Annotated in this window: 105 protein-coding genes and 2 tRNA genes (2 of these 107 cut by a window edge); 16 read left to right on the top strand and 91 right to left on the bottom strand. The window is 59.3% G+C overall.

Features of this window, described 5'->3' with window-relative positions; all coding sequences use genetic code 11:
* From ACRX4W_RS02190 to pyrR, 28 genes are all read right to left on the bottom strand, one after another.
* Positions 1-1,573 carry the 5' portion of a ribonuclease J gene (locus ACRX4W_RS02190; RefSeq protein WP_432298999.1) on the bottom strand. 98 nt of this gene lie to the left of the window's left edge, so the window shows 1,573 of its 1,671 coding nt (coding positions 1-1,573); it begins with the start codon at positions 1,571-1,573; the stop codon falls past the left edge of the window.
* 647 nt (positions 1,574-2,220) lie between these two features.
* On the bottom strand, positions 2,221-4,467 hold the full coding sequence (locus ACRX4W_RS02185; protein ID WP_432298998.1) for a polyribonucleotide nucleotidyltransferase: 2,247 nt from the start codon (positions 4,465-4,467) through the stop codon (positions 2,221-2,223).
* 150 nt (positions 4,468-4,617) lie between these two features.
* Positions 4,618-4,896, bottom strand: coding sequence for a 30S ribosomal protein S15 (gene rpsO, locus ACRX4W_RS02180; protein WP_035138510.1), 279 nt, complete (start codon positions 4,894-4,896; stop codon positions 4,618-4,620).
* A gap of 138 nt (positions 4,897-5,034) precedes the next feature.
* On the bottom strand, positions 5,035-5,784 hold the full coding sequence (gene recO / locus ACRX4W_RS02175) for a DNA repair protein RecO (protein WP_432298997.1): 750 nt from the start codon (positions 5,782-5,784) through the stop codon (positions 5,035-5,037).
* A gap of 15 nt (positions 5,785-5,799) precedes the next feature.
* The gene (gene era / locus ACRX4W_RS02170) at positions 5,800-6,876 is read right to left on the bottom strand and encodes a GTPase Era (RefSeq protein ID WP_432298996.1); all 1,077 of its coding nucleotides are present in this window, start codon (positions 6,874-6,876) and stop codon (positions 5,800-5,802) included.
* A 12-nt stretch (positions 6,877-6,888) separates the two neighbouring features.
* The gene (locus tag ACRX4W_RS02165; protein WP_432298995.1) at positions 6,889-7,266 is read right to left on the bottom strand and encodes a diacylglycerol kinase family protein; all 378 of its coding nucleotides are present in this window, start codon (positions 7,264-7,266) and stop codon (positions 6,889-6,891) included.
* A 9-nt stretch (positions 7,267-7,275) separates the two neighbouring features.
* Positions 7,276-7,785, bottom strand: coding sequence for an rRNA maturation RNase YbeY (gene ybeY, locus ACRX4W_RS02160; RefSeq protein WP_432298994.1), 510 nt, complete (start codon positions 7,783-7,785; stop codon positions 7,276-7,278).
* Positions 7,782-8,768, bottom strand: a complete 987-nt coding sequence (locus ACRX4W_RS02155) for a PhoH family protein (RefSeq protein WP_432298993.1) — start codon at positions 8,766-8,768, stop codon at positions 7,782-7,784. Before ACRX4W_RS02155 ends, ybeY begins: the two co-directional genes overlap by 4 nt.
* Complete coding sequence (locus ACRX4W_RS02150) at positions 8,749-10,041, bottom strand: MiaB/RimO family radical SAM methylthiotransferase (protein WP_432298992.1); 1,293 nt, start codon at positions 10,039-10,041, stop codon at positions 8,749-8,751. The genes ACRX4W_RS02155 and ACRX4W_RS02150 overlap by 20 nt, the downstream gene beginning before the upstream one ends.
* Positions 10,042-10,050: 9 nt before the next feature.
* Positions 10,051-11,199 carry a molecular chaperone DnaJ gene (dnaJ, locus tag ACRX4W_RS02145; RefSeq protein WP_432298991.1) on the bottom strand — a complete coding sequence of 383 codons (1,149 nt, stop codon included), beginning with the start codon at positions 11,197-11,199 and terminating at the stop codon, positions 10,051-10,053.
* Positions 11,200-11,280: 81 nt separating this feature from the next.
* Entirely contained in the window at positions 11,281-12,384 is a 1,104-nt protein-coding gene (locus tag ACRX4W_RS02140; RefSeq protein ID WP_172674578.1) for a DnaJ domain-containing protein, read from the bottom strand.
* Positions 12,385-12,442: 58 nt separating this feature from the next.
* The gene (locus tag ACRX4W_RS02135; protein WP_432298990.1) at positions 12,443-13,675 is read right to left on the bottom strand and encodes a coproporphyrinogen-III oxidase family protein; all 1,233 of its coding nucleotides are present in this window, start codon (positions 13,673-13,675) and stop codon (positions 12,443-12,445) included.
* Between the two features lie 2 nt (positions 13,676-13,677).
* Positions 13,678-14,721: a tRNA dihydrouridine synthase DusB gene (dusB, locus tag ACRX4W_RS02130; protein ID WP_432298989.1), complete on the bottom strand. Its 1,044-nt coding sequence runs from the start codon at positions 14,719-14,721 to the stop codon at positions 13,678-13,680.
* 5 nt (positions 14,722-14,726) lie between these two features.
* Positions 14,727-16,538 (bottom strand): translation elongation factor 4, encoded by a 1,812-nt coding sequence (gene lepA, locus ACRX4W_RS02125; protein ID WP_432298988.1) that lies wholly within the window; start codon positions 16,536-16,538, stop codon positions 14,727-14,729.
* Between the two features lie 96 nt (positions 16,539-16,634).
* Positions 16,635-16,901 carry a 30S ribosomal protein S20 gene (gene rpsT, locus ACRX4W_RS02120; protein ID WP_022094714.1) on the bottom strand — a complete coding sequence of 89 codons (267 nt, stop codon included), beginning with the start codon at positions 16,899-16,901 and terminating at the stop codon, positions 16,635-16,637.
* Between the two features lie 133 nt (positions 16,902-17,034).
* Positions 17,035-17,997: a DNA polymerase III subunit delta gene (gene holA / locus ACRX4W_RS02115; RefSeq protein ID WP_432298987.1), complete on the bottom strand. Its 963-nt coding sequence runs from the start codon at positions 17,995-17,997 to the stop codon at positions 17,035-17,037.
* 78 nt (positions 17,998-18,075) lie between these two features.
* Positions 18,076-20,172 carry a DNA internalization-related competence protein ComEC/Rec2 gene (locus tag ACRX4W_RS02110; protein ID WP_432299055.1) on the bottom strand — a complete coding sequence of 699 codons (2,097 nt, stop codon included), beginning with the start codon at positions 20,170-20,172 and terminating at the stop codon, positions 18,076-18,078.
* Positions 20,173-20,375: 203 nt separating this feature from the next.
* Positions 20,376-21,086, bottom strand: a complete 711-nt coding sequence (locus ACRX4W_RS02105) for a helix-hairpin-helix domain-containing protein (protein ID WP_432298986.1) — start codon at positions 21,084-21,086, stop codon at positions 20,376-20,378.
* Between the two features lie 214 nt (positions 21,087-21,300).
* Positions 21,301-22,545, bottom strand: a complete 1,245-nt coding sequence (gene thiI, locus ACRX4W_RS02100; protein WP_118079857.1) for a tRNA uracil 4-sulfurtransferase ThiI — start codon at positions 22,543-22,545, stop codon at positions 21,301-21,303.
* Complete coding sequence (locus tag ACRX4W_RS02095; protein WP_055250050.1) at positions 22,546-22,827, bottom strand: DNA-directed RNA polymerase subunit omega; 282 nt, start codon at positions 22,825-22,827, stop codon at positions 22,546-22,548.
* Positions 22,828-22,832: 5 nt separating this feature from the next.
* A complete protein-coding gene (gmk, locus tag ACRX4W_RS02090; protein WP_055250048.1) occupies positions 22,833-23,402 on the bottom strand; it encodes a guanylate kinase in 570 nt (189 codons plus the stop codon).
* On the bottom strand, positions 23,403-23,711 hold the full coding sequence (gene mihF, locus ACRX4W_RS02085) for an integration host factor, actinobacterial type (protein ID WP_006236130.1): 309 nt from the start codon (positions 23,709-23,711) through the stop codon (positions 23,403-23,405). It abuts the gene before it with no gap.
* A gap of 240 nt (positions 23,712-23,951) precedes the next feature.
* Positions 23,952-24,668: an orotidine-5'-phosphate decarboxylase gene (pyrF, locus tag ACRX4W_RS02080; protein WP_432298985.1), complete on the bottom strand. Its 717-nt coding sequence runs from the start codon at positions 24,666-24,668 to the stop codon at positions 23,952-23,954.
* Positions 24,662-25,570: a dihydroorotate dehydrogenase gene (locus ACRX4W_RS02075; protein ID WP_199411071.1), complete on the bottom strand. Its 909-nt coding sequence runs from the start codon at positions 25,568-25,570 to the stop codon at positions 24,662-24,664. The genes pyrF and ACRX4W_RS02075 overlap by 7 nt, the downstream gene beginning before the upstream one ends.
* Before the next feature lie 14 nt (positions 25,571-25,584).
* Positions 25,585-26,352 (bottom strand): dihydroorotate dehydrogenase electron transfer subunit, encoded by a 768-nt coding sequence (locus ACRX4W_RS02070; RefSeq protein WP_432299054.1) that lies wholly within the window; start codon positions 26,350-26,352, stop codon positions 25,585-25,587.
* A 116-nt stretch (positions 26,353-26,468) separates the two neighbouring features.
* Positions 26,469-27,758, bottom strand: coding sequence for a dihydroorotase (locus ACRX4W_RS02065; RefSeq protein ID WP_432298984.1), 1,290 nt, complete (start codon positions 27,756-27,758; stop codon positions 26,469-26,471).
* Positions 27,742-28,686, bottom strand: a complete 945-nt coding sequence (locus ACRX4W_RS02060) for an aspartate carbamoyltransferase catalytic subunit (RefSeq protein ID WP_035138537.1) — start codon at positions 28,684-28,686, stop codon at positions 27,742-27,744. Before ACRX4W_RS02060 ends, ACRX4W_RS02065 begins: the two co-directional genes overlap by 17 nt.
* A 4-nt stretch (positions 28,687-28,690) precedes the next feature.
* Positions 28,691-29,275 carry a bifunctional pyr operon transcriptional regulator/uracil phosphoribosyltransferase PyrR gene (gene pyrR, locus ACRX4W_RS02055; RefSeq protein WP_006236123.1) on the bottom strand — a complete coding sequence of 195 codons (585 nt, stop codon included), beginning with the start codon at positions 29,273-29,275 and terminating at the stop codon, positions 28,691-28,693.
* Between the two features lie 451 nt (positions 29,276-29,726).
* Here pyrR and rpmB point away from each other — a divergent pair, with 451 nt between their 5' ends.
* The 3 genes from rpmB to ACRX4W_RS02040 all read left to right on the top strand — a co-directional run bounded on the left by rpmB (position 29,727) and on the right by ACRX4W_RS02040 (position 33,728).
* A complete protein-coding gene (gene rpmB / locus ACRX4W_RS02050) occupies positions 29,727-29,915 on the top strand; it encodes a 50S ribosomal protein L28 (protein ID WP_022094725.1) in 189 nt (62 codons plus the stop codon).
* Positions 29,916-30,226: 311 nt separating this feature from the next.
* The gene (gene adhE / locus ACRX4W_RS02045) at positions 30,227-32,875 is read left to right on the top strand and encodes a bifunctional acetaldehyde-CoA/alcohol dehydrogenase (protein WP_055250041.1); all 2,649 of its coding nucleotides are present in this window, start codon (positions 30,227-30,229) and stop codon (positions 32,873-32,875) included.
* A gap of 88 nt (positions 32,876-32,963) precedes the next feature.
* Positions 32,964-33,728 (top strand): aminoglycoside phosphotransferase family protein, encoded by a 765-nt coding sequence (locus tag ACRX4W_RS02040; protein WP_006236119.1) that lies wholly within the window; start codon positions 32,964-32,966, stop codon positions 33,726-33,728.
* Positions 33,729-33,906: 178 nt separating this feature from the next.
* Here the strand turns inward: ACRX4W_RS02040 and ACRX4W_RS02035 are convergent, their stop codons facing one another.
* From ACRX4W_RS02035 to rpsP, 26 genes are all read right to left on the bottom strand, one after another.
* Positions 33,907-35,628, bottom strand: a complete 1,722-nt coding sequence (locus tag ACRX4W_RS02035; RefSeq protein WP_432298983.1) for a proline--tRNA ligase — start codon at positions 35,626-35,628, stop codon at positions 33,907-33,909.
* On the bottom strand, positions 35,629-36,711 hold the full coding sequence (gene ispG, locus ACRX4W_RS02030) for a flavodoxin-dependent (E)-4-hydroxy-3-methylbut-2-enyl-diphosphate synthase (RefSeq protein WP_117564267.1): 1,083 nt from the start codon (positions 36,709-36,711) through the stop codon (positions 35,629-35,631). It abuts the gene before it with no gap.
* Positions 36,712-36,724: 13 nt separating this feature from the next.
* Positions 36,725-38,086: a M50 family metallopeptidase gene (locus ACRX4W_RS02025; protein ID WP_432298982.1), complete on the bottom strand. Its 1,362-nt coding sequence runs from the start codon at positions 38,084-38,086 to the stop codon at positions 36,725-36,727.
* Positions 38,087-38,111: 25 nt separating this feature from the next.
* Entirely contained in the window at positions 38,112-39,299 is a 1,188-nt protein-coding gene (gene dxr / locus ACRX4W_RS02020; RefSeq protein ID WP_432298981.1) for a 1-deoxy-D-xylulose-5-phosphate reductoisomerase, read from the bottom strand.
* Positions 39,299-40,198, bottom strand: a complete 900-nt coding sequence (locus tag ACRX4W_RS02015; protein WP_233524910.1) for a phosphatidate cytidylyltransferase — start codon at positions 40,196-40,198, stop codon at positions 39,299-39,301. Before ACRX4W_RS02015 ends, dxr begins: the two co-directional genes overlap by 1 nt.
* Positions 40,199-40,200: 2 nt before the next feature.
* Positions 40,201-40,995, bottom strand: coding sequence for an undecaprenyl pyrophosphate synthase (gene uppS, locus ACRX4W_RS02010; protein ID WP_089573403.1), 795 nt, complete (start codon positions 40,993-40,995; stop codon positions 40,201-40,203).
* Position 40,996: 1 nt separating this feature from the next.
* Entirely contained in the window at positions 40,997-41,533 is a 537-nt protein-coding gene (gene frr, locus ACRX4W_RS02005; RefSeq protein ID WP_006236112.1) for a ribosome recycling factor, read from the bottom strand.
* A gap of 2 nt (positions 41,534-41,535) precedes the next feature.
* Positions 41,536-42,258: a UMP kinase gene (pyrH, locus tag ACRX4W_RS02000; protein WP_035138557.1), complete on the bottom strand. Its 723-nt coding sequence runs from the start codon at positions 42,256-42,258 to the stop codon at positions 41,536-41,538.
* Positions 42,259-42,375: 117 nt separating this feature from the next.
* On the bottom strand, positions 42,376-43,245 hold the full coding sequence (gene tsf / locus ACRX4W_RS01995; RefSeq protein ID WP_089573406.1) for a translation elongation factor Ts: 870 nt from the start codon (positions 43,243-43,245) through the stop codon (positions 42,376-42,378).
* Positions 43,246-43,290: 45 nt separating this feature from the next.
* Positions 43,291-44,019 (bottom strand): 30S ribosomal protein S2, encoded by a 729-nt coding sequence (rpsB, locus tag ACRX4W_RS01990; RefSeq protein ID WP_006236109.1) that lies wholly within the window; start codon positions 44,017-44,019, stop codon positions 43,291-43,293.
* 219 nt (positions 44,020-44,238) lie between these two features.
* Positions 44,239-45,147 carry a tyrosine recombinase XerC gene (locus ACRX4W_RS01985; protein WP_432299053.1) on the bottom strand — a complete coding sequence of 303 codons (909 nt, stop codon included), beginning with the start codon at positions 45,145-45,147 and terminating at the stop codon, positions 44,239-44,241.
* Positions 45,148-45,155: 8 nt separating this feature from the next.
* Positions 45,156-46,493 (bottom strand): methylenetetrahydrofolate--tRNA-(uracil(54)-C(5))-methyltransferase (FADH(2)-oxidizing) TrmFO, encoded by a 1,338-nt coding sequence (gene trmFO, locus ACRX4W_RS01980; protein ID WP_117766657.1) that lies wholly within the window; start codon positions 46,491-46,493, stop codon positions 45,156-45,158.
* Between the two features lie 14 nt (positions 46,494-46,507).
* Positions 46,508-47,440, bottom strand: coding sequence for a DNA-processing protein DprA (locus ACRX4W_RS01975; protein WP_271744488.1), 933 nt, complete (start codon positions 47,438-47,440; stop codon positions 46,508-46,510).
* Positions 47,440-48,963 (bottom strand): YifB family Mg chelatase-like AAA ATPase, encoded by a 1,524-nt coding sequence (locus ACRX4W_RS01970; RefSeq protein WP_117766659.1) that lies wholly within the window; start codon positions 48,961-48,963, stop codon positions 47,440-47,442. Before ACRX4W_RS01970 ends, ACRX4W_RS01975 begins: the two co-directional genes overlap by 1 nt.
* Complete coding sequence (locus ACRX4W_RS01965) at positions 48,963-49,448, bottom strand: YraN family protein (protein WP_432298980.1); 486 nt, start codon at positions 49,446-49,448, stop codon at positions 48,963-48,965. The genes ACRX4W_RS01970 and ACRX4W_RS01965 overlap by 1 nt, the downstream gene beginning before the upstream one ends.
* A 189-nt stretch (positions 49,449-49,637) precedes the next feature.
* Positions 49,638-50,426, bottom strand: a complete 789-nt coding sequence (gene rnhB / locus ACRX4W_RS01960; RefSeq protein WP_271807086.1) for a ribonuclease HII — start codon at positions 50,424-50,426, stop codon at positions 49,638-49,640.
* Positions 50,427-50,519: 93 nt separating this feature from the next.
* Positions 50,520-50,861, bottom strand: a complete 342-nt coding sequence (rplS, locus tag ACRX4W_RS01955) for a 50S ribosomal protein L19 (protein WP_006236098.1) — start codon at positions 50,859-50,861, stop codon at positions 50,520-50,522.
* Between the two features lie 210 nt (positions 50,862-51,071).
* Positions 51,072-53,822 carry a pyruvate, phosphate dikinase gene (gene ppdK / locus ACRX4W_RS01950; RefSeq protein WP_432298979.1) on the bottom strand — a complete coding sequence of 917 codons (2,751 nt, stop codon included), beginning with the start codon at positions 53,820-53,822 and terminating at the stop codon, positions 51,072-51,074.
* 326 nt (positions 53,823-54,148) lie between these two features.
* Positions 54,149-55,024, bottom strand: a complete 876-nt coding sequence (locus tag ACRX4W_RS01945; protein ID WP_432298978.1) for a pyruvate, water dikinase regulatory protein — start codon at positions 55,022-55,024, stop codon at positions 54,149-54,151.
* Between the two features lie 34 nt (positions 55,025-55,058).
* Positions 55,059-57,155 (bottom strand): glycine--tRNA ligase subunit beta, encoded by a 2,097-nt coding sequence (gene glyS / locus ACRX4W_RS01940; RefSeq protein ID WP_432298977.1) that lies wholly within the window; start codon positions 57,153-57,155, stop codon positions 55,059-55,061.
* Positions 57,156-57,158: 3 nt separating this feature from the next.
* Positions 57,159-58,070 (bottom strand): glycine--tRNA ligase subunit alpha, encoded by a 912-nt coding sequence (locus tag ACRX4W_RS01935; protein ID WP_006236091.1) that lies wholly within the window; start codon positions 58,068-58,070, stop codon positions 57,159-57,161.
* A 59-nt stretch (positions 58,071-58,129) separates the two neighbouring features.
* Complete coding sequence (gene lepB / locus ACRX4W_RS01930) at positions 58,130-58,693, bottom strand: signal peptidase I (protein ID WP_432298976.1); 564 nt, start codon at positions 58,691-58,693, stop codon at positions 58,130-58,132.
* A 2-nt stretch (positions 58,694-58,695) separates the two neighbouring features.
* Positions 58,696-59,454, bottom strand: a complete 759-nt coding sequence (gene trmD / locus ACRX4W_RS01925; protein WP_432298975.1) for a tRNA (guanosine(37)-N1)-methyltransferase TrmD — start codon at positions 59,452-59,454, stop codon at positions 58,696-58,698.
* Positions 59,455-59,464: 10 nt separating this feature from the next.
* Complete coding sequence (gene rimM / locus ACRX4W_RS01920) at positions 59,465-59,986, bottom strand: ribosome maturation factor RimM (RefSeq protein ID WP_118256521.1); 522 nt, start codon at positions 59,984-59,986, stop codon at positions 59,465-59,467.
* A gap of 4 nt (positions 59,987-59,990) precedes the next feature.
* On the bottom strand, positions 59,991-60,236 hold the full coding sequence (locus tag ACRX4W_RS01915; protein WP_432299052.1) for a KH domain-containing protein: 246 nt from the start codon (positions 60,234-60,236) through the stop codon (positions 59,991-59,993).
* Between the two features lie 42 nt (positions 60,237-60,278).
* On the bottom strand, positions 60,279-60,620 hold the full coding sequence (rpsP, locus tag ACRX4W_RS01910; protein WP_022094749.1) for a 30S ribosomal protein S16: 342 nt from the start codon (positions 60,618-60,620) through the stop codon (positions 60,279-60,281).
* 201 nt (positions 60,621-60,821) lie between these two features.
* Between rpsP and dinB the strand changes: the two genes are divergently transcribed.
* Complete coding sequence (dinB, locus tag ACRX4W_RS01905) at positions 60,822-62,075, top strand: DNA polymerase IV (protein WP_432298974.1); 1,254 nt, start codon at positions 60,822-60,824, stop codon at positions 62,073-62,075.
* 98 nt (positions 62,076-62,173) lie between these two features.
* Here dinB and rsfS read toward each other — a convergent pair whose 3' ends face one another.
* The 19 genes from rsfS to ACRX4W_RS01810 form a co-directional block, all read right to left on the bottom strand.
* On the bottom strand, positions 62,174-62,629 hold the full coding sequence (gene rsfS, locus ACRX4W_RS01900) for a ribosome silencing factor (protein ID WP_006236081.1): 456 nt from the start codon (positions 62,627-62,629) through the stop codon (positions 62,174-62,176).
* A 28-nt stretch (positions 62,630-62,657) separates the two neighbouring features.
* A complete protein-coding gene (gene yqeK, locus ACRX4W_RS01895) occupies positions 62,658-63,191 on the bottom strand; it encodes a bis(5'-nucleosyl)-tetraphosphatase (symmetrical) YqeK (protein ID WP_199576729.1) in 534 nt (177 codons plus the stop codon).
* Between the two features lie 86 nt (positions 63,192-63,277).
* Positions 63,278-63,955: a nicotinate-nucleotide adenylyltransferase gene (gene nadD / locus ACRX4W_RS01890; RefSeq protein WP_117637231.1), complete on the bottom strand. Its 678-nt coding sequence runs from the start codon at positions 63,953-63,955 to the stop codon at positions 63,278-63,280.
* A 3-nt stretch (positions 63,956-63,958) separates the two neighbouring features.
* A complete protein-coding gene (obgE, locus tag ACRX4W_RS01885) occupies positions 63,959-65,425 on the bottom strand; it encodes a GTPase ObgE (protein WP_432298973.1) in 1,467 nt (488 codons plus the stop codon).
* 85 nt (positions 65,426-65,510) lie between these two features.
* The gene (gene rpmA / locus ACRX4W_RS01880; RefSeq protein WP_006236075.1) at positions 65,511-65,768 is read right to left on the bottom strand and encodes a 50S ribosomal protein L27; all 258 of its coding nucleotides are present in this window, start codon (positions 65,766-65,768) and stop codon (positions 65,511-65,513) included.
* 33 nt (positions 65,769-65,801) lie between these two features.
* The gene (gene rplU / locus ACRX4W_RS01875) at positions 65,802-66,176 is read right to left on the bottom strand and encodes a 50S ribosomal protein L21 (RefSeq protein WP_035138585.1); all 375 of its coding nucleotides are present in this window, start codon (positions 66,174-66,176) and stop codon (positions 65,802-65,804) included.
* Between the two features lie 67 nt (positions 66,177-66,243).
* Positions 66,244-67,056, bottom strand: a complete 813-nt coding sequence (locus ACRX4W_RS01870; RefSeq protein WP_117840312.1) for a TIGR03936 family radical SAM-associated protein — start codon at positions 67,054-67,056, stop codon at positions 66,244-66,246.
* A complete protein-coding gene (locus ACRX4W_RS01865; RefSeq protein WP_432298972.1) occupies positions 67,053-68,930 on the bottom strand; it encodes a TIGR03960 family B12-binding radical SAM protein in 1,878 nt (625 codons plus the stop codon). The genes ACRX4W_RS01870 and ACRX4W_RS01865 overlap by 4 nt, the downstream gene beginning before the upstream one ends.
* 10 nt (positions 68,931-68,940) lie before the next feature.
* Positions 68,941-69,870, bottom strand: coding sequence for a YcjF family protein (locus tag ACRX4W_RS01860; protein ID WP_432298971.1), 930 nt, complete (start codon positions 69,868-69,870; stop codon positions 68,941-68,943).
* A gap of 18 nt (positions 69,871-69,888) precedes the next feature.
* Positions 69,889-71,115, bottom strand: a complete 1,227-nt coding sequence (locus tag ACRX4W_RS01855; RefSeq protein ID WP_022094759.1) for an FtsW/RodA/SpoVE family cell cycle protein — start codon at positions 71,113-71,115, stop codon at positions 69,889-69,891.
* Positions 71,116-71,124: 9 nt separating this feature from the next.
* Positions 71,125-73,194, bottom strand: coding sequence for a penicillin-binding protein 2 (gene mrdA, locus ACRX4W_RS01850; protein WP_117861951.1), 2,070 nt, complete (start codon positions 73,192-73,194; stop codon positions 71,125-71,127).
* Between the two features lie 13 nt (positions 73,195-73,207).
* Positions 73,208-73,774 carry a rod shape-determining protein MreD gene (locus tag ACRX4W_RS01845; RefSeq protein ID WP_117646379.1) on the bottom strand — a complete coding sequence of 189 codons (567 nt, stop codon included), beginning with the start codon at positions 73,772-73,774 and terminating at the stop codon, positions 73,208-73,210.
* A gap of 11 nt (positions 73,775-73,785) precedes the next feature.
* Positions 73,786-74,727 (bottom strand): rod shape-determining protein MreC, encoded by a 942-nt coding sequence (gene mreC, locus ACRX4W_RS01840; RefSeq protein WP_118328692.1) that lies wholly within the window; start codon positions 74,725-74,727, stop codon positions 73,786-73,788.
* A gap of 78 nt (positions 74,728-74,805) precedes the next feature.
* Positions 74,806-75,837 carry a rod shape-determining protein gene (locus tag ACRX4W_RS01835; RefSeq protein ID WP_006236061.1) on the bottom strand — a complete coding sequence of 344 codons (1,032 nt, stop codon included), beginning with the start codon at positions 75,835-75,837 and terminating at the stop codon, positions 74,806-74,808.
* A 127-nt stretch (positions 75,838-75,964) separates the two neighbouring features.
* Positions 75,965-77,269 (bottom strand): tetratricopeptide repeat protein, encoded by a 1,305-nt coding sequence (locus tag ACRX4W_RS01830; RefSeq protein ID WP_432298970.1) that lies wholly within the window; start codon positions 77,267-77,269, stop codon positions 75,965-75,967.
* 11 nt (positions 77,270-77,280) lie between these two features.
* Complete coding sequence (locus ACRX4W_RS01825; protein WP_055249980.1) at positions 77,281-77,823, bottom strand: peptidylprolyl isomerase; 543 nt, start codon at positions 77,821-77,823, stop codon at positions 77,281-77,283.
* Between the two features lie 107 nt (positions 77,824-77,930).
* A complete protein-coding gene (locus ACRX4W_RS01820; protein WP_158551271.1) occupies positions 77,931-79,073 on the bottom strand; it encodes a zinc ribbon domain-containing protein in 1,143 nt (380 codons plus the stop codon).
* Positions 79,074-79,176: 103 nt separating this feature from the next.
* Positions 79,177-81,894 carry an HAD-IC family P-type ATPase gene (locus tag ACRX4W_RS01815; protein ID WP_432298969.1) on the bottom strand — a complete coding sequence of 906 codons (2,718 nt, stop codon included), beginning with the start codon at positions 81,892-81,894 and terminating at the stop codon, positions 79,177-79,179.
* 76 nt (positions 81,895-81,970) lie between these two features.
* A tRNA-Arg gene (locus tag ACRX4W_RS01810) sits at positions 81,971-82,047 on the bottom strand.
* 204 nt (positions 82,048-82,251) lie between these two features.
* Here ACRX4W_RS01810 and aroF point away from each other — a divergent pair.
* The 8 genes from aroF to aroQ all read left to right on the top strand — a co-directional run bounded on the left by aroF (position 82,252) and on the right by aroQ (position 90,720).
* Positions 82,252-83,274 carry a 3-deoxy-7-phosphoheptulonate synthase gene (aroF, locus tag ACRX4W_RS01805; protein WP_117786071.1) on the top strand — a complete coding sequence of 341 codons (1,023 nt, stop codon included), beginning with the start codon at positions 82,252-82,254 and terminating at the stop codon, positions 83,272-83,274.
* A gap of 3 nt (positions 83,275-83,277) precedes the next feature.
* Entirely contained in the window at positions 83,278-84,192 is a 915-nt protein-coding gene (locus tag ACRX4W_RS01800; RefSeq protein ID WP_432298968.1) for a prephenate dehydrogenase, read from the top strand.
* Between the two features lie 36 nt (positions 84,193-84,228).
* Positions 84,229-85,335, top strand: coding sequence for a 3-dehydroquinate synthase (gene aroB / locus ACRX4W_RS01795; protein WP_432298967.1), 1,107 nt, complete (start codon positions 84,229-84,231; stop codon positions 85,333-85,335).
* Positions 85,329-86,648 (top strand): 3-phosphoshikimate 1-carboxyvinyltransferase, encoded by a 1,320-nt coding sequence (aroA, locus tag ACRX4W_RS01790; protein WP_432298966.1) that lies wholly within the window; start codon positions 85,329-85,331, stop codon positions 86,646-86,648. Before aroB ends, aroA begins: the two co-directional genes overlap by 7 nt.
* A 1-nt stretch (position 86,649) precedes the next feature.
* Positions 86,650-87,747 (top strand): chorismate synthase, encoded by a 1,098-nt coding sequence (aroC, locus tag ACRX4W_RS01785; RefSeq protein WP_432298965.1) that lies wholly within the window; start codon positions 86,650-86,652, stop codon positions 87,745-87,747.
* Positions 87,748-87,800: 53 nt separating this feature from the next.
* Positions 87,801-88,946, top strand: coding sequence for a prephenate dehydratase (gene pheA, locus ACRX4W_RS01780; RefSeq protein ID WP_432298964.1), 1,146 nt, complete (start codon positions 87,801-87,803; stop codon positions 88,944-88,946).
* Positions 88,947-90,197 (top strand): shikimate kinase, encoded by a 1,251-nt coding sequence (locus tag ACRX4W_RS01775; RefSeq protein ID WP_432298963.1) that lies wholly within the window; start codon positions 88,947-88,949, stop codon positions 90,195-90,197. It begins immediately after the preceding gene.
* Positions 90,198-90,282: 85 nt separating this feature from the next.
* On the top strand, positions 90,283-90,720 hold the full coding sequence (gene aroQ, locus ACRX4W_RS01770) for a type II 3-dehydroquinate dehydratase (RefSeq protein ID WP_432298962.1): 438 nt from the start codon (positions 90,283-90,285) through the stop codon (positions 90,718-90,720).
* A 62-nt stretch (positions 90,721-90,782) separates the two neighbouring features.
* Here aroQ and ACRX4W_RS01765 read toward each other — a convergent pair whose 3' ends face one another.
* The 4 genes from ACRX4W_RS01765 to ACRX4W_RS01750 all read right to left on the bottom strand — a co-directional run bounded on the left by ACRX4W_RS01765 (position 90,783) and on the right by ACRX4W_RS01750 (position 93,600).
* A complete protein-coding gene (locus tag ACRX4W_RS01765) occupies positions 90,783-91,796 on the bottom strand; it encodes an acyltransferase family protein (RefSeq protein WP_432298961.1) in 1,014 nt (337 codons plus the stop codon).
* Positions 91,797-91,844: 48 nt separating this feature from the next.
* Positions 91,845-91,921 (bottom strand) — tRNA-Arg (locus tag ACRX4W_RS01760).
* A gap of 54 nt (positions 91,922-91,975) precedes the next feature.
* Positions 91,976-92,743 (bottom strand): ABC transporter ATP-binding protein, encoded by a 768-nt coding sequence (locus ACRX4W_RS01755; RefSeq protein ID WP_118334449.1) that lies wholly within the window; start codon positions 92,741-92,743, stop codon positions 91,976-91,978.
* Between the two features lie 11 nt (positions 92,744-92,754).
* Positions 92,755-93,600, bottom strand: a complete 846-nt coding sequence (locus ACRX4W_RS01750; RefSeq protein ID WP_231501564.1) for an ABC transporter permease — start codon at positions 93,598-93,600, stop codon at positions 92,755-92,757.
* A gap of 160 nt (positions 93,601-93,760) precedes the next feature.
* Between ACRX4W_RS01750 and ACRX4W_RS01745 the strand changes: the two genes are divergently transcribed.
* From ACRX4W_RS01745 to ACRX4W_RS01735, 3 genes are read left to right on the top strand one after another with little or no spacing between them, the layout of a single operon-like run.
* Positions 93,761-94,732: a glycosyltransferase family 2 protein gene (locus ACRX4W_RS01745; protein ID WP_118334448.1), complete on the top strand. Its 972-nt coding sequence runs from the start codon at positions 93,761-93,763 to the stop codon at positions 94,730-94,732.
* A 6-nt stretch (positions 94,733-94,738) separates the two neighbouring features.
* On the top strand, positions 94,739-95,707 hold the full coding sequence (locus tag ACRX4W_RS01740) for a glycosyltransferase family 2 protein (protein WP_118334446.1): 969 nt from the start codon (positions 94,739-94,741) through the stop codon (positions 95,705-95,707).
* On the top strand, positions 95,691-98,102 hold the full coding sequence (locus tag ACRX4W_RS01735; RefSeq protein ID WP_118334445.1) for a YfhO family protein: 2,412 nt from the start codon (positions 95,691-95,693) through the stop codon (positions 98,100-98,102). Before ACRX4W_RS01740 ends, ACRX4W_RS01735 begins: the two co-directional genes overlap by 17 nt.
* 37 nt (positions 98,103-98,139) lie before the next feature.
* Here ACRX4W_RS01735 and ACRX4W_RS01730 read toward each other — a convergent pair whose 3' ends face one another.
* The 6 genes from ACRX4W_RS01730 to rfbA form a co-directional block, all read right to left on the bottom strand.
* The gene (locus tag ACRX4W_RS01730; RefSeq protein ID WP_432298960.1) at positions 98,140-99,594 is read right to left on the bottom strand and encodes a sugar nucleotide-binding protein; all 1,455 of its coding nucleotides are present in this window, start codon (positions 99,592-99,594) and stop codon (positions 98,140-98,142) included.
* A gap of 178 nt (positions 99,595-99,772) precedes the next feature.
* Positions 99,773-100,792 (bottom strand): dTDP-glucose 4,6-dehydratase, encoded by a 1,020-nt coding sequence (gene rfbB, locus ACRX4W_RS01725; protein ID WP_124786119.1) that lies wholly within the window; start codon positions 100,790-100,792, stop codon positions 99,773-99,775.
* A 20-nt stretch (positions 100,793-100,812) separates the two neighbouring features.
* Positions 100,813-101,409, bottom strand: coding sequence for a hypothetical protein (locus tag ACRX4W_RS01720; protein WP_117774325.1), 597 nt, complete (start codon positions 101,407-101,409; stop codon positions 100,813-100,815).
* 2 nt (positions 101,410-101,411) lie between these two features.
* Positions 101,412-101,597: a hypothetical protein gene (locus ACRX4W_RS01715; protein WP_089573662.1), complete on the bottom strand. Its 186-nt coding sequence runs from the start codon at positions 101,595-101,597 to the stop codon at positions 101,412-101,414.
* 98 nt (positions 101,598-101,695) lie between these two features.
* Positions 101,696-101,926, bottom strand: a complete 231-nt coding sequence (locus ACRX4W_RS01710; protein WP_124786118.1) for a DUF6718 family protein — start codon at positions 101,924-101,926, stop codon at positions 101,696-101,698.
* A 103-nt stretch (positions 101,927-102,029) separates the two neighbouring features.
* Positions 102,030-102,929, bottom strand: coding sequence for a glucose-1-phosphate thymidylyltransferase RfbA (gene rfbA / locus ACRX4W_RS01705; protein WP_124786700.1), 900 nt, complete (start codon positions 102,927-102,929; stop codon positions 102,030-102,032).
* 169 nt (positions 102,930-103,098) lie between these two features.
* On the opposite strand from rfbA, the gene ACRX4W_RS01700 reads away from it, so the two are divergent.
* Complete coding sequence (locus ACRX4W_RS01700) at positions 103,099-105,570, top strand: glycosyltransferase family 2 protein (RefSeq protein WP_124786117.1); 2,472 nt, start codon at positions 103,099-103,101, stop codon at positions 105,568-105,570.
* Positions 105,571-105,761: 191 nt separating this feature from the next.
* Here ACRX4W_RS01700 and ACRX4W_RS01695 read toward each other — a convergent pair whose 3' ends face one another.
* From ACRX4W_RS01695 to ACRX4W_RS01660, 8 genes are all read right to left on the bottom strand, one after another.
* Positions 105,762-107,606, bottom strand: a complete 1,845-nt coding sequence (locus ACRX4W_RS01695) for an N-acetylmuramoyl-L-alanine amidase family protein (RefSeq protein WP_432298959.1) — start codon at positions 107,604-107,606, stop codon at positions 105,762-105,764.
* A gap of 261 nt (positions 107,607-107,867) precedes the next feature.
* Complete coding sequence (locus ACRX4W_RS01690) at positions 107,868-108,221, bottom strand: DUF2304 domain-containing protein (RefSeq protein ID WP_432298958.1); 354 nt, start codon at positions 108,219-108,221, stop codon at positions 107,868-107,870.
* Entirely contained in the window at positions 108,221-108,967 is a 747-nt protein-coding gene (locus ACRX4W_RS01685; protein WP_271739581.1) for a glycosyltransferase family 2 protein, read from the bottom strand. The genes ACRX4W_RS01690 and ACRX4W_RS01685 overlap by 1 nt, the downstream gene beginning before the upstream one ends.
* A gap of 315 nt (positions 108,968-109,282) precedes the next feature.
* Positions 109,283-111,259, bottom strand: coding sequence for a DUF2142 domain-containing protein (locus ACRX4W_RS01680; protein ID WP_158564980.1), 1,977 nt, complete (start codon positions 111,257-111,259; stop codon positions 109,283-109,285).
* 112 nt (positions 111,260-111,371) lie between these two features.
* Complete coding sequence (locus tag ACRX4W_RS01675; RefSeq protein ID WP_117786524.1) at positions 111,372-112,517, bottom strand: glycosyltransferase family 4 protein; 1,146 nt, start codon at positions 112,515-112,517, stop codon at positions 111,372-111,374.
* A gap of 33 nt (positions 112,518-112,550) precedes the next feature.
* A complete protein-coding gene (locus ACRX4W_RS01670) occupies positions 112,551-113,411 on the bottom strand; it encodes a LicD family protein (RefSeq protein WP_158564979.1) in 861 nt (286 codons plus the stop codon).
* 4 nt (positions 113,412-113,415) lie between these two features.
* Positions 113,416-114,660, bottom strand: coding sequence for a lipopolysaccharide biosynthesis protein (locus ACRX4W_RS01665; protein ID WP_124786114.1), 1,245 nt, complete (start codon positions 114,658-114,660; stop codon positions 113,416-113,418).
* 44 nt (positions 114,661-114,704) lie between these two features.
* Positions 114,705-115,343: the 3' portion of a glycosyltransferase gene (locus tag ACRX4W_RS01660; protein WP_158564977.1), read on the bottom strand. It continues 309 nt past the right edge of the window; 639 of the gene's 948 nt are visible here — the last part of the coding sequence; its start codon lies off the right edge, out of view; its stop codon occupies positions 114,705-114,707.

Here is a 115,343-nt window from a genome sequence, read left to right as displayed (position 1 = left end):
CGGAGCCGCTACTGGTAAAGCTAAACTTGCCCTTCTCGATCGTCTTCATGATGGCTGCGGAGGCATCCTCGGAGAACTGGTCGTCGATGGCAAACGAAACGCCGCGGCCCGAGAACTCGATAGCCTCGATCTTCTTGTGCTTGAGCGAGACGATGGCAACAGCCGTGACCATACCGTCGTTGGCGAGCTTTTGGCGATCGCGAAGGACGATGGGGTCGGTGTCGCCGATGCGCAGACCGTCGACATAAACGACGCCGGACTCGACGGGCGCACCGCGTTTGACGATACCGCCACGCATCTCGAGCGTGTCGCCGTTATCAAGGATAAAGATGTGATCGTCCTTGATGCCCATCTTACGGGCAAGCTGGGCATGGGCGCGCAGATGCACGGCTTCGCCGTGAACCGGCATAAAGTAGGTGGGCTTGGCCATGGCCATCAGAAGCTTGAGCTCCTCCTGGCTGCCATGGCCCGAGACATGGACGAGGGCACGGGACTTATCCCAGACGTCGCAGCCAAGCTTGGCCAGGCTGTTGACGACCTGCTGAACTGCCTTCTCGTTGCCGGGAACGGGAGTTGCCGAGAGGATGACGGTATCGCCCTCGTGGATAGAAAGCGTCTTGTGCTCGCCGTTGGCCATGCGGGACAGGGCCGACAGCGGCTCGCCCTGAGAACCGGTGCACATGACGACGATCTTATCGTCGGGCAGGTTATCGATATCGAAGGCATCGATGATATCGGCATCGTCGATGTTGAGATAGCCAAGCTCACGCGCCACGCGGGTGTTGGTGAGCATGGAACGTCCGGTCACGACGACCTTGCGGCCACACTTGCGGGCGGCATCGCAGATCTGCTGCAGGCGATGGATGTGGCTCGAGAACGACGCGACGAACACGCGGCCCGGCGCGTTCTTGATGGCGTGCAGCAGGTTGGGGCCGACCTCGGCCTCGGACTTGGTAAAGCCAGGAACCGTGGCGTTGGTGGAGTCGGAAAGCAGCAGGTCGATGCCCTGCTTGGCAAAGCGGCTGATGGCGGCATAGTCGGGCGTGACGCCGTCGATGGGCGTCTGGTCGAGCTTAAAGTCGCCCGTGTGCATAACGGTGCCCTGGTTGGTGCGAATAAACACGCCCAAAGCACCCGGAATGGAGTGCGTCATGGAGAAGAAATCGAGCGAGATGCCACCGAGATTGACGTGGCTGCCGCCCTTGACCTCACGGAACTTGGGCGCGCGAATGCGGAACTCGGAGAGCTTACCCTCGATAAAACCGAGCGTCAGCTTGCTCGAGAAGATGGGCACCTTGTTGTTGAGGTCCTGCAGCAGGTACGGAAGCGAACCGGTGTGGTCCTCGTGGCCATGGGTGACGATGATGCCGCGGAGCTTCTCCTCGTTCTCCAGGACATAGGTGTAGTCGGGAAGCACCAGGTCGATACCGGGCTGGGAGTCGTCGGGGAACATGAGGCCGGCGTCGACGAGCACCATGTCGTCGCCGCACTCGAAGACCGTCATGTTCTTGCCGATGCCGTCAAGGCCGCCGAGCGGAATGATCTTCAAGGGAGATGATTTTTTAGCTGCCATAGGTTCGTGTGGTTTCCTTTCTTCGAAACGGGTCTGGAACAACCGACGGGGCGCTTCTGGCAAACCGACCGCCGTGAACGTACAAACATGCATCACAGAGTCGATGCAATAACTACAGCATCATACCCATTTGCCCACCAACAGACCACCCATGCATCAAAGCCCCATCTGAACCTGCGTATCCCACCGTTCTGGTCTCAGCGGCCCCGGCACGGGCTAAGTTTCCTGCTCTACAGTCCTGCTCACGACGGAGGCCACATTAAGTGGCCTCCTGTTCGTGCGGAACTCGCGATAAACTTAGCCCGTGCCGGGGCCGCTGAGACCAGACCTGCCAATAAAGGACAGGTTCATTTAAGTAGGTTTTATCTGAGGAAATGCTGCTACGTCTATCTACAGATCTAAATCTGACTACTGAATAGACTGTCTAACTCAATAGCGAGCGGCACTAACCAGCCCTTTTGCTTGCGCCCGGGAGGGACGCATATGAAGTTTATCGCGAGTTCCGCACGCAAAGGAAAGCACTTAATGTGCTTTCCGTCTTGCGCAGGACTGTAGAGCAGGAAACTTCATATGCGACCCTCTCGGGCGCAAGCAAAAGGGCGACCCCTGTCCGGAGTCGCCCTTGTTGAGCTGCTTATGTGTAGCTGTTACTCAGCGTCGTGGTGACGGCGGGGTTTGCGGCCTCCGTTGTCGCCGGGACGGCGCGGACGGTCGCTGCGCTCGGAGCGCTCGCGACGCGGACGCTCACGGCGCTGGAAGTGCTCGCCGTCGCCCTCGGAGGCACCCTCAGCGCGAGCCGGGGCCTCGGGCTTGTCGAGACGATCAAGCGAGATCTTGCCGCGATCGTCGACCTCGATGACGACGACCTTGACCTCGTCGCCCACGTTGAGAACGTCCTCGACCTTCTCCACGCGGCCCTTGGCGACGCGGGAGATGTGCAGCAGGCCGTCCTTGCCGGGCAGCAGGTTGACGAAGGCGCCGAAGGGCTGGATGGAGACCACGCGACCGGTGTACTCCTCGCCCGGCTCGGGAACCTTGATGATGAGCTTGATGCGCTCGACGGCCTGGTCGACGGACTCGCCGGTGCCGCCGACAAAGACGGTGCCGTCCTCCTGGATGTCGACCGAAGCGCCGGTCTCGTCCTGGATACCGCGGATGACCTTGCCGCCGGAGCCAATGACGTCGCGAATCTTATCGGTAGGAACCTGGATGGAGACGATGCGCGGAGCGGTGCTGCGTGTGGTGTGGCGCGGCTCGGGAATCACATCGAGCATCTTCTGCAGGATGAAGGCGCGACCCTCCTTGGCCTGCTGCAGGGCGCGGGCCAGGATGTCGAAGGTTAGGCCGGTGGCCTTGTTATCCATCTGCAGGGCGGTGATGCCCTCGGTGGTGCCGGTGACCTTAAAGTCCATGTCGCCCAAGAAGTCCTCGAGACCCTGGATATCGGACAGGACCACGGTCTTTCCCTCCTCCTGGATCAGACCCATGGCGATACCGGAGACCGGGCGCTTAATGGGCACGCCGCCGTCCATAAGGGCGAGCGTGGAGCCGCAGGTCGAAGCCATCGAAGAGGAGCCGTTGGACTCCATGACCTCGGAGACGACGCGGATGGCGTAGGGGAACTCGTTCTCGTCGGGGAGCACCGGGAGCAGAGCGCGCTCGGCAAGGTTGCCGTGACCGATCTCGCGACGCTTGGGGCTGCCCATGCGGCCGGTCTCGCCGGTGCAGAACGGCGGGAAGTTATAGTGGTGCATATAGCGCTTGCCCTCGGTGGGCTCGATGGTATCCAGACGCTGGCCCTCGTTGAGCATGCCGAGCGACAGGACGGAGAGCACCTGGGTCTGGCCACGCTGGAACAGACCGGAGCCGTGAACGAGCGGCAGGTAGTTATCCTTCACCATGATGGGACGGATCTCGTCTGCAGCACGGCCATCGACGCGCTCGCCAGTCTCGACGACCATGGTGCGCATGGCCTTCTTCTCGAGCTTCTTGAGCGCCACGGGGATCTCGCGCTCCCAAGCGGCCTGCTCCTCCTCGGTAAACTCGGCGCGGATGGACTCCTTCAGAGCCTCGACCTTACCGATACGAGAGAGCTTGTCGGCGTCGCGAAGGGCAGCTGCCATCTCGTCGTAGTGGGCAAAGATGCGCTCCTGGACCTCCTCGACGGGCTGGTCGAGCGGGTACTCCTTCTTGACGATGGGGCCGTTGACCTGCTCCCACTCGGCGACGAACTCGTCCTGGGCCTGGCAGAAGGCAGCAAGGGCCTCCTGGCCAAACTTCATGGCGGCGAGCATGTCGTCCTCGGAGATCTCCTCGGCGCCGGCCTCGACCATCGAGATGAAGTCGGCAGAGCCGCCCAGCTCCAGGTCCAGATCGGAGTTCTCGCGCTCCTCGTAGGTGGGGTTGACGATAAACTCGCCAGTCTCCACGTTACGGCCGATGCGCACGCAGGCAAGCGGGCCCTCGAAGGGCACGCCACCGAGCGTCATGGCCAGGGAAGCACCCATGACGTTGATGACGTCGAAGGGGTTGACCTGGTCGGCGACGAGCGAGGTGGCGACGATGTGCACCTCGTTGCGGAAGCCGTCCGGGAAACTCGGGCGGATCGGACGGTCGATCATGCGCGCGGTGAGCGTGGCCTTCTCGCTGGGACGGCCCTCACGCTTGAGGTAACCACCCGGGATGCGGCCAGCGGCGTACATCTTCTCGTTGAAGTCGACGGTCAGCGGGAAGAAGTCGTAGTTCTTGCGCTCCTTGGAGACGACCACGGTGTCGAGCATCGTGGTGTCGCCCTGCTTGACCAGGCAGGCGCCGGTGGCCTGCCTGGCAAGCTCGCCCGACTCAAAGGTGTAGGTCTTGCCGTACAGCTCAAAGGTCTTGGATACGAGTGTCATTGTTCTCCTTTACCCCACAGGCCCCTTGCCTGCGGGCTTCTCATGTGACGCGGGCCCCCTGCCCCCGCCACGCTTCAGAGCGTGATTGTTCGCGCCCTTACACAAAAAGAGCGCCCCGCTGCGCAGGACGCTCTTAGCATGTACAAATCCTTACTGGATGTTGTCGCGGATGCCCAGAGCCTTGATGAGCTCACGGTACTCGACGATGTCGTTCTTCTTGATGTAGGAGAGAAGACGACGACGACGGCCGACGAGCATGAGCAGGCCACGACGGGTGTGGAAGTCCTTCTGGTGGGACTTCATGTGCTCGGTCAGCTCCTTGATGCGCTCGGACAGGATGGCGACCTGAACCTTGGGGTTGCCGGTGTCGACCGGGGTATTACCGAACTGGGCAGTCAGCTCCGCCTTACGCTCTTTGGAAACAGTCATTGTTTCACCTTTCGTTTCTTGTCGCCCGCGGGCGACATTATTCGCCTCGGACTGGGAAGCCGCCGGTGGAGCGAGCATCCAAGGTCGAGGTACCAACAGGTCGGTATGTTACCACAAGCAGCCCACGCCTGCGCATCATCACCGACCCAACATGAATTCCATCGCACGGAGGCGCTGATCGGTGTGCGTCGCAGCCCAAACATGCGAAAGCCCCAACAAAAAGGCAGCGGTATGGGGATCGACCCTCTCGGCCAAAAGCGCATCGAAAGTCATGGACATAAGGGCACGCAGCCATGCGACCTCACCGGTCGATACCAGCTCGGCACCCGGAACGCTCGACGCGCACGAGCCGCACATGAGCCCGCCGGCCTGGGGCGAAAAATACGACAGCATAGGGTCTCCGCACAGTACGCAGGCCGAAAAATCGGGTCGGTAGCCAACGTGCGATAGCAGCTTAAACACATATGCCGCCACAAGCAGATCCATATGCGCCGTGTCGAGCCCGCTGCCCACCAGAGCAAGCGCTCGCTGCGTGATGGCAAAGGTAAACGGGTCCTCGGCATCCTCGAACGAGCACACGCGCGCGACCTCGGCGATCGCGCTTGCGGCGCAGGTCGTCTCGTAATCGGGCGCAGCGCCGAGCGGTGCCTCCATAAGCTCGGCCTGGGAAACCACGTCGAGCGACCGTCCATGCGCGAGCAGCATATCGACGGTACAGAACAGCTCGCAGCGCGCAGCCAGGCGCCCACCGGGCTTGCGGGCGCCCTTTGCCACGGCGCGAACCTGCCGACCCCGCTCGTCAAGCATCGTCAAGATCAGGTCCGTCTCTTTGAGCTTCGTCTTATCGAGGACGAGCACCTTCGTGCGATATGTCCGGGAGCCTCCCATGCGCGCCGCGCGTCCTTAGTCCTCGGCGTTGTAGCCAAAGCGGCGAATCTGGGCCTCGTCGTCACGCCAGCCGGCCTTGACCTTCACGTCCAGCTCCAAAAAGACCTGCGTGCCAAAGATGCGCTCAAGATCGCGGCGAGCGTCGATACCGATATGTTTGATCATCTCGCCGCCCTTGCCGATGATGATGCCCTTTTGGCCCTCGCGCTCGACGTAAATGGTAGCGTGCACGCGCAGCACCTTCTTGGTCTGCTCGAGCGCATCGCAGATCACGCCAACGGAGTGCGGGATCTCATCACGGGTGCGGCGCAAGACCTTCTCGCGCACAAACTCGGCAACGAGTGTCTCATCGGAAGCGTCGGTACCCATGCCCTCGGGGAACCAACGCGGACCCTCGGGCAAAAAGTGTGCAACGGTCTCGATAAACGCATCGACGTTGAAGTTCTTGACCGACGACGTCACGATCTCGTCATCATAGTCCATGAGCTCGTGGGCGGCCTTAAGCTGCTCCATGACCTGTGCGGGATCGGCCTCATCGGCCTTGGTGAGCACCAAGACTTTCTTGGAACGGGCGCTCTTGACGCGCTCGGCAACCCAGGCGTCTCCCCTGCCGATCGGCTTGGTGGCATCAATCAAAAACGCGACGACATCGACATCGTTCAGCTCGAACAGCGCGCTCTTGTTGAGCTCGGACCCCAGGCCGTCCTTGGGCTTGTGGATACCCGGGGTATCGACAAAGACCAGCTGGTAGCCGGGACGGTTAACGACGGCGCGCATGCGGCGGCGGGTCGTCTGGGCCACCGGCGAGGTGATGGCGACCTTTTTGCCATAGCAGGCGTTGAGCAGCGTGGACTTGCCGGCGTTGGGGCGGCCGACCAGGGCCACGAAGCCGCTGCGGAAACCGGGTTCAACGTCGCCAAAGCCCGCGAGGCTATCGTCCTCGTCGCACAGGGCGTCGAGTTCCTCGTCACTCATGCCCTCAAACGGATCGAACTCCTCGACATCCTCATAGGCATCGTTCGCTTCGGCATCCACCGCATCCAGGGACTCGTCGTCCAGAGTTTCATCGATAGGCTGCATAGTGTCGGACATGAAAATCCCTTTCTAAATAAAGTCGAGCGCGTGGGCAAATACCAGCAATCCCACAATCGCGGCGGTGATGGAAAGTACGTATACGGAGGCGGCGGCGATATCTTTCGCACGCTTTGCCAGCGGATGAAGTTCCTGGGTCGCCAGGTCGACGATCGCCTCCATAGCGGTGTTGCACAGCTCACCGTGAATCACCAGGCCACAGCAGATGATAACCGTGGCCCATTCGGCAATATCGAGCCCCACAATGCAGCCGGCAATGACGGTGCACACGCCTGCCGCGAGCATAACCTTGATGTTGCGCTCGGTCCTGACGGCGGTGACGAAGCCCTCCATGGCGTAGGAGAAGGACTTTAAGAAGGACGGGTGGTCCTTGTTCGATCCGGGAATCATAGACGGCTCCTAGTCGTGGGCGTGGTTGGTGATGGGGCCGACGTGGACCAGCTTGGGGTCCTCGCCGCGCTCGAGCGCCAGATCGCGCAGGATGGCGTCCTCGCGGGCCTCCATGACCTCAGCCTCGTCGTCCTCGATATGGTCATACCCCAGCAGGTGCAGCATGCCATGCACGAGCATCAGGCGGCACTCGTCGGCAGGGCTATTGCCAAAGCCGGGAGCCTGACGGGCAATGACCTGCGGGGCCAGGATAATATCGCCGAGCTCGAGCGTCTCGTCTGCGGGAATATCCTCGTCAAAGGCCGAGTCGCACTCAAACGAGAGGACATCGGTGGTACGGTCGATACCGCGCCACTCGTGGTTGAGCTCGTGCATTTCGTCCTCATCGACATACGAAAGGGAAATCTCAACTTCACGCTCAACGCCCTCGGCGGCAAGCACGACATCGCAGATGTGCTCTACCTCCTGCGCGTCGAGCAGCGTATCGAGCTCGGCATCGTTGCTGATCAATACACTCAACGGGACTCCTTTCGGTCACGCACGCGTTTCTCGCGTACATCATCATAAGCATCGTATGCCTCGACGATACGCCCCACCAAGGAATGACGCACCACGTCGGCACGCTCGAGGTGCGAAAATGCGACATCGTCGACACGGCCCAAAATCTGCTCGACGTCGGCAAGACCGCCGCGACGACCCACCAGGTCGCGCTGACTCAGGTCGCCGGTAATCACAAACTTGGAGTTAAAGCCCAGGCGCGTCAGGAACATCTTCATCTGCTCGGGCGTGGTATTTTGCGCCTCGTCGAGCACCACGAAGGCATCGCTCAGCGTGCGGCCGCGCATGTAGGCAAGCGGGGCGATCTCGATCACGCCGCGCTCCATGAGCTCATCGGTGCGCTCGCGATCCATCATGTCAAAAAGGGCGTCGTAGAGCGGACGCATGTAGGGGTCGATCTTTTCCTCGAGGGTACCGGGCAAAAAGCCCAGGTTCTCCCCCGCCTCGACAACCGGACGCGTCAAGATCAGACGACCCACCTCATGACGCTTGAGCGCGGCAACGGCGAGCGCCATGGCCAGATAGGTCTTACCAGTACCGGCAGGACCCAGGCCAAACGTGATGGTATGCGAGCGGATGGCATCCACGTAGCGCTTTTGGCCGAGCGTCTTGGGGCGAATGGCGCGACCGCGATACGAAAGCAGCACATCATCGCGAAGCGACGTAGCCTCGTGCTCACCGTCGCGCAAGACGGCCAGGCAGCGAGAGACATCGTCGGCAGACAGTGTGCGTCCGGCAGCCGCCTCGCGAAAAGCATGCTCAAAAAAGCGAGCCACGAGCTCGACCTCGTCCGGGTCACCGCTCACGGCGATGCTGTCGCCACGGGCGACCACGTGGGCGCGAACCAAGCTCTCCAGCGCACGAAGGACGCCGTCGCCGGCACCCAAAACGCGCGAGGGGTCAATTCCCCCAGGAACGGTAAGTCTAATCTTCGAGGCTTCCATGAACCTCCCTGCGTGCATGGACCAAGCCGGAATCATCGACTCCGATGATAGCAACATCGAGCAGGCACGGGGCTGTGAGTCCACTGGTATCGTCTAGACGGGCATGATGGAACGAACCAAGCGTCAGGTTGTCGCCATACTCGAGCACGGCACGCTCAACGGTGCCCACGCGACGGCGAGCGTCGGCAATGGCAAGCTCCTGCGCCGCGGCTCGCATACGACGGCTACGCTCGGCCATGACCTCGGGCGGCACCTGGTCGGGCATGTCGGCAGCAAGGGTACCGGGACGCTTGCTGTAGCGAAACACGTGCATACGCGAAAAGCCCACGCGGCGGCACAGCGCCAGCGACTCCTCAAACTCCTCGTCCGTCTCGCCGGGAAAACCGACGATGACATCGCACGAAAGGGACGCCTGAGGCAAGTTGGTGCGAATCATGCGCACCGTCTCCTCAAAGGCCTCGGCGCTATAGGGACGGCCCATACGATGCAGCGTCCTGGTGCAGCCGGACTGCACGGGCAGGTGTAAAAACGGGGCGATGCGCTTCGGATAGCGGGCCATGACCTTAAGCAGGGACTCGGAGATATCCATGGGCTCGACCGAGGAAATGCGCACATGCGGAATGGACGTGCGCTCCATGATCGCCTCGAGAAGCTCATCAATCTCGACGTGTTCGTCAGTCGCGCTCTTGCCATCGTAGGCGCCAAGGTTCACACCCGTCAGCACCACCTCGGGCACGCCGGCCTCCTGTGCCTCGCGAACTTGCTCGAGCACGGACTCAACCGGCACGGAGCGCTCGGGGCCGCGGGCCTTCCACACAATGCAATAGGTGCAACGATGGTTGCAGCCGTCCTGGATCTTCACGCCCAGACGCGAGCGACCGAGCGCGTCGACAACCTCGCCGTCGCTGCAGGCGGGAACGTCATCGGACTCAACGCCCAGCACCTCACAGACGCGTTCGGCGACATCGATCTTGGACGGCTCGGCGATCACGCGGTCCGAGAGCTCCAGCAGCTCCTCGGGATGCAGATTGACCACGCATCCGGTCACGACCACATAGGGCTCGTTTGAATAGGCCAGCGCATGGCGAACGGCCTTACGGGTCTTGGCCTCGGCCTCGCCCGTAACGGCACAGGTGTTAATGACGATCAGCTCAGCATCCTGAGGCTCCACCATCGCAAAGCCCAGGCGCATTAGATCGGCAGTGATACGGTCGGACTCAACCCGGTTGACACGGCAGCCGAGGTTGACGACAGAGATATGAGGTGCGAGCACGCGGGCTCCTTAATCGAGGATATCGTCGAGGGCGCTCTTGATACGATCGGTCACGGATTTCTTACCGGATGCGACGTCATCGCCCATCTCGTCGGCAAAGGCGCGAAGCAGCTCGCGCTGCTTGTTGGAGAGATTGGTGGGGACGACTACGCGCAGCTGCACGATCAGGTGACCGCGCGAACCGCCACCGCCGATACGCGGCATGCCGTAATTGTTGACGCTCACGGTGTCACCGTACTGGGCGCCGGCGGGGACGCACAGCTTGACGACCTCGTCGGGCATAATGCCCTCGACCTCGATCTCGCAACCGAGCGCAGCCTGCGCAATCGAGATATCGCTCACGAGGTACAGGTCGTCGCCGTTGCGCTTAAAACGCTCGTGGTCGGCGACGCGCACGTTGACGATCAGGTCGCCCGAGGGCTCGCCACGAAGACCGGCCTCGCCAAAGCCGCTCACGCGCAGCTGGCGACCGGTCGAAACGCCGGCGGGAATATCGATGTCGATCTTTTCGTGCGAAGGCGTGCGGCCCTGACCGTCGCAGGTCTCGCAGGGATGGTCGATAACCGTGCCCTCGCCATGGCAGTCGGGACAGGGCGAAGAAGACTGAACCTGGCCCAGGAACGAACGCTGGACCGTCGTGACATAGCCCGTGCCGTGGCAGCGGCTGCACTGCTTTTCCCGTGCACCCTCGGCCCTGCCGGTGCCGTTGCAATCCTCGCAGGGGGCAAGGCGGTCATAGCTGATCGTCTTTTTGCAACCGAGCGCCGCCTCCTCAAGGGTCACCGAAAGGGAGATGGCCATATCGCGGCCGCGACGACGCTCACGGCGATTTCGGGCGCCACCGCCGGCACCGCCGCCAAAGAACGACGAGAACAGGTCGTCCATGCCCATGCCACCAAAGATATCGTTGATATCGACGTACCCCGAACCACCAGGGCCGTCCGCGGTGCCGTAACGGTCGTAGTTAGCACGCTTCTGCTCGTCGGAAAGAACGGAATACGCCTCGTTAAGCTCTTTGAACTTGGCCTCGGCCTCGGGGTCGTCCGAAACGTCCGGGTGTACGGTACGGGCCTTCTTTAGAAACGCGCGCTTAATCGTCCGCGCGTCGGCATCCTTGTCGACGCCAAGTACCTCGTAGTAATCCCTATTTTCCGACACGACCGAATCCTTCCGACTTTCATTTTTGTCACAGTGCGTCCTATACCCAAGCTGGGCCGGCCGCAAACAGAGGGCTAGATGTTATTGCATTGCGTAGGGCGAAAGCATGGCACGTTGCGAGCAACTCGCAAACCAAACCGACACGAGCGCAAACATAAATCCGTTGGCAAAACCGTTGGCAAACTGCATCGCGCCGCGCTTCCACCACAGCAGGCTGCGGTGCAGCACGCCGTCCGAGACCACCATAAACAGGCCCATGGCAAACGGAATAAAGCACATTATGGCAAAGGCCGAGAACACGCCCGAGATGGCCGACAGCACCAAAAACGGCGCCACGATGCCCATCAGGTAAAAACCTGTACGGGCCTTGCCTTCCAGGCGCTCGGCCTCGACATGGGCGCGGCCGACCAGATCGCCACCCGAGGCACCGTTGGTGCCGGCGTGACCCATGCCACTAATGCGAACCTCGTCACCATCGTGCGTGCCGGCGGGAAACTCAATCGTCTGCTCGGAGGTCACACGGACACGGCCGCTGCCGCCGCAATCGGGGCAGGGGTCGGCGACGACCTTACCGGAACCGCCGCACTCGGGGCAGACAGACTGAAACGTGCCGGCACCGAACAGGAAGGACAGGTCGACGTCGATGTGGCCGCGACCGCCGCAGCTCGGACAGGTATGTGCATGCTCGGACGAAACAGATCCCGAGCCTCCGCAGTGACCACAGGTATCGAAGCGCGTATAGCGGACGGTCTTGCGGGCACCGCCCTTGGCCTCCTTGGCGTCGAGCTTGATATCGACGACCACGTTGGCGCCACTCTCGGGGTTGTAGGCCGCCTGGCCGCGACGGGGCTGGCCCCAGGCGCCACCAAAGGGAAAGCCGCCCTCAAAGGGATTACCATAGCCTGCGCTGCCGGCGTAGCCGCCGCCATAGGGCGAAGCCGTGGGAGCGCCGGCGAAGGGATTACCCGAACGCATGGCGTCATAGCGCGCACGCTTCTGCTCATCCGAAAGCACAGCGTAGGCCTCGGAAACCTCTTTGAACTTTTCCTCGGCATCCGGCTCTTTGTTGACGTCAGGATGGAGCTTACGTGCCTTTTGCTGGAAGGCCTTCTGTATATCACGCGAGGTGGCGTCCTTGGAGACACCCAAAATCTCGTAGTAATCTTTTTCGTTCATCGTCGCCATGCGCGGCAACCTCCTGCTCACAGCAGCGTATATATTGCGGTAATTCTACCCGAGCGGCCTAAGCTAGACCCCAAAACAGCTCGAACAGCACATTTCCATCGAGCCAGCCCAAGTGGGTGGGCGCTAAGCGGGCACGGATGCGACCTGCGATAACGTCTTTTAAGGTGACGCTCCCAGCATGTCCTTCAACATGATCGGGCACCCAGGTGGCAAGGCCCAACTCGAGAGCACGGTCACAGGCCGCCGCCAACTCATCTGCAGCGATCACGCTTGCCGAGCGAACCAACAGGTCGGGCCCAATGCCACGCGTCATGCGGCAGGCGAGCATCAGATCCTCGGCCGCAGCCTCGCGCTGCGACAGATACTCGGCATCAAACGCCGTCGCATCATCGTCACGTTGCACCAAGCGCACGCGATACGCATCGCCGCGAGCAGGCACGTCGGGAAACAGCCCGGCCAAGCGATCGAAATCCTCGGCATCGAGCATACCGGCGGCAGAGCGGCCCAAGCCCAGATAGCCCTGTCCGGTCCAATAGGCAATGTTGTGGGCGCACTCATGGCCGTCGAGCGCGTAGCTTGCCACCTCATACGGGTGATAGCCGGCCGCACCCAGGCACTCACGCGCCGCATCCATGCACGCAGCCTGAAAATCCTCGTCGGGCTCAAGCGACTCGTCGTGACACGCCATGCGGTAAAGCGGCGTGCCCTCCTCGAGCGTGAGCGGGTAAACCGACACGTGATGCGGCGCCGCCGCCAACACGCCATCGAGCGTGCGCTGCCAGCTTACGGCGGTCTGCCCGGGAAGTCCGCACATCAGGTCGCAGGACACATCGAGCCCAGCGTCCCTCACCGCGGCGATGGCTGCAAGGGCGCGGTGCGAATCGTGGATGCGGCCAATCGCGGCAAGCTCGGCGTTGTCGAGGGTCTGAACTCCCAGAGAAATGCGCGTGACGCCCACCCCGGCAAGCGCCGCAGCAAGCTGCGAAGTCAACGACTCAGGATTGGCTTCGCAGGTAAACTCAACTGGCTTGCAGCACGCAGAGATACGCCGGGCGAGTTCTACCAGGCGCTCCCCCGCCAGCGACGGCGTGCCGCCGCCAACATAGACGGTACGGATCTGCGCAAGCGCCCCGACGTCTCCAAAGGCATCAAGGCGCGCATACAACTGCTCAAAATAGGCATCGAGCGCAGCGCTCAGGTCGCACGGAGCAAAACTGCGCGAGTCAAAGTCGCAGTACCGGCACTTTTGGGCGCAAAACGGAACATGCACGTACAGCGCGGTAACGGCCACCGTTAGGCCTCCAGCGGATGAGCGGGCACCGACTCGCCGGCGGCAAGTGCGGCCTCGCAGGCCACCACATCGCGCTCGATATCATCGACCAATGCCATGAACTCCTCGTTTGTGGAGCAACGCACCACTTGGGCGCGCCAGGCCGCAGCATGAGGCATCCCCTTTAGATACCAGCTTGCGTACGTACGGGCACGCGACATGAGCGGCAACAGCTCGTGCGTGAGCGTCAGGTGCTCGCGCAGGGCATCCAGGCGCTCGACCGAGCTACGTACCGGTACCGGCGTGCCATCGAGCGCAAGGGCGCGGGCATCGCCGAACACCCAGGGATTGCCATAGATACCGCGCGCGATGAACACGGCGCTGGCGCCGGAGTTGCGCAGATGCTCCGCGGCATCCTCGGCGCAGAACACGTCGCCCGAACCGATAACGGGAATCTCGACGGCGTCGGCCACCTCATCGACGACCGACCAATCGGCCTGGCCCGTATAGAGCTGCGTGGCACAGCGACCATGTACCGCCACCGCAGCGGCCCCTGCCCCCTCGAGCATCTGGGCAAACGTCGCGGCATTGCGGTCTTCGGCGTAAAAGCCCTTGCGGATTTTTACGGTCACGGGCACGTGCGCCGCGCCCACCGCTGCCTCAACGATCTTCTCTGCCAGATCGGGCGTGCGCATAAGCGCCGAGCCCTCGCCCTTGGTGACGACCTTGCGAGCCGGGCAGGCCATGTTGATATCAATGAGCGACAGGCGATCGCCCACACGCTCCTCGACGGCAGCGACAGCACCCGCAAACTGATCGGGCTTGGAACCAAAGAGCTGCACGCAGATCTGCTGCTCCTCGTCGGCCGGCAACACCAGGCGCCACGTCTTGTTGCTGGCATAGGCAAGGCCCGCAACGCTCACCATCTCGCTGTAGGCAAGGTTGGCACCGCGGCGGCGACACATGATGCGATAGGCGGGGTCGGTTACGCCCGCCATGGGAGCCATAAGGAACGGCTGCTCGGCATAGGCGCCCAGCAGCCGCTTGCTGTATTCAGAAAGCGCCATGGGACCTACTCGTCCACCTTGAGGATCGCCATAAAGGCCTCCTGCGGGACCTCGACCGAACCGATGGCCTTCATGCGCTTCTTACCCTCTTTCTGCTTCTCGAGCAGCTTGCGCTTACGCGAGATATCGCCGCCGTAGCACTTGGCAAGCACGTCCTTGCGGCGTGCCTTAACGGTGGAGCGGGCGATGATCTTGTTGCCGATAGCGCCCTGGATGGGCACCTCGAACAGCTGGCGTGGAATGATTTCCTTGAGTTTGTCGCACAGCCCGCGGGCCAGGCCATAGGCCTTGTCCTTGTGCACGATAAACGAAAGCGCGTCCACCTCATCGCCCGAAAGCAGGATATCGAGCTTGACGAGCTCGGAGGGACGATACTCGTTGAACTCATAGTCGAGCGAGGCATAGCCCTTGGTGCGACTCTTGAGCTGGTCAAAGAAGTCCAGGATGAGCTCGGCGAGTGGCATGTCAAAGCGCATCTCGACCGATTTGCTCGTGAGATGGATCATGTCGGTCGTAATGCCGCGGTGCTCGATAGCGAGCTGCATGACGGCACCCGTATACTCGGGCGGGCAGATAATCTTGGCCTTGAGGTAAGGCTCCTCGATGCGCTCGATGCGCGTAGCCTCGGGCAGATCCTGCGGGCTGCGAACATCAATCATCTCGCCGTCAGTCTTGTAGACGTGATAATCCACCGAAGGGCTCGTGGCAATCAGGTCCAGGTTGAACTCGCGCTCCAAGCGCTCCTTGACGACCTCCATATGCAACAGGCCCAAGAAGCCCACGCGGAAGCCAAAGCCGAGCGCCACCGAGGTCTCGGGTTCCCACACCAACGACGGGTCGTTGACATGCAGCTTATCGAGAGCGTCACGCAGGTTCTCGTAATCCTTGTTATCGATGGGGAACAGGCCTGTGTAGACCATGGGCTTGGCCTCGCGATAGCCGGGAAGTGGCTCGGGGCAGGGATTCGACGCCCACGTGAGGGTATCGCCCACGCGTACGGCCTCGGGATCCTTCAGGCCCGTGACCACGTAGCCCACCTCGCCGACCGTCAGCGCATCGACCGGGGTCTCGGCGGGACGCTTGACGCCCACGCCATCGACCAAAAAGTCGCCCTTGGCCTGCATCATTCGCAGGGTATCGCCCTTCTTGATGGAGCCGTCAAAGACACGGACCGTGGCAACGACGCCGCGGTACTCATCGAAATACGAGTCCAGGATGAGCGCCTTGAGCGGCGCGTTTGCATCGCCCTTGGGCGGTGAGATCAAAAAGACGATGGACTCCAGCAGGTCGTGGATACCCTCGCCGGTCTTGCCCGATACGCATACGGCATCGTCGGCGGGAATCGCCAGGTCATCCTCGATCTCGGTCTTGACCTCGTCGGGATGGGCCGAGGGCAGGTCGATCTTATTGATGGCGGGCACGATATCCAGGTTGGCGTTCATGGCGAGCGTCGCGTTGGAGACGGTCTGGGCCTCGACGCCCTGCGTGGCGTCGACGACGAGCACTGCGCCCTCGCAGGCGGCCAGCGAACGCGAGACCTCGTAGGTAAAGTCCGCGTGGCCCGGCGTATCGATCAGGTTGAACTGATACGTCTCGCCATCGTCGGCGTCATAGGAAACGCGAACGGCATTAGACTTGATCGTGATGCCGCGCTCGCGCTCGATATCCATGGTGTCGAGCAGCTGCGACTCCATGTCACGCTCGTCGACGGTATGGGTGAGCTCGAGGATGCGGTCACTGATCGTGGACTTGCCATGGTCGATATGCGCAACAATCGAGAAGTTGCGGATGTGGGAAATGTCAATTGAAGTATTCATGCAGACTATCTTACCCGAGCGGTACAAAAAATGGAGCCTGTTCCATAAAACAGGCTCCATTTATGCGCGTAATCTGTGTGGTGTGAAATTTACAACTTAGGCGTTGATGCTGTTCACGAGCTTGGCAAGACCGGACTTGCGGTTGGAAGCCTGGTTCTTGTGGATAACATGCTTGGCGGCAGCCATGTCGAGACGCTTGGTGACGGTCTTGAGGGCAGCCTGGGCCTTCTCGGCGTCGCCCTCGGCGACGGCGGACTGGACGTGCTTGGTCAGCGTCTTGAGCTCGGACTTGACAGCCTTGTTACGCATGCGAGCTGCCTCATTGGTGCGGATACGCTTCTTCTGAGACTTGATGTTTGCCACTTCTGGAGTTCCTTTCGAGTTCCTTGCAAAAAATGTATGACACCTCTGAGACACGGTGAGGTCATGCAAGCGCCTACTATAGCACGCTCCCCCTCAAAGGGATAGAACGAATTTGTCAAATAGGCAGGTATCATCACGATTTTCTCAAGATGTTCGTAATCCAGAGCAAAAGCGCGGTCTCAGAATCGGCCGAGCCCTTCAGCGCGAGCTCCACATCGACCGCGCCCTCGAGCGCACCGACAAGCTCCGCCATAGAAAAACGCCGCGCCCAGGTCAGGTGATTCTTAACCTGCCAGGCCTGAAGCTTGAGCGTCGCGGCGAGCTCGCGACCCTGTCCACGAGAGTCGAGCGCCTTGGCGACAATAAGTTCGCGGATGCGTCCGCACAGCAGCGTGTAGGTCCACACATAGCTCTTGGCGGGCAGTAGATTGAAAAGCTCAAGCGAGCGGCGCATGTCACGGGCTGAGACCGCATTGAGAAAGTCCCAGGGCTGAACTTCGGCCGTGCGCACGATCCAGCGCTCCACATCGGCAAGCTCAATTTGCGGCGCCTCGACCATCTGGGCAAGCTTGGCCAAGTCGTTATCGAGCATGCGGGTGTTCTCGCCCGAGCGCGAAACGAGCTCCTCGGCGGCCGCCGTCGAAATGGACTTTCCGTGCTGCGTCGCCATCTGCTGCACGCGGCGTGGGAGCTCCCAGCGCTTGGTGCCCGAACAGTCGATCACGGCCTTCTTGTCAATCTTGGCGATCGCCTTGTACAGGCGTGTGTTCTTGGCGAGTGAATCGGCTATGACGAGACAGACCGTCGTGGGGCTGGGACTCGCCAGATACTCAACAAGCGGCTCGGAGATCGCTTTGGCGAGTTTTGAGCAGCCGTCAAGGATTACCAGGCGAAACTCACTGCCCATAGGAAAAGTGTTGAGCGATCCGATAATGGACTCGATATCGGGGTCCTTGGTCATGTCTCGCTCGTCGAGGTTGAACTCGACCATACCCGATTTTTCCAGACGCGCTTTCATACGCGAGACGGCGTGGTCGCGCTTAACTCCGTCGGTACCGACGATCAGATATGCCGGCAACAGACCGGTTTCGGACATCGCGCTCCCCTCCCGCGGGCTCTCGTGTTCGTACCGTGCCATTCTAGCCCACGGGTTGATCCCGCGCCAACGGCAGCATCACGGTCGCTGACATCGCATGGCAAAACCGGTTGCAGTCGGCGAGACAGTGATGTCTCCCTGTTCGATGGTGCATGCGAACGCGCCGCCCGCATCGCGAACGGCATCGGTGCAGGCATCGGATGGATGACCGTAGCGGTTGCCCTCGCCCGCACTCGCGATAGAGAGCTCGGGCTTAAGCGTGCCCAGCAGGTCTAAGTCGACAGAAACCTTTGAGCCGTGATGTCCCAACTTGAGCACATCGATATCCCCCACCTCCTGTACAAACTCGCGTTCCTGATCGAGCTCGGCATCACCGGTGAGCAGCAAGCGGAGACTCTGGCCTCCTTGGGCATAACTGAGCAGCAAGACAAGCGAGTCTTCATTGCCCTCACCATCCACCGTGTCAAACGGCCACATCACACGAGCCCGAAATGTGCCGATATCGATCGTGTCCCCGCGAGCCACCTGCATATACGTTACGCCCGGGCGATTTAGAACCTCAGCAGGCGCATCCTCCAGCGCATTAGCCGCGACCGCAATGGTTCCAACCGAAAACTGATCGAGCACATCGGGAAGACCACCCCAATGGTCTTCATCCCAATGCGTCACGAAGACGGCGTCGATATGGTGAACGTTATTGCGAACCAACGCCGACACCACGCGCTCATCGAGTCCACAGTCCACGAGTGCCACGGTCCCACCTTGGCGGATAAGAATCGCATCGGCCTGACCAACATCGAGGACCGTCACAGAAGGCGGCGCACATCGATCCCAATAGACATACGGAACACCCGCTGCAAGAATCAAACACAGCAGCCCCACTGCCATGCTCCGTGCGCGGGGACGTGGCCACCAGACCAAGACGACCGCCAGCACAAACGGCACTACGTATACCAGGGGCGTATCGGGCGGCACGCTTACGGATGCGCCCGGAACGGCAGCAAAGAGCTGCTCAAAGAACAGGGCGCAGCGAGCGACAATCATGGGCCCCACGAGCGCCCCGTGACGCAACAGCGGCACAAGCGAGCAGGGCACCAGCACAACCGATATAGCAAGCAGTACGCTTATCACCGGACCGATCACGGCATTTGCAAGCGGGGCAATGAGCGAAAACGTCCCGAATGCGGGAATGGTTACAGGAAGTGTCGCGAGTTGTGAGCACATCGTGACAGACAAAATACCGGCAACCCCCGATGGCACGCTCAGCTCGCACAAGGCGTAGGTAGCGTAGGGGCAAAAACAAAGGATGGCAAAAACACTGGCGCACGATAGTTGAAAACCCATCTCGAACAATACCGTCGGGCGCAGCAACACAAAGATTGCCATGGTGACAAACAGAGCCGAGAGGCCATGCCGACGACGTCCGGCGCCGTTGGCGACAAGCGTCGCCGCCACCATACAGCACGCGCGCACGGCCGAGGGCGAGGCGCCCGTAAAGACGGCATAGGCAGCAAGGGCCAGCACCAGCAACCCCCGCTGCAGCCCACGAGAGAGGCGCGTCTTTTGCAGGGCGCTCTCAATCACAAACCCGACGATGGCAAGATGGCTGCCCGAGACGGCGATGAGATGTGCGGTGCCCGTTACCGAAAACCAATCGCCCGCCGGCTGGGCACGCAGCTCGGCCGAGCGTCCGCAGACAACGCCGGCAATGAGCGAGCGCGCTGGATCGGTCGCGGGCGCGATAACGGCAAGGAGCTCGTTTCGAAGCCAAGACAACGGGCCTGGAGGGCCCTCGTCGATCGATACCAACCGGACGACTTTAACCTTTCGAAGCTCGCCCCGAAGCACGCGTGAGCGCCCATACGCATCATTCTCAAAGCGCGAAATTCGACCGATAGCACGTACATGCGAACCGGCGCCAAGCTCACGATCACACGACAGCCGTACCTGACCCAAACGCTTTTCGCCCGCATACGCATCACAGGTATAGGAGTACGCACCGTCATTGATGGACGGGTCGCCACACACAACAAACTCGAGACTGCTCGCAGCCCGATTATCCAACGCCCTCGAAGCGCGCAGCGCCCCTATCGCCCAACCCGCGGACACTACCGCTCCCGCCACGAGGCCGAGGGCCGCGGCATACAGCCATCGCCTCCACCGCACAAGGCGCATGCAGGACCGAGCCAATACAATGCACCCTGCTGCCGCAACGGGAATGGCCATAAGCAATGTGACGGGCGCCGCCCGCTCTCCCAGCAGCGCATCGGCCGCCATGTTAAGCACTAACCCACAGCTCGCACACAAGCCGGCACAAAGGGCTATCGTCCACGGCATCAATGGGCGCGGTGGCATCACATGCTCGCGCTCGGTCGCACTCATACGCAGATGCAATCTTTAATTATGGCGAGTTTCTTCTCACCGATCCCCGATACGCGCATAAGGTCATCGACCGAGGCAAAGGCCCCGTTTTGCGTCCGTTCGTCGATAATTGCCTGGGCCATAGAAGGCCCGATGCCCGAAAGCGTCTGCAGCTCCGCCGCACTTGCCGTATTGATATTCACAAGACCCGACGAAGACCCTGTACCAGGGGTCGTGGAAGCGCTGCTTTCGGCGCCGCCGACGGCCGCAGCCGTTTGTTGCTCCCCTACCGTCGGCACATAGATCTTTTGACCATCGGTGATCTTGGACGCACGGTTAAGACCCGTCACATCCGCCTCGGCCGTAAGCCCTCCGGCGGCATCAATCGCCTGGGACACCCGTGCTCCATCTTTAAGCCGGTACACGCCAGGCTTCACAACGGCGCCATCAAGATCGACGTACACCTCGGCAGCAGAGGAGCTCTTGGCAGACGGCTCATCGGCATCGTCAGGAGAGGCATCCCCGGCCCCGCGCACATCCGAGGCGCTCGCCTCATCACTACGCTCAAACGATACGTCGCTGGAGTGACCACCAAAACCTGCCATCGCCAAGCCGCTCGCGGCGGCAATGACAACCAGGATCGCCACGACCATCGCCTTATGGCCGAGCAGCTTTTCTGCCCAGCGGTCCATCCGTTTAACCCGTTCGTGTTGCTCGCGCTGCGCCATAGCAAACACCTCCCAACACCATCGTGTCAGGAAACGAGCGCCGTAGCCTCCGCACGACCACACCAGTTATCGCGGTCAAACCAAAAGCTGACCAAAACCTTGCGAAAAAATGTCCATGTATTCAGGTACACGTCGACAAATGAACCGTTTATCGCCAAAAGCCCAGATACAAAAAGACCGACGATGCAAATGCACCGCCGGTCTATACACAACATTATTCGTGATCTTGGTAAATCTCACGTGGAGCGAGCTCGGAATGTTTGCGTTTTAAGGTCTTAGGGGCCTTATACGTGTTGCTCTCGAAGTCGATGTACTCGGTCTGTTTGAGCAAACGCTCAATCATCTCCTCGTGATCGAACAGCTCCCACGCCTCATGCACGGCATCGAGTTTGGCGTGCGTCTCGGGGCGGCGCGGCATAAAAAGCGTGCAGCAATCGGGAGCCGCCTCGGTCGAGATATCGAAGGTACCGATTTCCTCGGCACGCGCGATGATCTCCTGCTTGTCCGAACCAATCAGCGGGCGAAACACGGGAATCTTGACGGCCTCGTTGACGGCCATGATGTTCTCGAGCGTCTGGGAGGCAACCTGACCGAGCGATTCGCCGGTCACGATAGCCTTGGCGCCCTCGATATGCGCTATGCGCTCGGCAACCGAATACATGATGCGACGGTACATGATCACGCGCAGGTTGCTGGGGCAGGTGACCGAAATCTCGCGCTGGCAGTCGCCAAACGGGACTACGTACAGGCGACCGATCTGGACACCCGGCTCAAGCGCACGGATGATGTCCTGCACCAAATACTCGCTCGTATCGGGCGTCTGCGGACGGCCGGAAAAATGTACCGGCACGCACACCGCGCCGCGGCGCGCGAGCATCCAGGTCGCCACCGGAGAATCGATGCCCGAGGAAAGCAGCGTCACGACCTTGCCGGCAGAACCCACCGGCAGACCGCCCACGCCGCGCTCAGAGCGCGCATAAACGTAGACGCTACCCTGTACCACGAGCACGTGCACCATCGCGTCGGGATCGTGCATCTGGACCTTTTTATCGGGAAACGCCTCGCACAGTACCTCGCCAACCTGTCGATTGATATCAATCGAGGTGAGCTCATAGTCGGTGTTAGAGCGCTTGGCATGCACCTTAAACGACTCGAAGGGACCAAATTCGCGCAGCGCCTTCACGGCGGCGGCGCAGTACTCCTGCGGGTCGCGGTTCGTGTGATATGCCAGGGACACGCGAGCAACGCCGGGGACGGTGCGAATGACGCGCGCCGCCTCGTCGGCCTGATGCTCGTTAAAGGTCACGAGGATATAACCGGAAATTCGAGACACGGCATTCACGGAAAAGGCGGCCAAGGCCGCCTTGATGTTATCCATGAGGATATGCTCAAAATGTGCGCGGTTCTTGCCCTTCAGTCCAACCTCGTGATAGTGGACCAGGCAGACGCGGGCTGCCATTTAGGCTTCAGCAACCTTGTGGCCGAGCGCCTTCTCGTAACGGGCCTCGTCGTAGGAGATGTCGCCGTCGACAATCTCGTCCATAGCCATCGAGATGGTATCGGCGCCGGAAAGCGCAATGGTGATGTCGTCGACATCCTGGACGGCAAGCACGCGGTTGTGCTGGCCACGCAGCATGCTGTTAATGTCGCAGGCGCGCTTGGAGGCAAGCGAGGCGAGCAGGAAGCGGTTGTGATCGGTCTTCTCCAGAAGATCGTCAATGCAAGGCTTTACAACGGACACGGACCTCAGATCCTTTCATGCATATCGAGAACGCGAACGAGCTCATCGGTCGCGCGGTCGAGATCGTCATTCACCACGACGTCGTCGTAGCGGTCGGCAAGGGCAAGTTCATCGGCGGCGTTTGCCATACGCAGCTCGATCGTCTCGGGCGTCTCGGTACCGCGACCGACCAGGCGATCGCGAAGCACCTCGAGCGAAGGCGGCTTGATAAAGATCAACACGGCCTCGGGGAAACGCTCCTTGACCTGCAGGGCACCCTGAACATCGATCTCCAAGATCAGAGAGGAGCCAGAGGCGAGCTTGGATGTGACCTCACTCACCAACGTGCCGTAGCAGTTGCCGTGGACCTCAGCCCACTCAACAAACTCACCGTTTGCCACGCGGCGGTCGAACTCCTCGCGCGTCAGGAAAAAGTAGTTGACGCCGTCGACCTCACCTTTGCGTGGTGCTCGCGTGGTAGCCGAAACCGTCAGGCCCAGGTTCGAGCGACGCTCGCGCACACGAGTGACGAGCGTGCCCTTGCCTGCACCTGACGGTCCAGAAATCACAAAGAGCTTTGAATCCTGAGCGCTCACTTATTTGGTCAGCTGCTCGAGGAGCTGCTCGCGCTGACGGACGCCGAGGCCCTGGACGCGACGGGTAGCGGAGATGCCGAGCTCCTCCATGATCTTGGCGGCCTTGGCCTTGCCATAACCGGGGAGAGACTCGATGAGGGTGGAAACCTTCATGCGGGAAGCGATGGGGTCATCGGAGTTGAGCACGGACTCGAGGGACTTCTCGCCCTTCTTGATCTGCTCGCGAAGCTCAGCGCGGGCGTGACGTGCGGCGGCAGCCTTCTCAAGAGCCTGCTTGCGCTGCTCGTCGGTAAGCTGAGGGAGTGCCATTCGAACCTCCAAATAGTTGGGTTATATCTGATGCAATAATTGGCATTTTAGCACGTCAAACGCACTAAATGCCCAATCGACGGCTCCATAGGTTAGACGATACCTGCGAAAAGTGCAATATATGGAGGTCAAAGTTAAGCCCCTGACCTGCGATTCCACACAAAGGATGGGAAAGTTTTCGCAGGCACAGGGGCTAATTTGTGCTAAAGAGACCCAAAAGTGGTGACTTGAGGGAATCTTTTAGGCGACGTTTTCGACCAGCTCGGCAACGATAGCGTCAAATGCGGCAACCGGGTCGTCGGCACCGGTGATGGGTCGGCCCACCACGATGTGGCTCGCACCGCGCTCGATAGCCTGGGAGGGCGTCGCCACGCGGGACTGGTCACCAAGGGCGGCACCCACCGGACGCACGCCCGGAGTCACGATCAGCGCGTCGGGGCCGAGCAGCTCGCGCATGTCATGGGCCTCCATCGGCGAGCACACGATGCCGTCGATGCCGTTGGCCTGGGCAAGCTTTGCCAGGCGGGCGGCCTCCTCGGCCACGGGCGACTCAACGCCGATCTGGGTCAGCGCATCCTGGTTCATGCTGGTGAGCACGGTAATGGCGACGAGCTTGGCGCGGTCCTCGCGCGCCTCCTCGGCACCCTCACGGCACGCAGCGAGCATAGCGCCCGAACCCAGGCCATGGACCGAGAGCAGGTCGGCACCGGCGAGCGAGGCCGAACGGGCGGCACCGCGCACCTGATGCGGAATGTCATGAAACTTAAGGTCGAGGAAGACCTTAAAGCCCAGGTCCTTGAACGTCTTGACGATCTCGGGGCCCTCAGCGTAATAGAGCGTCATGCCGACCTTAAGCCAAGCGGCATGACCGGAAAGCTCGTGGGCGAGCTCGAGCGCACGCTCACGGTCGCAGTCGAGGGCGACGATAACGCGGTCGCGGGCATCGGTCTCTAGCATTCGAAAGCACCTACCAGCTCGTTGATGTCCTTCACGCCCTGGGACTCTGCCCAGGCCTCGAGCTCGTGCGCGATCTTGAGCGAAGCGCACGGATCGACAAAGTTGGCCATGCCGACAGACACGCAGGTAGCGCCAGCCAGGATAAACTCAGCCGCATCTTCGCCCGTCATGACGCCGCCGACACCGTTGATGGGGATATCGACGGCCTGGGCAACCTCCCAGACCATGCGCACGGCGATGTGGTGGCACAGCGGGCCCGAAAGGCCGCCCTTGGGCTTGGCCACACGGGACTTGCGAGTATGAACGTCGATGGCCATGCCCTGGATGGAGTTAATGACCGAAAGACCGTCGGCGCCGGCGGCTTCGAGAGCCTTCGCAATCTCGGCGACGTTGACCGGAGCCATCTTGACGAACAACGGCTTATCGGTCACCTTACGGCAGGCAGCCATAACGGCAGAGGCGCCCTCGGGCGAGGAGCCCATGGCGGCACCACCGGCGGCAATATTGGGGCAGCTCACGTTGATCTCGTAGCCGGCAGCCCAGGGGCACAGCTCGACATACATCTCGAGCGCGCGCACAAACTCGTCAACGGAGTGGCCGGCGACCTGGCAGATGACCTGGCAACCGTCCTTGGAAAGCTGCTCGAGCCACGGGCCGGACTCACGGGCAAAGGCAGCCACGCCGGGGTTCTGAAGGCCCACGGAGTTGATCATGCCGCCCGGGATCTCGGCCATGCGGGGCGCGGGGTTGCCGGGCCAGGGCTCGGCAGCGCAGCCCTTGGTGGTGATGGCGCCCAGTTGGGAGACATCAAAGAAGTTCTGGAACTGCCATCCGTAGCCGAAGGTACCGGCTGCGGTGTTGATGGGGTTCTGCATCTTGACGCCGCCGAAATCGACGGCCATGTTCACGTTACCCACTAGAAGACCACCACCTTGGAAGCATCAAACACGGGGCCGCACATGCAGGCGCCCTTCATACCGTCGACCGTCTCGACATTGCAGGTGTTGCAGGCGCCAAAGCCGCAGCTCATCATGCGCTCGAGCGACACCTCGCAGTACGCGCCGGCCTCGGCGGCAGCGGCGGCGACCTTCTTCATCATGACGGCGGGACCGCAGCTGGCCACGTAGTCGTAGCCGCCCTCGCCAAGCAGCTCGGCGGCAGGATCGGTGCAGAAGCCGTGTGTGCCCAACGAGCCGTCGTCGGTGCATACGTTGACCGTAGCTCCCAGCGCGCGGAACTCATCGACGCCCACGGCCTTGGACGCGGTGCCAAAGCCCAGACATACGTCAACGTCCACGCCCTGCTCGGCAAGCATGCCAGCCAGGCAGAGCACGGGCGGAACGCCAATGCCGCCAGCGACGAGCAGCGCCTTCCTGGTGCCCTCGGGCACGAGCCAGCCGCGGCCGCCGGGGCCCAACAGATTAGAGGTGGAACCGGGAGCCATCTGCGACAGACGGCGGGTATCGTCGCCCACGACGGCGTACCACAGCTCAACGGTGCCGGCCTCGGCGTCGGCGCGGTAGTAGCTCAGAGGCACGCGAAGCAGCGAGGACGCATCGCCGGGCACGGCGATGTTCACAAACTGACCGGGCTTGAGCGCACTTGCAAGCTTGGGGGCCGAGATGACGAGCGAGAAGATGCCGTCGGCGATCTCCCGGTTCGAGACGACCTCGAAGTCGTGCATGCGTGCAGTGGAAGGTGTGGGCATAGACGCTCCAATCCCCCATGCGGTTGCATGGTCTAAACGAATAGAAAGCGCGGCACCGCAAGGGCGCCGCGCACAAAAGCGATAAGGCTATGCTAGCAGATGCAGCCGTCGGCAAGCGTCTGTTTGCCGCCGACAAACACATCGGTGGCACGACCGGTAAGCGTGCGACCGGCGAAGCCGGAGTTCTCGGCACGCGACTCGTAACCGCCCTCGCCAACCGTCCAGGTTGCGGCGGGGTCGAACACGGTCAGGTCAGCAACGGAGCCCGCCTTGACCTGAACCTGGTCGAGGCCCAGGATCTCACGCGGTTTGATGGCCATGAGCTCGACCATGCGGCCCACGCTCATCTTGCCCGTGTTGACCAGCTCGGTGAGCACGAGCGACAGCGAGGTCTCGAGGCCGATCATGCCAAAGGGTGCGAGCTCGAACTCGCGGGCCTTCTCCCACGGAGTGTGCGGAGCGTGATCGGTGACGATAACGTCGACGGTACCGTCGATGACACCCTGACGGATGGCCTCGGCGTCCTCGTCGGTGCGCAGCGGCGGATTGACCTTGAGCGAGGTGTTGTAGGTCTCGTCCAGGTCGTTCTCGGTCAGGAACATGTGGTGCGGGGTAGCCTCGCAGGTAACCTGAACGCCAGCGGCCTTACCGGCACGCACGATTTCCAGGCCATGGGCGGTAGAGATGTGCTGGACGTGCAGCTTGGCACCGGTCAGCTTGGCGATCTCGATGTCGCGAGCGATCTGGAGCTCCTCGCCGGCAGCTGGCCAGCCCTCGAGAGCCAGACGGGTCGAGACCTTGCCCTCGTTGATCTGGCCGTGGCCGACCAGGTCCACGTCCTGGCAGTGGCTCATAAAGACCTTGCCGAACATCTTGCCGTAGTCCATGCAGCGACGGAGCATGCCCGCGCCCTGCACGCCGCGACCGTCGTCGGTAAAGGCGACGGCGCCGTGGGCGACCATATCGCCCATCTCGGACATAGCCTCGCCCTTAAGACCGCGGGTCATGGCGCCCGACGGATAGACGCGGCAGTGACCAACCTCGGCAGCGCGGGACTTGACGAACTCCACGACGGTGCCGTTATCGGTAACGGGATCGGTGTTGGGCATGGCGCACACGCCGGTAAAGCCGCCCTTGGCAGCTGCGCGGGTGCCGCTCTCGATGTCCTCTTTGACCTCGTAGCCGGGCTCGCGAAGGTGAACGTGCATATCCACCAGGCCAGGGACGAGGTACTTGCCGGAAAGGTCGCGGACCTCGGCTCCCTCGACGGCGAGATTCTCGCCGACCTCGGCGATCTTGTCGCCGTCAATCAGGACGTCAACGACACCGTCAAGCTCGACGGACGGGTCGACGACGTGGGCATTCTTAAGAAGCAAGGCCATTATCGGCACCTCCAAGCAGCAGATACAGGATAGCCATACGCACGCAGATACCGGCGTAGACCTGCTCCAGGATGACGGAGCGTTGCGGGTGGTCGGCCATATAGGAGTCGAACTCGACGCCGCGGTTGATGGGGCCCGGGTGGCAGATGATCGCATCGGGCTTCATGAGCTTCTCGCGGTCCTTAGTCAGGCCGAAGAGCTTGTGGTACTCACGAATCGTGGGGAACGGGGCACCCTCGAGGCGCTCCTGCTGCACGCGCAGCATGTAGACGACGTCCAGCTCGGGCAGGACGGAATCGAGGTCGCTCGTCACGTGGTCGCATCCCAGGACCTCGGGCGCCGGCGGCAGCAGCGTGCCGGGGGCGACGGCGTAGGTCTCGCAGCCCATGATCTTAAGGGCGGGGATCAGCGAGCCGCAGACGCGGGAGTGCGCGATATCGCCGACGACGGCGACCTTCAAACCGTGGAAGTCACCCTTGTGCTCCCAGATGGTATACAGGTCGAGCAAGGCCTGCGTGGGATGGTTGTGCTTGCCGTCACCGGCGCAGATGACGCTTGCGGGCGAGTTCTGCGTGACGATGTAGGGAGCACCGGCGTGCTTATCGCGAACGACGATGCAGTCGATCTTATAGGCGTTGAGGGTCTCGACGGTGTCGACGAGGCTCTCACCCTTGACCGTGGAGGTCGAGGAGCCGCCAAAGTTAAGACTGTCGGCCGAAAGACGCTTCTCGGCGAGCTCGAAGGAGCTGCGGGTGCGCGTCGAGGGCTCGTTGAACATGTTGACGATGGTCTTGCCCTTGAGCGTGGGGACCTTCTTGATCGCACGCTCGTTGACCTCGGAGAACGCCTTGGCGGTCTCGAGGATGAGCTTAATGTCCTCTTCGGAGTACTCGGTAATGTCGATCAGGTGCTTATGGTTGAACGCCACGGTACTACTCACCTCCCAGCGGCGCGGAGCCCACGTGGGAACCCGGCGCGACGTCGTTAATCTCGACGGCGGTGTGGCCGTCGACTTCCTTCATATATAGGTGCACGTTCTCCTCATGCGACGAGGGAACGTTCTTGCCGACAAAGTCCGGCGAGATGGGGAGCTCGCGGTGGCCGCGGTCAACGAGGACTGCCAGCTCAATACGGCTCGGACGGCCCAAGTCCATGACGGCGTCGAGAGCGGCGCGAATGGTACGGCCCGTATACAGGATGTCGTCCACCAGCACGACGCGCTTGCCGTCGACGCTAAAGGGAATGTTGGTGGCGTGGATCGCGGGAGCGAAATTGGTAGCGTAGTCATCGCGGTAGAAGCTGATGTCGAGGCTGCCGAGCGGAACGTCGACGCCCTCGATCTCCTTGATCTCCTCGGCGAGCTTCTTTGCCAGAAGGTCGCCGCGCGTGACGATGCCGACCAGAGCGAGGTCTTCACAGCCCTCGTTGCGCTCGAGAATCTCGTGCGCGATGCGGGTCATCGCTCGATTGACGGCGGTCTCGTCCATGATGACCGCCTTGGGGGAAGTCGTGCCCATCGATCTCCTTCCTCACATGTCTTGACTGCTGACACAGTCAAAAAAATAGATGCCCGACCGCTCAAAGCGGACCAGACACCCACAGGAAGGGCTGCTCTTTGGCAGCTATGTAATTCCATGTGGGTATCTCGTACCCCTTTAATGGTCAAGGGATAGTGTAGCCAACCTCGAGCTTAATTGCGAGCATAAATACAGAGCAATCCGTAAACGGAGCCCAATGCTCAATAAACCTATATATATTTGTGGGACGAGCTTGAAAACGCACACACGAGCTGGCATAATCCCCTCTGCTGCACGCAAATCGGATCTACGTCCAGGGCCGTGGCGTGGGCACTATCGCCAAAAGAGAAATATCTCTGTGTAGATTACGCACAGGGAGCTGCTTCTGTGCTATAGTTCAGGCTTGTTTGTTAACGCGACATGTTCGTTTGTCGCCCAAGGAGGGTCAGTTATGTCCAAAGTTTGCGAAGTTTGCGGTAAGCACCCCGTTGCCGGTCGCTCCATCAGCCACTCTCACCGCGTCACCAACCGTAAGTTCCGCCCCAACATCCAGCGCGTCTACGTCGTCGTCGATGGTCACCGTCGCAAGATGAACGTTTGCTCCACCTGCCTCAAGTCCGGCAAGGTTGCGCGCTCCTAAATAAGGTCTTACCAACAAGTACCTCGGACTCTCCGGGTCAAAGACCTCGCGTTCACATAGAACTTACCAAAGGCGCTCTCCCCTACGGAGGGCGCCTTTTTGCACTCATTGGGGACAGGCTTACATGAGTGAAAGCACTCATGTAAGCCTGTCCCCAATGAGTGGGGCGATGCTATAGGATAGTTTAGTTAAAACGCTTCAGTATATTGAAGCGTTTTAGTGTGCCTTTTAGAGGAATCTGACCGTTCGCCGATTAATTTCTTGCTATCATGCAAGACGTAGGGTAAATCTCCGATCGCAAGGAGACACAAATGGTGAAAAAGTCACCGGAAAACACTACTCCCGCAATTGTGGACAACGTAGAGGCGCTTGAGGCTAAGCTCGCTCAGATGCGAGAGGCCCAGGCGCTTTTTGCTACGTACACGCAGGAGCAGGTCGACAAGATCTTCTATGAGGCCGCCATGGCTGCCAACAAGGCTCGTATCCCGTTGGCGAAGATGGCCATCGAGGAGACCGGCCGCGGCGTTCTTGAGGACAAGGTCATCAAGAACCACTACGCCGCAGAGTACATCTACAACGCTTACAAGAACACCAAGACCTGTGGTGTCCTGGAGCGCGACGAGGCTTACGGCATCACCAAGATCGCCGAGCCCATCGGCATCGTGGGCGCCGTCATCCCGACGACCAACCCCACTTCTACCGCGATCTTCAAGACGCTGATCAGCCTGAAGACCCGCAACGCCATCATCATCTCCCCGCACCCGGCTGCCGCCAAGTGCACCATCGCCGCCGCCAAGCTCGTGCTTGATGCCGCCGTCAAGGCCGGTGCCCCCGAGGGCATCATCGGCTGGGTTGATGTCCCCTCCATCGAGCTGACCAACATGGTCATGCGCGACGTCGACATCATCCTCGCCACCGGTGGCCCGGGCATGGTCAAGGCCGCTTACTCCTCGGGCAAGCCCGCCCTGGGCGTTGGCGCCGGTAACACCCCGGTCGTCATCGACGACACCGCCGACGTGCTGCTCGCCGTCAACTCCATCATCCACTCCAAGACCTTCGACAACGGCATGATCTGCGCTTCCGAGCAGTCCGTGACCGTCATCGACACCATCTATGACCAGGTCAAGGCCGAGTTCCAGAAGCGCGGCTGCTACTTCGTCAAGCAGGGTGCCGAGATGGAGGCCCTGCGTGCCGCCATGTTCAAGAACGGCGCTCTCGATCACCGCATCCCCGGCATGGCTGCCGCCAAGATCGCCGAGCTCGCCGGCATCGAGGTTCCCGCCAAGACCAAGATCCTGATCGCCGAGGTCACCTCTACCGACCCCGCCAAGGAGGAGTTCTCCCACGAGAAGCTCTCCCCGGTCCTGGCCATGTACCACGCCAAGGACTTCCAGGAGGCCGTCGACAAGGCCGAGCACCTGGTGCTCGCCGGTGGCCCGGGCCACACCGCCTCTCTGTACGTGCACCCCGCCCAGGCCGAGAAGATCAGCCTGTTCGAGCACGTCATGAAGGCCTGCCGTATCGTCATCAACACCCCGTCTTCGCACGGCGGCATCGGTGACCTGTACAACTTTGGCATGAAGCCGTCTCTGACCCTGGGCTGCGGCTCCTGGGGCGGCAACTCCGTCTCCGAGAACGTTGGGGTGAAGCACTTGATCAACGTTAAGACTGTGGCCGAGCGCCGTGAGAACATGCTGTGGTTCCGCGCTCCCGAGAAGGTCTACTTCAAGAAGGGTTCCACGCCCGTCGCCCTCGACGAGCTCGGTACCGTCATGGGCAAGAAGCGCGCCTTCATCGTCACCGACCAGTTCCTCTTCAAGAATGGCAACACCCGCGCCATCGAGGCCAAGCTCGACGAGATGGGCATCGCCCACGACTGCTTCTACGACGTCGAGCCCGATCCGTCGCTGCAGTGCGCACGTCGCGGCGCCAAGCAGATGGCTCTCTTTGAGCCGGACGTCATCATCGCCGTCGGCGGTGGCTCCGCTATGGACGCCGGCAAGATCATGTGGATGATGTACGAGCACCCCGAGTGCAAGTTTGAGGACATGGCCATGGACTTCATGGACATCCGCAAGCGTATCTTCACCTTCCCCGAGATGGGCAAGAAGGCCTACTTCGTCGCCGTCCCGACCTCTTCGGGTACCGGCTCCGAGTGCACGCCGTTCGCCATCATCACCGACAAGGAGACCGGCATCAAGTGGCCGCTCGCCGACTACGCGCTGCTCCCCAACATGGCTATCGTCGACGCCGACAACTGCATGACCGCCCCGCGCGGCCTGACCGCTGCCTCCGGCATCGACGTCATGACCCACGCCATCGAGTCCTACGTCTCCATCATGGCTTCCGACTACACCAAGGGCCTCTCCGAGCGCGCTGCCAAGCTCGTCTTTGAGAACCTGCCCTCCAGCTTCACGAACGGTGCCAAGGACCCGCATGCCCGCGAGGAGATGCACAACGCCTCCTGCATGGCCGGTATGGCCTTCGCCAACGCCTTCCTGGGCCTCAACCACTCCATGGCCCACAAGCTCGGCGCTTTCCATCACCTGCCCCACGGCCTCGCAAACGCCGTCATCCTGACCCGCGTTATGCGCTACAACGCCGCCGAGGCTCCCGTCAAGATGGGTACCTTCTCCCAGTATCCTTACCCCAACGCGCTGCACAACTACGCCGAGATGGCCAAGTACTGCGGCATCGAGGGCAAGGACGACAAGGAGGTCTTCGAGAACTTCATCACGAAGCTCGAGGAGCTCAAGGACTTCATCGGTGTCAAGAAGACCATCGCCGACTACGGTGTTGACGAGCAGTACTTCCTCGACACCCTCGACGAGATGACCGAGCAGGCATTCAACGACCAGTGCACCGGCGCTAACCCGCGCTACCCGCTCATGAGCGAGATCAAGGAGCTCTACCTGGACGCCTACTACGGCCGCGAGCCCCAGGACTACGCCGTCTGCTAGTTTTTAGCACGGTTATTTGCGGCGGGGGTGCACGGGTGTACGCACGCCCCCGCCGTTGCTTCTATCGCATCGTTGAAAGGATGCAATCATGCTGCTCCCCGATTCCAAGACCGAGCTCGTCCGTCGCGGCAACAAGGTCGTTTACGACCTGGGCGACAAGATCGTCAAGGTCTTTAACGAGACCAAGCCCGTCTCCGACGTGTTCAACGAGGCTTTGAATCTTGCCCGCATCAATGAGTGCGGCATCCGCAGCCCCAAGGCTCTCGAGGTTTCTCAGCTCGAGAACGCCAACGGCTGGGCTCTCGTGACCGAGAAGGTTCCGGGCACCACCCTTGCCGAGAAGATGACTGCCGAGCCCCAGCGCTTTGGTGAGTACCTCGAGATGTTCGTCGACCTCCAGATCGAGATCCACGGCTACACCTCCCCGCTGCTCAACCGTCAGCGCGATAAGTTCGCCCGCATGATCGACAGCCTCGATCAGCTCAATGCCACCACGCGCTACAACCTTCAGGAGCGTCTGGACGGCATGACCAAGGAGTTCAAGGTCTGCCACGGCGACTTCAACCCCTCCAACGTCATCGTCGGCGACGACGGCCAGCTGTACGTCTGCGACTGGGCACATGCCACCCAGGGCTCCCCTGCTGCCGACGTTGCCACCACCTACCTGCTCTTTGCCCTCAACAGCAAGGACCAGGCTGAGGCCTACCTGGAGCTCTACTGCGACCGCGCCGACATGCCCATGCAGGTCGTGCGTCAGTGGACGAGCATCGTCGCCGCTTCCGAGCTCGCTCGTAAGCGCAACGTGAACGATGAGTTCCTTAAGAACTGGATCGATGTCGTCGATTATCAGTAATATCTGAGCGATTCATTTCGCATCGGAGGCACAAAGGAAAACCCCGCAGCTCACATGGGCTGTGGGGTTTTCCTTTACCCGTCGAGCTTATTCACGCAACAAAATAGACTGCTCCGTATCTCATCCTAAGAGAGATACGGAGCAGTCCTGCAATTACATCTACTAGCAGAAATGTCGATTAACGACGTGCTGCCTTCACAAGCTCGACGACCTTGGCGACGACCTCATCAATCGCCACATCCTCGCGCTCGCCCGTAGCACGGTCCTTAAGCTCGACGGTGCCGTTCTTAAGACCACGCTTGCCGAGCACTACCTGATACGGGAAGCCCATAAGGTCGTTGTCGGCAAACTTAAAGCCAGGACGCTCATCGCGATCGTCGACGACGACCTCGATACCCTCGGCGCACAGACCTTCGACGATTTGATCGCAAACGGTAGCGCACTCCTCCTTCTTGGGATCGAGCGGAATCACCGCGACCTCGTACGGGGCAACGGAGACCGGCCAGACGATACCGTGCTCGTCGTTATGCTGCTCCACGACGGCAGCGAGCGAGCGAGACACGCCCACGCCGTAGCAACCCATGATGAGCGGCTTCTCCTTGCCATCCTCGTCCATAAAGGTGGCACCCATGGCCTCGGAGTACTTGGTGCCCAGCTGGAACACCTGGGAGACCTCGATGCCGCGAGCAGCAGAGAGCGGCTTGCCGCAGTGCGGGCAGGGGTCGCCGGCGACGACGGTGACCAGATCGGCCCACTCGTCGACGGTAAAGTCGCGCTCGGGGCAGGCACCGGTAAAGTGATAATCGACCTCGTTAGCACCACAGGCCCATTGCTTGGACTCGCGCAGACTCTCGTCGCACACTAGACGGATGCCCTCGGGCAGGTTAACCGGTCCGATAAAGCCCTTGTGCAGACCGTAGGTCAGGAGCTCCTCGTCGGTCATCATGCGATAACCCTTGCCAAAGACGTGCTCGGCCTTGCAATCGTTGAGCTCATGATCGCCCGGAACGATGGCCACAACAGGCTTGCCCTCGGCGTCGATGAGAGCCAGGGACTTGCGCGTACCGTTCTCGGGGAAGCCGAAGAACTTTGCAACGGCCTCGATGGTGCCCATGCCCGGAGTCTCGACCTTGGTAAGCGTACCGTCGCCAGGACCCTCGGTCACAACGACCTTGGTGCTTGCGGCCTCATCGTCGGCAGCGAAGCCGCAATCGTCGCAGTAGACGAGCGAAGCCTCGCCAGCGTCGGCCAAAGCCATGTACTCGACGGAGGTATCGCCACCGATCTCGCCGGAGTCGGCGACAACGGGCAGAGCCTTGATGTAGCAGCGCTCGCAAATGTTGGCATAGGCCTGCTTCATCTTGTCGTACTCCTCCTGCAGGCTCTCCTGCGTAGCAGAGAAGCTGTAGGCGTCCTTCATGATGAACTCGCGACCGCGCATCAGGCCAAAACGGGGACGGAACTCGTCGCGGAACTTATCCTGGATGTGATAGAGGTTCACTGGCAGCTGCTTGTAGGAACGCAACTCATTGCGCACCAGGGCAGTCACGGTCTCCTCGTGCGTGGGTCCGAGCACAAACTCGCGGCCGTGGCGGTCATCAAAGCGCACAAGCTCCTTGCCATAGGCATCGATACGGCCGGACTCACGCCACAGCTCGGCATCGACCATGATGGGCATCATGAGCTCCTGAGCACCGGCGGCATCCATCTCGTCGCGCACGATGTTCTCGATCTTGCGGATCGAGCGCCAAGCGAGCGGCAGATAGGAATACAGGCCGGCGGCCTCCTTGCGGATCATGCCAGCGCGAAGCAGCAGACGGTGGCTCGCTAGCTCGGCATCCGCCGGATCCTCTTTGAGCGTCGGCGCATAGAGCTTAGACATATACATTGCTCGGGTCATTTATTTCTCCTCAATAAGTTTGTCGACCTCGGCCATAAGCGCGTCGACAATTTGATCCTCAGCTACTTTACCAATGATCTGGCCATGCGAAAAGAGCAGGCCCTGACCACGTCCGCAGGCAACACCCAGGTCGGCGTCAGATGCCTCTCCGGGGCCGTTGACCGCACATCCCATCACGGCGATCGAAAGCGGCGCGGAATAGTTCTTAAGCCGCTCGGTGACCTCCTCGGCGATGGGAATCAGGTTAACCTGGCAGCGGGCGCACGTGGGGCACGAGACAATCTCGGGACCACGGCGACGCAGGCCCAGCGACTGTAGAATTCCCCAGGCGACCGGCGGCTCCTCAACCGGATCGGCCGTGAGCGACACACGCATGGTGTCACCGATGCCTTCGGAAAGCAAGATACCCAAGCCTACAGAGCTCTTGATGGTGCCCTGAAGCTTGGTCCCCGCCTCCGTCACGCCCAGGTGGAGCGGAACATGCGGTATCTCGCGCGACAGGGCGCGATAGGTATCAAGTGTCGTCTGTACGCTATGGGCCTTGGCGGATAGCACGATGTTGGTAAACCCACGGTCCTCAAAGTGCCGCACAAAGCGTTCGCTCGACATCACGAGCTTTTCGGGCTGCGTGAGGTCGTCGCGCTCGGCAATATCTTGCTCAAGCGAGCCCGCGTTCACGCCAATGCGAATCGCGCAGCCCGCGGCACCCGCGGCATCGATGACGGCATCGACCTTAGCCCAATCGCCGATATTGCCGGGGTTGATGCGCAGCTTAGAGGCACCAGCCTCGACAGCGCCAATGGCAAGCTTATGGTTAAAATGGATATCGGCGACGATTGGCACCGGAGACTCGGCACAAATCGTGCGAAAGCCCTCGAGCGCAGCCTCGGTAGGCACGCTCACGCGCACGATATCGCAGCCAGCCTGCGCCAACGCGCACACTTGCGCAAGCGTTGCCTGGGCATCAGCAGTATCGGTGCAGGTCATAGACTGAACCACGACCGGAGCGCCACCACCGATCTGCACGCCGCCCACATGCACGGGGCGCGTCAACTCGCGAGGCAAAGGATGGGATAAAGACAATCCAAACACTCCCCTACAGAATAAATCGAAGGATGTCGGAACGAAGCATATAGACAAACAGCAGTGCAAAGAGCGCGATGCCGACATAGCTGACGATTGTCTGCACTTTGAGCGGCAGCTCGCGGCCCGCAATCTTTTGAATGATCTCGATGACCAGCTTGCCGCCATCGAGTGGTGGGATGGGCAGCAGGTTCATAAAGCCAAGCGAGAACGAAATGAGGGCGGCAAACGAAAGGAACGTGGCAGGGCCGGCAGCAGCGGCCTGTGAGGACATAACGCTAATACCCACGATCGAAGAGGACTGATCGAGGATCTCCATCGTATGCTGCGGCTGGAGCAGGCGCATCACGCCCTCCGCTGTCTGCGCAACATACGAGAAGGAGAGGCGCGCCGAGGTGATGGGGTCCAAACGGACCACCTGCGTAGAGGCATAAACGCCCAGACGTTCGTCCTCTTTGAGTCCGACCGAGGTCGAGCACTGCTTGCCGTCACGCTCGTACTCGATGGCGATATCGTCCTTACCGGCAGCCTTGCCGATGGCATCGTAGACATCCATCCAAGTGGAACATGAGACACCGTCAACCGAAAGGATCGCGTCACCGCCCTCGATACCCGCCTTGGCGGCAATAGACCCCTCGTCAACCTGACCGATCACGTTGGTATCCATCGGCACGGTGACACCCGCAATGGAATAGATGCTCATAAGGAGCAAAAAACCCGTCAAGATATTGACGGTAATGCCCGCGAGCAGCATAAAGGCGCGCTTGAGAAAGCCTTGGCCAAGATAGGTGTGCGAGCGCTCTTGCGCAAGGAACTCGGCCTCGCCGCACGGCAGCTCCCACACATCGCCCTCGGCAGTCGCATGTTCGCGATCGAAACGGCGACCATCAAAGGTGGTATAGCCTGCCTTGTCTCGCGGCAACGTCTGATATTTGGTGGGATAGTAGCTCGGCGAGGGCTTCTCCCCTTCCTCATACCAGGGCGCGATGGAGCCCCAGCCCAGCAAAAGGGCGCATGCCTCGAGCACAACCTCCTCGGAAAGCTCGAGCTCGACAGCAAGGTCGGCCACGGTCACGCGGCCATGACGATAGATAGCCGCGAGCACGCGATCGGCGCACGAAACATCGGTCGGATCCATACCGCAGATGGCAGCGTAGCCACCCAGCAGCAGCGGGGTCACGCCAAACTTGGTTCCAATGCGACGCGACGTGTAATGGATGTCAAAGCGGCACGGCAGACCCAAAAAGAACTCGGTCACACGGACGCCGCAGGCACGCGCCGTCAAAAAGTGGCCGCCCTCGTGCAAAAACACGAGGACGGAAAGCATCAGCAGGCCCCAAAAGACCGATGAGAGAACGCTCAGAACAGTATCCATAAAACGAAAAAGCAATCCTTATGGGTTAGGAACGGGTTGCGGCGAGCACCTGCGCAGCCTTTTCACGCGCCCACGCATCGATGTCGCGAAGCTGCTCAAACGAATCGACCGCCTGCATATCGTGGGCGTCCATGCAGGATTCCACAATGCGATCGATATCGGTAAAGCTGCAGTCATCGTGCAGGAAGGCATCGACGGCAACCTCGTTGGCGGCATTGAGCACGCACGGCATGGTGCCACCCGTCTTGCCGGCACGCTCGGCCAGTGCCAGACAGCGGAAGGTATCCATGTCGGCAGCATCAAACGTGAGCTGCCCCAGCTCGCGGAAATCGATACGAGGCGCCGGGGTATCCCAACGCTCGGGATACGAGAACGCGAACTGGATGGGAATACGCATGTCGGATGCACCGAGATGCGCCATCACGGAGCCGTCGGCGAACTCGACCATAGAGTGAATCTTGGACTGACGCTGCACGACCACGTTAATGAAATCGAGGTCGCAGTTAAACAGATGCATGGCCTCAATGCGCTCCAGGCCCTTGTTCATGAGGGTGGCGGAGTCAATGGTGATCTTGGCACCCATGGCCCACGTGGGATGCGCGAGGGCATCGGCACGCGTCACGCGATCGAGCTCGTCGCGCGTGCGGCCAAAGAACGGACCGCCCGAGCAGGTGAGCCAAATGCAGTGGGCCTCGCGCGGGTTCTCCCCCAGATAGCACTGGTAGATGGCGGAATGCTCAGAGTCGACCGGAATAAGCTGGCCCGGTTGTGCCAACGGCATAAGCAAGTCGCCACCGACGACGAGGGACTCCTTGTTGGCAAGGGCAAGGCGCTTATTCGAGGTCAAGGCCGCATGGCTCGCCTCGAGACCGGCGGCGCCCACAATAGCGACGAGCACGCAGTCGACATCGTCGCGACGCGCGAGCTCGCAAACCGCCTGCGCGCCAACGCCGAGCTTCGTTCCCTCGGGCAACTCCTGCAGCACGGCGTCATCGCCATGAGCGGCATCGGCCACGGCAACCGCCGGAACCGAGAACTCACGGGCAGCGGCAACGAGCTCAGAGGTACTGGAGTTAACGGACAGCGCCGTCACCTGCAGGCGATCGGCATGCTGGCGGCACACATCGAGCGCCTGGGTGCCGATAGAGCCTGTACAGCCCAGGATGGCAACGCGGAGACGTCCATCGGAGCCATACGTCATCTGGAAAGACATTACAGCACGCCTCCGATCATCAGCAACAGCTGCGCGGTGATGCAGCCGAAGATAAGCGAATCGCTACGATCGAGCATGCCGCCGTGGCCCGGGATAAGGTTGCCGGAATCCTTGACGCCCACACCGCGCTTGATGCGCGACTCGATAAGGTCGCCGATAACGCCCAGAATGGACACAACCACGCCGCACAGCAGCGCATAGGGCAGGCTGAGCTTGTAGAAGTGCGTCGCCCACAGGATGAGCCAAATCAAAACCGAGCCCAGGATGCCGCCGACAAACCCCTCCCAGCTCTTTTTGGGAGAAATCTTGGGAACCATCTTGTGCTTGCCGATACGGCTGCCCACGATGTAGGCAAACGAATCGGAGACCCAAAGGGACGCGCAAACGCCCACTGAAAGCAGGGCACCGGCAAAACCGGGCACGGCATCGCGCAGCAGCACGATAGCCGACAGCATAAAGCCAGTGTAGATGGGACCCATGAGCGTCACGGCCACATCAGAGATGCGGGTACGCGGCGACCAGACATACCAAATGCCCACAGCGAGCATCAGGGCAAAAAGCAGGGCATTCAGCAACATCGAATCGCCCAACGCCGACAGCGGAAAGAGTACGGCGGCAGCGATACCCATGCGCTCGTTAGCCATCTTGCCATCGAGCCTTGTCATACGGAAAAACTCATAGCAGCACAGACCGCTCATGACAGAAACAAAGATGGCCGTGGGCACAATACCCAAAACCAGGCACAGGATAAAGACAACGGCGTAGACGATACCGGCGGCGGCACGGGTAATAAAGCCCGCCAGCCACGAACCGGTGCCGCTCTTCGCTGCAGGCGCTCCCGCAGTGGCAGCTTTGCGCGCAGGCGTCTTGGGAGCAGATGCCTTGGGACGATCGGACACGATTAAGCCTCCTCGGTCTTGCTCAGTCCACCAAACCTACGGTCACGGCCCTGATAGGCCAAAATGGCGTCGACAAGGCCCCAACGATCAAAGTCGGGCCAATAGGTATCGGTGACGTAGAACTCGGAATAAGCCACCTGCCACAGCAGATAGTTCGAAAGGCGCAGCTCACCAGAGGTGCGAATCACAAGCTCAGGATCGGGAAGGCCGGCAGTATAGAGGTGGGAAGCCACCATGTCGTCATCAATTGCGGCAGGATCGATCTTACCGGCGGCAGCGTCGAGTGCAATCTGACGGACAGCGCGGGTAATCTCGGCACGCGCGCCGTAGTTGACGGCAAGCGCCAGCGTCATACCGGTGTGATCGGCGCACTCGGCAAGACCGCGTTCAAAAACGTCGCGGGTCTTCTTGGGCAGCGCGGAAATGTCGCCCAAAAAGACAACGCGCACGTTTTCGCGCTTCAGAAGAGGCAGCTCGTCGATAAACGTCTTGGCAAACAGATGCATCAAGACGTTGACCTCATGCTGCGGACGGTTCCAGTTTTCGGTAGAAAACGCATAGGCAGAAAGCACGTCGACGCCCAGGCGCACGCAGGCGGTAATGATCTCGCGCAGCGAGAGGATACCTGCCTTATGACCCTCGGTGCGTGCAAGACCGCGCGACGTGGCCCAACGACCGTTGCCGTCCATGATGCACGAGATATGGTGCGGAATGTTATTGAGGTCAAGGTCGGAAAAACCGACGCCCGCAGGGGCGTCGGCAAAGTACTCGACCAGTTTATGCTCGTCGTATTGCACCTTAGATCTCCATGACCTCGGCTTCTTTTTCCTTCAGAAGCTCCTCGACCTTGGCGACATACTCATCGGTGTGCTTCTGGACCTTGGCCTGCTCGCGACGGACATCGTCCTCGGTGAGCTCCTCATCGCGCTCGAGCTTATTGTTGAAGTCGCGACGGATGTTACGGATAGACACCTTGGCCTGCTCGGCGTACTCGCGGCACTCCTTGACGAGTTCGCGACGGCGCTCCTCAGTGGGCGCCGGGAACGGCAGACGAACGACGGTGCCATCAGAGTTGGGGGTAATGCCCAGATCGGAAGCGCCGATGGCCTTGACGATAGCGTTGATGAGCGCCTTGTCCCACGGCTCGATGAGCAGCATGTGAGCCTCGGGGGTCTTGACGGCGGCAACCTGCGTGACCGGCGTGGGGACACCGTAATAATCAACGGTGATGTCGGACAGAATGTTGGCGTTGGCGCGACCGGTACGGACCTTGGAGAAGTTATGCTTGAGGGACTCGAGCGACTTGTCCATATGGGCGGTGATGTTCTCTGCCATGCTTAATCCTCCTGATAGACGAGCGTGCCGACGGGCTCACCCGAAAGCGCGCGCTTGACGGTGTCCTCGCCATCGATGTTGAGGACCAAAATCGGCATACGGTTATCCTGGCACAGTGCCGTAGCCGTGGAATCCATAACCTGCAGGCCGCGGACGAGAACCTCGTGATAGGTAATCTTGTCAAAACGGACGGCATCGGCGCACTTGACGGGATCCTTGTCGTAGATGCCGTCGACCTTGGTGGCTTTAATCAGAATCTCGGCGCCGATCTCGCACGCACGAAGAGCCGCGGCGGTGTCGGTCGTAAAGTACGGATTGCCCGAACCGGCAGCGAAGATGACGACGTTGCCCTTGGACAGATGGTTGATAGCGCGGCGACGAATATAGGGCTCGCAGATCTCGTTCATCTGGATAGCGCTCATCACGCGGCAGGGAACGTCGTTATGCTCGAAGGCATCCTGCAGGGCGAGCGCGTTCATAACGGTTGCAAGCATGCCCATGTAGTCGGCCTGAGCACGCTCCATGCCACCGGCAGCGCCGGCCATGCCGCGGAAAATATTGCCGCCGCCGACAACGACGCCGACCTCATGGCCAACGGCGAGCAGCTCCTTGACCTGCTTGGCAAGATGGTCGGTAACCTTGGGGTCGATGCCATATTGGCCGTCGCCCATCAGTGCTTCGCCGGAAAGCTTAAGAAGCACGCGTTTATATCGGATGTCGGACAAAGCGATCCTCCTTTAATTAGACTCTCAATATGATAACAAAGGCTTAACGGGGAGCCATGAAAAAGCAGGCTGTGAGTAAAACCCACAGCCTGCTCATTACCAGCTACAAGAGCTTATTTACTCGCCACGGACCAGACGGTCAAAGGCAACGACGGTAATGGTGTCGCCGAGCTCCTTGGAGACCTGCTCAGCGTACTTCTTGATGGTGAGGGAGCTGTCCTTGATGAACTCCTGCTCGGTGAGCACGGACTGCTTGTAGAACTTCTCCAGACGGCCGACAGCCATCTTCTCCTGGATAGCCTCGGGCTTGCCGGACTCGGCAGCCTGAGCCATGTAGATCTGCTTCTCGTGCTCGACGGTCTCGGCCGGAACCTGATCGCGGGTAGCGCAGATCGGGGCGACGGCGGCAACCTGAAGGGCAACGTCGTGAGCGAAGGCCTTGAAGGACTCAGCCTGAGCAGTCTCGGCCTTCTCGAAAGCAAACTCGACGAGGACGCCGATCTTACCACCCATGTGGATGTAAGAAGCGAGAGCGCCGTTCTCGGCCTTGCGGGCGGCGAAGCGGGAAATCTTCATGTTCTCGCCCATGATGTGAATCATCTCGGTGAGCTCGGAGGAAACGGTCTCCTCGCCCATCGGCTTCTCGAGCAGAGCATCGACATCGGCCGGCTCGGTGGTGGCGACAACCTCGGCGACCTTGGAAGCAAAGCCGGTGAACTTGGCGTTGGAGCCAACGAAGTCGGTCTCGCAGGAGAGCTCGAGCAGAGCGCCGGTCTTGCCATCCTCGGAGACGAACGCGGCTACAGCGCCCTCGTTGGTCTCGCGGCCAGCCTTCTTAGCAGCCTTGGCGAGGCCGTTCTTGCGCAGAACGTCGACAGCGGCGTCCATGTCGCCGTCAGCCTCGACGAGAGCCTTCTTGCACTCCATCATCGGGGAGTCGGTCATCTCGCGGAGCTGCTTGACCATAGCGGCGGTAATCTGGGCCATTGTGGTTCCTTTCAAAGAGATGAAAAAGAATTAACTAAGACTGATTTACTCGGCCTTGGGCTCAGCGGCCATCTCGGCCTCGGAGACCTGCTCCTTACCGGAGCCAGCGAGGCAGGCGTCAGCCATGAGCTCGCACATAAGGGTGACAGCGGAGATAGCGTCATCGTTGCAGGGGATGCCGTACTCGACCTCGTCGGGATCGGAGTTGGTGTCGATCAGAGCGACGACGGGGATGTTCAGGCGCTGAGCCTCCTTGATGGCGTTCTCCTCGCGCTTAGTGTCGATGACGAAGAGAGCCTGGGGCAGACCCTTCATGTCGCGGGCGCCACCGAGGTTGGTCTGGAGCTTGGTGAGCTCCTTGCCGAGCACAGCCTGCTCCTTCTTGGGAAGCACTGCCATGCGACCGTCCTCGACCATGGCCTCGAGCTCCTCCATGCGGTTGATGCGGGAGCGGATGGTGACGAAGTTGGTCAGCATACCGCCGAGCCAACGCTGGTTGATGTAAGGCATGTTGGCGCGCTCAGCGGCGTTCTTGACGGCCTCCTGAGCCTGCTTCTTGGTGCCGACGAACAGCACATTGCCACCCTTGGCGACGTTCTTGACGAAAGTGTAGGCCTGGTCGGCGTCGAGGATGGTCTGCTTGAGGTCGAGGATATAGATGCCGTTGCGCTCACCGAAGATGAACGGCTTCATCTTGGGGTTCCAGCGACGGGTCTGGTGACCGAAGTGGCAGCCGGCCTCGAGCAGGGTGCGGATATTAATCTTGGTAGCCATGTTAAACCTCCTGTGGTTTGCCTCCGCGCGGGGTCATCCTCCAAAACCAACCCGGACATGTGCTACCAAAGCCCGGGCACCACGGTATGAAGTAGCCGCGCGTGCGTGATAAAAACATGTTGCCGTGAAGCAACCCGATGAATGATAGCAGGAATGCTTCTTCCTGCCAACCCGCAATCAAAACCACACACCTGAGTGCGGCGCGGGACGTCCCAGCCACTATTCGCCTCGGGGATGGGCTTGAGCCACGGCACGTTTGAGCCGATCGGGTGTGAGATGCGTGTAGATCTGCGTCGTGGACAGGCTCGCATGACCCAGCAGCTCTTGAACCGAGCGCAGGTCCGCGCCGCCCTCGAGCAAGTCGGTCGCAAAGGTATGGCGCATCGCATGCGGGGCGATGTCGGCAGGCATGCCGGCGAGCGTCGCCAGCGTATGAAACCGCCGCCTGAGCATGGCGGCACTCATGCGATTACCGCGCGCCGATATAAGCAGCGGATGCGGCCCGGTAGTGGGGTCACGGCGCTTTGCCTGAGCGAGCAACTCCGGCCGCCCCTCCTCAATATAGAGACGCGTCGCCTCGAGCGCGCGACGATACAGAGGGACGATACGTTCTTTGCTCCCCTTGCCCCACAGGCGCAGCGTGCGTTCGGACCACACAATGGACTCCACATTGAGTGCTGCGAGCTCAGAGATACGGGCGCCCGAGGCATAGAGCAGCTCGAGCATCGCCGCATCGCGCAGTCCCGCGGGTGTTGAGGTATCAGGCGTCTTGAGCAGCGCCTCCACCTGTTGGGTCGTCAGCACACCGGGTAGATCGCGCGGGAGCTTGGGCGAGGAAATTGCCGAGACCACATCGCCCTCCACAACCCCCTCGGCAGCCATCCACCGATAGAGCGAGCGAATGGCAGACAGGTGTGCCGCAAGCGTTCGGGGAGCCACCTGCTCACGCGAAAGTTCGGCAAGATAGCGACGAATGGTGCGCACGTCGGCAGCGAAAGCATCTATATCCTCACGCTCGCACCAGGCAGCAAAACGCTCCAGCCTCGAGCCATAGGCCGTCACCGTGTTGGGAGAAAGTCCCTCGACACGTGAGATATAGGCGATAAACGAGTCGACGGTGTCGTACAGGTCAAAGGCTATGACCGGTCGCCTCCAAACAAATCGGGGCGAGTGGCCAGATAGGCATCAAGGGCCTCGAGCGCACGGTCCGCATAGGCCTGGTAGCGGTCGCGCTTGCTGCGGCGCTTACCATCCTCGAGTGGCGGCACCAGGCCAAAGTTGACATGCATAGGCTGATAGCCCACGGTGGCAGGATCGGTCGCATAGCCCACGAGCGCACCCAGGGCGCCCACACGCGGCAGCTCGACGCCCGCGGCCCCGATAGCCTCGGCATAGGTGTTGAGCGCCGCGAGCAGACCCGTCGCCACGGCTTCCATGTACCCCTCGGTGCCGGTGATCTGACCGGCCAAGCGCACGCCGGTGCCGGGCACGGCAAAGGTGCCATCGAGCACGTGCGGGGCGTCGACAAAGGTATTACGGTGCATGACACCGTAGCGGAAGAACTCAGCGTTCTCCAGGCCCGGCACCATATGGAAGACGCGCTTCTGCTCGCCAAAGGTCAAGTTGGTCTGGAAGCCCACCAGGTTATAGGCGGTCTTCTCCTTATTCTCGGCACGCAGCTGAATCGCCGCCCAGGGACGACGACCGGTTCGCGGATCGGTGAGGCCGACAGGCTTCATGGCGCCAAAGCGAATGGCGTCCTTGCCGGTGCGCGCAACTTCCTCGGCAGGCTGGCAGGCCTGGAACAGATCGCCGCCCTCAAAGTCCTTGAGCACCACGCGGTCGGCCGTGGTAAGCGCCTCGATAAAGGCCTCGTACTCCTCCTTATTGAGCGGAGCGTTGAGATAGTCGCCGCTCCCCTGCTCCTCGTAGCGCGACTGCGAGAACAGCACGTCCATATCGAGCGTGGAGGCATCGACGATCGGCGCCGCGGCATCGAAGAACGCAAGGGCGTCGCCACCGACGAGCTTCATGACCTCTTCGCTCAGCGCCGGCGAGCACAAGGGGCCGGCGGCAATGACCACGTGACCTTCGGGAATCTGCGTGACCTCGCCGTGAATGATCTCGATATTGGGACGGGCGGCAACCTCGGCCTCGACAAACTCGGAAAACTTGACGCGGTCGACCGCCAAGGCGCCACCGGCGGGAACAGCCGCGCGATGGGCGCAATCGAGCAGGACTGAACCCATGCGCTCAAGCTCGGCCTTCAGCAATCCAGCCGCGGAATCCGGACGGGTCGACTTAAACGAATTGGAACAGACGAGCTCTGCCAGGTGATCGGTATGGTGGGCCGGGGAGCTAACCTGGGGGCGCATCTCGCACAGCCTTACGGCGAACCCGCGATCTGCCAGCTGAATCGCGCACTCCGAACCCGCCAGACCGCCACCGATAACCGTCACCTGATCAAACAGCATCTGCAAACACCTTTCTAATTGACATGTTTTCCATTGTGACCGAAGGGTGTCTGAGCGTGAAGGGCAAACTTGGAGGGCGCATACCTTCCATCCATCATGCGCTCGATAAGACCCTCGAGCTCAAGCGAACCCAGGAGTTTGAGTACGCCGACGGCATCGAGCGAGACGAGCGCCGCGATGTCGTCGACCTTGAGCGGAGAGGCGATGAGCGCATGCATCACGGTCTGCTGTGTTTGATCCAGGTCGGCAATGCCGGGAGCATCGGGGCGCGAGTAGCGCAGGGTGCCGTAGATGCGTGAAATAGCCATCTCGATAGATTCCTCGTCGATGATGCAGCAGGCACCGTTCGCAATGAGGTAATTCGTGCCACGCGACTCGGGCGATAGGATCGACCCTGGCACGGCAAGAAGTTCTCGCCCCAAATCCATAGCAGCCTCGGCTGTAGAAAACGTCCCGGAAGGCATACCCGCCTCGGATACAAAGAGGGCTTGCGACAGGGCCGCGATTACGCGATTGCGGCGCGGAAAGGCAAACTTGCGCGGACCCATGCCCCACGGAGAGATCGACACGACCGCGCCACCCGTATCGAGCGTGCGCGTAATAAGCCCCGCGCTCGAACGCGGGTAGACCACGTCGGCGCCCGTCCCCAGCACCACGACGTGTTTGCCGCCGGCATTGACCGCAGCCCAACCCGAGGCCTGGTCACAACCGACCGCGCCGCCCGAAACTACCGTCACGCCCGCCTCGACCGCAACCTTTGCCGCAAGCTCTGCCACGGCAAGACCATACGGAGAGGCCTTGCGCGCGCCGATGATGGAGAGCGCGGGCGTCGAAAGCACCTCGGGGTTGCCGCGCACATAGAGTGTCTGGGGTACATCAGAAAGCTCCAAAACGGTCTCGGGATACAACGCGTCACCTGGATGCAGCTCGTAGGTCCCCTCGGCCATCATTGGTCCCTCCTTCCCTGGTACATCGCCGCCTCGAGCACGTGGTCCTGCGTCACTTGCTCGCTCTCGGCGACGTCGGCGATGGTACGCGCGATACGCACCAGGCGCACGATGCCGCGGCCCGTGAGATGCGTGCGCTTCGACAGGCCGAGCACACACTTCTCCGCCGCATCATCGAGCTCAAAGGTCGAAACGACGCCGTCAATGGACCGTGTCTCGTCATCCTCGGCCTCGGCATCAGCATCGTCCATACGGGATTCGCGCCAAGCGCGAAAAGCGCGACCGCGCACAACGTAGTCACGTAACTCGGCAGACGACATACCCTCCGCGCCCTCGATAATCACCTGAGGGTCGGGACGGGTCACATCGATCATCATGTCGATACGGTCGGCCAAAGGACCGCGCAGTTTAGACCGATAGCGCTCGACCATCGCCGCCGAGCAGCGACACGGTACCTCACGATCGCCCAAAAAGCCGCAGGGGCAGGGATTGCTCGCAGCCAGCAGCTGAAAGCGCGACGGGAAGGTAAAAGCCCCGTCGACGCGTACGATCCTGACGTAGCCGCGTTCGATGGGCTGACGCAGCGTCTGCAGCACACCCGTGGGAAACTCAGCAAGCTCGTCCAAAAAGAGCACGCCGCCATGAGCAAGGCTGATCTCACCCGGGTGCACCGGGCGCCCACCGCCGATAAGACCTGCGGTCGAAATACTGTGATGGGGACTGCGGAAGGGCCGGTGCCCTGCCAACAAGCCATCAATGTTCTCACCCAAAACCGAATGGATGCACAGCGCCTCCTGTTGATCCTCAACGGAAAGCTCGGGCAGGATGCCGGTCATACGACGCGCGAGCATCGTCTTGCCCGATCCCGGGGACCCGATCATAAGCAAACCGAGCTCACCCGCTGCCGCCAGCGCCATGCCGCGCTTGGCGACCTCCTGACCCAGTACGTCGGCATAGTCGAGTTCGGGCTCAAAGGTCGCCTCGAGCACTTCAGAATCCAAGTAGTGCCGCGCGGCATCGCCCATGCCATGGGCAAGCTGAGACAAATGATCGATAAATCCGCAATCCACGCCCGCAAGCGGCACATGCTGATCGGACCTGCCGGCGATAAAGGACAGCCCCATATCACGCGCCAATAGCTGAAACGCCACCTCGCCCTTGACGGGAAGCACCGTACCGTCCAAGCCGAGCTCGCCGGCGATAAGGCAGCGATCGAGGTTGTCACGGGGAATCTGCCCATCGGCCGCCAGAACCGCGATGGCGATGGGCAGATCAAAGCCGCTACCGGTCTTGCGAATATCGCCAGGCGCCAGATTGACCGTAATGCCCGAGCGCGGGATTTCGAACCCGGCGGAGCGCATCGCGCAGCGAATACGACCGCGTGACTCCATCACCTCCATACTCGGAATGCCGAGCATCTGAATGCCCGGAACGCCGCCGGCAAGCGAGACCTCGACCGTGACGTGAATCGCCTCGACGCCACGGATGCAGGCCGCGTGAACGGCAAACGTCTCGAACGCCATCACGACACCTGCCAATCGAACGCGTTGTACTGATGCTCGATCTCAGCGATATGCCCGCCGCGAATGGTGACACCCACGGCATCGAAGCGAATCGCCTTGAGCGGATAATGTTCCATGAGATAGCAACTTGCGATGCGGCGGTAGCGGCGTTGCTTTTGGGCGTCCACGGCCTCCTCGGGAAAGACCCGCGTGCTGCAATCCAGTGCGACGCGTCTGGTCTTGACCTCGGCCATCACCACGACATCGTCGAGCTCATCGAGCAGCACCAGATCGGCCTCGCCCTCGGTGCAACGATAACCCTGCTCCAGCAAGGTGTAGCTGCGTTCGTTAAAGTAGTCGATGGTGATCAGCTCGCCCAGCATGCCCAGCTCGCGGGGACTGAGTCCCTTGATAAACTCGGGCGTCATCGCCCCGCAGTCGAGCTCGCCGTTTTCCCAACGCTCCTTGAGCTGCTGCGTCTTGCTCTTTTTGCTTGCGGCACTCATGGGGTCTCCTTTCCCGCACACTGCATTGCCCCGATGATGAGGGCACCTTTCATGCGGGTAAGTACCGGAAGCAAACCAAAAGCTGACCAAATGCCGTCAAAAAACGGGCCGTACGCAGCAATGCTGTTGCATACGGCCCGCTACCAGCAGGTTTATAGAACCTTTAAGGTCCCTATCTCCACAATTGGCCTAGAAAAGGCGCTCAGTCTGCAGAAAGTTTCCGCAAAAGCTCACGCGGTGCAGCGGACAAAGTCCATGTTTGCGAATGGCCTCGATATGCTCGGGGCTCGCATAGCCCTTCGACTCGGCCAGATGGTACTCGGGGTATTCGGCGTCGTACTCGACCATCATCTCGTCACGCGTGACCTTGGCCATGATGGACGCCGCGGCGATGCAGGCGATCTTGGCATCGCCCTTCACCACATCGCGCTCGTTAGGAACGGCGCCCAAGGGGTTGCCATCCATGAGGACGCAGTCGGGTTCAAGTCCCGTATCGGCCACGGCGCCCGCAACGGCGGTACGGATAACACGGGCCATGCCCATCTCATCGATATCCTTCGGCGCGATATGGCAAAAACCGATCGCCGTCGCCACCTCGGCAATCTTCACTGAGAGCAACTCGCGGCGCGCCGGCGTGAGCTTTTTGGAATCGTTGATGCCCCAGACGCGCGGCTCCATAGGAAGGCAGACGGCGCATACCGTCAAAGGACCGGCCACCGATCCGCGACCCACCTCGTCGACACCAACGACCACTCCATCGCCGCCAAGCTCATGCATAAGCTCGTACATGTCATTGACGCGCTCGCGCTCGGCAAGCTCTTTGTCATGGCGTTTGAGGGCGCGTTCACAAGCCTTGATCACCTGCTGGCGCGGGTCCTCGCGATAATGCTCCACGAGGGCGGGGATCTCCTCAAACGTTGCGCTCGCCAGCTCTCCGGCAACCTGCGATGCCGAAACCGAGCTCGTCATGTTGGCCATACCAGGCCCTCCTTGCATGCAAATCAGATAAAAAGAAGGGCCACCCGAAGGTGACCCTTGTGCCCAAACGAGTGGACAGACGCTGCGATCTTCTTAGCGCTTCTCGGGGATGCGAGCAGCCTTGCCCACCTTGTCGCGGAGATAGTACAGCTTGGCGCGACGGACGCGACCATGACGGACGACCTCGAGCTTGGCGATCTTGGGGCTGTGAAGCGGGAAGGTACGCTCAACACCGACACCGAAGGACATCTTGCGGACGGTAAAGGTCTCGCGGGCACCGGCGCCGGCCATGCGGATGACGTCGCCCTGGAAGACCTGGATGCGCTCGCGGTCGCCTTCCTTAATGCGGTAGTGAACCTTGACGTTGTCGGCGACGCGAACCTGAGGAATGTCCTCGCGGATCTGCTGACGCTCGATTGCGCGGATGTAATCCATGTGCAATTCCTTACTCTTCTAGAGGTGCCGTACCACCCTGGCCGGCACGTAGTTGAACAAACATATTCGAGTATACACGCGCGGGTTTCTGCTGCAAGAACAATTTTTTACGCAGACAAAAAGACTAAACCCGCACATGATAACCGCCCGCCTCACGAATGAGACGGGCGGCATGAAGGGGGGCTACACTAGGCGTCTACACCCAAAACGTTAGGCGGAACGCTTGGCCTCGAGCTTGGCCTGAGCGGCAGCCAGGCGTGCGAGGGGCACGCGGTAGGGCGAGCAGGACACGTAGTCCACGTCGGCCACGTTAAACAGGCCCTTGATGGACTTGGGGTCGCCGCCGTGCTCACCGCACACGCCAAAGTGCATGCCGGGATTGGTGGCGCGGCCCTTCTCGACGGCCAAGCGCACGAGCTCCAGCACCGCCGTGTCGATGGTCTCGAAGGGATTGTCCTTCAGGATCTTCTTGTGCAGGTACAGCGGAATGAACTTGGCCTCGGCATCGTCGCGGGAGAAGCCGAAGGTCGTCTGGGTGAGGTCGTTGGTGCCAAAGCAGAAGAAATCTGCGTGATGGGCGATTTCGTAGGCGACCATGCAGGCGCGCGGCAGCTCGAGCATGGTGCCCACGGGAACGTTGAGTTCGACGCCCTCCTCGGCGGAAACCTCGGCGATCACGCGCTCGATGACCTCGCGGGTCTGGACATGCTCGGCCGTGATGGAGACGAGCGGCACCATGATCTCGGGGCGTGGGTCGACGCCCTCCTTGATAAGGCGAGCAGCAGCCGTGGCAACGGCGCGAACCTGCATGAGAGGCAGATCGCTAAAGACGACGGACAGGCGCACACCGCGCAGGCCCAGCATGGGGTTGGACTCGACCATGCTGTCAATGCGACGCAGGCGGGTGCGCAGGGCGGCAAGCTCTTCCTCGCTGGCGCCAGCGGCTTCCTTCTTGGTGATGGCGACCTCGAGCTCGCGAGGATCATCCAGGAACTCATGAAGTGGCGGATCGAGCAGGCGAACGACCACATCGCGACCGGACATGGTCTTGAACATCGCCAGGAAGTCCTCGGTCTGGACCTTGAGCAGGTCGGCCAGGGCCTGCTGCTTTACGGCCTCGTCATCGGACAGGATAAAGCTCTGGATGATGTTCTTGCGGTCGCCCAGGAACATATGCTCGGTGCGGCACAGGCCGATGGCTTCGGCGCCAAACTCGAGCGCGAGTGCAGCATCCTCGGGGTTGTCGGCGTTGACGCGCACGTGGTTGGCGTGGCCGCAGGTCTCGTCCAGACGGATCTCGTCGGCCCAGGACAGGATGGTGTCCAAGTCGCCGGTGAGCTCTGCAGAGACCAAGTCGACCGCGCCGTCGACGACGATGCCCTGGGTGCCGTCGATGGAGATGATGTCGCCCTCATGCAGCAGGCGGTCACTGCCCTCGATGTGCACGACCTTCTCGGCGGCGTCGATATGGAAGCTTTCGACACCGCAGACGCAGGGCGTACCCATGCCGCGGGCGATAACGGCGGCGTGGCTCGTCTTGCCACCATGGCTCGTCAAGATACCCTCGGCAGCGACCATGCCCTTCAGGTCGTCGGGGTTGGTCTCCCAGCGAACCAGAATGACCTTGTGGCCCTCGTTGGCGCGCGCGACGGCGTCATCACTCGAGAACACGACCTCGCCCACGGCGGCACCAGGGCTGGCGTTAAGGCCGCTGGCCAGGGCCTCGTACTTCTTGGTGGCGTCGAACTGCGGGTGCAGGAGCTGGTCGAGCTGCGCGGGATCGATGCGGCTCACAGCCTCCTCGCGGGTGATCAGGCCCTCCTCGACCATTTCGATAGCAATGCGCAGGGCGGCAGTGGCGGTGCGCTTGCCCACGCGGGTCTGGAGCATCCAGAGCTTGCCCTGCTCGATGGTGAACTCGATATCGCACATATCACGGTAATGATCCTCGAGCGTCAGGAACACGCGCTCGAGCTCCTCGCCTGCGGACTCGAGGCCCGAGGTGGTCTTGAGGTCGGCGATGGGCTCGGTGTTTCGGATGCCGGCGACGACGTCCTCGCCCTGGGCATTCACCAAAAAGTCGCCATAGAACTCCTTGGTTCCGTCGGCCGGGTTGCGCGTAAAGGCGACGCCGGTCGCCGAGGTCTCGCCCTTGTTGCCAAAGGCCATGGCCTGGACGTTGACGGCGGTGCCGAGCTCATCGGAAATGCCATGCTGCTTGCGGTAGATGCAGGCGCGCTCGTTCATCCAGCTGCCAAAGACGGCCTGGATGGCAAGGCGCAGCTGAAGCTCCGGGTCGTGCGGGAAGACGGGCTTGCCGTCAGCGACCTCGAGCTCGGGATACAGGGCAGCCTCGACGTTCTCGGAGAAGATGCCCTTGAAGGTCTCGACGAGTTCCTGCAGGTCCTCGGCCGAAAGCTCGGAATCGACGCGAACGCCGGCGACCAGGCGGGCCTGGGTCAGGGCATTCTCGAACAAGTCGGCATCGACACCCATGACGACGTTGGAGAACATCTGGATAAAGCGACGATAGCTGTCCCAGGCAAAGCGCGGGTTTTGCGTCTGGGCGATAAGGCCCTGAACGGAGTCGTCGTTGAGGCCCAGGTTGAGAACCGTGTCCATCATGCCGGGCATGGAGAACGGAGCGCCCGAGCGAACCGACACGAGCAGCGGATCGGAGGCGTCGCCGAGCTTCTTGCCGCAACGGGCCTCGAGGTCCGCCTCGGCGGCAACGATCTCATCGAGTGCGCCTTCGGGCCAGACGTTGCCGGCACCGGAGTACTCGACACAGGTCTGGCAGGTAATGGTAAAGCCACCGGGAACCGGCAGACCGATGCGGCTCATCTCGGCAAGGTTTGCGCCTTTGCCGCCAAGCACGAAGTTCATGGATTTGTCGCCCTCAGTGACACAGGTGCCCTGGGCGTCGGCTCCAAAACGGTAAACCCTCTTGCAATCGCTCACGATACTTCCCCTTCCATGCGCTTACGTGCACGACCGTGGTCACGAATCGACCCGCCGGATGCGGGCCGTGAGGGAACTATACGGCGGGTTTTGGACAGGCTTGAGCAGAGGGTGCGCGGTTTGGTAAACGTGCTAAAACCGGCGGTAAACGGTAGGTAAAGGTGGTTACCTTATGAAGATACCACTACAAGAAAAGTGCAGGTCGGATGCGATGTTTTTGCTAAATCGCTTTACCATTTATCAGCATTATTTCCAAGTATTCTCTTTGGTTAGCTAAAAGAGCCCCGTCCCAAATTAGCTACCCAAACAACCTTGTCCCAAGTGAGCTACTTTTGTTGAGCGCGGCGGACGGCACGGCGGGCTCTTGCCTCTTGAATCTCTTCAAGGTGGGCAATGATCTCGGAGGCGCTCTCCTCAATCGCCTTGCCGTCGGTACGCACTACAAAGCAGCCCAGGCGTTTCATGAGCGCGCGGGCTTCCGCAAGCTCACTACGCACGCTCTCGGGCTCCGCATAGGAGCCGGCAACGGCACGGGCGTAGTCATCGCCCAAGCGGCTATCGCGAATTTCGGAAATCACATCGACGGTCGAAATCAGGCCGAACAGGCGCATCGGGTCGACCTCATAAATCGACTTGGGCGGCTCCATGCCATGCGCCAGTGGGACATTGGCGACCTTGTAGCCCTGATAGGCTAAATACATCGACAGCGGCGTCTTGGATGTACGCGACACACCCAGCAGCACGATATCGGCACCAGACAGATCGTCGCAACCACGACCGTCATCGTGCTCAACGAAATACTCCATGGCCTCGATACGATGGAAATAGCGGTCATCGGTCTTGTGAATCACGCCCGCAACGCCCTTGGGCGGCACACCGATGAGCGACGACAGCACGGCAAGCGTCGGGCCGATCAGGTCGACCGAACGGATATGCAGCATACCCAGGTAATCGAGCACGCGGGCGCGAAGCGCCGGATCGACAATGGTGTGGAACACGGCAATATCGCGATGGTCCGCATCGACGCGCGGCCCCACAAATGACTTGACCTGCTCCACAGAGGTCACCTTAGGCAGACGCAAAACGCGAAAAGCCCCTTCATCAAATTGCCCGGACGCCGCAAGCACCACCTCACAAGCGGTATCACCGAGCGAGTCGGAGATAACGATAACGGTGGGACGAGCGGTGACCGGGCAATCCATGCGGGGCTCCTTTTGCGCTTATGCGCAGGCTGGCTTACTTTTTGCGGGCAAGCTCACCGATGTTGGCGATGCCGGAGAAAACGGCCTCGAAGCGGTTGAGCAGCTTAAGGCGATTATCGCGAAGCTGCTCGTCCTTGTCCATGACCATGACCTCATCGAAGAAACGGTCGATGGGCGCACGCAGGGCGGCGAGGGCGGCAAATGCGGCCGGGTAGTCCTCGGCAGCAAGGGCGGCATCGACGGCAGTCTGAGCGGCCTCGGAGGCGTCGGCAAGCGCAAGCTCAACCTCGCCCATCAGGGCGCGGTCGTACTCCGCACCCAGCTCGGGCTTGGAGATATGCGCGGCGCGGGCATAGGCGGTCGCCAGGTTGTCGAACGTCTCAGCGTCGTTCTTGCGGGCCTCGTCGAGGGCGGCGCAGCGGGCGAAGAAGACGGACGGGGCGATAATGTGCACCGCGGAGACGGCGGCAACGGTATCGGCCGGGATCTTTTCGTCGCGGGCCATGCTCACCAGGCGGCCATGGAAGAAGTCACGAACCTGCTGGGCGACCTCGGCGGCGTCGAACTCAATGCCCTGCTCGCTATAGAGCTCGAGCGCAAAGTCGATGAGCGACGTGGGATCGATCGACAGACGGTCGCGCAGGATGTTGATGATACCGATAGCGGCACGACGCAGCGCGTAGGGATCGGAGGAGCCAGTCGGGGGCTCGCCGATGGCAAAGATACCGGCGATGGTATCGAGCTTGTCAGCGCAGGCCACGATGCAGCCAGCGGTGCCCTCTGGCAGCTCGTCGCCGGCAAAGCGGGGACGATAATGATCGCGAATGGCGTGGGCAACCTCGTCGTTCTCCCCCATCGCGGTCGCGTAATAACCGCCCATCACGCCCTGCTGGCTCGTGAACTCGACGACGGCGTTGGACACCAGGTCTGCCTTGCACAGGTGCGCGGCGCGAGCAGCGTCGGCGGCAAGATGGGTGCCCAGGTGAGCCTCGCGGGCGATGGCGAGCGCGAGCTGCTCGATGCGCTCGGACTTGGCGAGCACGCTGCCGAGCTTCTCCTGGAAAGCGACCTTGGACAGGCGCTCACGGAACTCGTCGAGGGAGATCTTCAGGTCCTCCTCGTAGAAGAACTTAGCGTCGTCCAGACGGGCGCGCACGACGCGCTCGTTACCGTCGATCACGCGCTCGGCGTTCTCGGGCTTGCTGTTGGAGACGACCACGAACTCACGCGTAAGCTTGCCCTCGCCGTCATAGATCGGGAAGTAGCGCTGGTTGGTGAGCATGGACTCGCAGATAATCTCGTGCGGGACCTTGAGGAACTCCTCGTCGAAAGTACCGACGAGCACCGTCGGCCACTCGCAGAGGTTAATGACCTCCTCAAAGACCTTCTTGGGCGTATCGACATGGCAGCCGGGGCGAGCGGCCTCGACCTCGGAGATACCGGCAAGGATGGCCTCGCGACGGCGCTCGGCAGAAAGCACGCCGGCGTCCTCGAGTACCTGCTCGTAGGCGGCGGGGCTGGCGACAACGTGGTCACCGGGGCCGAGCACGCGATGGCCGCGCGTGGTGTTGCCGCTCGTCACGTCGGCAAACGACACAGGCACAACATCCTCGCCCAGAAGGCAGCAAATCCAGCGGACCGGACGCACGAACGTCGCGTGCTCGTGGCCCCAGCGCTGAGAGCGGTAGTTGGGCCACTGCAGGCCGGCAATGGTCTTCTCGCACAGGGCCGTCAGGATCGGGGTTGCCGGTGCGGAGGGAATGTTCTTCTCGGCAAAGACATACTCGCGACCGTCGGTATCCTCACGACGGACCAGGTCCTCGGCAGCCACACCGCACTTGCGGGCGAAGCCCTGGGCGGCCTTGGTGGCGTTACCGTCAGCGTCGAAGGCGATGTTTGCCGCGGGGCCACGCTTGACCTCGTGAACCTCATCGGTCGCGGTGGCAACGTCGGCAACGAGCGCAGCCAGGCGACGCGGGCTCGAGATCACGCGGACCTCGCCGTGGGCAAGACCGGCCTCGTCGAGACCCTTGGCGATCATGGTACCAAGCTGCTTGACGGCATTGTTCAGCGGTGCAGAGGGCATTTCCTCCGTACCGATCTCAAACAGGAAATCCTTAGCGTCTGCCATGGCTTACGCCACCTCGCCTTCCTGGTCGGCATTCTCGTTGACTCCGGCGACCTCGGCCATGTAGGCCTCGCAGCACGCCTTGGCGACGGCGCGGACGCGCAGGATGTAGTTGGCACGCTCGACCGCGGACAGGGCGCCGCGGGCATCGAGCAGGTTGAAGGCGTGGCTGCACTTCATGACACAGTCGTACGCCGGCAACGGCAGCTTGCGCTCCAGGCAGGAATGGCACTCGGCCTCGTAGTCGTCAAACTTCTGACGCATCATCTCGACGTTTGCGACCTCAAAGTTATAGGCACTGAACTCGCGCTCGTTCTCGAGGAACACGTCGCCGTAGGTCATGGGCGTGCCGTCGGGCAGATAGCTCCACACCAGATCGTAGACCGAGTTGACGCCCTGAGCGTACATGGCGATACGCTCCAGGCCATAGGTGATCTCGACGGGCACGGGGTCGACCTCGATACCGCCCACCTGCTGGAAGTACGTGAACTGCGTGACCTCCATGCCGTTGAGCCAGACCTCCCAGCCAAGGCCCCAGGCGCCCAGCGTCGGGCTCTCCCAGTCGTCCTCGACAAAACGGACGTCATGGTCGTTGGGGTCCAGGCCAATGGCAGCAAGAGACCCCAGGTAAAGCTCCTGAGCATTAACCGGAGAGGGCTTAATGAGCACCTGGAACTGATAGTAGTGCTGCATGCGGTTAGGGTTCTCGCCGTAGCGGCCGTCGGCGGGACGGCGGCAGGGCTGCGCATAGCAGGTGCGCCACTCGGCGGGACCGAGCGATCGCAGCGTGGTCGCGGTGTGGAAGGTGCCGGCACCGACCTCGGAGTCATAGGGCTGCATGATGACGCAGCCCTGCTCGCCCCAGTACTGCTGGAGGCGCAGGATGATGTCTTGGAAGGAAAGCGATGAAGCGTTCATGCCTCTAATATCCCCTCGTCGAAACGATTACACGGTTAGGTACTGTACTATAGCGGTTTTTAGTCGATAGCGCCGATGCGGTTGAGCGGCCAGTAGCGCACGAGCGCCACGGCGATCAGATCAGAGCGATCGACGGGACCAAAGTAGCGCGAGTCGGCAGAGTTTTCGCGGTTGTCGCCCATCACCCACACGCACCCGTCAGGAACGGTGTAGGGATAACTCACCTGAGCACTAGGGGCCTGGACCGAAAGCGGCCAGCTCATACCGGTCGTATAGTCCTCGTCGAGTGCCTGGCCGTCAACGACCACGCGTCCATCCTGTAAATCGACCGTCTGGCCGGCCGTGGCAATAGCGCGCTTGACCAGGACATCGTGCTCGGAGGTGCCATCGGGGTTATGGAACACCACGATATCGCCCTGCTTGACGGGCTGACCGAGCTCGAGGCTCACCTTTTGGGCCAGGATCTGGTCGCCAATCTCGATCGTGGACTCCATGGAACCGGTGGGCACCACAAAGGGTTCGACCACAAACGAGCGAATCAAGAAGGTGGCGACGAGTGCGATCGCGACGACCACAATCCACTCAAACGCACCCCTTAGCACGGAATGCTGCGATGGGACCATTCTCACTCCTCGCTCTGCGAATACGACGCGTCCAGAATCTCTTGCGCATATGCACGCTCCTCGGGCGTAAGCCGCGCCGTCTCGATTAGGTCGGGACGCCAGCGGCAGGTTCGCTCGATGGCATTCTTGCGGCGCCAGGCGTCAACCTTGGCATGGTCGCCGCTCACAAGCACCGGAGGCACGCCCTCGCCGTTGAACTCGGCGGGACGGGTATACTGCGCGTACTCGAGCAGGCCACCGTCCTCGGCGGTCGAAAACGACTCGTCGACGTTGCTCATCTCGTCACCAAGGGCGCCGGGGATGAGACGCACGACGGCGTCAGCCACCACCATAGCGGGCAGCTCGCCGCCCGTGAGCACGTAGTCGCCGATCGACAGGCGCTCATCGGCATACACATACGCACGCTCGTCGACGCCCTCGTAGCGGCTGCACACAAACAGCAGGCGCTCGCTTTTGAGCAGGCGCTCGGCCACATGCTGCGTAAAGGGCTCGCCACAGGGCGTAAAGAACACCACGGTGGGCTTGGGACCCTCGGAGCTAATAGCCTCGATGGCCTCGGCAATAGGCTCGACCTTCATGAGCATGCCCTGCCCGCCGCCGTACGGCTCGTCATCGACGGTACGATGGCGGTCGTGCGTCCAGTCGCGCAGGTTATACGCCTTAAAATCAAAAAGGCCGGCCTTGCGCGCGCGGCCCAAAATCGATGTGGACATGACAGGCTCAAACATCTCGGGAAAGACCGAAAGGGTCTCAATCAGCATGTTGTCCTCCCTACTTGTCCATATCGATCAGGCCGTCCATAACGTGGACGGAAATTGTTCCTGTGTCGGGAAGATCGAGCACAACCTGCTCGATCACGGGAATCAGCACCTCGCCGTACCGATCACCCTCGACAACCCAAACATCGTTAGCGGGCGTCGACATGATCTCGACGATCGTGCCGAGCGAACCGAAGCGCTCGTCGACCACCTCGCGACCCATCAGGTCGGTATAGGCGGCGTCGAGCGAATCGAGCTCAAAGTCGTCACGATTTGCCAGCACATAGCATCCCGTGATGCCCTCGGCGGCCGTCAAGTCGTCAATGCCCTCAAACGAGACCAGATCGCCATCGCCCGTATCGGTGACGGACACGACCGTGCAAAAGCGGTCGCGCTTGAGCGCCGGCGGCGTCAGGGCGACGCGCATACCCGGCGTCAATACAGAAGGAAGCCCCCGCAGCGGCTGCGCGAGGACCTCCCCCTTCCTTCCGTGCGGCTTGACCACACGGGCGATGTTTTTGTACTGGGACCTCAAGGTCCTAGCCCAGAACCTCTACCTCGACTGCAGTGTCGAGGCGAGCGGCCAGTGCACGGGCGAGCGTGCGAATGGCCTTGATGGTACGGCCACGACGGCCGATGACCTTAGCGACGTCATCCTCGGCGACAGAAACCTCGATCGTAGAGGTGTCGTCACCATCGATGACCTCAAGGCTCACGGAATCCGGGTCGTCGACGATCTGAACAACGAGATTTTCGACGAGATCGGCGATGCGATCTGAGAGCATTGCCTCACCCTCGAGCTGTGCAGCGTCAACCTCAGGCACGATTTACTCCTCGGCGCCCTCAGCGGCCTCAGCGGCAGCCTTAGCGGCCTCGGCCTCTTTGGCGAGCTGCTTCTTGGACTTCTTGACGACGGTCTCGGTCTTCTCGCCCTCGTTGGCGGCCTTGACCAGAGCGGCGACGGCGTCGGTGAGCTGAGCGCCCTTGGACTGCCAGTCGGCGATCTTCTCGAGGTCGAGGTTGATGGTCTTGGGGGCGGTCATCGGGTTGTAGCGGCCAACCTCCTCGATGATACGACCGTCACGCGGGGCGCGGGAATCGGCGACGACGACACGGTAGTACGGACGCTTCTTAGCGCCGTGACGAGCAAGGCGAATCTTGACTGCCAAAGGAAACTCCTCCAACCAAGCAGCTTTAGGCTGCAACTACAAACAAACAGTTGAACATAATACGCCATCGACGCGGGCAGGTGAAGTCCGTGAGACCAACTTCTTCGGTGTAGTCGAGGGCAAATCCATATCTTAGACAAGAATTCGGGATTTGCAAGCACATACACGCACCCCACATGAGCTGCGCGGTATACTCATGACATGGAAAGACGCGAACATACATACGGTTATGAGGATGCCATGGGCGTCACGCCGCCTCCCTGGACGGGTCCGGCGGTGGGCCTGATGGACCTCGATGCGTTTTTTGCGAGCGTGGAGATGCTCGATCATCCCGAATGGCGCGGAAAGCCGCTCATCGTGGGCGGAGACGCCGATTCCCGCGGCGTTGTGTCCACCTGTTCTTACGAGGCACGTCGCTTTGGCGTGCACTCCGCCATGCCCTCAGCCGAGGCACGGCGCTTGTGCCCGCAAGCCATTTGGACGCACGGGCACTTTGATCGCTACCGCGAGGTGAGCGCGCAGGTCATGGCGATTCTTGCCGAGGAGACGCCGCGCGTTGAGCGCGTATCGATCGACGAAGCCTTTATCGATATCACACCGGGTCGCTTTGCGCCCGAGGACCCGCTGCTGGTTGCACGGCGTATAAGCGACCGCGTGGCAGCGCTGGGAGTGACGTGCTCCATTGGCGTAGGCTGCAACAAGACGGTCGCAAAGATCGCAAGCGAGCGGGATAAGCCGTTTGGGCTGACCATCGTGCGCCCCGGAACCGAGCAGCGCTTTTTGGCCGCGCTGCCGGTATCTGCCATGAGCGGCATCGGGCGCTCGGCCGAGGAGCGACTGCGCCGCATGCGCATCTACACGCTCGGCGAGCTATCACGTGCACCGGAATCCACCTTGGCCTCTATTTTTGGCGTCAACGGCGAACGCATGCGCCAGCGTGCGCTGGGACTCGAAATCTCCGAAGTCACGAGTCTCGATGAAGGGCGCGAGGTCAAGTCGGTCAGCAATGAGCGCACCTTTGCGAAAGATTTGACTGAGCGTGGGGACATCGAAGCGGCGATTGCGCTGTTGGGAGAGTCGGTTGGACGCCGCCTGCGCCGTCAGGGACTGACGGGCGGCACGGTAACGCTCAAGCTTAAGTATTCGTATGGCAGCGGACGCACGGCGCAGCGCCGGCTTCCCCACCCCACCGACGACGAGAATATCTTTGTGGCGGTTGCGCTCGAACTGCTCGACAACATCTGGCAGGAAGGCATGCATGTTCGCTTAGCAGGCATCGGCATGAGCGACTTTGACCATCAGGGCGGCATCCAGACCGACCTGTTCTGCGAAGTCGACGACCGCGGAGCCCAATCAAGCGACCGTCGCGACCTCTCCGTCGCGATCGATGCCGTCCGAGACAAGTTCGGCGACACCGCCCTATCTTTCGGCCGCCAATCCCGCTTCGACGATTAACCGCCTTTGGGCAAAAAGAAAGCCGGGCAGGTGCGGAAAACCGCAACTGCCCGGCGAAATGCGCGAGGCTAGCTAAAAGCCCCATATCAAATGAGCCACTAGAGGAGGTCGAGGGGGAGCTGGGGGGCGTCACCCCAGAGCTTTTCTAGGCGGTAAAAGTCGCGGGCTTCGGGAGTGAAGACGTGGACGACAACCGAGCCGTAGTCCATGAGCATCCAGGTCTTCTGCTCGCGGCCCTCGATGGAGAACGGATGCTCGCCGCAAGCCTCGGCAACCTTCTCCTCGATCTCGTCGACAATCGAATCGACCTGGCGGTTGTTGGTACCGGTGGCAAGCACAAAGTAGTCGCACACGTCGGAAAGCTCGGTCAGGTCGAGCACCTGCACGTCCTCGCCCTTCTTGTCGTAGGCGGCCTGCGCGGCGGCGCGGGCGACATCCTCGGCGGCGACACCGCTCGCGGACAGCGAGGCGGCGGTGCGGTCGGACGTGGCAACGAAACTCTTGTGCTCCACACCTTCAAGAATCTGCTCGTCAGTCATGGTCTCGTCGGCCATGGAATACCTCTTTCTAGACACACCCGAGCTAGCGCAGCTGGGCGTAATGGTTGTAAATCGTAATAGCCGTGGGATAAAGATAGCGCCCGGACTGGATCACATAGACCAGACCCTGCGCAAAACAGGAGAAGAACAACTCATCGAGCGAGAACTTCCCCACCATCTTGCGCAGCGCATGGGCATAGTCGCCGTGACGGTTGGGCTCGATGGCATCTGCCACAAAGACCACCATATCGAGCGGCGTCATGTCGCAGGCACCCACGGTGTGACGGTCGACAGCCTGGAAAACGGCCGGTGACAGCTCGGGAAAAAGCTGCGGAAGCTCATAGGCGGCAACAGGGCCATGCAAAAGCGGCGTCGCGGCGGAAGGAGAGCCGGCAACCTTGATGCCATAGTGAAGCGCGCGGGCCACGAGCTCGTCATCGGAAAGAACCTTGTCCCAGTCGTGAATTAAGCCGGCGGCAGCCGCATCAAAGCGGTCAACGCCGTAGACCTCGGCCAGATGAAGTGCGGTCTCGGCAACACCCAGCGAATGCACATAGCGCTTGCGCTTATCTTTCATGCGAACATCGAGCAGCTCTTGAATGCGCTTGAGCAGCGCGCGCTCATCGCCCTCAAACTGATCCTCTACCGACAACGTAGCCCCCATCACTCAAAATCTTCTTGGCCCAAATCGGCATATAGCCTGCGCTTGCGAATGTAGCCGAGCACGGACTCGCTCGTAAGATAGCGCACGCTCATGCCGCGGGCAACTCGCTTACGAATGTTCGTCGAGCTGATCGCCAGCGCCGGAATCTGAATATAGCGCACGTCGAACGGCAGCCCCGACTCTTTGATTCGGGCACGCGCCGTATCGATATCAAAGCCCGGTCGCGTCGCCGCAATAAAGGTAGCAAGCTCAGCGATTCGTTCGGCATCATGCCAGGTCACAATATCGATAATCGCATCGGCGCCCGTAATAAAGTAGAGCTTTACCTGCGGCGGGTAAAAATCGCGAAGGGCATGAAGCGTATCGGCCGTATAGGTTACACCCGGACGATCAATCTCGAACCGGCTCGCCAAAAAGGCCGGGTTCGCGGCGGTGGCGAGGACCGTCATGGCATAACGGTCCTCGGCAGGCGTAACCGGCTTGTCAAGCTTAAAGGCGGGAGAGCCCGCCGGCATAAAGAGCACAGCGTCCAAGTCGAGCGACTCGCGCGCCTGCTCGGCAGTCACCAGGTGCCCGTAATGAATCGGGTCGAATGTGCCGCCCATAATGCCAAGCCGAAACTCCTTGCCCTCTTTTATGGGCAGCTCGGGCAAACCGATTCCACCGCGCAGCGACATGGCTTACTCGCCCTCCGAGGTCTCGGCATCGTCCGCGGCATCCGCCGCATCGACAACCTCGACGCCCTCATCCGCAGCATCGGCCACGTCAATGGCCTCAACGGCAACGTCCTCGCCAGCGTCCTCGAGCTCCTCGTACTCCGAGAAGTCCTCAGCGCCCTCAAAGTCAAAGGCACGCTGGCAAATGCGGACCTCGTCGCCCGTACGGCAACCGGCCTTCTCGAGCGCGTCGTCAACACCCATACGCGCAAACTTATGCTGCAGGTAAATGACGGCTTCCTCGTTTTCCCAGTCGGTCTGGATGACCATGCGCTCGATAGCGCGACCGACCACGCGGAAGGCACCGGGCTCTTCCTGGACAATGCGGAAACGCTTCTCGCGCTGCAGACGGCGACGCTCCCACTCCTCATCGCGCAAATCGACCGGCTCATCAGAGACCGCCAGCTCGGCGCGAAGCTTAGCCACCTGCTCGCCCACGGCAAGCATCAGCGTGTTGAGGCCGGCGCCCGTCACGGCGGACACGGCAAAGAACATATGGCCGTCGTCGAGTGCCGCACGCTTGAGGTCGGCAATCTTGTCGGCCGTGCCCGGCGCATCGCACTTGTTGGCGACGACGATCTGCGGACGCTCCGAAAGCTCGGCGCCATACTGCTCGAGCTCACGGTTGATGATACGGTAATCCTCAACCGGGTCGCGATCCTCAAACCCGCCCGTCATGTCAACGACATGCATGATGAGCGCCGTGCGCTCAATGTGGCGCAGGAACTGATGGCCCAGGCCCTTGCCCTCGCTTGCGCCCTCGATCAAACCAGGAACGTCGGCAACGACGTAAGAATACTCACCGGCACGCACCATGCCGAGGTTCGGCACGAGCGTTGTAAACGGATAGTCGGCGATCTTGGGACGGGCGGCACTCATGCGCGCGATAAGCGAGGACTTGCCCACCGAGGGGAAGCCCACGAGTGCGGCATCGGCCATAAGCTTCATCTCAAGCTCAATCCAGTGCTCCTCGGCCGGTTCGCCCAGCTGAGCGAACGCGGGCGCGCGGCGCACCGACGTCACAAAGTGCGTGTTGCCCAGGCCACCGGCACCGCCGGGCGCCACGACAACGCGCTCGCCATCGTGCACCAGGTCGGCAATCTCGAACATCGGGGTCTGCGTCTCGGGGTCGAGCTCGCGCACCACGGTGCCCATGGGAACCTTCAGGATCAGGTCCTCGCCGCTCTTGCCGTTACGACGGGCACCCTGCCCGTGCGTGCCGCGTTCGGCGCGGAAGTGATGCTTAAAGCGGTAATCGATCAGCGAAGACAGCTGAGCATCGGCCTGGATGACGACATTGCCGCCACGACCGCCGTCGCCGCCATCGGGGCCGCCCTTGGGAACAAATGCCTCGCGCCTAAACGACATGCACCCGGCTCCGCCGTCGCCGCCGCACACGTTAATGCGGCTGATATCGGTGAACTGTGACAACAGAATCGCCTCCTACAAAAAAGAGGGAGACCCTTGAATCCTAAAACTCAAGTGCCTCCCACATATGTGCTCTATGAAGGGTGAATTACGCGTTCGCGAGCGGGCGTACGCTGACCCTGTGCTTGATACCCTTGTGGAACTCAACGGTACCGTCGACCAGCGCGAACAGCGTGTCGTCCTTGCCACGGCCAACGTTCTCACCCGGGTGGATGTGAGTGCCGTGCTGACGGACGAGAATCGTGCCCGTGGTTACCGTCTGGCCGGCATAGCGCTTCGTGCCAAGGCGCTGACCGCGGGAGTCACGGCCATTACGGGAGGAACCGAGTCCTTTTTTGTGTGCCATTGTGTATACCTACTCTTTCGTTACGAGTGTAATCTACTCGGCGACGGGAGCCTCGGCAACAGCCTCGGCCTCTGCCTTGACAGCCTTCTTGGCGCGGGACGTAGCCTGGACCTTCACGATCTTCAGCTTGGTGAGCTGCTGACGGTGACCCTTCAGACGACGATAGCGCTTACGCTTGTGGAACTTGAAGACCAGCTGCTTCTCGCCCTTGAACTGCTCAACGATCTGAGCGGTAACCTTGGCCTTGGCCAGCTTGTCGGGATCGGTGACGATCTTCTTACCATCGTTGAGGAAGATAACCGGCAGGGTGACCTTGTCGCCCTCATTGCCCTCGATCTTCTCGACGGTGATGACATCGTCGGTGGCGACCTTGTACTGCTTGCCGCCAGTGTTAACGATTGCGTACATGTTTACTTGCCCTTCATGCATCAGTTAGTGCAACAGCCGAATATAGTAGCAGGCGAAAATACCCCCGTCAACGAGTATGTGGAGCAAATCCACAAGTTCGCACAGGTATGGGGCTGACGAGTCGGCCCTCGTCGTCCTCGCATGCTTGATTCTGACGCTCGACATCGTAGGAGCAGATGGTCACGAGGTCTTGCATACCGGTGGAAACAATAGGTGCATCCACGCCCGGGGTCAAGCCCTGCAACAAAACATCAGCAGCGGAAAGCAAAATTTCCGGACGCATGGAGCCCTCGTTGTCGGCATGGGTGTCGAGCATGAGCACCAGATGGTCCGGGCGCTCCCCCGCCGTGAGCTCATAGCCCACGAGTGTGTGATCCAAATCCAAGCGCTTGCTCTTTTTGCCGCGCGCGTAGTCGATGCCATGGTCCGCGCGCAGCGTGTCGATCGCACGACGCACCTCGTCGGGGCTTACGGGCGCCTCGGGATCCAAGTGCAGGTCGATGCGATACGACAGGCGCGTGAGCTGCGCCGTCAACGCCGGCGTGCGCACGTCGATGTACGCCGCCTCGATGGGCGCCAGATCGGCCGGAGACGCCGCAGCCAGGCGCCCAAACGCCTCGTCGAGCGCCACGAACTCGGTCATAAACAGGTCATACCACTCGCAGGTCGACGACGTACCAACCGGTAGCGCCGAAGAGAAGCCCACGCGCATGTGCGGAGAGAAGCCCTGCGTGACGGCATAGGGAAGTCCCGCACGGCGCACGATGCGCTCAATGGTATGGATTACTTCGAGATGGCCCAGGTACTTAAGGCGGTCGCGCTTGCCATAGCGAACACGAAGCCTAAAGAGCGAGGGGTTGTCGGTCAGGCGCTCACTCATGCGCGATCACCCATCAATACATTCTTGGCGTGGAGCGTGGGGCAGATCCCGCAGCCGGTGCACGACGTGCGGGTGCAGTCGGGAGTCGTGACGCCCTCGAGCGAGCGACGGTACTCGCGCTCGAGGAAGCCGCGCGTGCAGCCGGGACTCACGTGCTCCCACGGCAGGCGCCAGTCCAACTCGTAGGGCAGGTGCACGAGCTCATTGAGGTCGATGCCGTTTTTGGCAGCAGCTTCCTTCCAGTTATCGAGCGAGAAATGCTCTACCCAGGCGTCAAAGCGAGAGCCCGAGCGCCAAGCATCGATGATGACGGGCGTCATGTCACGACCGGCGCGGGACAGCGCGGCCTCGATGAGCGAGGTCTCGGCATCGTGGTAATGCACGCGGACGGCACGGTTGCGAACGCTCGTGATAAGCAACTTCTGGCGACGCTTGACGTCGTCGTAGTCGAGCTGCGGGCACCACTGGAACGGCGTGGCAGCCTTGGGGATAAAGACCGAAACCGAGATGGATACCGAAATCGAGCCGCGACGAGCCTTGGGCACCACGGAACGACCGAGCTCCAGCACGTGATCGGCCAGATTGGCAATGGCTACGATGTCCTCGTCGCGCTCACCGGGAAGGCCCATCATAAAGTAGAGCTTCATGCGGTTCCAGCCGGCCTCGAAGGCCGCCTTGGCCGCACGGTCCAGGTCCTCCTCGGTCACGTTCTTGTTAATGATGTCGCGCATGCGCTGGCTGCCGGCCTCGGGTGCGAACGTCAGGCCGCCCTTCTTTTCGCCGGCGACCGACTCGGCCATATCCACGCCAAATGAATCCAGGCGCTGCGACGGAATAGACACGCGAATACCCGTATCCTCCAGGCGACGGTTGAGCCTGCCGAGCACGTCACGAATGCAGGAGTGGTCGGTCGTGGAGAGCGAGGTCAGCGACACCTCGTCATAGCCGGTCTTTTCCAGACCCTGAATCACCGACGAGACGATCTGGTCGGCCGAGCGCTCGCGCACCGGGCGATAGGTCATGCCGGCCTGGCAAAAACGACAGCCGCGGGCGCAGCCGCGCAGGATCTCGATAGACAGGCGGTCGTGGACCAGCTGCGCATAGGGCACGCACGACTGCGACAGCGGATTCGTGGCACCGAAATCCTCGACGACGCGCTTGTAGACCACGGTCGGCGCATCCTTGCCCTCACGCGGCACGGTGTAGCCATGCGGCGAGCAGGGCTCGTCATGGCGCACCTCATAGAGCGACGGCACGTAGTTGCCGGCAATGGATGCAAGCTGCTCAACAATCTGCGCGCGCGGGACTCCTTCGTCGCGCAGGCGGCGATGCAGCTGGCAGGTCTCGAGCAGCGATTCCTCACCCTCGCCGATGAGGACGGCATCGAAGAAGGCCGCGTACGGCTCGGGGTTGTACACCGAGGGACCGCCGGCGATGATGATGGGGTCGTCTTCGCCTCGGTCGGCCGCCAACAGCGGAATGCCAGCGAGGTCGAGAGCCTCGAGGAAGTTCGTCACCGCCATCTCGTGCGGCACATGCAGGCCGACAATATCAAACGAAGCGACGGGGGCAGCGCCTTCGAGCGACAGCAGGGGAATACCCGCCTCGCGCATGGCGTCACCCATATCGGGCCACGGCACATAGCCACGCTCGCAGGAGATGCCCTCGGCCTGGTTAAGGATGTTGTAGAGGATGGCGATGCCCTGGTTAGGCAGACCGACCTCGTACACATCCGGGTAGATCAGGCAGCAACGGTAGTCGGCATCGGCCTTGGAAAGCGTGCCCCACTCGTGATCGATATAGCGGCTCGGTTTCTCGACCTTGGCGAGCAGCGGCTCAATTAAATGAAAACAGTCTTGGTATGCAACGCGCAACGGAAAACCCCTAAGCTGCGAGATCGGATGCGTCCTGGTAGGACGCGATAGGACGGGTAGCGCCCGCGACGGTGGTCACCAGATCGCGAACACGGGAGAACGTGGAAGTGACCACCTCGTTGGCACGGCTGTAGTCGACATCGCGCTCGTAGAGCGAAACGAGCGCACGGCCCATGCCGTAGGTGCCCGCGGCAGCAGTGAGCGCCTTGACGGCAAACCCAATATGCGGCGTCTGTTTGACGAGCGCGCGGGTGACCGCGCGGATCACAAGACCGCCGGCAAGCACGCCCGCGACCTCGTAGCCGCGCTCAGGCTTAATGCCGCGTCCAAAGACGGCAGCAAGCTCAAAGAGCATGCCCACCTGCGCCAGCGCCATAACGGGATAATCGGCGCCAGGCAAAAACACCAGCGCACCGGTCGCCATATTGGTGAGCGCGCACGAGGTGATGATACGATTGGCGGCCGCGATGCGCATGAAGGCAAAGTTCGCAGCAAAAGCCGTTTCCTTGTCGGTGCGATCGAGAATCCAGCGGGCAAGCGTCTCGAGCAGATACGTCTTATCGGTGGCCGCTACCACGCCGAGCATGGGCGTGGACTCCTCGATAAACGGCACCTCAACAGCAGACTCGGCAAGCACACACACGGGCGCGCCGGCGATCACGAGCTCCTGCACGGCACTCTCCAAGCGGTCGGAACCACACGAGAGCACCAGCACCACATCGGTATCGGTCTTTGGAGCAATTCGCTCCTCCCCCAGACGCTCGACGCGCACAATACCCGAGGTCGTCTGCGGCACAAAGGCGTCACGCACCGTCTCGGCCAGAAAGCGCGAGGCGGACGAATCCAGATAGACCGAGACGCGCACCGGCGTATCGGAATCCTTCTTAACGGACGCGCCCATCTTAAAAGCGCGGGTCAGCTTATCTACGGGAATTTTCATAGCAAACCCCTCCAGCGGTTACGCGGCGCCCGAACGATGCCGCCATATGGATTGTACGATACCCACCGTCAGCAGCTGAATCATCATCGAAGACGAACCAAAGCTAATAAACGGTAGCGGAATACCGGTAATCGGCATCATGCCGATGCACATGCCGATGTTTTCGAAGGTCTGGAACGCCCACATGCCAACGATGCCAACACACGAAAGACGCAAAAACAGGGACTCACACTTAAAGGCGACGCGAATCGTCGAAAAGATAAGCAGCACGTAGAGGCACAGGAGCAAAAAGGAGCCGCAGAAGCCAAAGGTCTCGGACAAAAAGGCGAAGACGAAGTCGGTATGGAACTCGGGTAGGAAGCCGCCGGCCGACTGCGTCGCATGCCCCAGGCCCTTACCAAAGAAACCGCCCGAGCCGACCGCGATCAACGACTGCTGCAGATTGTAGGCATCGTCCGAATCGGCATTATCGGGGTCGATAAAGACCGTCAGGCGGTTCATCTGATACTGCTTGATGAGCACATCGTGGCCGAGCAACGAATCAAAGACCGAATCGAGCGCCAGGACGAGGGCCACCAGGCCCACGAGCAGGGCCAGGGTCGACAGCACCCATTCGCGGCGTGCACCGCTCATGCAGATGACGATGGCGCCCGAGACCAGCACGACCAGGCCTGAGCCCAGGTCGCCCATGGCGACGACGGCCAAAAACGGAATGGACAGCATGCCGCAGAGCTTGACGTAGTCGCGAACGGTATCGATGCGGCCGTTATACTGCGAGCCAAGCGTGGCGATAAAGAAGATGGTGATGAGCTTGGCAAGCTCAACCGGCTGGAATGTCAAGCCGATACCGGGAATCTTGATCCAGCCCGTCATGCCCAGACCGCCCGTATAGGACAGACCCGGAATCTTGGGTGAGAAGATAACGATCAGGTCGATGACGAGCAACGCTGTCGAGAAATTGGAAATACCGCGCAGGTCGGTACGCCAGACCAGCACCGCCAGCACCGCCCCGATGCCAATTCCCAGAAGATGACGTGAGAACGAAGCATCGGCCTTAAACTGCGAAGCCGACCAGATAATGATGGCACCGTAGGCGACGAGCGCCACTGTAGCCACGAGCACACCGATATGCACCTTTTGGCGAAACGTGCCGCGCGAGGCCGAAAGTTGCTTGTTGACGCGGTCCAGGCTGCTGCGAGAGCCGGTCTTGGTTGAACGGAACAGATCCGCCGGAGAAAAATCCATCGCAACCTCCTATCGAACCGAAGAATCGCCCGAGGCCGAAGAGGTATCGGGCTCGTCATAAATCACGCCGAGCACATCGCGCACGACATGCATCGCGGTATCTGAGCCACCGCCGCCCTGCTCCAGAACAGTAGCGATGACATACTTGGGATCATCGGCCGGCGCATAGGCGCAAAACCACGCGTATTCGTCCTCGCCGCTTTTCTCGCCCGTGCCCGACTTGCCGTATACCTGCGGCGTCAGGGTGCCAAAGTGAGCCGCCAGGGACGTCGATGCCGTGTAAATCACGTCGTGCATGCCGTTGCGAACAAGAGCCAAATCCGAATCGCTGTTGATCTTGGCCTCCAGGCGCTTCTTCTTGCCTTTGCCGTTGTACTTATAGGCATCGCCGTCGCCATCGCGCGACACGGCAGACAAAAACACGTGAGGCACGTACTGCTTACCGCCGTTGGCAAGGCCCATGTAGGCGCATGCCATCTGCAGAGGCGTCACCAAAATGTCGCCCTGGCCGATGGCAATGTTGGTCATATCGCCGGCATTCCACTTGCGGTCCTCGGCAGAGGCGTCGGTAAAGTACGACTCTTTCCACTCGGCATCGGGAATACGGCCCGCGCCCTCACTCGGCAGATCGATACCGCAGGTCTTGCCTAGGCCCCAGCGACGAAAGACCTCCTGCAGGCCCTCGGAATGTTGCTCGTCATAAAAGAAGGCCTTGCCCATGTCGTAGAAGACGGGGTCGCACGAGTTGGCGATACCCGACTGCAGCGTCATGGTGCCGTGTCCAGACGTCAGCCAGCAGCGCTTGCCCCAAGCCTTGCCCAGGCCCGTCCAATAGCCCGTGCAGTTGGTTGTCTGCGTTGAAGTGTAGGTTCCAAACTCAAGACCGGCCAGTGCCGAGAGCGGCTTGATGGTCGAGGCCGACATGTACTGTCCGCTAATGGCGCGGTTGAGCAGCGGGTGCGAACCCTTGTCATCATTGAGCTCGGTCCACACGTCATTTGAGACGCCGCCGATAAAGACGGACGGATCGAACTTGGGCTCGCTCGCCATGCCCAGGATCTCGCCATTGTTGGGATCGAGACACACCACAGCGCCGTTGCCGGCATTGCTGTAGCCAGTGGTCTTGGCAAGCTCGATGGCGCTCGCCAGCGCCGTCTCACAGGCCTGTTGGATCTTAAGGTCGAGCGTGAGCTTAATGTCGGAGCCGGCCTTGGCGGGCACGGCGCCGGCCTGACCGGTCACATTGCCCGAGGCATCGACCTTGACGGTCTGCTCGCCACGAATACCCTGCAGCAGGTTTTCGTAGTAGCTCTCAACACCCGCCTGGCCCACGATATCGCCCGACTGGTACGTAATCTTGCCAGCAGAAGCATCATCATCGCCAGAGGTTTTCTTATTCTGGGCCTCGAGCTGCTCGGAGGTAATGGTGCCGGTATAGCCCAAGATATGGCATGCCGTCTCGCCATATGGATACTGGCGCTCGGTACGCTCGGCAATCTTGACGCCCGGGAACTCGCCGGCGTGCTCCTTGATATAGGCAACCGTGGAGCGACGGACGTCCGTCGCGATGGTATGCAGGCTCTGGGCGCCCTCGGAATTGTCCTGAATATTGCGCAGAACCGCCACGTAGGGCATACCGAGCACGTTGGCAAGATGACGAACCAGAACCTCATCCTCAGCAAGGTCGCGATAGGCCACGACAGCAAGTGAGGGACGGTTCTGGACAAGCGCCACGCCATTGCGGTCGAGGATGCGACCGCGCACAGCGGGTGTGGTAACGGTGCGCGTCTGATTGCTATTAGCCTGCTTTTCGTAATAGTCCGACGAGACCATCTGCATGCCCCACAGCTTGACGGCAAGCGCCGCGAACATCGCGCCCACACCCGTGGTGAGGATGGAGAAGCGGCCCTTAAAGGCGGTCGCCGCGGTATTGCCCTCGCCCTCGGTGGCGCGCGGGGCCGTTCCATGCTGCGTATCGTAGGTAAAACGAGAATCGCCGCGACGCATGATGACCAGTGCGACCACGATGGCCACAACCAGCACGATACCGGCGATAATAACCGTCATCTGGGAAGACATCTACGAGCCTCCCCTATTTGAGCTTACGGGTCTTGGGCTTAAAGCGCATGCCCGTCTGGCGTCCGCCACGTGCGGAAAATCCATAACCGGACTGCGGCACGACGCCGGACATCAAAAACGGAATGGCAACCAGACCCGTCAGGATCGAAGACGGCAGCGCATGGCCGAAGATCGCCACGACAAAGCTCGTCTCCAAACCCATAAACAGCAAGATGATGCTGTAGATCACATTAATGACGAACGCGAAGGCGCCCACCGTGATGCCGCGCGCACTCGGGGTACCGCCCGTCTGACCGGCAGCGCTATGCACCAGGGCAAAAGAACCCACGGTCAGCAGGAGCGACATAACGCCCACCGGCACGGCAGCGGAAAGGTCATAGAACAAGCCGCTGCAAAAACCGCACACGACGGCACGGGTCGGGTCGCCCGAGAACACGCTTAGGCACACCAGGATAATCATAAAGTTGACGCGACCGCCCGCAATGGAGATCTGCGGTGCCAGGCCTGCCTGCAGCAGCACGCACACAATGGCGGCGATTACAAACGTGCGGGAGCTCATCCCCTGCTCGTGTAGATCCATGGACATGCCCCCTATTCGCTCGAGCCGGAATCGGTCGTCTCGGACGTGTCGGAACTGTCATCCGGGCTCTCGTCCTTCGTCTTGGTCGCAGCATCGCGCGACGTTCCCTGCGGCGTGCTGTTGGCCGTGTTCACGTCCTCATCCGAGGCCGACTGTTCGTCGGTCAGCGAGGTAATGACCAGCACTTCCTCGTTGTTCTCGGCCGTGGTCTGAGCGCGCACCACAATGGTGTAGTACACGTCGTTTGCCGATTTCTCAACCGACGAGACGGTGCCGAGCGGAAGGCCCTTGGGGAACACACCGCCAATGCCCGAGGTCACGATGATGTCGCCAACCTTAACGTCGGAGTCGACGCTCACGTACTCAAGACGCAGCGTGCCGTCAGCCTGACCCTGCAGCATGCCCTGGGCGCGCGTGTCCTGCACCATAGCGGACACGCCCGAGTTCTCGTCGCCAATCAGGCGCACGGTGGACGTCTTGGCCGAGACCTCAATAATCTGGCCTATGACACCGGCAGAACTCGTCACAGGCATGTTGATGGTAAGACCGTCGGCAGAACCCTTATCGATGGTGACGGTCGAGGTCCAGGCATCGCCGGAGGCACCAACGATACGAGCAGCGGTCGATTTGAGGTTATAGGTCGACTGCAGGCCGACCAGACCCTCCAGTCGCTCGGCGGTCTTTTGAGCCTCGGAGAGCTCGGCGACCTTAGAGGTCAGTTCCTCGTTTTGCTTCTTAAGCTCGTCAAGCGTGTCCTGCGACGCCGTAAGGTTAGAGAACACGTTGCCGATCGCATTGAAGGGAGCCGCCACAGCCGAGCCCACAAAACGCACCGGCGAGGTAATCGTCGTCACGCCCGAACGCACGGCATGAATCGGCCCCGTCTCGCCCTCACGAATATAAAACGTGAGCAGCAACACCGAAATCAGGCTGAAAACAATCAACGGGCGCATACCCGTTGATTGTCGCTTGGTATTCAGATTTGTGGAGAAACCCGAAAATCGTGCCAAATGGAATCCACCTTTTGGAAATTAAGCATTGGTCTGGACGAAGCCGCCATCAAACGCATTGGCCTCGAGCACGCGGGCACAGCCGTTAACAACGTTATCGAGCGCCGTGGGGCTGACGTTGACCGAAACGCCGGTCTCATCGCGCAGGCGCACATCGAGACCGCGCAGCAGCGCGCCGCCACCGGTCAGCAAAATGCCATAGTACATAAGGTCCGAGGCAAGATCGGGAGGCGTAGCGTCGAGTGCGTCCTTGACGGCCTTGGCCATCTCGTCGAGCGGCTTGTTGAGCGCGCGACGAATCTCCTCGCTCTCGATGCGCACGGTCTTGGGCAGACCGGTGATCACGTCGCGGCCGTTGACCTCGACGTCGAGCTCATCCTTGAGCGGCACGGCGGAGCCGACCTTGATCTTGATGTCCTCTGCCGTACGCTCGCCGATGGCCAGGTTGTAGGCATCGCGAACGTGCGTGAGGATGGCCTGATCGAACTCGTCGCCGGCAATACGGATAGACTGCGAGACGACGATGCCGCCCATAGCGATAACGGCAACCTCGGTGGTACCGCCACCGATGTCGATGACCATGGAGCCGGTGGGTTCCTCGACGGGCAGGTCGGCGCCGATGGCAGCCGCCATGGGCTCTTCGATCAGATAGGCCTGGCGGGCACCGGCCTGGATCGTGGCCTCAAAGACAGCGCGCTTCTCAACCGACGTGACACCGGAGGGAACGCAGACGACAACACGCGGACGCGGAGTCCACGGATAGCGCTTCTCGGACGCCTTGTCGATAAAGTAGCGAAGCATGGCCTCGGTAACATCGAAGTCGGCGATGACGCCGTCCTTCAGGGGACGAACGGCCACGATGTTGCCGGGCGTACGGCCGAGCATGCGCTTTGCCTCGATACCGACCGCCAAGATGCGCTCGTCGTTCTTGTCGATGGCGACAACAGAGGGCTCGCGAATGACGATGCCCTTGCCGCGCACGGAGACAAGCGTATTGGCGGTGCCGAGGTCGATGGCAAGATCGCCCGCATAGCTACCGAAGAACATATCCATCAAAGAAAACAACGCAACTCCTGATGTGTTGGATGATTGCTGGAAAACTACTAGCTCATCATACTAGCGCAAGCCCGGCGCCTCACTTGCGGTGAAGCGCCGGGCAAAGCTAAATCCCATAAGGTCACTACTGGTTGTCAGCAGCCGAGAAATCCATATCGAGCGAAGAAACGGCCCAGCCGATATGGTTGTCGGAGCGCACGAATTTGACGGTGTACTCCTGCTCGCCGCCCTTGGACAGCGATGCCTTCACCTTGGCGGTCGTCTCGGTCATGGACTGATCCATGCCCTCGACGGACACGGTGGCACCCTGCGGAATCGAGGAGATGATCATCGACTTAGCGTCCTCGGACAGGCTCGAGGCCAGGCAAGGCTCGGCCTTTGCGGCGTCACCGTCGCCGGCAGCCTGGAACAGATCGGTAACGACAGACTCCTGAGACGGGAAGCCAAAGCCGCGCGTGTAGGCAAAGCCCAGACCGCCCGCGGCGATCAAAATGAGCAGAAGCAGCACGATGAAGACTTTAAGACCCGTGTGGCGATGGCGACGACGGACCTTGGCCTGCTTACGATCCTGACGGTCCTGCTGGACCATCTCGGACTCGGACAGCGTAAAGAAGCCGGTGTCCGAGGGATCGGGCATAAACTGACCGGTCGCGCCCGTAGGATCGAGCGGATCGACGGCAGGAGCGTCCATCGCGGGCGCCGGAGCCGTGGCCATAGCCGTCTGGGCAGACAGCGCGGCAAGCGAATCGTGCACGCGGGCAAGCTCATCGGCCTGCTCGGAGGTGAGCTGGTAGATGCCATCGGCAGTAGCGGCGTTAAAGGCGTCGAGTGCGTCGGAGGGACGGCCGGCGGCAGAAAGCGCCTGACCCATGCCGGCGTTGAGCGCACGCGTGTCGTCGCGGGGGCCGGCAAAGTCGATAGCCGTGCGGTAGGTCTCCACGGCATCCGCCGGACGGCCGAGCTTAATGAAGCAACGACCGAGCTCGCCGAGTGCGGCGGCAGGAGCCGGATTGGCGCCGTCGATGGCAGCCTGACGGAAGGCGGTTCCCGCGTTGGCATAGTCGCCCGACTGGAACAGCGCATTGCCCAGGCCCAGATAGGCCTTGAACGGCGTGGCATAGGAAGCATCCTGCGTAGCGGCAGAGAAAGCCTGAGCGGCCGTCGTGTAGTCGCCCACGGCGGCGAGCGCCTTGCCGCGGTTGGTGAGCAGCGCGCCGCGCTTGCCGTAGGTACCGTCGTTGAGGGCGGCGGCATAGGCCTCGGCGGCCTCGGCATACATGCCAAGGTGCATCAAGGCGTTGCCACGAAGGTGATCGGCCTCGCCCATAATCTCATCGGGAGTCTTTGCCGCCCCAAGCATCTGGGCTGCAGCAGAAAAATCACCCGCGCGGTAAGCGGCGCGGCCCTGTTGGATCAGCTGGCTATTCAAGGAAGTCCCCTTTACTCGTGAACGATCTCGACATGGACGATCTCGTCGCCGGCACGCAGCTGCGAAATCACATCGAGACCCTCGACCGTGGTACCAAAGACGGTGTAACCGGAATCGAGGTTATGCTGGGCACCCAGGCAGAAGTAGAACTGCGAACCCGCGGAATCGGGGTCCATGGAGCGTGCCATGGCAAGGGCGCCATCGACATGGCTGTTGCGCGGATTGGTGGCAAACTCGCCCTTGATGCAGTAGCCGGGGCCACCGGTACCGGGCATACCGTCGGGGCCCTCAAGACCGGCAGCGACGTCGGCGCCGGACATGTCGCGGGTATTGGGGTCGCCGCCCTGGATAACAAAACCGGGCACATAGCGATGGAACTTAAGGCCATCATAGAAGCCCATCGTGGAAAGCTCGCAGAAGTTCGCGACATGAATGGGAGCGCCCTCGCCGTCAAACTTGACCTTGATGGTACCCTTCGACGTCTCGATTACGGCGCACTCGTCGCCGACAAGCTGATACTCGGGCGTGTAGAGCTCTTTCTTAAAACCAAACATGTGGTTCCTTCCTCGTGCGTTTAAAGCATATTTGTACGAATTGTAGCAATAAGCACGGGTTTACATCAATTGCGCACGTAGGTTATGCCGACTATGGCGAACTAATTTTAGGAACGCTGCTGCGGCTTCCAGGAACCCACATTGGCATCGTACTGGTTCAGCGCGCTGTTGCCGCCCTGCGCGATGGGCGCCAGGATCTCGCTTTGGTGGGAACTCATCGACTCGCCATCGGGAATGGCCAGCGAGATATCCCAGCTCTGGCAGATCACGTCGACGCGCTCATACATCCACTCGGCAAGCTGCTTTAAGTGGGCGATGTCATCCGCATAGACCGTATCGTCCTGTACTTTCAGGTTGTTGAGCTCATCTTGCGTCTTTTTGATCTGGTCGCGTAGGGCGTAGGCACTCTGCGACAGCTCCTGACGGGTGGACAGCGGCGTTCGGAGATAACCGTTGTTAAAGGAATCGATGACCTCGCCGATCTGGTCCTCGTCAGCGTAGGACACGATGGTCTGATACAGACCATCGAGCCTGGTATAGAGCTGATCATCGGTGAGCACGGTTTCTTCCTGAACCACCTCGGCAGAATCGCCCTGCTTGGTATCGTCCTCAGTCGCCTCGCCCTTTTGACGCGTGGGGAAGGTGGTTTGTGCAGCTTGGCCAAACTGGTCGTAGAAGCCAGGCATAACACCCATGGGATCGGTCGTCACGAACCAATAGGCACCACCGCACACGACGGCAAGGACCGCGATGATAATGAGCGGCTTGGGAATATGACGCTTATGCTTGTGATAGGCGTCCTCGTCGGGGTGCACCTTGCGCTTGGGTTTTTGAGCATCGTCATGCAGGGAAACGGGCGTGGGAATATCGACCTTGGGGATACCGAAATCCTTATCGAAAGCTGGCAGCACGCAGGTCTCATTGGGGTCGGCGGCGTCCGAAAGCACCGCAGCGGCAGAGGCCGGCGCATGCGGCACCTCGGTATCGATCTGCTCTTGCGTTAGGCGCGGAAAGCCCGCCGTGCGGCCCGCTGCCAGGTCGGATGCTGCCGCATCCTCGGAGAGGATACCCGGAGCGGGGCGTCCGCATTTGGGGCACGTACGATCATGCGGAGAAAGACGGGCACCGCAGCCCTCACAGAACACGAATTCGGTGTGCTCGGGACCATCGCCCGGACCCACATAGGCGTTGCAGTAGGGGCAGAACGAGGCGCCGTCCTCGATAGTCTTAAGGCAATGCGGGCAGATCACGGCATCCTCTTTTCGAAGCAATTCAAATAATCGAGGTTAGAGCATAACATCGCCACGGCCCTACAGGAGCAAGGCACCAATTCAACATCGCCAGGGCGCGTAGTTACTTCTTCTTTTTGCTCGGCATCGAGACTTTGATGCCTTGGGCGGACTTGGTTACGCGAGAGCGCTTGGCTCCGCTACCCTTCTTTTTCTTGGGCTGGGCCTGGGCCACGCCCTCGAGTGCGCGGGCCTCGGCCTCGCGAGCGGTGCGATCTTCGCGGCGCTGCGCCATGTCGGCGGCGACGCGCTTGGCAAAACGCTCGGCCGTCGAACCCGTCGAGCTCACCTTGCCGCCACCGCGACCCAGGTGGACGCGCACACCGCGGCCAAAACCAGTTGCGGCATGACGACGACGCGGCTTGAGCGAATCCATCATCGTGGCGAGCTTAAAGAACACCGAGCAGGTAAAGACCACGATGACAGCCAAGATTACCATCTGGCCCATCGACAGGTTGGCAATAGACAGCAGCTCCGGGAATCCGATAACGCCCACCAGGATGCCGGCGACAACAAACACGAAGAGCACCACACGTAAGGGCGTGAGAGGCTGCGAGATGCGCCAGATCAGGCTGACGCTCACCGCGCACGACGAAAGCAGGCACATCGTAGACAGCGTGAGCTGGCTAAAGCCAAACACGCGCGCCACAAAGATATCGAGCGCCGCGGCCAAAATGACCGCAATCGACGCCGGCAGTGCCCGCTTGAGCACGTTCGTCAGGAACGACCCCTTCACGCGAGCATTGTTGGGCTCCAGGCCCAACACAAAGCCCGGCGCGCCGATGCAGAAGAAGTTGATGAGCGTCATCTGAATCGGCTCGAAAGGGTACGGCGGCAGCGCGATGCACAGCGCCGCCAGGCCCATCGAGAACAGCGTCTTAGTCAGGAACAGCGAAGCCGAACGCTGCAGGTTGTTGATGGAGCGACGGCCCTCGGCCACCACGGCGGGCATCGAGGCAAAGTCGTTGTCGACGAGCACGATCTCGGCCACGTTACGCGCGGCATCGGAGCCGGCCGCCATGGCCACGGAGCAGTCGGCCTCCTTGAGCGCCAGCACGTCGTTGACGCCGTCGCCTGTCATGGCCACGGTGTGCTCGCGGCGCTTGAGCGCCTGCACGAGCTCGCGCTTCTGCTGCGGGGTCACACGACCAAAGACATGGTAGCGGTCCACTGCGGCATCGAGCTTGGCCGGCGTATCGAGCGTCGTGGCGTCCACATAAGCGTCCGCCCCCGGCACGCCCACCACGCGCGCGATCGACGACACCGTACGCGGGTCGTCGCCACTGATCACGTTGAGCGTCACGCCCTGCTCGTTAAAGTAGCCGATGGTCTCGGCCGCCGAGGTACGAATCTCGTCGCGGATGGTCACAAAGCCCACGGGCTCGGCCTCGCCCACCATATCGCCATCGGGCGTAAAGCCGTCCACGCGCGCAACCACGAGCACGCGGCAGGTATCGGCAAGCTCGGCGACACGGTTCTCGACCTGGGCAAACGCACGATCAGAGAGCACAAACTGCGCCGCACCCATCACATAGGAGCCCTGTGCAAACGACGCGCCGCTCCACTTTTTGGAAGACGAGAACGGAATGACCGACAGCGGCTCGGACACCTCGACCGGACGGTCGGCGTAATAGTTGAGCAGCGCCTGACAGGTCTCGTTGGCATCGGCCGAGGTCGCACGTGCGACGTTAGCCAGAGCAAAATCGAGCACCGTGGTATCGACGGGAACGGCGGCGTCGCCCTCCCCCGCACCCATACCCTCGACCGGCAGCGGATACGTACCCTCGACCTCCATGCGACCCGACGTGATGGTGCCCGTCTTGTCCAGGCACAGCACGTCGACGCGAGCGAGCGTCTCGATGCAGTAAAGCTGCTGCGCCAGCACCTTGCGGCGGGCCAGGCGCACCGTGGCGATGGCGAGCACCGACGAGGTCAGAAGCACCAGGCCTTGCGGGATCATGCCCAGCAGGGCGCCCACCGTGGACAGCAGCGCCGACGAAGGCACATGACCAGCCAACAGCTCGGAGAAGCACCACGAAAGCGCGCTATCGCCCGGGGTTCCCGCGGCATCCCACAGCTCGCTCACACTCGAGGCAAACAACGCCAAACCGAGCGGGATCATGATGATGCTCGCAAAGCGCACGATGGCGTTAAGCGCGTTCATGATCTCGGAATTGACCTTTTTGACGTACTTGGCCTCGTTATTAATTTTGGCCACGTAGTTGTCGGCGCCGACATGGATCACGCGGGCGCGCAGCAGGCCCGAGTCGATAAAGCTGCCGCTCATGAGCTCGGAACCGGGCTGTTTCTTAATAAGGTCGCTCTCGCCCGTCAGCAGACTCTCGTTCACGAGCGCCTCGCCCGAAACCACCACGGCGTCAGCGGGAATCTGGTCGCCGCGCCCCAGGCGGATGATGTCGTCGAGCACGATCTGGTCCAGGTCGAGCTCCACCTCGGAGCCGTCACGCACCGCGATGGCCTTCTTGGAGGTCAGCAGCGTGAGCTTATCGACCATCTTCTTGGAACGCATGGACTGAATGACGCCAATAGCGGTATTGAGGAACACCACGAACAGGAACGTCAAATTCTTAAACGAACCGGTCAAAATGACCAGGAACGCCAAGATCACGTTGATCAAATTGAACAGCGTGCAGAGGTTCTCGATGATGAGCTCTTTGACCGACTTGGTCTTGAGCTCCATGTTGCGGTTGATCTTACCGGCGGCGATGCGCTCCTCGACCTCGGCGGTCGAGAGTCCGCGCTCGATATCCGTTGCTGCCATACCACGTCCCATCACGTCGCGTCGGTATAAGAAAAACCGCCCGGACCATGCGAGGTTCGGACGGTCTCACGTTCGATGGTGCCCCATGTTGGATTCGAACCAACGGCCTTCTGCTCCGGAGGCAGACGCTCTAATCCCCTGAGCTAATAGGGCCAACGTTTGGCATTATACCCAAGTACACCACGGGCTATCAAAATAAAAGAAAAAGCTTTGCAATTCCGAGGAAGACGCGGCTCAACGGCCCACTTTAGAAGGAAAAAGCGAGTCAGATAGTATAAACTCTCATGCACCATATGTACACGGCTCGCGATGCGGGCCGTTTTTGCAAGGGTTATCCATCGAGGTGAGAGGCACACCATGATTGCAATTTTAAAAGAGAGCGCCAGCGACGAGGCCGTCAGCCATATCGTCAGCTGGATTGAGAAAAAGGGCCTGAAGACCGACGTCTCGCGCGGCGAGAACGAGACGATCATCGGCCTGGTGGGCGATACGACCAAGATCGACCCGTTCCTGCTCGAGTCCATGGACGTCGTCGAGCGCGTGCAGCGCGTCTCCGAGCCGTTCAAGCGCGCCAACCGCAAGTTCCACCCAGAGGACTCCGTCATCGACTGCGGCCACGGCGTCAAGATCGGCGGCGATCAGTTCCAGGTCATCGCCGGCCCGTGCTCCGTCGAGGGCGAGAACCTCATCCGCATCGCCCGCCGCGTGAAAGCCGCCGGTGCCACGATGCTGCGCGGCGGTGCCTACAAGCCCCGCACTTCCCCGTACGCCTACCAGGGCATGGGCCCCGCCGGCCTGGACCTGCTGTGCGAGGCGTCTGCCGAGCTCGATATGCCGATCGTCACCGAGATCATGGACCCACGCGACGTGCAGGTCTTCCTGGACAAGAAGATCGACGTCATGCAGATCGGCGCCCGCAACGCCCAGAACTTCCCTCTGCTCAAAGAGGTCGGCAAGACCAAGACTCCAATCTTGCTTAAGCGCGGCATGTCCGGCACGATCGATGAGCTGCTCATGGCCGCCGAGTACATCATGAGCGAGGGCAACGACAACGTCATCCTGTGCGAGCGCGGCATCCGCACCTTCGAGACCCGCACCCGCAACACATTCGACCTCAACGCCGTGCCGGTGCTGCACCACCTGTCGCACCTGCCCGTCGTCGCCGACCCCAGCCACGCCACCGGCTACACCCGCTACGTTGAGCCCATGGCGCTCGCCGCGACCGCCTGCGGCGCCAACGGTCTGGAGATCGAGGTCCACGACGAGCCGAGCCGCGCCTGGTCCGACGGCGCCCAGGCCCTCACCCCTGATCAGTTCGACGACACCATGCGCCGCATCCGAGCCATCCGCGAGGTTGTCTGCCAAGAGACCATGGAGTAGCCCATGGGTACAGTGAGAAACGCGCGCGTTAACCAGGGCGGCCCCAAGTGTGCCGGTATCGTCGGCCTTGGCCTCATCGGCGGCAGCTTTGCCCGCGGCTATGCGCAGGCGGGCGTCCGCGTGCTGGCCTGGGATACCGATGACGATGTCATGACGGCCGCCAGCATGGGCACCGTTGCCGGTGAGCTCAACGACGAGACGCTCGGCGAATGCGACATCATCGTCCTGGCTTGCTACCCCGAAGCCTGCATCGAGTGGCTCGAGGCACACGCCCAGGCACTCGCCGACGCCACCGATACCGAGGCCATCATGGGCCCCGTGGTAATTGACACGGTGGGCGTCAAGGGTATCGTGTGCGAGCGCGCCTTTGAGCTTGCCCGCGAGCACGGCTTTTACTTTGTGGGCGCGCACCCCATGGCGGGCACGCAGTACTCGGGCTATGCACACTCCCGCGCCGACCTGTTCCAGGGCGCCCCGCTGGTGCTCGTACCGCCCGCGGTGGACGATGCGCTCAAGCTGGAGCTTTTGGGCCAGGTGCGCGAGATGGTGCGCCCCTTGGGCTTTGGCAAGTTCAGCGTGACCAGCGCCGCCGAGCACGACCGCGTCATCGCCTTCACGAGCCAGCTTGCGCACGTGGTATCCAACGCCTACGTCAAAAGCCCCACTGCCCAGGTCCACCACGGCTTTTCGGCCGGTAGCTACCGCGATCTCACCCGCGTGGCGCACCTCAACCCGCAAATGTGGTCCGAGCTCATGATCGACGACGCCGACGCGCTCGCCTTCGAGATCGACCATCTGATCGAATCGCTTGGCGCCTACAGCCGCGCGCTCAAGGACCGCGACCAGCGCTATCTGGAGAATCTCCTTGCCGAGGGCGACCGCATTAAGCGCGCACTCGACGACGAGGCCTCCCACTAGACAACCCATCACGCCAGGTCGAAAGGACCGAAGCTTATGGCGATTACCATCGATATCGACACTGCACGCCCCTATCAGGTGCATGTTGGCACGTTTTTGCTGGAGCAGGCGGGGCCGCTCGTGCGCGCCACCGCCGGCGGCACCAAGGCCGTCATCGTGACGGACACCAACGTGGGCCCGCTCTACCAGATGCCCGTTAAGCAGAGCCTGGAGGCGTCAGGCTACGAGGTGAGCATCTGCACCTTCAAGGCTGGCGAGGCCCATAAGCGCGCCGAGACCTACGTTGCCATTTTGGAGTTTGTGGCCGAGCACGAGCTTTCGCGCTCCGACGTGATCGTGGCACTCGGCGGCGGCGTCGTGGGCGACGTGGCGGGCTTTGTGGCCGCCACCTACATGCGCGGCTGCAAGTTTGTGCAGATCCCCACGAGCCTGCTCGCCATGGTGGATTCGTCGGCGGGAGGCAAGACCGCCATAGACCTGGCTGCCGGCAAGAACTTGGCCGGCGCCTTTTGGCAGCCGAGCGTGGTTATCGCCGACGTGGGGTGCCTGGCCACCCTCACGCCCGAGCAGTTCGCCGACGGCTGCGGCGAGGTCGTCAAGCACGCCGTAATCGCCGACCCGGAGCTTTTCGCCGAGCTGGAGAAGACCCCGCTCACGCTGGATCTGCTCAACCAGGACGTGGCTCGCGTGGCGCTTATCATTGCCCGCAATATCGACATCAAACGCGCCGTGGTCGTCGCCGACGAGCGCGAAACCAACCAGCGCAAGCTCCTCAACTTTGGACACAGTGCCGGACATGCCGTCGAGGCCTGCGAGCACTTTGAGCTGGGACACGGCAACTGCGTGTCGATCGGCATGGGTATCATCACGCGCGCCGCGGCCCTGCACGGCGTTTGCGATGCTGCCCTTCCCGGTCGTCTTGAGGAACTCTGCGCCCGCCATAGCCTCAAGACCCGCTGCGACCTAGATGCCGATGCCGTCTTTGCCGAGGCGCTCCACGACAAGAAGCGCGCGGGCGACACCATCGATCTGGTGATTCCGCACGGCATTGGCCGCTGCAGCATCGACCGCACGCCGCTTTCCACTTTCCACGAACTCATTGCCGAGGGCCTCGGCCAGAAGGGAGACGCATCCGCATGCTAGCCCGCATCACCCCGTCCTCGCTCAAGGGCACCGTTCCCGCCATCGCGTCCAAGTCGATGGCGCATCGCCTGATCATCTGCGCTGCGCTTGCCAACGGCGAGACGCACGTCACCTGCAACACCACCTGCGCCGACATCGAGGCCACGGTGCGCTGCCTTACGGCACTGGGTGCTCGCATCGAGACCGTCGAGGACGGCTTCCAGGTCCACCCCACCATGAAGAGTGTTGAGTTTGGTCTGCTCAAGGCCCTTGCCGGCGGCACGCTTGACTGCGGTGAAAGTGGCTCCACGCTGCGCTTTATGCTGCCTGTCGCCTGCGCGCTGGGTGCGGATGCCACCTTCGTAGGCCAGGGCCGCCTGGGCGCCCGCCCGCTCTCCCCGCTCTCGGACGAGATCATCGCCGCCGGCTGCGACCTACAGGGTCTGGGCGGTTTTCCGCTCAAGACGAGCGGCCGCATGCGCCCGGGCACCTTTGTGCTTCCGGGCAACGTGAGCTCGCAGTACATCTCGGGCCTGCTGCTGGCAGCCCCGCTGCTGGCCCAGCCCTCCTGCGTGCAGGTAACCGGCCTCATCGAGAGCCGCCCCTACATCAACCTGACGATACAGGCCATGAAGGCCTTTGGCGTCGAGGTCAACGTCGAGCGCATTCCGGCCAAGGACGGCCAGCCCGAGGTCACGAACTTCCGCGTGAGCAGTGGCTCGTACCGCACGCCCGGCAGCGTAGCCGTCGAGGGCGACTGGTCCAACGCCGCCTTTTGGCTGTGCGCCGGCGCCATCGGCACCGACCCAATCACCGTCGAGGGCGTGTCGCTAAGCTCCGCACAGGGCGACCGTAACGTGCTTGCCGCGCTTTCGCGCTTTGGCGCCCGCATCGTGCGCTCCACCAACGCCGCCACCGTGCAGTCCGACAAGCTCGCCGGCTTTGAGATGAGTGCCCACGACATTCCGGACCTGGTGCCCGTCATCTCGGCCGTGGCCTCGCTGGCACAGGGCCGCACCTTTATCCGCGATTGCGCCCGTCTGCGCATCAAGGAATCCGACCGTCTGGTCACCACCACCCGCGAGCTCACCGCGCTGGGCGCGCAGGTGCGCATTGCCGGTGATGACCTCATCATCAAGGGTGTCGATGCCTTCACCGGCGGCGAGGTCGATTCGCACAACGACCATCGCATCGCCATGATGGCCGCTATCGCCGCGAGCCGCGCCACCGGCGAGGTCGTGATTCACGGCGCCGAGGCCGTCAACAAGTCCTATCCCGATTTCTTCGACCACTACCGCCTGCTGGGCGGCAAGGTCACACTCGAGGAGGAATAGCATGTCCTCGACCTTTGGCAACGTCTTGCACGTAAGCATCTTCGGCCAGTCGCACTCCCCCGCCATCGGCTGCTCCCTCGATGGCATTCCGGCGGGCATCGCTGTTGACCAGGGGCAGCTGCAGGCCTTTTTGGACCGTCGTGCACCCGGCCGCGACGAGACCGCGACCAAGCGCCGCGAGGCCGATACCGCGCATATCATTGCCGGTGTGGTCGATGGACACACCACCGGCGCACCCATCGCCGCGATTATCGAGAACACCAACACGCGCTCCAAGGACTATTCCGAGCTGCGCCGCAAACCCCGTCCGGGACATGCGGACTTCCCTGCGCGCGTGAAGTATCACAACATGCACGATGTCGCCGGTGGCGGGCATTTCTCCGGCCGCCTGACGGCCCCCTTGTGCATCGCCGGCGGCATCGCGCTGCAGGCACTAGAGGCCCGCGGCATTAAGGTCATGGCGCACGTGGCGCAGATCGGCGGCATCTCCGACCTGCCCATGGACGACATGGTCTATCGCGAGGCCGACCGCAAGGCGATCCTTACGAACGATCTGCCATGCATTGACGCCGCCGCCGCCGGCCGCATGCGCGAGGAAATCCTAGCCGCGCGCGACGAACTCGACAGCATCGGCGGCATCGTGGAATGCGGCATTTACGGGCTTCCTGCGGGCATCGGAGACCCCATGTTCGATGGCATCGAGAACCGCATCGCGCAAATCGCGTTTGGCATTCCCGCCGTGAAGGGCGTGGAGTTTGGCATGGGCTTTGCCGTGGCCGTCATGCGTGGCAGCGAGAACAACGATCCGTATCGCATCGATGCCGAGACCGGCGAGATTGAGGTCGAGTCCAATAACGCCGGCGGCATCCTGGGCGGCATTTCCACCGGCGCGCCCGTCATGTGGCGTATGGCCGTAAAGCCGACGCCCTCAATCGGTCGCGAGCAGCAGACCGTGGACATGGACGTCATGGAAAATGCCGAGCTCTCGGTCCACGGCCGTCACGATCCCTGCATCGTCCCGCGCGCCGTCCCCGTAGCCGAGGCAGCCGCCGCCCTCGCGATTTGGGACGCCCTCCTCGAGGACGCCGCCCAGCTCTAACCCGCCTCACCTGAGTTGCCCGTCAACTCTGCCATTACGTGAAAGGGGCCTCCATGGACCTTGCCGATATTCGCCAGGCCATCGATGGCATCGACACCACGCTCCTCAACAGCTTTGTCGAGCGTATGGACATTGCCACCGAGGTCGCCAAATCAAAGATCGAGATGGGCAAGGCCGTCTTCGACCCCGCCCGCGAACGCTCCAAGCTCAACAACCTCGCCGGCCGCGTGCCCGAGCGCTACGAGGCCCAAACCATCGCCTTGTTCCGTCTCCTCATGAGCATGAGCAAGGCCGAGCAGCAGCGCTACATCAACGAGCTCAAGGGCATCACCGTCTCGCAAAAGGCCCATGCCACGGAATCACCCTTTAACACACCCTTCCCCCAGACGGCTAGCGTCGCCTGCCAGGGCGTCGAGGGCGCCTACAGCCAGATCGCCGCGTGTAAGCTCTTCGATGTGCCCGATATCGCGTTCTTCGAGACCTTTGAGGGCGTTATGCGCGCCGTGCGCGACGGCTTCTGCGAGTTTGGCGTACTGCCCATCGAAAACTCCACCGCCGGCTCGGTCAACGCCGTCTACGACTTGCTCGCCCAGTTCGACTTCCACATCGTGCGCTCGCTTCGCCTCAAGATCGACCACAACCTGCTCGTCAAGCCCGGCACCAAGCTCGCCGACGTGCACGAGGTCTACAGCCACGGCCAAGCCATTGCCCAGTGCGCCGGCTATATCGAGAACCGAAACCTGCACGCCACCAAGTACCCCAACACCGCCATGTCGGCCGAGATGGTTGCCAACTCCGAGCGCGCCGACGTCGCCGCCATCGCCTCGCGCAGCTGCGCCGCGCTGTATGGCCTGGAGATACTGGAGCCCAACATCCAGGACTCGGACAACAACTACACGCGCTTTGTCGTCATCAGCCGCGAGCCGCGCGTCTATCCCGGTGCCAACCGCACCTCGCTCATGATCACTACGACCAACGAGCCGGGCGCACTCTACCGCGTGCTCGAGCGCTTCTACGCCCTCAACATCAACCTCATCAAGCTCGAGAGCCGCCCCATCCCCGGCCGCGACTTTGAGTTTATGTTCTACTTTGACCTGGACTGCCCCTTTGGCAGCAGGGCCCTCGACGACCTGCTCGATTCCATCGACGACGTCTGCGAGAGCATTACCTACTTTGGCAGCTACACGGAGGTGCTCTAGATGACCGATGCCGCCGCAACCCGCCCCTACGGCGTGCTGGGCCGCGTGCTGGGCCACAGCTACACCCCGACCATCTACAAGGAGCTCGCGGGGCTCGAGTACGTGCGATTTGAGCGCGAGCCCGAGGACCTCGAGGCCTTTATGACGGGCGACGAATGGGAGGGCACCAACGTGACCATCCCCTACAAGCGCGCCGTCATGGAATACCTGGACGAGCTGAGTCCGCTGGCCGAGCGCATGGGCAACGTCAACACCATCACGCGCCTGACCGACGGCCGCCTGCGTGGCGACAACACCGACTACTTCGGCTTTCAGTGCCTGGTCGAGGAGTTGGGCATAGAGCTTGCCGGCAAGAAGGCCCTCGTGCTCGGCGCCACCGGCGGTGCCGGAACCACGGCGAGCATGGTGCTCGGCGACCTGGGCGCCATCGTGGTGCCCGTGGGCCGCACGAGCGAAGTCAACTACGACAACATCGCGCAGCAATTCGATACCGCGCTGCTCGTTAACTGCACGCCCGCCGGCATGTTCCCCCACTGCCCCGACGCGCCTTGCACGCTCGAAGGGCTCGATGCGCTCGAGGGCGTTATCGACATTGTCTACAATCCCGCCCGCACGGGCCTGATGCTCGAGGCCGAGCGCCGCGGCATCCCCTTCATCGGCGGCCTGTTGATGCTCGTGGCCCAGGCGGCACAGGCTGTCGAGCGCTATACCGGCCAGATTACCCCGCGCGAGCGCATTCTGGACGTAACGGAGCGCCTGTCCCGCCGCGAGCAGAACATCGCGCTGATCGGCATGCCGGGCTCGGGCAAGACCCACGTAGGCGAGCAGATCGCCCTGCTCACGGGTCGCGAGCACATCGACCTGGACCGCGCCCTCGAGGAGCGCCTGGGCATGCCCTGCGCCGACTATATCGTCGAGCGCGGCGAGGCGGCCTTCCGCAAGCAGGAGACAGCGGCGCTGGCCGACGTCTCCAAGCGCAGCGGCTTGGTGCTTTCCACGGGCGGCGGCGTGGTCACGCGAGACGAGAACTACCCGCTGCTGCACCAGAACAGTCAGATCGTGATGCTCAACCGTAAGCTTGACGAACTCGCCCACAAGGGACGCCCCATCACCGCCCGCGACGGCATCGATAAGCTCGCCGAGCAGCGTATGCCGCGCTACCGCGCCTGGGCCGACTACATCATCGACTCACGGGACTGCACCGCCAACACCGCGGCTGCCCTCCTCGACACCCTTCCACCCGCTCTCTAACCAAAACCACCACAAAGGGGACAGGCACCTTTATGGTGGTTTTTCATTTCGCCTCTCCGCCCGCCCAACCACAAAGGAAGCAACCATGAAAGCACTCGTCATCAACGGCCCCAACCTCAACATGCTCGGCATTCGCGAGCCTGGCATCTACGGCAGCGACAACTACGACCGCCTGGTCCAGATCTGCAAGGAGGCAGGCGCCGCGCAGGGCTTTGACGAGGTCGAGGTCTTCCAGTCCAACCACGAGGGCGGCATCGTCGACAAGATCCAGGAGGCATACGGCAAGGTCGACGGCATCGTCATCAACCCGGCGGCTTACACGCACACGAGCGTGGCCATCCTCGACGCCCTCAAGGCCGTCTCCATCCCCGCCGTAGAGGTCCACATCAGCGCCGTCGAGACGCGCGAGGACTTCCGCCAGGTGAGCTACGCCCGCCTGGCCTGCTTCGCCACCATCACCGGCGAAGGCCTCCAAGGCTACGCCCACGCGTTGGAGCTGCTGAAAAAGCATCTCGAAAAGTAAGCCTGCAACACTACCGAATAAATGACAGCGGGGAGAACCAACTTGGTCCTCCCCGCTTTTAATTACGCCTTCTTGATCACGTACGCCAATCCAATATCGCAGGCGCAACGCACAATTGACGCGAAGAGCCACGATGCTGGCAGCGTCATAAGCAGAGGCATGGTCTGCCAAGGAATAAACCAATCGACCGCGTGGATTGCAAAGATGGCAAGACTGGCCTGTCCGCAGAACACGAGCGCTTGTTCAAAGGACCCCAAAACCGGCACGTCTTTCAACTTCTCCAGCGCTATGGAAACCCAGCACACGCAGTAGCTGCCGGCAAGAGCGGCAACTGTCGCAACCACAAACCCATCCACGCGGCGGCTCGAAAGCTCAAGCCCACTCAGCGCGGCAAGGACAAGCCAAGCGACACCGACTCCAATAAACAGCAGGGGCTTGCCCACGCTCGGCTCGAGCCCCCTTTGGCGTGCCGTATAGCCAACCCACATCAGCAGCACAATATAGCAGCTCAGATCCAAATCGAGCGGCAGGTAAACACCAAAATAGCGAGACACGCTCAAACCGCAAAAGGCAATCGCGGCACAGACAACGCCCTGCCAAACAGCCCCAATCCCGTGGCGATCAAACAGCCGCACAAGTACATTAAACAGTAGGCGCGACGTAAACAGCGCCGCTAGAAACCATGCCATGCCAACGGCGGCAACACCAAACCCAGGCACATCAACGCCAGAGGCAAACAGAATCGTCTCAAGTTCCGCAACCAGCGTACCGCCCGTCAAAGAAGCGCCGCTCATCAAAAAAGTCGGCATCTGCCACGCCAAGGCAAGAACAAGATATGGCACCAGAAGACGCGGCACCGATCCGCTCAGCAGCTCGCGCCACGGCTTCGGCCTAAACGTATACCCGGCAAGAAAAAAGAACACCGGCATGTGAAACGAGAAGATCGCGTGCCGCAAGGGAGAAGGATTTGGGACGGTGTGCCCCACAATGACCAAAATCATTGCAATCCCCTTTGCAATATCGATCCAGTCGAGCCTTTTGTTTCCCATGGCGAACCCTTCAAAACCGCAGCACACAAGATGAAAAAAGCCCAGACCACCAAGCGGTCCGGGCTTAATAAACGATGGTGCTCCATGGCGGATTCGAACCGTCGACCTTGGGATTAGAAGTCCCCTGCTCTATCCAACTGAGCTAATGGAGCATATAACCGCACACCCAAGCAAGCGCAAGCCTGTCAGGCGCAAGTAATTATAACCTAGTTGAACTGCTCGCGGTACGCCTTGCAGACCTCATCGACCGGGCCATCCATGCGAAGGTCACCCTTCTCAATCCAAACGGCACGCTGGCAGATGCGCTCAACCTGCTCCATGGAGTGCGAAACGAACAGAACCGTCACGTCGCCGCTCTGGATAAAGTGCTGGATGCGGGCCTCGCACTTCTGCTGGAAGAACACATCACCGACGGACAGCGTCTCGTCAACGATCAGAATATCGGGCTCGGTAATCGTCGCGATTGCAAAGGCAATACGCGCAACCATGCCCGAGGAGAAGTTCTTAAGCGGCATGTCGACAAAGTTCTGAAGCTCAGCGAACTCGATAATGCCGTCAAAGTTGACGTCGATGAACTCCTTGGTATAGCCGAGCAGGGCGCCGTTCAGATAGATGTTCTCGCGGGCGGTCAGCTCGGGATCAAAGCCGGCACCAAGCTCAATCAGCGGCGCGATGTTACCGTGCACCTTAACGCTGCCCTCGCTTGGCTCAAGCACGCCAGCGATAATCTTGAGCATCGTAGACTTGCCGGAGCCATTGGTGCCAACCAGACCCACGACCTCGCCACGATGAATATCAAACGAAATATGCTTAAGCGCCCTAAACTCCTCAAAGAACAACTCGTGCTTGGCAAGCTTGATGAAGTACTCCTTGAGGTTGGTCAGCGACTCGGACGCCATGTTAAAGATCATGGTGACGTCGTCGACCTCGACAGCCAGAGGCTGCTCGCTGTAATCAACAACAGATTCAGTCATCACAGCACTCCTTAGATGTAGAGGATGAACTTGCGCTCGGACTTATGGAACACGGTATAGCCAATAACAAGCGCAAGGACCGCCCAAGCAGCGCACATACCAAACGTCATAAGCGAGGGCGTAGTTTGGAACAGAAAGATATCGCGCATAAACTGCAGGTAGTTGTACATGGGGTTCGCATACATCAAGATACGCACGAGATGCGGCATTTGCGCAATATAGTCAGTCGTCCAGAAGATGGGCGTAATATAAGTCCACGCCGTAATGACTACGCTCCACAGATGCATAACGTCGCGGAAAAAGACCGTAAGGGCAGAGAGCATCATGCCCAGGCCCATGCAGAAGCACATAAGCAGCAGCAGGCAAACCGGCAGCAGAATCAGGTGCCAAGAAGGCATAACGCGGAACCACAGCATGACGATGGCGACGGCGACCAGCGAGAAGGCAAAGTTCACCAGCGAGAAAAGCACTTTCTGCACCGGGAAGACCCAGCGGTGCACCTTAACCTTCTTGAGCAGAGGGGCAGCACCCACGATCGACGTTAGGGCCTGGTTCGTGGACTCGGACATGACGGCAAAGGTAACGTTACCCACGATCAAGTACAGCGGGTACATCTCGGGCGTCATTGATCCATTGCGGCCCTGGCCAAAAATCGTCGAGAACACGATGGCCATGACGATCATCATCAGCAGCGGGTTGAGAACCGACCATGCGACGCCCAGAACGCTACGGCGATACTTGATCTTAAAATCCTTGGTAACCAGCTGACGAAGGATAAACGCATCCTTCTCAAATTCGTTCTTAGCAAACGTCGCAGGCAGACTGCGAGTTTCTTGTTGCTTTGTCTGATCCGACACGGATGCAACTCCTTTACTCGTAATCGTTGACAAACGAACAGTATAGACCCGACGGCCATGCAAACGATTCGCGCAACAAAACTGGAGAACTAACCCACATCTTAGGATGCCAAGCCCAAACGGCTATACTTTCAAGGATTGAATGTATAAGGAGCATTGAGTGAATTCTGAATCCATCGCCGTCATCATCCCCTGCTACAACGAAGCGCTCACGATCGGCAAAGTCATCGACGACTTTCACCGCGAGCTTCCGCAAGCGACGGTCTATGTCTATGACAACAACTCGTCGGACGATACCTCACGCATCGCCACCGAACACGGCGCCACGGTCCGCTTTGAGCCCCGTCAGGGAAAGGGCAACGTATGCCGCCAGATGTTTCGCGACATCGACGCCGATTGCTACCTGATGGTCGACGGAGACGACACCTACCCCGCCGAGGCGTCCAAAGCCCTCTGCGAGCCCATCCTTAACGGCACAGCCGACATGACCGTAGGCGATCGTCTCTCAAATGGCACCTATGCCGAGGAAAACAAGCGTGCCTTCCACGGCTTTGGTAATAATTTGGTCCGCTCCATGATCAAGTGGATCTATGGCTACAGCTTCGATGACGTCATGACCGGCTACCGCGCCATGAGCCGCCCGTTCGTTAAAACCTTCCCTGTGCTTTCCGAGGGCTTCCAGATCGAAACCGAGCTCTCGATCCACGCCGTCGACCACCGCTGGCGCATCAAAGATGTGCCCATCGAGTACCGCGACCGTCCGGAAGGTTCCGAGTCCAAGCTCAATACCGTGAGCGACGGCATTAAAGTCGTTGCGATGATCGGCACGCTGTTCAAGGACTACCGCCCGCTGAAGTTCTTCAGCCTCGTCGCGCTTCTGTTTGCGGTGATCGGCCTCGCCTTGGGCATGCCCATCGTTGTCGAGTATTTCCAGACCGGCCTCGTTCCGCGCTTCCCCACCGCCATGCTCGCCGCGTCGTTTATGTTCCTGTGCGGTCTGAGCCTTGCGACCGGCTTCATCCTCGATTCCGTGGCAAAGGTCGAAAAAAAGCAGTGGGAGGTCAACGTGTACAGCAAATACGCCTACGACGACCAGCCCGGCCACCCTACTTCCAAGCCAAGCGAGAGGTAAACCACCATGCCGCTCATCTCCATCGTCGTACCGAGTTACAACGAGCAGGAATCACTTCCGATCTTTCTCAAAGAGCTCGATGGCGTCGTTCGCATCATGACCCGGCAAGACCCCGGCATCTCCTTTGAAGCCGTCCTCATCGACGATGGCTCGGCAGACAAAACGCTCGCCGTCATGAAGGCGGAAGCCGCGGCGGCGCATCCATACGCCATCCGCTGGCACTCTTTCTCGCGCAACTTTGGCAAGGAGGCGGCACTACTCGCCGGACTCCAGCACGCAAAGGGCGACTATGTCGCCACCATGGATGCCGACATGCAGGACCCGCCCTCGCTCCTGCCGCAGATGTACGAAATCTTGCAGACCGAAGACTACGATAACGTCGCCACACGCAGGACCACCCGCGAAGGCGAGCCTCCCATCAGGTCGTTCTGTGCCCGTATGTTCTACAAGATCATCAACCGCATTTCCAAGGCCGACATCGTCGACGGAGCACGCGATTTTAGGCTCATGAAGCGACCTATGGTCAACGCCATCATCTCCATGGGCGAATACAACCGATTCTCCAAGGGCATTTACGGCTGGGTGGGCTTCAAGACCAAATGGCTCCCCTACGTAAACGTCAACCGCGTCGCGGGCGAGACCAAGTGGAGCTTTTGGTCGCTGCTCCTCTATTCCATCGACGGCATCGTCGCGTTTTCCACGGCGCCGCTCTCCCTCGCCGCCCTCACGGGTATCGTCTTCTGCCTCATCGCCATCATGGGATTTATCGTCATCCTGGTCAAAACGCTTGTTTGGGGCGATCCCGTAGGCGGATGGCCCTCCCTTGCCTGCCTCATTACGCTGTTTGGCGGCATGCAGCTCCTGTGCCTGGGAATCATTGGCGAGTACCTAGCAAAAGCCTACTTGGAGGCCAAGCACCGCCCCATCTATATCATTCGAGAATCCAACGAGGAATCTGATGACACGGCCCAATAACAGCACGCTCAAGAATGTGGCGTTCTACGCCGCCTGCTTCACGTTTCCCATCGCATTTTTTGTCGCACTTGCAGAGGCGGGGCATGTCTACCCCTTTGGCGACAACTCGTTTCTCACCAACGATCTCAAATACCAATACATCGACTTCTTCGCGTGGTTTCGCCGCGTCCTTTTAGGCGAGGCAAACCTTCGCTATTCCTTCTCACAGGGCCTCGGTATGAACACATGGGGGCTCTATAGCTACTACCTCGCCAGCCCCTTCAACCTGCTCTGCGTGCTGTTTCCCGCAGACAAGCTGACGCTCTTCGTATTTGCCATAACCGCGCTCAAGCTTGGCTGCATCCACATCAGCAGCGCTTGGTATGTGCAAAAGCGCTTTGACCTTTCCAAGCCCGCCGCATTCTTGCTATCCCTCTCGTTCACGTTTTGCAGCTGGACCATCAGCAACCTGCGCAACCCACTCTGGATTGATTGCCTGATCCTGCTGCCCATCTGCGCCTACGGATGCCACGAGCTCATCCGCAAGCAGTGCATGATCCGCCTCGTCATCACAACGGCGCTCAATGTCATGTTCTGCTGGTATACGGCCTACATCAGCATCCTGTTCCTCTGCATCTTCGTATTGGTCGAATTTGTCGATTATGTTGCAGAAGAAGGTTTTAGCTGGAAGCTCATGCTCGATCGGGCCCTGCGATTCGCAGGCGCCATCGTGCTCGGGCTACTTCTGTCCGCTTGGACCTTTTTGCCGACCATCCTTGCCATGTCCAAGGGCGGCCCCGTCCTAGCCCTCGGGCCGCTGCTTAAAACCAGCCTCAAATCGCTCATCAGGGGCTTTCTCCCTGGCATGTGGGTGAACAACGATAGTACACCGCAGTTCTATTGCGGCGTCATCATGATGCTGCTCGCGGTGAGCCTGCTGTTTAACCGCACGGTTTCGATCAAGACACGCATCGCAACGCTCGTCGTCACGATAATCCTGGTCGCCAGCTCCGTTTTGAGCCCGCTCGAGTACATCTGGTGCGGCATGCGCGTGCCCAACGGATTCTATTCGCGCACGACTTTCTTGCTGAGCTTCTTTGCGCTGTGGGCAGCGGGCTATTCGTTGCAGGTGTTCGAGGGCCAGCCCAAATTTCGTCATGCCTATCGACCAGCCGTCGTATTACCAATCCTGACAATCACCGCAATTGAGTTGTTTATCAACGCCCATGTGATGTGGAACCAACTGTACGCAGGCTATTCCGAAGAAGCCAACAGCACCTATGTCGCCACCGCAACCAACACGATCACAGCCATTCAAGACCAGGATTCTGCGTCATTCTACCGCATCGATCGAACGACCACGCGTGCCGATAGCGCCGCCCTCAACGAAGGCCTAGCGCTTGGGTACAACCAGTTGTCTTCGTATTCGTCTGCCAACAACCCGCAGGCCATCGCACTGCTCAACTCCCTTGGATACAGCAGCGTCGGCGAATTCTCGACCCGTTATGCCGAGCCCATTCTCGCCGTCGATGCCCTATTGGGAGTTAAGTACGCCATTCCTGAAAACGCGCCTGCAGGATACGTTTCGGCCAAGACGAATCAGGCCGACTCCACAAGCTCGGTGTACGAGAACCCCTATGCGCTCAGCATTGGCGTCGCAGCCTCAAGCGATATCCAAAACAGCACGCTGAAGAGCGAGAACCCCTTCGAAAAGCAGAACGACCTCTACAGCAAAATCCTAGGCCGCAAGGTCGAGCTCTATACCAAGATCGAGGCCGCGAGCACGGAGAATAGCGATAGCTTAAAGCAATGGAGCGTTACTCTTCCGGCAAGCTCCATCGGGTATCTCTACATCAACAAAGATGCGACCGCCGGCAGTTATTGGCCCGTCGCCCTTACCATCGACCAGCGAGCAATCGAAAACGAGGCCTGGAGATTCGACAATAATATCCGCCAGATTGCGGATGCATCGGACACCCCGAGCCAGCATACGGTGTCAATCGGAGTCGCAGAGGGCTATACAGACATGCCCCAAGACAATGAGCCGGTCTTTTACGCCCTCAATCTGGATGTTTTCGAGCAGATTATTAACGAGCTTAAGGCGAGCGAGTTTATTACGACGGTTTTTGAGGACGGAAGGATCGAAGGCGAGTATACCGCCAAGGATGACGGCAACCTGCTGTTGAGCGTTCCGTACGATGAGGGCTGGAACGCAACGGTAAACGGAACCGCCGCAGAACTAACGCCCGCCGCCGATAAGGGCTTGTCGTCCCTTAACATGCAGAAAGGCGCGAATAAGATCGTGATGACCTACAAGACTCCGGGCGCCCTTGCGGGGCTTGCAGTGAGTCTGGCGACCGCCGCCGCCCTTGTTGCAGCGGGTCTATACGCCAGGCATAAGAAAAGCCGCCGTTAACAAGCGGCGGCTTTTTCTCTCGAAAAGTTAATAACGGCTAGAGCGTCTTGAGGTACTCCCCCAGCTCTTCCTCCCAGTCGGGCATGTGGAAGCCTGCAGCCTCGAGCTTGGACAGGTCGAGCGCCGAGTGGACCGGGCGCGGGGCGACGGGGCCGGCGGCGTTCGCGTAGTAGTCGGCGGTCGAAACCGGCACGACCCTCTCGCCGTTGCCGTTGGCGGCCTCGAAGACGGCGCGGGCGATGTCCGCCCAGGACCTGACGGCGCCGGAGCCGGTGCAGTCGTAGGTGCCGTAGGGGGCGTGCGTGCCCAGCACGTGGAAGATGGCCTCGGCCATGTCGCGGGTGAAGGTCAGGCGGCCCAGCTGGTCGTCGACGACCGTGACCTGCGCGAGATTGTCCTCGGGGTCGGCGACGCGGTCGGAGAGCCCCTTCATGGTCTTGACGAAGTTATGGCCCTCGCCGATGACCCAGCTGGAGCGCATGATGTAGTGGCGCGGGCAGCCGGCCACGGCGATGTCGCCGGCCGCCTTGGTCTGGCCGTAGACGGACAGCGGGCTGAGGGGCTCGTCCTCGGTGTGGACCTCGGCCGTGCCGTCGAAGACGTAGTCGGAGGACACGTGGACCAGGGTGATGCCGTGCTCGGAGCAGGTGCGGGCGAGCAGGGCGGGGCCGGTCGCGTTGGCCTTCCAGGCGTTGACGCGGCCCTCGGGGGTCTCCGCCCTGTCGACCGCGGTGTAGGCACCGCAGTTGATGACGGTGCCGTAGAGCGACCAGTCGTAGCGGGAGTAGGCCTCCGGGTCGGACATGTCGAAGGTGTCGATGTCGCAGAAGTCGAAGTCCTTGGCGACGCCGCGCTCCTCGGCGAGCTTGCGCACCGCATGGCCCAGCTGGCCGTCGCAGCCGGTGACGAGGGTGCGCTTCGGCGCCATCGGGACGACGTCCTTCAGCATCGGGTGGTTGAGGTCGGCCTCGGATACGGTGGCCTCATCGAGCGGGATCGGCCACTCGATGGCGAGCTCGGGGTCGGCGAGGTTCACGAAGGTGTAGGTCCTCTTGAGCTCCAGCGACCAGTGGGCGTCCACCAGGTAGGTGTAGGCGGTGCCGTCCTCCAGGGCCTGGAAGGAGTTGCCCACGCCGCGCGGGACGTAGATGGCCTTACTCGGGTCGAGCGTGCAGGTGAACACCTTCCCGTAGGTGGCGCTGCCCTCGCGCAGGTCGACCCAGGCGCCGAAGACCGAGCCTCGGGCCACCGAGATGAACTTGTCCCAGGGCTCGGCGTGGATGCCGCGGGTGACGCCGCGGCTGTCGTTGTAGGAGATGTTGTTCTGGACGACCCTGAGGTCGGGGATGCCCAGGGCGGTCATCTTGGCGCGCTGCCAGTTCTCCTTGAACCAGCCGCGCGAGTCGCCGTGGACGGCGAGGTCGACGACCTTCAGGCCCTCGATGCCGGTCTCGGCGACGGAGAGGTCCTTCTCGAATGCGATGTCTGCCATGTGGGAAAAGCTCCTATCGAAGAGGTTGGGTAACCGGGGGCGCCCGCGCGGGGACGCAGGATCATCCCCATGCCCTGCGGCCCCGCGANNNNCCCCGCCCCCCCCCCCCCCCCCCCCCCCCCCCCCCCCCCCCCCCCCCCCCCCCCCCCCCCCGCGGTGCGGTTCGCCGGGGTCCGGCCTACTGCCCCTGGGCGCGGTAGCGTGCCTCGGTGGCCTCCTTGGCCGGGCGCCACCAGGGCTCGTTGGCGACGTACCAGTCGATCGTCTGCTTGAGCCCCTCGGCGAAGTCGGTGTGCGCCGGCCTCCAGCCCAGCTCGCGCTGGAGCTTGGTCGAGTCGATGGCGTAGCGGCGGTCGTGGCCGGGGCGGTCGGCGACCCAGTCGAAGTCCTCGGGGTCGCGGCCCATCGCCTCGAGGATCATGCGCAGGACCGTGATGTTGTTCTTCTCGCCGTCGGCGCCGATGAGGTAGGTCTCCCCCATGCGGCCCTTCGTGAGGATGTCCCAGACGGCCGAGGAGTGGTCCTCGGTGTGGATCCAGTCGCGGACGTTCTCGCCGCGGCCGTAGAGCTTGGGGCGCACGCCGTCGATGATGTTCGTGATCTGGCGCGGGATGAACTTCTCCACGTGCTGGTAGGGTCCGTAGTTGTTGGAGCAGTTGGAGATGGTCGTGCGCAGGCCGTAGGTGCGGGTCCAGGCGCGGACCAGCATGTCGGAGGACGCCTTGGTGCTCGAGTACGGGCTGCTCGGGTGATACGGCGTCTCCTCGGTGAACTTCGCCGGGTCGTCGAGCGCAAGGTCGCCGTAGACCTCGTCGGTGGAGACGTGGTGGTAGCGGACGCCGTATTTGCGGACGGCCTCCAGCAGGCGGAAGGTTCCCTCGACGTTGGTGCGCAGGAACGGCTCCGGGTCGGCGATGGAGTTGTCGTTGTGGGACTCCGCAGCATAGTGGACGATCGCGTCGTGGCCGGGGACGATCCTATCGAGCAGCTCCGCGTCGCAGATGTCGCCCACGACAAGCTCCACGCGGTCGGAGGGCAGCCCCGCGATGTTCTCGGGGTTGCCGGCGTAGGTCAGCTTGTCCAGGACGGTGACGTGGACGCCCGGGTGGTTGTCGACCACGTAGTGCACGAAGTTGCTGCCGATGAAGCCGCAGCCGCCCGTGACGATGATGTTCTTAGGTTCAAAAATCTCAGACATGAATCTCCTTTTTTCGCCTACTAGAGATGTAAGTACTTAAACATTTGAACATATGAGCCTTCAGCAGAATCAGAATCTTCTCCTGCAGGTTTGTTTCTTATGCCAAACTCTCTGTATCCCATGCGACTATAGAACTCAATAAGACCAGGCTCATTGACAGAGTCCAGAAACACAAACCTTCCGCCAACAAGACGCTGTATGTCAGAAATAGACTTTTCAACGAAAGCCATGAGTTCTTCACCGGTTACGCGACCTATACCTGAATCGCTTTTCCCAAATTGCGCCAACAGAACACAAGGCAAATCAAAACAACCAGTTTCTGGTCTAAGTTCACCAAAAGAAGCCAACTTCTTGTGAGCTGTTTTTGAAACGACATTCTCAGGAATGGAGGCAATCTTTAGAGCAAGGGCATAAAAGCCAACTAAAGCGGCCGCATCTGTATCAAATACAAGATAAGAGGCACAGAAACCCCTCAGGTTAAAATCAAACGTGTTATAACGAACAAAATCCTCTATATCCTTGTTACGTTCACAGCGAAAAGAGGAGAGAACGTCCGAAACCTCGTCCTCTCCTCGCGCATTAAGTAATTGGAGTAAAGAATACGATACAAGCGCCATTTCTAGAAGCCCATCGATTTAAACAAAGAATCGATGGCCTTCTTCATGTCTGGCGTCAAAGACGGATCCGAAGGCGATGGCTTGAACTTCAAATCCTTGGTTACGCCTTCATCATATGCGTCGCACAACGCCTTTACGCCCTGAGGAGAGAGCATCCTAATCGGTGTTTTTAAACTTGAAGTAGCCATATGCCCTCCTTCCCTTAAAAATATCTACTTAGATTATAACCGAAAATACGAACACATATTCGAATTGCCCGATTATCATGAAATTCTAACGCAGCTTCTTACTTCGCTTGCTGCTCAAGGCGCTTTACAAGCTGTTCCTCAGAATGGACAAACTCAAATGGTTCATACTCGCCATATGCGGAAGGACGACTGATGTTAATGAGCTGAAGGTCAGAGATGCCGAAACGATCCTCTATCCTTCGCATCATCTCGACAAGTTCCTGGCCTGGCTTAACGGCCATTACCAACGAACCTTGCTTAGAAAACCACTTAGCAACCAGATAACGCATCAGCCAACTCGCCTCCTCAGTACGAAAGGGATGAGAGCAGCTCGACGGAGAGGCCATCGCGCTCCAGAATATCAGTCATCACTCATCCCCTTTCACCAGGCAATTAGTACTCGCGCGGGCTGTTGACGATCTCGCCGGCGGCGACCTTCTTCAGGTGCTGCCCGTAGACCGACTTGCCGTAGGCCTTGGCCGCCTCCTCGAGCTCGGCGGTCGTGATCCAGCCGTTCTCCCAGGCGATCTCCTCGGGGACGGACACGGGCAGGTCCTGGGAGTGCTCCACGGCGCGGACGAACTCCGCGGCCTCGTGCAGGCTCTCCATGGTGCCGGTGTCGAGCCAGGCGTACCCGCGGCCCAGGGTCACGACGGACAGCGTCCCCTCCTCCAGGTACATCTGGTTGAGCGTGGTGATCTCCAGCTCGCCGCGCGCGGAGGGCTCCACCCCATGCGCCTTGGCGGCCACGTCGCCCGGGTAGAAGTACAGGCCGGTGACGGCGTAGGAGCTCTTGGGCTCCGCGGGCTTCTCCTCGATGGACACGGCCCTGCCCTCGCCGTCGAACTCAACGACGCCGAAGCGCTCGGGGTCGTCCACGTGGTAGCCGAAGACCGTGGCCCTCCCCGACTCGGCGTTCTGGACGGCGCGCGTCAGGTGGCGCGACAGGCCGTTGCCGTAGAAGATGTTGTCGCCGAGCACGAGGGCGCACGGCTCGCCGTCGATGAATTCCTCGCCGATGGTGAAGGCCTGCGCCAGGCCGTCGGGGCTCGGCTGCTCGGCGTAGGAGAGGTTCACGCCGTAGCGCGAGCCGTCCCCGAGCAGGCGCTCGAAGTTGGGGAGGTCGGTCGGCGTGGAGATGACCAGGATGTCCCGGATGCCCGCCAGCATGAGGGTGGACAGCGGGTAGTAGATCATGGGCTTGTCGTAGACCGGCAGCAGCTGCTTGGAGGTCACGAGCGTGAGCGGGTACAGGCGCGTGCCGGACCCGCCGGCGAGGATGATGCCTTTCATAGAATTCCTCTCAGTTGACAATCGTTAGGCAAAAGCTGCTAATTGCAAACAACGATTAGACAAACATATTTATTAAAATTATATGCGCCAGCAGCGGCTTCCTCCTCATTCTCTTTAAAACGGACAGTAGAAACACGTAACTCTTTCTGCATTTATCGCGAGGTAGGAAATGAATAAGTACAATGAGCAGTGTCCAACAAACGAAAGGCAAACAATGCGAGTCGAAACAACCGGAGTATGCAGAGGAAACTGGAAAATCTACCAGCAGCTTAAAATAGAAGGCATCCATGAAGGCTCCAGCATAAAAGCTCAAGCGGCAACGGTTGACGACCGCCGTTTACCTTTGTCTCTTCTAAAATTCAAGGACAATAACGGCGAATCAGACTCATACGTTCTTGTAATCCCCGACCCCGACACCCGATCCATTAAAGTTGAGTTTAGCGAAATCGGCAAAGACGGTCGTAACCTGAGCAGCGACTCCCTTTCGCTCAATTGCAAGAACATCAAATGGGAGTCGCGTCTTAACTACAAAATTAAACCTGACATGTGCAGCAAACTCAGAAATTACGATGACGTTTCAGAGTTTGAGATGGCGACGATTGATTTTTGGCAGTGCATCGAAGATTCAAACGAGTATATCCTGAGGTGCACGGTTAGAACACCGTACCGCAACGACTCGCAAATCAAACTTCGCTGCCTCGATCGGTTCCTCAATGAGGTTGAGCTGAGCATAGTCAACTTCGGCTCAAATGTAACGAGTGTTGGATTTACATCCGAGAAAAAACAACTTGAAACACAGCTCTCGATCCGCATGCCAAAGGCGTTTGATCGTTACTACTTTATAATTGGCGATCAAAATCACCCTTCATTCAGTGCATTTGACTGCTTAACGCCTGATAAATTAGGCTTGCTTCTTGAGGAGACCAACTTCCTCTTTACCCATGCGCAGTTTGACCCTGAATACCCCGAATGGTTTACAGAGCATAAGGCAACCATTGGCGCACTGGAGAAGCAGAGAAAAATCGTCTTCAATAGCGCTCCGAAATTCAGCATCATTGTCCCTCTTTACAACACGCCCATTTCGTTTTTTAACGATATGGTCGAATCCGTAAAAAACCAGTCTTATGCAAACTGGGAGCTCCTCCTAGTTAATGCAAGCCCTGACAATCAGGAACTAAAGGCTCGCGTTGAGCAGGAAACAGCCCGCGACAACAGAATTAAGTCAATTAATCTTACCGAAAATAAGGGTATTTCCGAAAACACAAACGCAGGCGTTGCCGTAGCTTCGGGCGATTTCGTTAGCTTCTTTGACCATGACGACATTCTTGAACCGGACTTGTTGTTCTCATATGCCGAGGCAATTGAAAACAATAATGGCGTCGATCTTCTTTATTGTGATGAAGATAAACTCATGCCCGATGGAAAGTTAGCGCAGCCGTTCTTTAAGCCGGATTTCAATATCGATCTGCTCAGAAACAATAACTATATCTGCCACATGCTTACCATCCGTAAGTCCCTGCTAGACACTCTAGAGCCGAACACAAAAGAGTTCGATGGAGCACAGGATCATAATCTGACTCTCCGCGCCGTGGAAAAGGCAAGGAAAGTTCATCATGTTGCGAAGGTTCTATACCACTGGCGCCTAAGCGAGACCTCCACCGCAGCAAATGCCGATAGCAAGCCGTATGCCACTATCGCAGGTATCAAAGCGGTCCAGAGTCATTTGGACAGGCTTGGGCTCAATGCGAAGGTCGAACAAGCGCGTCGTCCCTTTACATATAAAGTAACCTACGCTGTGCCAGATTCCCACCCACTCGTGTCAATTATCATCCCGACTAAAGACCACGCCGACATTCTGAACAACTGCATTACATCAATTGTTGAGAAATCAACGTACGACAATTACGAGCTCGTCATAATCGAAAACAACAGCACAGAAAAGGTGACGTTCGATTATTACGATAAGTTGCAAGCAAAATATCCTGACATCGTTCGTCTTGTAACTTGGGAACACGAATTCAATTTCTCCAAGCTCATGAACTTTGGCGTTGCTCACGCCAAGGGCGACTATCTCTTGCTATTGAATAACGATACTGAGGTAATTACGCCCAATTGGATCGAGACCATGCTTGGCATCTGCGCACGTGAGGATGTTGGCGCAGTCGGTGCAAAACTCTACTATCCCGACAACACCATTCAGCACGCGGGCCTATGCGTCACTGGCGGCGTGGCGGGACATCTTTGCCAGAGCATGCCAAGGAATAATTGGGGCTACTTTGCACTCAACGATGCGCAACAAGACTTCAGCGCTGTCACTGCAGCTTGCATAATGACCAAGCGTAGCGAATATGAGAAAGTCGGAGGTTTCACCGAAGAGCTTCAAGTTGCATTTAATGATGTTGACTTTTGCTTAAAGCTACGCGAGATTAACGACCTGATCGTATACACGCCCGAAGTCGAGCTCTATCACTACGAGTCGATTTCTAGAGGCGTTGAAAACAATACGGAAAAGCAGATTCGGTTCCACAAAGAAGTCGCATACATGAATTATCGCTGGGCAAAATACTATGTCGAAGGCGATCCGTACATTAACCCAAATTTCAGCGTGGGAGAACCCGGAAATCGCTACTATCATTTATAAAGTGTTAGCTTAATTCTGCGCTTTCTAATTTTAACCTTATTAAAATGCGACTAATAGATAAGGGAATCGAGGGTCAACCCTCGATTCCCTTACTATGAATAATTGCATTCCATACATGATATACAGTTAAGAAGCGTTTGTGATTCGATACACAAGCAGGCGTTGATTCCGCATGCTGGCCAGAATCCGCATCATTCCAAAGGCGTATTTAAAACCCAGCCCCACTGTGGTATAGCGGTAGTGTGGTAGTAGTTCAGCCACCAAGCAAGTGATGTTGTCCTGATGTAACCGATGTTATCCATAACCATACCGTTTCCGATATAAATAGCAATATGGCCCCAGCGGGCACCAGCACTTGTATGAGTATGCGTAGGGACCGCAACGATCATTCCAACTTTAAGCTGAGATATATCTCGGCTGTAACACCAATTCCAGAACATGTCGCATGCGTCGCCGTTGGGATATGACCCCAGCACGGGGTAAAACACATGGCTAACCCACTCCGAGCACAGTCCCGCCCCAGGAGAAGGAACGCTATGGCAACGATTAACGATCTGGGACTGCAAGGAGGCGCGCGCGGAGTGCTCAGGCTCCACCCAAGCACCTGAGGCATTAAAGAAATACTCGGAGTCTCCAATTCTGTTCCAGCCATTTACCATTTGTCCAGAAGACATAAGGTAGTACCACGTTCCATCATCATCGAGGAACCAGCCAGTATTCATAGCTCCGGATTCGTTGTCGAGGTGATACCACCTACCGTCAATGAATCGCCAACCGCGCTGCAGAACCCCATCTGAGTCTGTGTAAAACCACACCTGTTCAGCTGAGGACCAATACCAGCCAGCGACAGGCTTTCCCTCGGGATCCCTGAGCTTAATTCCACCCGCGCCGTCCTTGACGCCCGAAAGCACAATCGCACCACTGCTGCACGCATAATATACGTTTTCATCTTGTGAGAAGACCCAAGTGTTGCACTTTAATGCACCGCCGCTATCCGGATCCAAATAATAAATGGAGCCATTTACAGTTTGAAATCCTTCCAGCATGGCGCCATTATTATTGGGGTCTAGCAAATACCAGCTAGAACCATTGTAAAACCACCCGGTACGAATCTCTCCCGATGCGTTGGAGCAATACCATGCCCCATCGTTAATAAACCAACCGGAGCTCATAGAACCGGATTCGGAAAAATGATACAAAGAGCCGTTAACAAGCCTAAAGCCCGTAGCCATTAATCCAGAAGGCTCAAGCCAGTACCAAGTATTGCCAAGGAGTAACCACCCGGTCTGCATAGCGCCCGAACTGTCCAAATAGTACCAGCTATCATCAATTAAAACCCAGCCGGTCTTCATTGAACCCGATGTCTCGTCAAGGTAGAACCAGCGCCCACCGGTGGCAGCCCATCCCTTCAAATGTGCACAGGAGTTAGAAAATAAATGCCAGCCATCGTTCAAGTATTTCCAGCCAGTAGCTGCATAACCTTCGGAATCAAAATAATACTCCGCCCCTCTAATGGACAGAAAACAGTTTGACGGCCAACCACCAGCCTCATATCTCCACCACCATTTACCGTTTTGGTAGGCCCAAGAACCAGGAAGAGCGATGTTATTATCAGAGGAACGAACGATCTGGAACGACAGTTGAGAGGTAACGCCGGCGTAATTCCCTAGCCCATTCACTCTTATAGTGGCGCAGCCAGGGGCAACATTATCTGAATACGTGACTTCATAATCGATTCCGCTTGCTAGCACAGAACCGCTGGCAGTCAAAACAGAGACATCAGGAGTAATCACATCGCCAGTATATTCATATATCGACGAATCGATAGATGCTTTGAAATTATCGGAATCCAAAGTCAAACGATCGCTACCTGATGTCCCAAATGCTTCCTGACCCGATTGAACCAAAGAGCCATCAGTGCCTTCAGCCACGCAATCTTCAGTTAATGAAAATGCGATTGCGGGCCATAAAAGAGAGATGAAACAAATAGATGTTAGACAAACCACGCTGATTAAACTCAGATGTCGATTTTTCATCATTTTTCTCTTCTCGCCAAATCAAATTAACCTTTGAATATCCAGATGCAGTCGACCCAGAGATGCAGTTCCCAAATTAATTAATATGCAAGACAACTCGCTTGATACGTTGCACCAGATAAAACGATAAGACACTCAACATAGGGATTGTCTATTTGTTAGACAATCCACAACCAGCAGTCGAGCGCGATCAATGGTGCACAAACTTAGGAGCCCTAATGAGGGATAGCCGAAGGAACTGAATCAAACCATGTATTGAGCTCATTCATGATCAGACCTTTTCTCAAGCTCTTTTTCGAGCAGGGCAATCCTATGAGTAAGGTTTTTGATCGCCAAAACATGACGACTCGCGGCAACGCTAAGAGACAGAGAGATTGCAAGCAACAGCACGATTGCAACCAAAAAAAGGAAATTGGCCGGGTTGACAAACCCAATAGCTGTTGAGCAACTATAAATAATCTGAGGACATAAATCACAGATCAAGGCCGCCATACACATCAAAATCCACAGCAAAGAGTACTTAAGAAGCATCTTTCCGTTGGACACGAGACGTAAAACATAGACGAGGAATCCGCCGAAAAAGAGGGCCGCACCAATCCTCAAAATAAGATTCATTATTTGTCTCCCCTATGAACCCAGCACACAAGGATAATGGCTAACGTAACCTTGACCATATAGTAGACGGAAGAGAAGCCCCCGATAGATGAACGTCCACCTTGGCGCTCATTCATCTTTACAGGCGCTTCCATAACGGGAAGACCAAGCTTCATAGCCAAAGCAATCGACTCTGGCTCCGGGTAGTCATCAGGATAACTCTTGCAGAACAGGTCGATAGCATCTTTATTGCAGGCCCTAAAGCCAGAAGTGGGATCGGTGACCACCTTACCCGTAAGCAACTCGAGCAAAAATGAAAGCCACCTGATTCCAACACGACGCATAAAAGTTGATTGAAAACCATCAGTCTCAACCAGAAATCGAGAGCCTATCGCCAAACTCGCACCGCTCTCAATCAGCTTTACAAGCTCAGGAATATAAGAAGGATCATGTTGGCCATCGCCGTCAACCTGAATGTCGATATCATAGCCAAATCTCTGGGCATATTTATGGCCCGCTTGGACCGCTCCACCGATACCAAGGTTCTGCGGCAAATCCAATATGTTGATACCATGCTCTCGACAAAGCTCAAGCGTTGTATCTTGTGAGCCGTCGTTGATTACGACATAGTCATAACCCGCAGCTTTTATAGCTGCAACGGTATTGAGAATGCACTCCTGTTCGTTATAGGCAGGAATTATTACGAGAACACGCAGATGTCCTTTTGAACATGTCGTTGAAGTAAAAGACAATCGAGATTCATCCATTCCAAAAACAGTTGGCTCTTAGCGACGCCCAAAGAATTTGCGACTCTTACAGTCCAACGCATAGCTTAACTCAGACTTAAGTTTACTGTATCCTGTCTAACCATTAGGAAGTTACATCTCAAGCTTAGATATTTAGCTTGCTCAACTAGGGCACACATGGAGTCCCCATCCATCACCGCAGGAAAAGGACCCCTTGCAGTTCTGCCTCAAATACGGGGCGCATGTCCTGAGCGAACCCTCAACGCCGTCCCATTCGATCCAATCGAATCCAACTAATTGCCCACTCCTACTATAACCATGACCTATATCGCTAATTTAGAAAAAACGGATATACAGAAGCTCGAACATCACAAAATACAGCAGCGCAAATGGAGCCCCGAGCATAAAGGCTGTAACTTTAGCCTTCACCTCCTCATCGCAGTAAATAGGGAACCTGAGCAATAGACAGGCAAAAGGTATTATCAAAGGTATGAGATATCGCGCTTGGACACCCGCAACTGTCTGGCTTCCAACTCCTGTAAAAGCGATGTATAGAGCCAAAGCAACTAGGTGGCAAGTAGCAAGAACCAGGAATAAAGTCCAAACAATTCCGCAACGGCTAAGCTTTATTTTAGTATCTTTTTCATTATCAATAATGCAAATAGCTTCAAACAGCATGATGGGGAGATACGAAAGCCATGGGAACAGATTAGACACGTCCCCAAGATAAGCCATATTCGTTGATATTGAATTGAGAAACGCCGGGGTCAGCATCGATCCAAAAACGAAATTCGAGATTACAGCTATAGTTCCAACTGGATTTGCAAGCACTCCCGTCGTTTGACCAGCCGTAGAGACTTCGGAGCCACCACGTGCATCAGAAATATTATTTACGACAGATGAGAAATATGGCGTCAAGAAAGATAGGATCATAATGGCACAAACGAATAGAGCAGTACCAATCAAGATACGTCTTTGCTTGCTTGAAACATATTTATTTGCAGGAATTAAAAGCGCAAGTCCAAATAAGGGAAAATAAATCGCTTTAGCTGCAAACCCGATTGCAAAAGATAGTAGAAATGCGAAGAACGTTTTAGCAGAAATATCCTCTTCAGAAATAAGCATCTTCAACAAAAGAGCTGTTCCTAGCAAACTGAACGATATCACACAGGGATCATACGAGTAACTGGCTGCCATTAACACAGCAGACGGGAACAACGCAATACAAGTGAAAAGACATTTTCTGCAAGGGGCTATACGAATTGCGATTCCGCAGATAACTGCATACGCAAACAAATTAAAAATTTTACCCAATGCAAATTTGATAGAGAATGGGAGATGAAGCAAGCGACCCAAACAAAGGCCGATAGATGAAGGAATATAGGCAATTTTAGAAAGAGCCACACTATCAAAACAATTAAAACGTTCGATACCTTCAGCTAAATCATTTTTATCAGCCTCTCTGACCAATTGCTCAACAGAGCCACGGTTAAACTCTCTTGTTTCATCTATTGGGTACTTACCCAAAGCTGCATCCAAACTAAAGCCGTCCCCCATATAAAACTGCTCGACTATCATTCGGTCAGAATTTGTTATTTCAGCATTTGTGAGGTAGGAAAAACTGTTTGCATTTCCATAGTGGACCTCATCATCCCATGTCAAAAAATTTGTAACGGGAAAGCAAATAATTACGGATAGACCAATTGAGACAATGCATGCGAAAGCGAACAGTTCGGGCTTCAGATAAGAAATGCCCCCATTAATAGCAATCAATCCGATCAAAACCGTAATGGGCAAAGCAGACGCGAACAACACCGTCTTTGACTTATCGAGCGGAATGCCAATAAAAGCGATTAAAACAGCAAAGCCAACAAAAACCGCCAAATAAAAGAAACACTTCTTAGCATCAGTTTTCTTAACCGAGGTTACGAAGCTCTTCATCAGGCCATAGCAAAGCTCAATTCCCTGGAACGCTAAAACTAAATGAAAGCATATAACCAGACCTGAGATATTCCATGCACCAAGACCGAAGGGGCCAAACGTCTTCGCGCCAGCCAATATGATGAAAACTAGCAGAAAGCTGCTGAGGATACTGGACGCGACGAGAACGGTTATCTGACGAATAGCATCACCGCTCGACTGTGATTTCGGTTGCAAATATAAGCACGCAACAGCAACGACATCGCAAAAGAGTTCAAGAATGAATAGATTTAAATTCTTATAGTGCAATGATGTCGCGACAGCTAACAAAAGAAGTCCCAGCCCAAAGATGGCAAGCGCGTACTCGCTTTTCTTAATTGCAGGATTATTCAAAACGTGCATCTCCAACTAAAGACAAAATCGAATAGGATAAGTCGACAATAACAAATTCGGGTCTTAGATCCAACTTCACTCAAAAGCTAAGTAAAAGCCAGCCAAGTATCACTTAGCAAATACAAAACGCCTTCTCGACATCTATAGCAGTGGCGTCCCAGCTATATCGATTTTCAACAAGGGCCCTAGAGTTTCGAGACTGTAGAGAAAGCAGCTTTCGATCATCAAAAAGCCTGCATAATGCCGAAACCACCTCATCAGATGACATGGACTGAATTATCGTGCCGTAGCTATCATCTGGAATAAGCTCGTGCGCGCCTCCCACATCTGTTACCACAGCAGGCGTTCCGCAAGCTGAAGCCTCAAGAAGTACCGTCGAAAAGCCTTCGGACCGAGTTGGAAGACAAAGCACATCTGCTTGCTGAAGTAAGGAGGAAATGTCCTCTGCGCTACATCTCCCAAGCCAAAACAAGTTCGACGAACAGGCTTCCTTGACTTCATTGGCCAGCGGACCATCCCCTGCAAGAACAAAACAAATATCACGCTTGGTAATATCCTTTGCGCGAGCTGCCTCAATAATTGAATAAATTCCCTTTTCAGGAATAAACCGCCCAACAAAAGCCACAACTAAAGATGATTGAGGGACACCTAATTCTGATCGGAAATCTCTACCCGAAGAGATGCTCCTATAAATTGAAGCATTGATTGAGTTCGATATTACGCCCTTTGCACCGATATTAAAATGCTGAAGCCATTCAACGCTTTTAGAAGAAATCCCATAGAAATCAGGTTCAAACGTCTTTACGCGATCAGTAATCCAATCCTCATATCGGCGCACAAAATAATCAAGGAATGGCTGATTGAAAGAAAGATACGCTGAACCATGGTCGAGAACGACGGCCCTAGTGTTATGATCCACAGCAAACTTCAGCCCTTCGAGTGAGAGGGGGAAAAGCCTCGTGTTGATAAGTACGCCGTCCCACTCATAATCATCAAGGCTTTGCAGGAGCCGGTAATAATCGCCGGTTTTTTTGGGAAGAGGAAGCCTTCCATCAAGCAATGAAATACATGGAAGCCGAATTATCTCGAGACCGTTTTCGACTGAATGACCGACTCCTACGCGCATTGAATCATTAGTAACGATAACCACCCTGTCGCCGCGGGCAGCTAGGGCATGAGCGAGACCATCGACAAAATTGCCAATTCCACTAAGTTGCGGGTGATAATGATGGGTGAAAATACAAATAGAAGAACTCATTACATAACCTCATCTGGTAAAGATTTCATATCCTTAATTCTGCGCAGTCCAGACTTCACCATCCCCAAAGTCAAGCAGAAGAGGAAGATGGGTATGTCGATTTTCCGGCTCCGGAATTTTCTTCCATTCGCCATACATCGTTGTAAGATATTTATCCGTCATACGAGGAACGGGGAATTCACTGCCTTCGAAAACCGCACTGCTCAGAGGGAAAATCTCTGAAATAGGCACTGGCGCCATATTCGGCCAGCTTAACGTCAGACAATAATCAGAGACCTCACCCGTATTTGAGTCGGCAATACAGGAGTCGAACAAATCCTGGTAAGAGCATGCGCCTCGAGAAACCAGTCGTTCCACTACGTGTATAGCAGAACAACCAATTTGCTCGAGTTGTCCAAGGAACCCTTTATGAGGGACAACAATGGAAGAAGAGTGATATAAATAAGCTCTTTTCTGTGCAATTGATGCAGTTCGGACTTGTTTTGCACGAAGGCGTTTATCTGTATAGAGCTGGTCATATGGAAAGATGTCGACAAAAATACCCATCGAACTGGAAGCCTCTCGAGCCTCCTGATTCTCGAAGCGAGTTTCATCGCGATACACCTTAGCAAACATCGCAGCATAGCCAATAGTATTCCGCGATGTATGGAGCGAATATCCTTCCGGTAAACCATCCTCGGCTAAAGAGCAAAAGCGGTCATAGTCTGAACGCATCATTCCGATATCTATATCATCATCCCAAGGGATAAACCCCCTATGACGCATTGCTCCTAAACATGTTCCGCCATCAAGCCACCACCTGATGCCGTGCTTAGAGCAGAATGCAGCGACAACCTGAAGGATATCCAATTCAGTGTTTTGAAGCTTTAATAGCGCGTGAGCTTTAGACATCATCGGCCTATCTCTTTTCCCCAAACCATTCTTGCGTCTGTTTCCCCAAAACAAAAGACTGATAAATAAGGCAAATAGCATTGGATATAAGCGCCGTTACAGTAGGGCCATTTAAGCCAAACAACACTTGCGCGGGAGCCATGACAGCAACAGCACTGATTAAGGACAATATGCTGCCAACAAATACCCCTCGGTAGTTATCAAGAGAAACCAGCAAATCGTTGACAAACCAAGCAATGCCAGTCAAAAAGGCACAAGCCAACATAGGCTGAAGGAGATCAGAATGTTTGGCTATTCCAGCGCCATAAAACAAAGACAGCAATAATTTGCCGAAAAAGAAAAGCGCAACTGCTGATATGACGCCGACAAATAAAATACCGGCAAGTATTTTACCTATAAGCGTAAAAAAGGACTTTTCCCTAGAATAGTAACGCTCTACTAAATAACCTAATAAAGGATTATAGATATACGTCGCACCCATTTGGATAATTGCCACGGGAGCAGCAACTGATGCATAAATGCCTAGAGCAGAATCTCCGAATGTATAAGATAAATACTGCCTTGGAATATTCGGCGCCGCAGAAGCAGCAATGCCGCCCAGAACGATGGGCAAACAGCCACATAGGAAAGCTCTGACCTTCGCTTGGGTAATTCCAAGTTTGATTGCAGAGATTCGATTTGATCTCGGATAATCGTAAATAACACCGATACCTATAGTCACTACCGTCATTAGCAACAATGCACCTTCGAGGCTATTTAACAGCCCAAAGACAACAATGAACGAAAGGAGAGAACCAATGCCCTGCATTATGAGGGATTTCCCAATATAGTCCATCCTATGGCCAACCTGATCATTGGCATGCATGACATCAATAACTAAGCCGGCGGTTTTATAGAGAGCATACAAAAGAACAGCAGGCACCGTATCAATACGACACGTCGCAATGGAATAGACGGCCAACATTGCAAACGCCATAAACGTAGTAAAGAAACGAAAAGTCAGGTATTCACCAGCAGAGTTTTTCCTTTCAACATCTGCAATTTGTACCGTGTACATCCTGTATTGGGCCAATTGAGAAAACATGTTGAAAATAGACATAGCAAGGGAATAAATTCCAGCAGCACTATATCCATCAGACAGTCGAACGACCAATATAGTGATTAGCCATTGACAGCCTAAATTCGTCAACGAGCCAACGGTATTCCAGAACATATTGTGTTTAATCGAAAGAGTCTTCTCTGTGGCTTCCACAAATATAAGCGCCCTTCTGAACAAGTCGCGATTCGGATACGAAGCTATTTTGCTTCTTTAATCATGTTTAAAATCAAAAGAAACAGCCAATTCGGTACAAGTCGCATAACGATTTCAGCTTTAGCAATGGACGGGCAAGCTCGTCGATATTTAAGCAAGCCAATTATGGAGCGTCGCTCTCTTGCATCGGCGAACCCCATTATTTCCTTTAGGTGCGGTGAATCAGGAAATCTTTCGGCAAATTGCTTAGCTGTATCAACCCTGTTTTTAACTCTTGTTAAATACCAATCATCTTTTGAAGCAACACCCGCAAGGAATCCAGTTTCATTCCCGCCATGTCGACGATACTTAACCAAGGGAGTCGTTGTAAAACTGCACTTCCCCAGTTCGCTGCAGCCCAATGTCAACCACAAATCATGTGCAGTGGATTCCGGAAAGGGAATCATCGACTTAGCAGCACTCGCATCTAGCATGAGAGCCATACCAATGCCGTAGCATACACTTGCAGCCTGAATAGTAATATCCTCTCCGGAGCACCAATTTACTTCAGGCGAATTTGGATGAGCTTTTCTGTAGCTCTCTACCAGCATGTTTCCGTTTTCGTCGATTACCGATCTATCGCAAACATCAAGAATTGAGCCTTCTTCTAGCATATGGTTGAGCGAAACTTGAACTCTGTTAGG

It is taken from the genome of Collinsella aerofaciens (assembly GCF_964283865.1).
Lineage (GTDB): Bacteria > Actinomycetota > Coriobacteriia > Coriobacteriales > Coriobacteriaceae > Collinsella.
This window is presented reverse-complemented; position numbering and strand designations above follow the sequence as displayed.

What these genes read in the sequence shown, in the direction of transcription:
- ACRX4W_RS02185 (WP_432298998.1), bottom strand. Translation starts at nt 4,467, where the DNA reads ATGACACTCGTATCCAAGACCTTTGAGCTGTACGGCAAGACCTACACC.
- rpsO (WP_035138510.1), bottom strand. Translation starts at nt 4,896, where the DNA reads ATGACTGTTTCCAAAGAGCGTAAGGCGGAGCTGACTGCCCAGTTCGGT.
- recO (WP_432298997.1), bottom strand. Translation starts at nt 5,784, where the DNA reads ATGGGAGGCTCCCGGACATATCGCACGAAGGTGCTCGTCCTCGATAAG.
- era (WP_432298996.1), bottom strand. Translation starts at nt 6,876, where the DNA reads ATGTCCGACACTATGCAGCCTATCGATGAAACTCTGGACGACGAGTCC.
- ACRX4W_RS02165 (WP_432298995.1), bottom strand. Translation starts at nt 7,266, where the DNA reads ATGATTCCCGGATCGAACAAGGACCACCCGTCCTTCTTAAAGTCCTTC.
- ACRX4W_RS02155 (WP_432298993.1), bottom strand. Translation starts at nt 8,768, where the DNA reads ATGGAAGCCTCGAAGATTAGACTTACCGTTCCTGGGGGAATTGACCCC.
- ACRX4W_RS02140 (WP_172674578.1), bottom strand. Translation starts at nt 12,384, where the DNA reads ATGGCGACGATGAACGAAAAAGATTACTACGAGATTTTGGGTGTCTCC.
- dusB (WP_432298989.1), bottom strand. Translation starts at nt 14,721, where the DNA reads ATGGCGCTTTCTGAATACAGCAAGCGGCTGCTGGGCGCCTATGCCGAG.
- lepA (WP_432298988.1), bottom strand. Translation starts at nt 16,538, where the DNA reads ATGAATACTTCAATTGACATTTCCCACATCCGCAACTTCTCGATTGTT.
- holA (WP_432298987.1), bottom strand. Translation starts at nt 17,997, where the DNA reads ATGTCCGAAACCGGTCTGTTGCCGGCATATCTGATCGTCGGTACCGAC.
- ACRX4W_RS02110 (WP_432299055.1), bottom strand. Translation starts at nt 20,172, where the DNA reads ATGCGCCTTGTGCGGTGGAGGCGATGGCTGTATGCCGCGGCCCTCGGC.
- ACRX4W_RS02105 (WP_432298986.1), bottom strand. Translation starts at nt 21,086, where the DNA reads ATGGCGCAGCGCGAGCAACACGAACGGGTTAAACGGATGGACCGCTGG.
- thiI (WP_118079857.1), bottom strand. Translation starts at nt 22,545, where the DNA reads ATGGCAGCCCGCGTCTGCCTGGTCCACTATCACGAGGTTGGACTGAAG.
- mihF (WP_006236130.1), bottom strand. Translation starts at nt 23,711, where the DNA reads ATGGCACTCCCTCAGCTTACCGACGAGCAGCGCAAGCAGGCTCTTGAG.
- pyrF (WP_432298985.1), bottom strand. Translation starts at nt 24,668, where the DNA reads ATGCTAGAGACCGATGCCCGCGACCGCGTTATCGTCGCCCTCGACTGC.
- ACRX4W_RS02075 (WP_199411071.1), bottom strand. Translation starts at nt 25,570, where the DNA reads ATGGCCGTCGATTTCGGCGGCGTCAAGATGCAGAACCCCATCAACACC.
- ACRX4W_RS02070 (WP_432299054.1), bottom strand. Translation starts at nt 26,352, where the DNA reads ATGCACGACTTCGAGGTCGTCTCGAACCGGGAGATCGCCGACGGCATC.
- ACRX4W_RS02065 (WP_432298984.1), bottom strand. Translation starts at nt 27,758, where the DNA reads ATGGCCTTGCTTCTTAAGAATGCCCACGTCGTCGACCCGTCCGTCGAG.
- pyrR (WP_006236123.1), bottom strand. Translation starts at nt 29,275, where the DNA reads ATGGGCACGACTTCCCCCAAGGCGGTCATCATGGACGAGACCGCCGTC.
- rpmB (WP_022094725.1), top strand. Translation starts at nt 29,727, where the DNA reads ATGTCCAAAGTTTGCGAAGTTTGCGGTAAGCACCCCGTTGCCGGTCGC.
- adhE (WP_055250041.1), top strand. Translation starts at nt 30,227, where the DNA reads ATGGTGAAAAAGTCACCGGAAAACACTACTCCCGCAATTGTGGACAAC.
- ACRX4W_RS02040 (WP_006236119.1), top strand. Translation starts at nt 32,964, where the DNA reads ATGCTGCTCCCCGATTCCAAGACCGAGCTCGTCCGTCGCGGCAACAAG.
- ACRX4W_RS02035 (WP_432298983.1), bottom strand. Translation starts at nt 35,628, where the DNA reads ATGACCCGAGCAATGTATATGTCTAAGCTCTATGCGCCGACGCTCAAA.
- ACRX4W_RS02025 (WP_432298982.1), bottom strand. Translation starts at nt 38,086, where the DNA reads ATGGATACTGTTCTGAGCGTTCTCTCATCGGTCTTTTGGGGCCTGCTG.
- dxr (WP_432298981.1), bottom strand. Translation starts at nt 39,299, where the DNA reads ATGTCTTTCCAGATGACGTATGGCTCCGATGGACGTCTCCGCGTTGCC.
- frr (WP_006236112.1), bottom strand. Translation starts at nt 41,533, where the DNA reads ATGGCAGAGAACATCACCGCCCATATGGACAAGTCGCTCGAGTCCCTC.
- tsf (WP_089573406.1), bottom strand. Translation starts at nt 43,245, where the DNA reads ATGGCCCAGATTACCGCCGCTATGGTCAAGCAGCTCCGCGAGATGACC.
- rpsB (WP_006236109.1), bottom strand. Translation starts at nt 44,019, where the DNA reads ATGGCTACCAAGATTAATATCCGCACCCTGCTCGAGGCCGGCTGCCAC.
- trmFO (WP_117766657.1), bottom strand. Translation starts at nt 46,493, where the DNA reads ATGCTGTTTGATCAGGTGACGGTTATCGGTGGCGGTCTGGCGGGTTCG.
- ACRX4W_RS01975 (WP_271744488.1), bottom strand. Translation starts at nt 47,440, where the DNA reads ATGGCCGAGGGGACCTACGAGCTGCATCCAGGTGACGCGTTGTATCCC.
- ACRX4W_RS01970 (WP_117766659.1), bottom strand. Translation starts at nt 48,963, where the DNA reads ATGGCGTTCGAGACGTTTGCCGTTCACGCGGCCTGCATCCGTGGCGTC.
- ACRX4W_RS01965 (WP_432298980.1), bottom strand. Translation starts at nt 49,448, where the DNA reads ATGAGTGCCGCAAGCAAAAAGAGCAAGACGCAGCAGCTCAAGGAGCGT.
- rnhB (WP_271807086.1), bottom strand. Translation starts at nt 50,426, where the DNA reads ATGGCCAACATGACGAGCTCGGTTTCGGCATCGCAGGTTGCCGGAGAG.
- rplS (WP_006236098.1), bottom strand. Translation starts at nt 50,861, where the DNA reads ATGGATTACATCCGCGCAATCGAGCGTCAGCAGATCCGCGAGGACATT.
- ACRX4W_RS01945 (WP_432298978.1), bottom strand. Translation starts at nt 55,024, where the DNA reads ATGGATTGCCCGGTCACCGCTCGTCCCACCGTTATCGTTATCTCCGAC.
- glyS (WP_432298977.1), bottom strand. Translation starts at nt 57,155, where the DNA reads ATGGCAGACGCTAAGGATTTCCTGTTTGAGATCGGTACGGAGGAAATG.
- ACRX4W_RS01935 (WP_006236091.1), bottom strand. Translation starts at nt 58,070, where the DNA reads ATGAACGCTTCATCGCTTTCCTTCCAAGACATCATCCTGCGCCTCCAG.
- lepB (WP_432298976.1), bottom strand. Translation starts at nt 58,693, where the DNA reads ATGGTCCCATCGCAGCATTCCGTGCTAAGGGGTGCGTTTGAGTGGATT.
- trmD (WP_432298975.1), bottom strand. Translation starts at nt 59,454, where the DNA reads ATGCTGATTGAGACCCTTTCGGTCTTTCCCGAGATGTTTGAGCCTGTC.
- ACRX4W_RS01915 (WP_432299052.1), bottom strand. Translation starts at nt 60,236, where the DNA reads ATGCTCTCAGATCGCATCGCCGATCTCGTCGAAAATCTCGTTGTTCAG.
- dinB (WP_432298974.1), top strand. Translation starts at nt 60,822, where the DNA reads ATGGAAAGACGCGAACATACATACGGTTATGAGGATGCCATGGGCGTC.
- rsfS (WP_006236081.1), bottom strand. Translation starts at nt 62,629, where the DNA reads ATGGCCGACGAGACCATGACTGACGAGCAGATTCTTGAAGGTGTGGAG.
- yqeK (WP_199576729.1), bottom strand. Translation starts at nt 63,191, where the DNA reads ATGAAAGATAAGCGCAAGCGCTATGTGCATTCGCTGGGTGTTGCCGAG.
- nadD (WP_117637231.1), bottom strand. Translation starts at nt 63,955, where the DNA reads ATGTCGCTGCGCGGTGGAATCGGTTTGCCCGAGCTGCCCATAAAAGAG.
- rpmA (WP_006236075.1), bottom strand. Translation starts at nt 65,768, where the DNA reads ATGGCACACAAAAAAGGACTCGGTTCCTCCCGTAATGGCCGTGACTCC.
- rplU (WP_035138585.1), bottom strand. Translation starts at nt 66,176, where the DNA reads ATGTACGCAATCGTTAACACTGGCGGCAAGCAGTACAAGGTCGCCACC.
- ACRX4W_RS01870 (WP_117840312.1), bottom strand. Translation starts at nt 67,056, where the DNA reads ATGAGTGAGCGCCTGACCGACAACCCCTCGCTCTTTAGGCTTCGTGTT.
- ACRX4W_RS01860 (WP_432298971.1), bottom strand. Translation starts at nt 69,870, where the DNA reads ATGAAAATTCCCGTAGATAAGCTGACCCGCGCTTTTAAGATGGGCGCG.
- ACRX4W_RS01855 (WP_022094759.1), bottom strand. Translation starts at nt 71,115, where the DNA reads ATGGATTTTTCTCCGGCGGATCTGTTCCGTTCAACCAAGACCGGCTCT.
- mrdA (WP_117861951.1), bottom strand. Translation starts at nt 73,194, where the DNA reads ATGTCTTCCCAGATGACGGTTATTATCGCCGGTATCGTGCTGGTTGTG.
- ACRX4W_RS01845 (WP_117646379.1), bottom strand. Translation starts at nt 73,774, where the DNA reads ATGGATCTACACGAGCAGGGGATGAGCTCCCGCACGTTTGTAATCGCC.
- mreC (WP_118328692.1), bottom strand. Translation starts at nt 74,727, where the DNA reads ATGCGCCCGTTGATTGTTTTCAGCCTGATTTCGGTGTTGCTGCTCACG.
- ACRX4W_RS01835 (WP_006236061.1), bottom strand. Translation starts at nt 75,837, where the DNA reads ATGGATATGTTCTTCGGTAGCTATGCGGGCGATCTTGCCATCGACCTC.
- ACRX4W_RS01825 (WP_055249980.1), bottom strand. Translation starts at nt 77,823, where the DNA reads ATGTTTGGTTTTAAGAAAGAGCTCTACACGCCCGAGTATCAGCTTGTC.
- ACRX4W_RS01815 (WP_432298969.1), bottom strand. Translation starts at nt 81,894, where the DNA reads ATGGCAGCAACGGATATCGAGCGCGGACTCTCGACCGCCGAGGTCGAG.
- aroF (WP_117786071.1), top strand. Translation starts at nt 82,252, where the DNA reads ATGATTGCAATTTTAAAAGAGAGCGCCAGCGACGAGGCCGTCAGCCAT.
- ACRX4W_RS01800 (WP_432298968.1), top strand. Translation starts at nt 83,278, where the DNA reads ATGGGTACAGTGAGAAACGCGCGCGTTAACCAGGGCGGCCCCAAGTGT.
- aroB (WP_432298967.1), top strand. Translation starts at nt 84,229, where the DNA reads ATGGCGATTACCATCGATATCGACACTGCACGCCCCTATCAGGTGCAT.
- aroA (WP_432298966.1), top strand. Translation starts at nt 85,329, where the DNA reads ATGCTAGCCCGCATCACCCCGTCCTCGCTCAAGGGCACCGTTCCCGCC.
- aroC (WP_432298965.1), top strand. Translation starts at nt 86,650, where the DNA reads ATGTCCTCGACCTTTGGCAACGTCTTGCACGTAAGCATCTTCGGCCAG.
- pheA (WP_432298964.1), top strand. Translation starts at nt 87,801, where the DNA reads ATGGACCTTGCCGATATTCGCCAGGCCATCGATGGCATCGACACCACG.
- ACRX4W_RS01775 (WP_432298963.1), top strand. Translation starts at nt 88,947, where the DNA reads ATGACCGATGCCGCCGCAACCCGCCCCTACGGCGTGCTGGGCCGCGTG.
- aroQ (WP_432298962.1), top strand. Translation starts at nt 90,283, where the DNA reads ATGAAAGCACTCGTCATCAACGGCCCCAACCTCAACATGCTCGGCATT.
- ACRX4W_RS01755 (WP_118334449.1), bottom strand. Translation starts at nt 92,743, where the DNA reads ATGACTGAATCTGTTGTTGATTACAGCGAGCAGCCTCTGGCTGTCGAG.
- ACRX4W_RS01740 (WP_118334446.1), top strand. Translation starts at nt 94,739, where the DNA reads ATGCCGCTCATCTCCATCGTCGTACCGAGTTACAACGAGCAGGAATCA.
- ACRX4W_RS01735 (WP_118334445.1), top strand. Translation starts at nt 95,691, where the DNA reads ATGACACGGCCCAATAACAGCACGCTCAAGAATGTGGCGTTCTACGCC.
- ACRX4W_RS01730 (WP_432298960.1), bottom strand. Translation starts at nt 99,594, where the DNA reads ATGGCAGACATCGCATTCGAGAAGGACCTCTCCGTCGCCGAGACCGGC.
- rfbB (WP_124786119.1), bottom strand. Translation starts at nt 100,792, where the DNA reads ATGTCTGAGATTTTTGAACCTAAGAACATCATCGTCACGGGCGGCTGC.
- ACRX4W_RS01720 (WP_117774325.1), bottom strand. Translation starts at nt 101,409, where the DNA reads ATGGCGCTTGTATCGTATTCTTTACTCCAATTACTTAATGCGCGAGGA.
- ACRX4W_RS01715 (WP_089573662.1), bottom strand. Translation starts at nt 101,597, where the DNA reads ATGGCTACTTCAAGTTTAAAAACACCGATTAGGATGCTCTCTCCTCAG.
- ACRX4W_RS01710 (WP_124786118.1), bottom strand. Translation starts at nt 101,926, where the DNA reads ATGCGTTATCTGGTTGCTAAGTGGTTTTCTAAGCAAGGTTCGTTGGTA.
- rfbA (WP_124786700.1), bottom strand. Translation starts at nt 102,929, where the DNA reads ATGAAAGGCATCATCCTCGCCGGCGGGTCCGGCACGCGCCTGTACCCG.
- ACRX4W_RS01700 (WP_124786117.1), top strand. Translation starts at nt 103,099, where the DNA reads ATGAATAAGTACAATGAGCAGTGTCCAACAAACGAAAGGCAAACAATG.
- ACRX4W_RS01695 (WP_432298959.1), bottom strand. Translation starts at nt 107,606, where the DNA reads ATGAAAAATCGACATCTGAGTTTAATCAGCGTGGTTTGTCTAACATCT.
- ACRX4W_RS01690 (WP_432298958.1), bottom strand. Translation starts at nt 108,221, where the DNA reads ATGAATCTTATTTTGAGGATTGGTGCGGCCCTCTTTTTCGGCGGATTC.
- ACRX4W_RS01685 (WP_271739581.1), bottom strand. Translation starts at nt 108,967, where the DNA reads ATGGATGAATCTCGATTGTCTTTTACTTCAACGACATGTTCAAAAGGA.
- ACRX4W_RS01675 (WP_117786524.1), bottom strand. Translation starts at nt 112,517, where the DNA reads ATGAGTTCTTCTATTTGTATTTTCACCCATCATTATCACCCGCAACTT.
- ACRX4W_RS01670 (WP_158564979.1), bottom strand. Translation starts at nt 113,411, where the DNA reads ATGATGTCTAAAGCTCACGCGCTATTAAAGCTTCAAAACACTGAATTG.